Here is a 115343-nt window from a genome sequence, read left to right as displayed (position 1 = left end):
AACGCGATGAGGTCGACTTTTAAAATGAGGTGCGCGCAAAATTGCTTCCCCCTCGCTTCGGTGCATGGCGATAATAAACCAAAATGCTTTGGAATCGCTCAAAATACGGATGAACTCGCGCATCTCGGTACTAAGTAGCTGTGCTTCGTCGATCATAATGAGATGATCAGTGGCACCATAAAGCTGCGTAGCTTCCATTCGAAGCTGTTCCATGTCACTTCCGTTGACATTGACCCCTTTATGGGTCAGAAGTTTTTTAAGCAGATCAATCGGGGTGAGAAACGGGGTTTCGATGAGGATGATATCGCGTTTTTCTCTCCAAATGGTATGGAGATGATTGAGTAAAAAGCTTTTTCCGCTTCCAGGTTCGCCGATAAGAAAAATAAGCTGTCGAAAGGCACCATTCAAAAGAGTCTGGATTTTTTCGATTGCTCCGAGAGCACTTTGAACTTCAAAATACTCGTCGCTGTTGCGCCGTTCTTCAAATCTGTCTGCCGCTTCAAGCCATTTGGACATAATCAGTTAAACCGTTTTAAAATGGCGTCATCGATAGAGGGGAAGACGTCTTGTTTAATAAGGGTTGGGGTAATCAGGATAAAGAGCTCACTTTTACGTGTTGACGCCCGTGATCCGTGGAATAATCGCCCAAGTAAAGGAATGTCCCCAAGCACCGGGACTTTGTTATCATAGTTGTAGGTTTTTTTCTCAATCAAACCGCCGATAAGGACTTTTTGAGCATCTTTTACTTTGACAATGGAGGTCATCTGTTTAACGCGAGTATCAGGGGGCATCGTACGGTTAGCGCTGCTGACTTCGCTTGAGCCCACAACGGTTGATGCATTGAGATCTTCACCGAGTAATTCACTGGTGACCGGGTTGATCCGCATGACGATATAACCATCTTCGGTCACTTCCGGAATGATGTTCAGGGTGAGCCCGACAAAGACCGATCCTAGGGTATTGGTTGTAGTGGCTGCCGTTTGGGTATTGGAGGAAGCGATAGAGCCGTTTTGGTAGAGATAACTGAGTTGTTTCCCGACATTGATAACTGCGGGCTGATTGCTCAGTGTCAGGATTTTTGGGTTGGAAAGGATTTCAACATCCCCGTATCGGCTGAGAAAATCGATTAGCCCCAGCGGGTCAAAATTGACCCCGAAAGAGTAAACCGGATGGGCAATACCCATATTGTTATAACTGTTGGCGTAATTGCCTTTGAGGGATAGACTGAAATCACTCCAGTTGATACCGGTGGTATTGTAATCGTTGTAGGTGAGTTCGATGAGGTGCGCTTCAATCATCACCTGTGCATGCATGCGAGATTCGAGTTTCGTCAGATACTGTTGGACAGCATCGATTTGACGTTTGTTTCCGGTGATGGTGACGACGGCGGCATCACGGTTGACCAGCGTTTTGTTGATCGTATCGTTGTACTCTTCATCGACTTGCAGGATTTGTTGGATGTGCTCACGCATTTGATCCCAGAAAGTAAATGTGGAGACAGCATGGACATTGGTGTAGTCGGTATTTGAACCACTGCTTGAACCGCTGCTTGAACCGCTTGAGCCTCCGGAAGAGCTATTGCCATAAGATGAACTACTACCACTTGAACTGCTACCGTTTGAACCACTGTTTGAAGCTACCCCAGTATTGGCTCCCGGACCGACGGTGATTGATTTACTCGATTCGGTGATGAGTTGAGACATATTGATGTAATCGATATTCAGATTGACAGTTTTATTGTAAGAGACGCGAACAATGCCTTTAGCTTCATCGTAGTCATAAAAAAGGTTATGATCATCAAATATAAAAGTAAAAAGTTCCGCAACGGTATAGTCTTGGATGTTTACCATATCAAGAGGCTGTGAAAGACGTTCTTTGGCCTTCTGATCTTCGAAAACAACACTGATATGGCACGTTTGAGCGACATCACGGACAAGATCCATCAGGGTTAGTGCCGAACCGCGATTCTGATAAGCGCTTAGGCTGAAGCGTTTGTTTTCACACTCTTTCGCTTGGAGGAGAGAAAAAAGAAGTAAGAGCGACAAAATTATTGTTTTCATGGAGTATCCTTTATACCGAGTACATGGCGGTTGGAACCGACACTGATCATGCTTAGGCGATTGCCTTCTTTGAGACCGACGAAATTATTTTGAATATAAGCAACTTCTTGATTATTAACCCGATCGCCGACACGATACCATGCGCCGTTAATGAATGCTTTGTTATTCATAACAGCAGTTACGGTCGTAGGGACAAAAGTCGGTACAGCCGCCATCATCGGCGGCGGGGGAAGGAGTCCGTTGAGCACTGCGGATTTTGGTTTAGAGGTTTTTCGAAACGGATCGTACATTTGGGCGTGCAACAGATGCGATAGCGTTAAACATAATAGAATCCATACGGGGAGTTTTTTCATAGACCGACCCCCATATAGAGGATAATAGCTTCAAAACGGGGTTTTTCTTCATCAGAGCGAATTTGGACGCTTTTGACTTCCACTAACGTGTTTTGCCCTTCGATAAACGCTAAGAAATCGGCGATAGCAGGGAAACTTCCTGTTCCGGTAATCGTTAATTGTTTAAATTGTTTGACTTTGCCAAAGAAGATTTTATCGGTATCTTCCGATTGCATGAGTTCTATTTTAAGCCCAAGTCTGACGGAACGCTCTAAGAGCAGGTCAAGCATTGCGGCATAATGGCGATTATCAAAAATAAGCCCTGACGATGCAGCCATTTGGACTAAAAGAACTTGTTTCTCATTTTCGAGCGATGCGGTGTGTACTTCTTCTTTGATCAGAGCATTCGCACTTTGATTTATTTTTGCTCGATATGCGTCAGGCGAATTGTCGGAAATTTGTGTTACAAGGGCGCTGTTTTGTTCTTCTAAGCTATTAAGCTCATCCAGTGCATCCGAAAGATAAAACATCCATCCCATTACTAAAATCCCGACAGCGCTCCCGATATAAATAAGCCAACGCTGTTTGGGCTGATACGCTAAAAGCTGTTCGTCGAGGTTGTCGAGCTGTACGTCTAAATCGTTCATCGCGTCACCTTTACGAGGCTGTTGTACGTGGTATTGTTATTATCGAGTCTAATCTCATGGGTCTCAACGTTTTGATACCCGCGTGCATAGAGGCCACTCATAAGTTTGGCGATATCGTCACGCTTACGGTAGTCGGAAACAACGAGAAGGCTCATCTCTTTGGATCCGTTTTGCTCCATCAGCATTGCGCCCAATCGGTAGTGTCCCAGCTCAGAGGTGGTGTCGAGGAGAAACTGTTGGCGTGCGGCATGCATATCATGGATTAAAGCGGCTGTCTCTTCAGCTGTGTGATAGAGAGCGATCTCTTCTTGGATTGCTTTGCTTTTAGTCTGCTGTTCATGAAGTCGGGCATTGTTTTGTTTGAGCGTCGCGGAGAGTTGGGAGGTCTCTTTTTTAAGGGTTTCGAGGCGAGCCGTGAGCTCATTTTGACGGGTCTCTTCAGAGCTAATCATCCATCCGATATACAGTGATGAAAGTAAGACGATAAGCAGTGCCCCACCGATAAGCCCTAAAAACTTGCCGCTTTCTCTGTTATACCATGGAGCTTTGCGCGGATAGGGGGAAAGATTGAGCGTTTTTTCCTTGGGAGTGAGAAAATAGTCGCTGCATAAAACGTCATGCAGATCTGCGGGAGAACATTCTTCACGTTTGAGAGCGGAAACCTGAATATCATTAACACCGTAGGCATTAAAAATACTCTCCAATCCCGGAATGCTTTCCCCTTCGAAATCGAGATAACAGTTATCGACGCCGCTGAGACCGAATAATCCCCGTTTATGATTGATGGTGTGGACGATTCGCTCGATATTTTTGGCAATACGCTCTTGAAGCAGGATGTATTTGTTGAGTTCTTCGGGAGAGTAGTTTTCTTCGATGAGCCCTTTGGAATGGAGGAAACTTTTAAGTTTCGGTAAATCCAGCCCTGTTTCAACTGCAATCGAGGCAAGTGTTTCGATACTGCGATGGGCAATATAACGCCCCTCTTGGTAAATCGCGGCATACGCTTCTTCATCTCCCCAATAGATAAAGAGATCGTTTTTGGCACTGAGAACAGGGTAGAGGGAGTGATAAATCATAAACCCCGGTGTGATTTGATCAATGGCGCCGCATTTGGAGAGGGAATCTGCGAAATACTCGTTTGCTTTGGTATGGGAGAGGGCAAACACTTCGACCAAGATGCTTTCATCGGCTGCAATCCGATGGCGTATAAAATCGATCGTGTACTCTTCGTCGCTGTTTAGGTTCCCCTCTTCGAACATCCGAATTTCAACTTGGATACGAAGTTCATCATCGCTTAGACGATCGGAAAGTTTAATGGTGTGGGTATTGAGAAGTGAGAGAGGGACGATCGCACCCGATGGCAGCTCTTTGAATTCGCGTGAAGAGCCTTCACTCAGTACGCCTGCTTGGTACGTACGGATACGGTCGTGTTCGATGAAAAGTATTTTTTGGTTTTCCATTGCCCTGCTTGCCGCGATTTATTGATACTCTATATCGGTAAAATTAAAAAATCAAATTAGTTACTGCAGGGGATTATAGCATATCCCGTTCCACTAAAAAGGCGAATAGTGCTATTTTTATCACCATTTTTAAATAATATGTTTAGTTCAGATTGCATGAGTGTGTTTAATGTTACCGAATTACCCGTGTGTGGTCGACCTGTTCCGTCAAAACAGACGGTGGTTACATTCGGGGTCAGGGTAATAGTCGATTTAATCTCATGTTTCGGAGCTTCGTTATCAGAGAGTGCGGCTTGGGTGAGGGTGACGCATCCTGATGGATCGAGTGCATCGTATCCCAATGCACGGTAGCGTGCCTCTTTTAGTTTTAGTAAGGTGTATTGGGCATCCTGACGGGTGTAATCGGGACGGCTCATGTAAAATCCGATGCCGCTGAGGACACCGATAAGGACAATGACAAAGATCAGTTCGATGAGTGTGAAACCGTTTCTCATGGGCGTTGCAGGCTCCTTCGTTCCAGTCGGATCGGATGGAGGATTTTGGTGTTGGTACTATTGGAGGTGACGATGACAGTCATATCAATCATACCGTTGGACTCTTCTGTTTGGATGGTTTCACTTAATCCTGCCGTAGCGCATGACGTGCCATCAGAAAGATAGTATTTGTTGATGGTAATATTTGCTTGAAATTTTGAGTCAGGAGAGGTGATATTGACTGCAGAAAGGCAATCAGTACCTCCCACACCTCGAGAGTGTCCGCTGATCTTTAACAGTGCTGCTTCAGTAGCGCTTTGTAAAAAGAGTTCGGCTTGCTCGCGGGTATAGCTGTCGGCGTAATGTTTGGCTCCCAGTGACGCGTAGCGCATCGTGACGGTAACAATCCCTCCAATAAAGAGGATGATGAGAAGCACTTGAGGCAGACCAAACGCGTGACGCATCAGAACACCACCTTTTGTTTGGATAGTCTCACGGGATTACCGCCGCGCACCGTACGGTTGGTATCGATGGCGAGACGGATCGTCCCGTTGATCGTTTGGGCGCGGAATGCGTTGACATTGGTAGCAAGAACACTGACGTTTCCATCACAAAAGCTTTGATTTTTCCATGGACGATAATTATAAAAGAGCAAGAGCGTATCGTTATTGTATGCGGATGTTTTGGCGCAGGAAGATACATCCTCTTTACGGGTTACGGCATAGGCAGAATCAACAAGGTTGTATTTTTCATAAATGACATCCGGAAGGGTTCCGCTTAAGGTGATGGTGTTGACTGCACTGGCAGTAATATTATAGTCATTTCGGATACCCTCATCAAAAGAGCCTGAAAAAATCAGAACCATATCCGACAAGGCAAATGAGCCTCCCCATTTATCTTGTTCGGTTGCAAGGACAGCCGCTAAATCGGTATTGGGAGATGAGAGAGTCGGTTTTGAGGAGGCATTCATATCTACAAAACCGCTGTAATTATTTGCCAGATAGCTTTCAGACGCCAATCCATACCATTCGATAATTTTTTTATCAACCGTTTCACTGAGGGGTGAATAAGGACGTAAATCTGTTTCATTAAAGCCGACAACCGATATCGGGGCGCGGTTGTACAGAAGGATACTGATTTGATCGAGTGCCGTTTGGGAATCAATGGAGAGGACGCTGAGGATTTTGGCTTTCTCAGAGCGCAGGGTAATCGCTTCGAATGCTTTGAACATACCGACGGAGAGAATTCCCGTAATGGCAACGGTAATGATGATCTCGATGAGGGTAAAGGCGCGGCGCATCATCAGTTCCAATTCCGTGAGTTGATTTGAACGTGTCCTATGTTGTAAGAAGTGTAGTTTAAATCAGTGATGCAGTTTTTTTTGCTTGGATCGTATAATTTGTTGGCGCTGTTATAGCCTACTTTCACTTCAACGGTTTTTGTATTTGTGGTTCCAGCTGCCGTGCCTAAACCGTTATCAGGAGAATAGATTACGGTTGTTCCGATATTGTATTTAGGTGTATTGTCGCATCCACCGGTAACTACCGTAATATTGCCATCAAAATCATCAATATCGTTGGAGGGGGTATCTACTTTAAAATTAGCGGGGAGAGTGGCACTGTATGTTCCTGTTCCGATACAGTTGCGTCCACCCACAAATCCGCCGATGCGGTAGCCGCTGGTCGTGTTACAATCATACCCTGCATCGCCGGCATTGACGGTCAGGATTTGAGGATTTTGAGTATTATTGTTATCCCACGGAAGATTTAGGATCATCCCTATCTGCGCCATGGCGTTGTACATCGCCTCTTCTTTGATCGTTGTTTGAGTGCTTTGATTCATTGACATGACTAATCTTGGAATGACAGTAAAGACGATTCCGATGATCACCATCGACAATATCAGCTCAATCAGGGTTAGACCATTTCTCATCGAAAGATTTTTACCCCTTTATTGGTGATATTTTTAGCCGGTGCCATCTGGAAATCACTTCCTTTAAAGGTGCCGCTGTTCACTCCGTTGACTCCGGTAGAAGCATCGGTATAGTCATATTTAAAACATGGATGTTGAGTACATGTACCTGAGTAGAGATAACCGTAGTTCGAAGAATACCATAGCCACTTGCTAATGTCCAAATGGACGGTTTGATCGGTTGTAGAGGTAATTGTCACGATTTGTACACCTTCTTGAGGTGCGGCGGAAACATTTACATTGCTGTTCACGGTTCCCGAGCTAAAACCTCCCTGCATGACGTTTCCCTGATTGGCGGCGTCGTGATTGAGGTTACGATACCAGTGAAGAACATTTTGAGGCATACCGTTGACAAAGCCACTGGCGGTGGTGCTGTAGACTTCAAATTCTACAGGAACATCAACAGGTGAAATATTGGTAGCAATATCGTATGCACGGACACGGCCATAGATAAATTGAGCTGTCCCCAGCGGTGTGCCTGTCCCCGTAGCATCTGGATCGGTAGCTGTGGCTGAAGTAACGGTAAAATTGAACGGGTTTAGAGGTTTCGTCTCGTTTCGATCAAAATTAAGGTCTATATTAGGGGCTACGGAACCACTGTTAAATAATCCGCTATTGAAGGTTAATATCCACGGATTGCTTTTGATAACATTGGAATTTACGCCACTTAACGCTTCAGAATAGAGAATTTTGGTGAGAGGATCAGGAACATCAGAGTGTGGAAGTGTAACTGTCGTATCTTTAGAATAACATCCGGCGGTATAGTTTTGGGTGGTGGCATTTTCGTCATTTTCAGCCGTGATGATGAGGCCGAGTTGTGCAGACATATTGAGATCATTTGAGAGGTAGGTAAATCCTCCACCGAAATCTGAAAGGGTTGCATTGACGTCAAAATGATCCGGTGTAATGCTCAATGAGAGATTGTTTTCAATGTTACATCCAAGTAGCCCCTGAGTGTTCATTATGGTGGTGTTGCTATCAACGATACAATCATTGCTTTGGTCTATAGCCGTCCATGTTGTATCTTTTGTATTGAGGTAAATTGTTCCAACATCGGTTGCTTTTGCTGTTGATGAATTACTGTCGTTTTGAAAGATAAGTGAGAGTGGCTCAGTTGGACTTATACTTGATTTTAAAAATCCGCTTGATACAGGACAGTTTGGATTTGGTGCTTGAAGTCCCGTCGTCACATTTGCTGTTCCATGGTATCCGGTTCCGCTATTGTTTGCAGAGATTTGTAAAGTAAAATTAGCAGCTTTGGCTGATGTTGTCGGTGAGGTAATACTAAATGAAGGTGGGCGAATGGCGAAGCTATCGCTAGAGCAGTTGAATTCACTGGCATTGGTTTCAAGCATAAATTTAATATTGGAATAGGCTTTGGTGATGTTTAGATTAGGAATAGTAATGACTCTGCTGGTTTCGTTGATATCATATGCTCCGTTTGAAAGGAGTGTGAATAATTTTGGAGTAACAGCGTTACATGAGGTGGCTAAGGCATCGATAGCATAAATATTCTTGATTTTTCGTGAGGGAATAGTGCCGCTATCAGCACAGGCCACGGTTACATTCACGTCAAAAGGTTGATTTGTAATACGGGTTTGAAGTCGATAAGAAGGAGATAGACTTGCATTGTAACTGTGGTAAGGTTCGTATTTGAATGAGGTACAGTCGGTGGCTAGTGCCCCTTGCTCAACACGGATATTATCAATCCAGCTCCCGTATCCGTCATCGGAAGTTGAAGGTTCTTCAAAAGAGATTTTATCCGTTCCGGCAGTTCCGGTGACTTGTATTTGCGCGGTTTGCCATCCGGCAGTATTTCCTTCTACTTGCGTCATTGCAACGTCGTTCCATTTGGCGATTATGAAATCGCTATGGGAAGTGTCCCGTTTTCGGTAATCAAACGAAATGATGTAGTTTGTTCCTGCAGCTGTATTGAGCGTTTGCCATATTTTGTCAACCTGACCTCCATTACCGTCGATTTCAGTAAAGATAGTACCGTTGCTAGCTGCCGGAGAAGTAGTGTTTTCCCATGTTTCTAATGAGTAAGCCACATCCCATCCACATAAGCCGCTACGTGAATTTACGGTACCGCCTGCTACATTCCCGAATGCAGTCAGGATATTTGAATTACAAAGTGTTTCAAAACTTGGATTGGCGATAAGATTGCCTCCGGTTGGTATACAACAGCATGAGGCTGTACGTGCTGTGCCGTCGTAATTATTGCCCATACTTTCATTATTTTCGATTGCGGATATTTGCGCGGAAGATAATGCGTTAGGAAAAATTTTAACTTCATCAACATACCCATTGAGATAATTATTACCGGAGCCTCTTCTTGCGACATAAAGGGGCGAAGTTCCATTGGTAGTGCTTCCACTGAATCCGCTTGTTGATTCGGCAACCACTGCTCCATTAACATAAACTCTCTCGAAAACTCCTTTTTTCAGAACGCCGGTGATGTGGTACCAGGTATTCAAAGATAGGCTTCCACCTGAAATTTCCATATAACTGCTTCCACTGCTTTGCCATACAGAAAATCCGGCTTTATGATCTTGGTAAACATATAGAGCATATTCCCAGTTGTTGTTATCACCTTTGGCAACAATCGGGATTCTCCCCTGAAGGGCAGATGTTGGATAGGAATTGAGTTTTACCCATGCACTAATCGTTATTTCTCCATTTGTTCCTGTATGAGGGCTTAGTAAATCAGAGTCAGGGATAATGATGGCATCCGTATTACTGGCACTGTTATTAAAGTTACCGGCATGGTCGATAATGCCATTAAGAGAAGTTTGTGCACTCCCCTGAGCAGTACCATGTAGATTGTTACCGCTGATGTCTTTGACCTCTGCGTTTGTGCCGTTCCAAGTACATTCATCGAAATGATAATCGGCTATAAGAACAGTAGTAGAGGTTAATGGACAATAACTGAGTGCATTGGTATCAGTGTAATCAGGTGTTACAGCTATCCCGGAAGTATTTCCCCAAAAGTTTCCGTTAAATTGAGAATTTCCGGAATTAGAGACGTTTGCATTGTGGGTAAGGTTATTCATAAAACAGTTATTGGAGATTTTGGAACTGAAAGTGGGATTATTGAGTAAACGAAGTCCCTGATTCGTTGTCGCATTTCTAATAATGTTGCGTTGTATGATCGAAGCACTGCCGCCGCCGTCAATGTATACACCGTAACTGTTCGCACTGTTTCCGGTAATGTTATTGTCGGTAAAGGTAAAGGTATTGCTCCCTACATTGCTAAATTTCATAACTGTATCGGTTGTACTGGATGCATTGGTGTTTTGTACGCTAAACGCTCCGGCGCTGTCTCCTTGGAGTGCTATCATTTGAGCCGCAAGGGTGTTGGAAGCCCAGGTACTTACCCCGAGTGAAAATGTTCCGTTCGGGATATAGATTGCCCGTGCGACTGAACTGTTGGCATTGATATCGGTCATGGTGACTTTTTGACTTGATACAACTTGAATAGCATTGTCTCCGCTTTGTACAGTGATTTGAGAAAGAGAAGATGCGGTATTGATATTCCAACCGTATATGCCGTAATTTCCGCCGTTACTTCCGGCAGTGATGTTGAGATTGGTAAGGGCAAAGCTGTTTGCTCCGTCCATTTTAATACCGGATTGATCAGAAGTGATCGTGATATTTTTTAAAATCGGCGTTGTCGAACTGTTTTGCAATTTGATCGCTTCATTGCTGCCGTTTGTATAACTGATGACGAGGTTGTCAAGTGTCAGATTGGCGGCATTGTCTGCGAGAACGGCACGTGAATTGGAAACATTTTGAACTATAGAGAGATTTTTGATACCCACATTAGATTTATTGACGGTAAAGGCGTTGCTGTTGCTCCCTTTGACGATAACGTCTGTTGCAATACCGGAGTTGGACGTGATATTGATATCATTGACGTTGACGGCAACATTTTCCGTATAGGTACCCTTACAGATCCGGAGTGTATCTCCTGAATGTGCCATATTTAGCGCAGATGAGATAGTTGTAAACGATGCAGTGGGACATTCAGCTTTATCATCATCGACGAGTAAATTATAGACTTGAAACTGTGCGGTTGTACCGGCTCCGTCATCATCAAGCCCATCCGATGCGGCAGAGACGTTTACGGTATAAAAATTGGCGATAGAGGGCGCTGAAAATTTTAGCGATAGCATACTGGTAGTATTAGCAGCTAATGCGCCGCTTGTCAGATTACAATCCAGTGCATTGGAATTTTGTGCACAGCTCCAATTTGCTCCTCCGCTGGTAATTTGCTGAAAGGTCATTCCACTCGGAAGCGAAAGCGAAAGAACCGTATTGGGAGCAGAATCGGGTCCTTTATTGGAGACGTTTACATCCATAGTAAGTGATCCTGACTCTATGACGGTTGAAGGTTGTACTAAAGCGTTGACGCTGAGATTAGCGTCGTTGACGACACGGCTGAGATCAAACGAACGGCTGAATACGGCGATTGAAGCGGGTGCTGCCGGATGGTTGCGGGTTGATAAACCGTAATCAGGAGATGCACTAGTTGCCCACTTTTGACCTGAAACTTTTCCTGAACCTTTGGCTCGTTTACTGTCGATAAGTAAACCTATTTTACGACTGGTTTCGGCACATTTACGAAACCAACCACCATAGGAGGCATTATTGATCGCTTTGGAAGCAATAAAAAGATAGCCGGAGGTAGGAAAAGCATTATTGATTGATACGCTTTGGCAGGTTTGATCGTATCCTCCAAAAACATTTCCACTTAAAAAGGTTTGATAATAAACGGGATTTGTCCCTGTATCGGTGGCGGTAAAACTTCCGAATTTATTACTTTCAATAACAAAGTATCCTACTTTCTCGCCTTGAGTTATCGATAAACCAGTTTCAATAATATGGCTTTTATCTAATGCGATTTGAGCCGAAGAGGAGGTGATGTTGTTGACAGTTTCGGTAACCCATGGAAGGGAGATGGCATTATTGGTCGTTCCTCTGCCTGTAGGGGTGTTTCCGGCAGGTAATTCATTATTTAAGGTCTGTAATTGGGTAATAACCGAAGGGGGTTGGCTGTAGGCATGATTAAATGTGAGTGTAGTCCAACTGTTGGATATCCGATCATCGTTGACGACATTGGAAATGGTTTTGATACCGGCTTCGACTTTGGTACCATCAGGTAGGCGGTATACTCCCTGAGGAATTGCGACATAATAAGCCGGAACACTGACGTGAGGGCCGTCTTCAAAAATTGTTTCCATGACTTTAGCACAAAATTGTGTTGTGGTCACGTTGGTAAGTTTTATAATGGCATTGTTATTTCCGCTGTCATCCATCATTACATAAACAACGGGAGGAACGGCATAGGTTTGGCGGAAACTTTTACATGTAGCGGCATTTTCTGAATTATCGATGGTGACAGAGCCACTCTCTAAACTAAGAGTTGCGGCACGGAGAAGATTAAAAGCAAACAGAAGGGTAAAAAAAATAATTTTTAGATACATTCACTCCCCTTTCTCCAAACTGATATTATTATAATACAAATTGACTCAATAATACAGATAAAAGCCCTTTTTGCTATAATCACGCCACTCATTCGCCCTCAGCAAGAGCAATACCCTATAGGGCACGAGAACCCCTTTGGGGTGAGAAGAGAGATTTTTTAAAGGATTTTTGTATGAAACACGCATCCGTGGGCAAATATCGCCCGTATCCACAAGTTGATTTGCCAAATAGAACTTGGCCGTCCAAAACCATCACGCACGCCCCTATTTGGTGCAGTGTCGATCTTCGCGACGGAAACCAAGCGTTGATCACCCCGATGAATTTGGATCAAAAACTTAATCTCTTCTCCCTCTTGCTGAAACTCGGATTTAAAACTATCGAGGTGGGATTTCCTTCCGCATCGAAGGTCGAATTTGACTTTTTACGCACCCTTGTGGAGCAAAAATTGATTCCCGATGATGTGACGGTTCAAGTCCTCGTCCAAGCGCGTGAACATTTGATCGATAAAACGTTTGAAGCACTTGCAGGGGTCAAAAAAGCTATTGTCCATTTGTACAACTCTACTTCCGTTGCACAGCGTAAAATCGTGTTCGGCAAAGAGCAAGACGAGATTATCGCCCTCGCTATGGAGGGGGTCGATATGGTCAAAGCTCGCGCTGCTAAACATGACGGCGAGATCATGCTCGAGTACTCTCCTGAGAGTTTTACGGGGACGGAACTCGAATTTGCCGCTCGTATCTGTAACGCCGTAACGGATCGTTGGGAAATCAGCGCAACACGAAAAGTGGTGATCAACCTCCCCGCAACCGTCGAGATGGCGACGCCGAACGTTTATGCCGATCAGATCGAGTGGATGAGTCGACATTTGACCAACCGTGAACATGTGTTGATCTCGACCCATACCCACAATGACCGTGGAACCTCGGTCGCGGCGACGGAATTGGCGTTGCTGGCAGGAGCGGATCGTGTCGAGGGGACGTTGCTTTCCAACGGCGAGCGCACCGGAAACGTCGATATTATCACCTTGGCACTCAACATGTACACCCAAGGGGTCGATCCTGAACTTGATTTCAGCGATTTGGAGACCGTTGTACGTGTCGTCGAAGAGTGTACCGACATGAAAACGCATGAGCGTCACCCGTATGTGGGAGAACTCGTTTACACGGCATTTTCAGGCTCCCACCAAGACGCGATCAACAAAGGGTTGGCGTATCAGCGTGCCAAAGACGATGCTTTTTGGGAAGTGCCGTACCTCCCTATCGATCCGCAGGATGTTGGTCGTAACTACGAGGGGATTATCCGTATCAATTCCCAATCGGGCAAAGGGGGCGTAGCCTACGTCCTTGAAGATAAATTCGGCTATTCGTTGCCGAAGAAAATGCATCCTGAAATCGGAACAATTGTTCAAAAAGTAACGGATGAAGCGGGACGCGAACTCTCAAGCGAAGAGATTTTGGAGATTTTCGAGAAAACCTATTTCGGCGAACCGCACGACATCGAGTTTGTCGATTATTCGGTAATCTCGGAGAGTGCGAAAGAGCACTCGGCCAAATGTGTGTTGGAATACACTCACAACGGCAAAACGATCCGAAGCGAAGGGGTTGGGAACGGTCCTATCGATGCGTGCAAGAATGCGTTGATGGTGGAGTATTCCCACAGCTTTAAAATTTTATCGTACTCGGAACATTCACGAGGTGAACTCTCAAGTGCGGAAGCGGTCGCCTATATCGAGATCCAAACGGAGAGTATGGAGAAATTTTTCGGGGTTGGATGCGATAATGATATCACTGTCGCATCAATCAAAGCGATGTTTAGTGCCCTTAATCGGGCATTTTCGTAACCATTTACTTTATTCCCGCTTAGGCGGGAACTCTTCTAATTCCTCTTTAACGCCATCTTCGTTATAATCGCGCAATTTTTACCAATACTGTGAGTAAACCATGATGGATGTCCGCGAAGCTTTTTTAGCCTTTTTCGAATCAAAACAACACGAACGTGCCGCGAGTTCTCCGCTCGTTCCCGATGATGCAACTTTGCTCTTTACCAATGCGGGGATGGTTCCGTTTAAGTCGATCTTTACGGGTGATATCCCGATTCCTGCCAATCCGCGTGCTACCAGTGCCCAAACCTGTATCCGTGCAGGGGGCAAGCATAATGACCTCGAAAACGTCGGTCACACGGCGCGCCACCATACGTTTTTCGAAATGCTCGGAAACTTCAGTTTCGGCGATTATTTCAAAGAAGAAGCGATTGCCTATGCGTGGGAGTTTGTTACCGAAGTGATGAAACTGCCGACAGAGAAACTGTGGGTAACGGTTCATGAAAGCGATGATGAAGCCGAAGCGATTTGGAAAAAGCATATTGCGGCAGATCGCATTATGCGTCTTGGGGATAAAGACAATTTCTGGCAGATGGGAGATACCGGACCGTGCGGACCGTGTTCGGAAATCTTCATCGATCAGGGTGCGGAACATTTCAACGGGCCTGAAGACTACATGGGGGGAGACGGTGACCGTTTCCTCGAAATCTGGAACCTTGTATTTATGCAGTATGAGCGTAACACTAAGGGTGAGTTGAAGCCGTTGCCGAAACCTTCTATCGATACGGGAATGGGATTGGAACGGGCAACTGCTGTACTCGAAGGAGCTTTAAGCAACTACGATTCATCTTTGTTTATGCCGATTATCCGTAAAGTAGAAGCTCTTATCGGTAAACCGTATACCTATGCGAGCGGTGCATCGTACCGTGTTATTGCCGATCATATTCGTACGGCTACTTTCCTCCTTGCACAGGGGACAAACTTCTCAAATGAAGGGCGTGGCTATGTCCTTCGCCGTATTCTTCGCCGCGCGGTTCGTCACGGGTACCTCCTCGGATTTACCAAACCGTTTATGTTTGAAGTGGCCGATACTGTTGCCGAATTGATGGGAAAACAATACCCGTATATCGTTGAAAAATTGGCGGTTTTAAAAGAGCAAATCATGCTCGAAGAAGAGCGTTTCTTTAAAACGATCGCATCCGGTATCGAACTTTTCAACGAAGAGCTCAAAAATACGAAAGAGACGTTCAGCGGTGAAGTGGCCTTTAAACTCTACGATACGTTCGGATTCCCTCTCGATTTGACCGAAGACATGTTGAAAGAGAAAAATCTCTCTCTTGATGTGGAAACGTTCGAAACGTTGATGAGCGAACAGCGCAAACGTGCAAAAGCGGCATGGAAAGGTTCAGGGGATGCTCATGTCGAGGGAGATTTCAAAACCCTTCTCGAAACATTCGGGGTCAACACCTTTATCGGTTATGCTTACACCAAAGCACCGGTAAAAATTCAAGCCCTTTTGGGTGAAAATTTTGAGCGTGTTGATCAGCTTCATGCGCACCAAAGCGGCTGGGTACTTCTCGAAGAGACACCGTTTTATGCGGAAAGCGGCGGACAATGCGGTGATACCGGAGTGCTTGGAGATAAAGCTGTTGTAACCGAAACGAAAAAATTTCACGGCTTAAATCTTTCGCATATCGACGTTAAAGAGACAGTGAATGTCGGTGAGACAGTGAGCGCAAGTGTTGATCCAGAGCGTAACGAAATCGCGAAACACCACTCGGCAACCCACTTGTTGCATGCGGCATTGTATGAGCAACTAGGTGAACATATCTCTCAAGCGGGGTCATTGGTAGAACACAACCGTCTTCGTTTCGACTTCTCCCACCCTAAAGCGATGTCTCATGAAGAGATCGCTTTGGTCGAAGAACGGGTCAATTATCATATCTTCCATGCATTGGAAGGGTTGACACGAGAAATGAGTATCGATGAAGCGAAAAAGAGCGGTGCAAAAGCGCAGTTCGGTGAGAAATACGGCGATACGGTTCGTGTCGTCAACTTCGGAAGCGCATCGGTTGAGTTTTGCGGCGGTATCCACGTCGATAATACGGCAACTATCGGAACCTTTGTTATCGTCAAAGAGAGCGGTGTGAGTGCAGGTGTACGCCGTATCGAAGCGGTGTGCGGGAATGCAGCGTACAATCTTTTTAAATCACAGCGTCACCTTCTCGAAGAGGTCGAAGCATCGGTTAAAAATCGCGATGTATTAGCAGGGATCGAGCGTCTTAAAGAGCAGGTTAAAACTCTCAAGCATGAGATGAGCACATTAGCTTCAAGTGCTAAAGAGGAACTTGAAGTGACAATGATCGGCAATACGGCTGTTGTTGTTTCTGAGTTGGGAGCCGGTGATATCAAAGAGCGTATCGATGAACTGAAAAATGCTCATGAATCGGTTGCGGTGATTTTGTTCCAAATTAAAGAGGAAAAAGTTCTCCTCGCCGCGGGTGCTAAAAACACTAACATTAAAGCGGGTGATTGGATTAAAGCAATCGCACCGATCCTCGGCGGAGGCGGAGGCGGACGTCCTGACTTTGCTCAAGCAGGCGGAAAAGATGTGACGAAAATCGCTGAAGCCAAAGAAGCGGCAATGGCGTATGTGACGAAGGAATTGGCATAATGAAAGACTTCTTGATCGAAACGTTTGCCCATCATCGTACCCTCATCGTATTTTTACACGTTATAAGCGCTGTCATTTGGGTCGGAGGGATGATTGCAGTTCGTTTCGCAACGCATCAGTCTCTCGCACTGATCAGTGATCCTAAGCTTCGTTTGGAGCGCGCTGCTCATACCCTTAAACGTCTTTTCACCATCGTAACGCCATTTGTGGTTATTCTCATTATAACTGCGGTTATTATGGCCGTCGGTCTTGGTTTTCGCGCCGCAGCGATGGATGCAACCGGCAATGTTATCGATGAATATGCTATGAGTATTTATAATACAATTCATATTAAAGAGGCGATTTGGCTTGTTATGTCACTCAACCTTGCTGCAATGATGTTTCGCCGCCGACGTGCAGAACAGGCACTAAAAGCGGGTAATGTAGAAGAGGCAAAAGAGTTATTGGGTCTAATCGCCAAGTATATGGTACCTATCAATATTGTTTTGGGTGTTATTGCCATCTATATCGGTGTATTCTTACGAGGCGCCTATTCATAATATATACGCAATCGGAATAAAATCCCGATTGTCTACGCTAACGCTTGGTTTCCTTCGGCAGGATGCCCACGTACGCTTACGTACTTTTTAAGAGAGGTTCGCATGTTGAGATTGTGTTCATCTTCGATCACCCGCGCCGAATTGCTTCGCGCGGCTTCCATTCCTTTTCTTCAGGAATCAGTAGATTTCGATGAAGATTCCATTATCGCTCCTACCCCTAAAAACTTTGTGTACCAAGCGACACTCGGAAAATACAAAGTCAATCTGGAAAAATTTGGGTGCAGTGACTATCCTCTTCTTGTTGCCGATACCGTCGTGACGGCACAAGGAAAAATTCTCCGTAAAGCTAAAAATGAAGCCGATGCCAGAGCGATTTTAGAGACGCAAAGCGGCTCGGAAGTTGCAATTATTACCTGCATGATTTATAAAACCCCCCGATTGGAACTCATCGATATCTCATCTACCCACTATTTTTTCGATGTGTTTGACCCTCATGACATTGAGAACTATCTGCGAAGCGGAGATTGGCAAGGCAAAGCAGGGGCATGTATGGTGGAGGGCTTTTGCAAGCCCTATATCCGAGAAGTACGCGGATTCGAGAGTACGGCCATGGGGCTATGCATCGAAGAATTAAAGCCGTTTTTGTGATGAAAAATCCTTACGAGAGTGAACTCAAAGCATTAAAGCGAGCCGGTCGTTATCGCGAACGGCATATCAGGGATGACACATTAATGGATGCCGCATCCAATGATTATCTAGGATTGGCTCATAACAAAGAACTTCATCTAAGGGCGTGTGAAACTCTTTCTCTTTATAGTGATCATGCACCTAAAGCCTCAATGCTGGTAAACGGTTACCATCCGATTCATGCTGCGTTTGAATCGGCGTTATGCGAAGCAAACGGTTTCGAAGCAGGTATCGTCATGGGGAGCGGATTTAATGCCAATATCGGTCTTATCGAAGCCCTTGTGCGTAAAGGCGATGTTTTACTGATGGATGAAGAATACCATGCCAGTGGCGTTGCGGGTGCACGGATGTGTGAGGGATCAGTTCAGTTTTTCCCTCATAATGATTCCATAGCGCTCAAAGAACTATTGAAGCAAGCGCATGGGAAACGGACGATTATTGCGGTTGAAGGTATTTATTCAATGGGTGGTGATCTAGTACCGCGCGAGATTATTGAACTTGCTATAGAGCATGAGTCGATTTTAATTTTGGATGAGGCTCACAGTAGTGGCGTTATCGGTGAATCATTGATGGGGATATTGGATCATTATGAGATCGTACCGACACCGCTGATGATCAAAATGGGGACATTGGGGAAAGCCTACGGAAGTTTCGGTGCCTATGTTCTCTCATCAACGCATATCAGTGAGTATCTTCTTAATCGTGCTAAAAATGTTATCTATGCGACGGCGCCTTCCCTTTACGATACGGCGTTAGCACATCATGCACTGGACTATATCCAAACCCATACACAGCGCTTACGTGATCAAATCAAAAGACGTAAGACGATTGTCCGAGAGACTTTGGGGATTGAGTCCGCAGGACTGATCATCCCTATTGAGATAGGGGATAATCGCGAAGTGATGCGGTTGCAGGAATGGCTGAAAAACGAGATGGGAATTCATGTCGGTGCGATTCGCCAACCCACGGTAAAAAAAGCGATACTCCGGCTCATTGCGAGGCTCGATATCGATGAGGTTCTTTTACGTCAGGCATGTGAGCGATTAACACAGATTTGGGTAAAATAACGCGATGAATATCATTGCAATTGATCGGTTGAAAATCACCCATAATGATCAAGTATTGGTCGATCTCTCGTTTGAAATTCGGCATTCGTTGGCATTGGTCGGGCAAAGTGGAAGTGGCAAATCACTCACTCTGAAAGCCCTTTTAGGGTTATTGGATACGACGTTGGATGTTGTGATCGAAAAGCGGTGTGAATTTGAATGGGGATTAGGCAAATCGGTCGCACTGGTACCCCAAAATCCGTTTACGGCATTATCTCCATTGACTCGAATAAAAGATCAAATGTTCCTTCCTAAAGAACGCAGTACAGAACTGTTTGCTCTGTTGGGATTGGATGAGGGATTGCTGGAACGTTTTCCTCCGGAACTTTCAGGGGGACAACTGCAGCGCGTTGTTGTCGCGATTGCTTTGGGGTCAAACCCGAAACTGTTGTTGCTCGATGAGCCTACAACTGCGCTGGATCCTGAGTCAAAAGAGGTTATGATTACGTTGTTAAAAACATTACAAGATAAAATAGGATACCAAATGCTATTTGTTACCCACGATATGAGTGTGGCATCGGCATTATGCGAAGATATTTGTGTGATCAAAGAAGGGCGTATGCTCGAGCGAGGGGGAATTACCGAAGTGGTTCATTCTCCCAAAGAGCCATATACCCAAGCGTTAATCGACGCCGAGTTTAAAACCAGAGGATTTAGACAGTGATAGAAGAAATACCGCTAAGGAAGAGAATGAAAAAATATTTATTGATTGGAATAGGGATTATCGTGATGATTCCGATCGTTTTTTTAGGGTATATTGTCTACTCTTTTGAATACGAAACCAAGCGTCTAATCAACTATCAGCCTCGCTTGACAACCGAAGTATATGACCGTAACGGGAATAAGATTGCTAACCTCTTTAGTGATGAGCATCGCTATTATGTCTCATACCAAAATATCCCTCCCCGTCTTATTGAAGCGTTGCTGGCGATTGAGGATACGACTTTTTTTGAACATTGCGGTGTTAATCCCGATGCGGTAATGCGTGCAATCATCAAAGACGTTACTGCCGGAAAACTCAAAGAAGGGGCGAGTACGATCACGCAGCAGTTGGTCAAAAATACCCTTCTGACCCGTGAGAAAAAATTCTCCCGTAAATTCAAAGAAGTTCTATACTCGATTCGAATTGAGCAGGAATTGACCAAAGAGCAGATTTTAGAGCGTTATTTTAATGAAATTTATTTGGGACACGGTTATTACGGGATCAAAACCGCATCGGATGGCTATTTCCGCAAACCCTTAAAAGAGTTGACTCTCAAAGAGATGGCAATGCTGGTCGGGCTGCCGAAAGCACCTAACTTTTATTCTCCGACGAAAAACTATGAGCTCTCATTAGGACGTGCTAACCGTGTTATCGGACGGATGTATGACTTGGGTTGGATCGATCAGCCGACGTATGACAAAGCAACGCAGGAACGGCCGAAAGTTTTTAACGACACACTTAGTAAAAATTCGGGCCCCTATATCATTGATGAAGTAATGCGACAGCTCGGTGATGCATTTCCTGACATCCGAAGCGGTGGATACAAGATTTATACCACCATCGACATGAGACTTCAGGAAGCGGGATATAAGGCACTTCAATCAGGTCGTAATGAGATTTTAAAACGGGCACAGGAAGCGGGTGATTTGGATGAAAATATGCAAACTCAGCTCAACGGTGCACTGATTAGTCTTGATCCTCGCAGTGGAGAGGTTTTAGCGATGGTCGGGGGGTATGATTACTCTCTGAGCCCCTATAACCGTGTAACACAGGCTAAACGCCAACCGGGATCGGCATTTAAACCTTTTATTTACCAAGTGGCACTTGATAGCGGAATGACACCTGCATCGATGGTTCCCGATATCGCCCGTACCTATACGTATGCCGGAGATGACGGGGAAGAAAAAACATGGAAACCCAAAAACTTTAAAAATGAGTACAAAGGGATGGTTACCATGCGCGATGCATTGGTTCATTCGCGTAACTTGGCAACGATCAATATGGTCAGCGATATGGGCTTTTCTAAAATTACCGACGGGTTGAGACGTTTCGGTATTGTTGAAAACTTACCGCCGGATCTTTCGATTGCGTTGGGTACCATTTCTATTTCTCCGATTGATTTGGCAAAATACTATACGATGTTTGCCAGTGGAGGGGCTTTGACCAATCCGATTTTGGTGCGTCAGGTCATTACACCGCGAGGAGAGACGATTCGATATGAAAATAAAAGCCGTCAGGTTGATACCCCGGAACAAATCTATTTGATGACGTCGATTCTCAAAGATGTTGTCGGTTACGGCACCGGAACAGGGGCACGTGTCGGAGGGATGGAGATTGCCGGTAAAACGGGAACAACCAACAAAAATGTCGATGCGTGGTTTGCAGGATATTCACCGACTGTGGAAACGGTTGTTTGGTTCGGACATGACAACAACACCCCGATGCGTCGCAGTGAAACCGGTGGACGGGCTGCGGCTCCGGTTTTCCGTTATTATTACGAAGACATGTTGCGCATTTATCCGAATACCAAACGCTATTTTGACTTGCCTGCAGGAGTCTACCGAGCTCCGACAAACGATCAAAATAGCAGCGATAATTTTACCGATACTTCAGCTGCACCGGATACAACACAGGAATCTGCACCAAAAACGGATGAAAAACTCGTTTTCTAAAAGTTTTTTAAGGGGATTTTCTTTACAATCCCCTTCTCATATTGGGGTGTCGCCAAGCGGTAAGGCAACTGGTTTTGGTCCAGTCATTCGGGGGTTCGAATCCCTCCTCCCCATCCACTTCTCAAACTCTTTCTTTTACGATCTTTTTGTTGCAGCAGAGAGATAAAACCAAACACTTCCTCCGATAACAATGAGCATAAGCGGTGCCAAATACGGTTTGTCCGCCACCATTTTATACCCTTCGATCAATGCGCCGCCAAAGATATAACTTCCACCGCCGACAATGAGTGCCCAAATGGCTGAACCGAGTGCATTGTAAACACTGAATTTCAAAAAACTGTATTTGGTCAGACCGATGGCAAAGGTAACGAGTGTTTTAAGCCCATAGATAAACTTTTTGATTACAATAATCCATGAACCGTGACGTTTCAGAAGCAAATGGGAAAAAGCAAGTTTACGACGGTGTTTACGCAGATGTTCCATCATTTCATGTTTGTGATAACGAGACATATAAAAGATCAGGGAATCGCCGATAAAGTTGGCGATAAACGCAATCGATATGGAGAGAGAGATATCCATTTTACCCATGTAGCTGAGAACTCCGGCTCCTAAAAGGGCGACGAATCCCCCTCCGAGAGAATAGAGGAATACGACGAGGTAACCGTACGTCGCAAGATTGTTTAACATATCATCCATAAATTATAATTTCCTTATTTTTGCTATTTCATCACGAAGCCGTGCAGCCTCTTCGAATTCTAGTTTTTTTGCTGCTTCTCTCATTTTGAGGCTCAACTCTTCAACCAGCTTTTTCCGTTCCGTTGCAGGGAGGGTTTTTGCTTTTTTGGAACGGTTATAGAGCTCGGCTGGGTCTTCGAGTTTGAGGTTCTCGTCGAGACTACGCTTGGTTGTGATTGGCGTGATACCGTGTTTTATGTTGAATGCTTCTTGTGTTGCACGCCGATCATTGGTTTTTTTGATAGCCCGTTCCATTGAACCGGTAATCTTTTGCGCGTATAAGATAACCCGTCCGTGTTCATTCCGTGCCGCACGTCCGATGGTTTGGATGAGTGCTGTTTCGGAGCGCAAGAATCCCTCTTTATCTGCATCCAAAATCGCGACAAGGCTTACCTCGGGTAAATCCAACCCCTCTCGTAGAAGGTTAATTCCGATGAGAACGTCGAAATCGCCGACCCGAAGTCCGCGAATTATCTGATTGCGCTCAATCGTATCGATTTCAGAATGCATGTATTGGACTTTGATTCCCAAATCAGCGAGATATTTTGTGAGTGCTTCCGCCATTTTTTTCGTCAATACCGTCACAAGAATGCGATCCCCTAACGCTACGGTTTTTTTAATCTCATCATGTAAATCTTCAACTTGATTAGTGGAAGGTTTGATGATAATCGGGGGATCAAGTAGACCTGTGGGACGGATGATTTGCTGGGCAACAGTGGAGCTAAGCTCCAACTCTTGAGCGGATGGGGTAGCGGATACGAAGAGGTAATGAGGTGCTTTATTAAGATATTCATCTATCATAAGGGGACGATTATCCAGTGCGCTTGGAAGACGGAACCCATAATCGACGAGCACCTCTTTGCGACTTCGATCTGCGGCAAACATCCCTCGAAATTGGGGTAAACTTACATGTGATTCATCTACAATAATCAAAAATTTGTCGTGATGGAGGGTAAAATAATCGAGAAGTGTATAAGGTGCTTCACCCGCTTTTTTATCGGTCAAAAGGCGTGAATAGTTTTCGATTCCTTTGCACATTCCCGTAGCTTGCAACATTTCGAGATCAAACTCACATCGTTGACGAAGGCGTTGCGCCTCAACGATTTTCCCCTGCGTTTCAAGCTCTTGAAGGCGTTCTCCCAGTTCATCTTCGATTCGCTTGATGGCACGGGAAAGTTTCTCGGCTCCAACGGCAAACTGGCTAGTAGCATAAATGGTAACGGTATCTTGTTTCTCGGTCATTGTATTACTCAAAGGGTCAAAAAAACTTATCCGCTCCACCTCGTCCCCGAAAAATTCGATACGAACCGCTTGATCCTGCCAATAAGGGGGATAAATATCCACCACTTCACCATTGACCCTAAAATCTCCACCATCGAAATAGGCATCGTTGCGAGAATACCCCATCTCAACAAGACGAAGCAGAAGTTTTTTTTGATTGATTTCATCCCCAATAGCAACAATCTGTACCATCTTCTCATACTCTTCAGGATCACCAAGTCCGTAATTGGCAGAGACAGAAGCTACAACAATAACATCATCGTAGCTGAGTAGATTGGCAGAAGCAGAAAGGCGTAAACGTTCCAGTTCATCGTTGATGGAGCTGTCTTTTTCGATGAATAAATCTTGGCGCGGGATGTAGGCTTCCGGCTGGTAATAATCGTAGTAACTGACGAAATACTCAACATGATTATCAGGGAAAAAAGAGCGAAATTCACTGTACAGCTGCGCTGCGAGGGTTTTGTTGTGGGTCATGATGATCGTCGGAAGTTGTACGCTTTCGATCACCTTTGCCATTGTATAGGTTTTACCGCTACCGGTTACCCCTTCGAGGGATACATAGCGCTCACCGCGTTTAATACCGGATGAGAGTGCGTCGATGGCAACAGGCTGATCACCGGCAGGTTGATACGGGGTATGAACTTTAAAAATCGGCAAAATACTACCCTGAAATGGTTTGTGTTAATTATGTCGAATTATAGCGCAAATGCTGTTTCTTAAAGTGGATGACTGCCTATAGGCTGCTAAGTTAAGGTGAGTTTTTGAATGAGGTTTTAAGAATAAAGTATTTTTATTTGAATTTTAAAGTAATGAAAAAACGATAGTGCAACCTCTCATTTTTTCATTATACCTAATGACTAACTTTTTTTCGTATTTTTGTCATTGCGTTTTTCTTTTAAAGTTTTTGCTGGTGCTTTTTTAACTGCTTTTTTTGAATCTTGACCTTTTGCCATAATTTCCCCTTTATTTGGATTTTTTAATCATATAATCGTTTGCACATAGTATACGACTTATTTTACAATTTAATGCCAAGTACAATACTCACCTGCCTCAGAAGTCAATCGGTTATTATCGATAGTACTTAATTATGTTCTATTTCTTTTGGAAGTTCGATCCATAGAGCTTTAAGTGAGAGATCAAGATCGTAGATCAATAAAAAAAGCGAAACTATCAAGCTGATGATACTGGAAATAAATAAGATTACGAGGAGCAGTGTCACATTAAAATGATACAAAGCAGCGCCAAATAGACCGATGATAATAAACGAAACCAGTAAAACGCTAAGAACGGCTAGAAAATTGCTGTTTCTAATGACTTTTGCTCTGAGGCTGAGTATTTTTAGCTCTGATAAAATGCGCTCTTGATCTGTGCTTGAAGAGCTTCGATACTCAACCGACAGTTGACGAGTCCTATCAACTATACGTCCAAAACGATTAGTAAGACTTAAAATGATTAAACCGACTCCTGAAATAAGAATGACAGGACTGATAGATAATTGCAATGTGTCGATAAGGTTAGCTAGTAACATAAAACACCTTCCAAGGCAACGGTCTAAAATTATAGCGGATTATCCGATTTTAAAGCAGCGCATGGATAGGGTCCCATGCTGAAATCCCTCATAAATGGTGGTTACCTCTTCACCCTCTTTTTGTGATCCCAAAATCGGTAGGATCGGGAGATAATGCTCCAAAGTCGGGTGGGCATGATCGAAATAAGGAAGATCAAAGTTGATGATTTTATCATGATTGTTGATGAGGGCATCGGCAAATGCATCGTCAAACTCTTTTGCCCATTTGGCGACAGGTGCATCTTCGTCTCTGTTTATATCGCCGAGATTGTGAGTGACATTTCCGCTGCCGATAATCATGATCCCCTCATCTCGAAGTGGCGAGAGGATTTTCCCCAGTTCATAGTGCCATGGTGCGGGTTTGCTCAAATCGATTGAGAGTTGAAATACGGGGATGTTGTGATCGGGAAACAGATGAACCAGTACCGACCATGCACCGTGATCGAGACCGTGACGGCGATCGATTTTCGAATGGGTCAAATGGGCTAACAACAAACTCGCGCTCATCTCTCCCGCTGCATCGTAGTGAACATCATACAGTGAATCAGGGAAACCGTAAAAATCGTGAATCGTCTCAGGTTTATCAACCACGGAAACAGTGGAACCGTTGGTCGCCCAATGCGCTGAAAGGATAAGAATCGATTGGGGTTTGGACAATGTTTTGCCGAGTTTTTTGAGACTTCGGGTATAGGGGTTGTCCTCGATGATATTCATCGGAGAGCCGTGGCTGATAAAGAGGGCGCTTTGACGCATGAACGGTTTCCTTGTCGGTGATGCATTGGCCGCTAATGCGGACATGAGGGCTAAAAAATAGCGACGATTCATGAGGATGTCATCGGCACGTCAAATAATAAAACCTTAGACTCGCCTAGTGCTAAAAGGGTATATTCCTCCTGATCGGTGATTTGTATCTCATCTCTCGCTTCAAGAATATGAGAATTGATTTCTATTTTTCCATCGATCACAAAGATCAATCGACCGTGACCCGATTTGACATTCGGAATCGCTATTGCAGTTCCTTCACTCACTTCAGCCGAATGAATAGCGGCATCTTGTTTAATCACTATCGAATCATCCGCTCCGTCGCCACTGATGAGGGTTAGCCATTGATTTTGTTGGTCGTGCTGGATAAAACTGCGTTGTTCGTAGCGAGGTGCGCCGCCATTTTCGTAAGGGTGTATCCAGATTTGAAAAAGAGCAGCATCGGAACCCGCCGTAGCATGTTCGGAGTGAAAAACACCGCTCCCCGCACTCATATACTGTATTTCTCCTGCGTGAATGATTCCGTGATTTCCCTCTGAGTCTCGATGTTCCAGTGAACCTTTGGTGAGTATCGAGACGATCTCCATATTTTTGTGAGGATGCATTCCAAACCCGTTGCCCGCTTCGACAATGTCATCGTTGATCACACGTAATGCTCCGAATCCCATCCGTGAGGGGTTATGATATTCGGCAAATGAAAAACTAAAGCGGCTATGAAGCCAACCGTGCTCGGCGATGCCGCGCTGTGCTGAGCGATGGAGTAGTAGTGACATGGTATCTCCTTTTAGTAGTACTACTTAGTACTATGTAGTTAAATTTTTTTATTGAGCCTTTTCGAGTTTGCGAAGCAAATGAGAAAGGGTTTTGATTTCGTCTTCGCTCAGCGCTTTGTCATACCATCCGCTGAGATTTTCGACATGACTCGGAAAGATTGATTGGATGATGGATGATCCTTTTTCGGTGATTTCCAATATTTTTATTCGCCGATCCTCTTCGGAGGGTTTGGCATTAATCAGCCCTTTGGATTGGAGGTTTTTAATCACAACGGTGATATTTCCGGGGGTGCTGAGGGTAAGGGTCGTAATCTGACCGACCGTGAGCCTCCCTAAATGGTACAGCGACTCCAAAATCCCAAACTGGGGCAATGTCAGATCGCGATCACCTAGCCATGACGTCTCTTTAGCTCTAATCTTGGTAAGGGAACGCGAAAGTTCAATATGGGCACGTAGAACAATGTCTTCATGCTTGCCGTAGCTTCGTGCACGTTTCATATATAAACCTCCTAGAAGTGATAAGAAGAAAATAATACTACTAATTAGTAATAAATGTCAATGGCTATTTCGTTAAATTTTAAATCACGTCAGCGATACTGAGTTAAACTGTGTTAAAATTATGTCAAAGACTCTATTACCCAAGGTTAACCATGTTATTTAATCCTACTCCATTGGAAAAATTGGCCACTCTCGTTACTGATTTGCTTGAGAAACAAGCGGCGTTAAAAGCTGAAATTGAAACACTTCGAGCAGAAAGCAGTTCAATTCGCGGTAATGAACAAAGCAAAGACGCTGAGATTCAACGCCTGCATGGGGCATTGGCGTCTAAAGATGAAGAGATTAAAATGTACGGGGATGAACTTGCCGCCAAAGATGCCGAAATCGAAGCAATTGTCTCCAAAATCGAAAGCTTGCTTGGATGAAGACTAAAATAACCCTCACCCTTAATGCCAAACGTTATGACATTGATGTAGAGGAAGATTTTGCCCGCTTTTTGAGCGAGCAGATGAAACAGGACTTTGAATTTTACGGAAACAATGATATCAAGCTCCTTCTTCAAGCCTACGTTCGCAAAAGCTTTGCTCTTTATGAACAAGAGAAAGAAATTTCGACACTAATCGATCGTTTTCAAAATAGTTAACTCTCTCCACAATACCTTCACAATAACTTTTTATACTGCTCTCATCAAAAGGGAATCTCGAAAGAGAAACTCTCCAAAAAGGAGTTGATTATGAAAAAGTTTCTACTGTTGCTTGCTGCTGTAGCACTCACTGCCTCTATGGCACAGGCGGATGCCGCATCGGGTCAAAAAGTGTATCTTAAAAATTTCAAAGCAAAGTTCAATATGAACGGAACCAAGTTTGCCGCTGAGCATACGGTTTCGGAGTGGGAAGATCTTTTTGCCAATGATGCAAAAGGGTTTGTGGATGAGTATGGTAAACGATTCCCGAATGCGTTGCCGGTTCTCGCCAATCCGGAGATGAAAGATAAAATTCAAGAGGTCGGTGATTTCGCCAAACAATACGGTTCGGATAGCGGAAATGTTCCGAGTTGCGGATAAAAATTTAATAGTGCGGCGTGCTGCGCGTGAGCTCTCTGCTGAAGAGAACTTAGCGTTAGCGTAGCTATCGGGATGTATTCCGATGGCGTTACAAAGAGAATAAAAAGGATAAAAAATGAAAACGTTAATTGCAATATTGGGTTTCACTGCGATGTTGAGTGCTGCTGATGGGGCGGCAATGTTCCAAAAATGTGCGGCTTGTCACGGTGCAAAAGGTGAAAAAGCGGCTTTGGGTAAATCTGAAGTGATTGCGGGATGGAGTTCAGCTAAAACACTCGATGCTCTAAAAGGGTATAAAGCAGGAACCCGTAACACCAAAGGGATGGGTGCTATCATGAAGGGTCAAACGGCGACATTGTCGGATGGCGATATGAAATCTCTTGCGGATTATGTTGCGGGAATGAAATAAAACCGTATTGGTATATTTACCCTTTTAAGCCATAATGTCCCTTTGTAATTTTACAAAGGGACGGGATGCTCAAATCATTAATCTTCTTTTTTCTTCTCTCCATCATCTCTCTTCATGCTGAAATCGATTCCGAAAAACTGGATAAATTGAATGTTCAAGCGCTGTTGGTCAAAAATCTCACGAACAATGAGATGTTGTATTCAAAAGAGGCACAGCGTGAGGTACAACCGGCAAGTCTAACTAAAATTATGACGGCGATATTGGCGATAGAGCAGGGAGATTTAAACCGCACTGTCGTTATTACGAAAGAGATGCTTCAAGTTGAACCTACCAAAGCAGGGTACAAAGAGGGTGAAGTCTTTTTATTGGATGATCTCATCAAAGCGGCTTTGATCAAATCGGATAATGATGCGGCTATGGCTATCGCGATAGCCGTCGGTGGCTCGTTAGATTATTTTAAAGAGATGATGAATGCGAAGGCGCAAAGTATAGGGATGGTGAATACGGTTTTTACGAACCCTTGCGGGTTTGATATCGGTAATCACCACTCTACACCGCAAGATCTTCTTGCTTTGGCGGAATACGCTATCCAAAATCCTGTTTTTAATGATATTACCCGCTTAAACCAGCATACTTATTATTCACTCAACACTTCCCGAAAATTTGTTGCCCATACGCACAATCAGCTTCTAAATCAGTATGAATACGCTGTCGGAGTCAAAACAGGGTATACCTCTAAAGCGGGAGCATGTTTAATCGCCCGTGCCAAAAAAGAGGATAAGGACTGTCTGATTGTCATGCTCAATTCCAAAGAGAACCGCTGGAAAACCGCAAAAGAGATATTTGAGCAGGTATTTGTCCCGTCGCAGGATATTTTGGCTTCTTTGTAAAAGGGTAGACTGGGAGGTTATTCCCACGTCACGCAAATCTTTGTTCCGACTTTCTCTTCCGATTCAATCGTAATATTCAAACCATACTCTTTGGCAATCATGGCAACGATATTCAATCCGATCCCAAATCCTCCGACACTTTTATCGGCACGTGTATAGCGTTCAAATACCCGCTCAATCATCGTATCGGGGATACCGATTCCGTTGTCCTCAACGCATAAAATTCCCTTGTGAAGTGTGATGAAAATCGTTCCGCTCATGCGGTTGTATTTAATTGCATTGGAGATGAGATTATCGATAACGCGGGTTGCTTTGGTATGATCGATTGTTATGAATACATCCGAATCGACGGATAATTGCAACGTGATCTTTTTTTGCTCGATACGGTGGCGAAAATATTCCAGCCGCTCGTGTAAAAGGTGGCTGAGATCGAGTTGGATATCTTGAACCGCCAAATCATGATTGAGGATAAGATAGGTTAGATCATCGTAAAGTGTCGAGATCGTGCGCGAGGCGATTTCGATTCGTTTGATCTTTTTTTGTGCCGAGGGAGGAAGATCATTAATCTCTAATGATTCGATGTTGGTGAGGATGGCACTGACGGGGGTATTGAGCTCATGGGTAGTATCTTTGATAAAATCATCGAGTAGGGCAATCGCCTCGTTCATGGGGCGGAGAATCAAACGAGAGAGGAGATATCCGACTCCGACGAGCATTAAAAATAAAATTGCTCCGAAAGTCAGGGTAATCTCAAAGGTTTGCTGCCGCCATAACCCGTCATCTTTGGTTTCAAAAACCAGATAATACTCCCCCATCCCGTATGGTGAAAGGGGGACGATCAGATAGATGTGTCCGGATGAGAGGTAAATATTTTCTTTGAAATCGATAGCAGCGGTATCCAGCCGCGATATTATCGGTTTGTGATCGTATCCGTAGAGTGCGGTTGTGTAAGCCAAATCTTTGGGGAAAGTGGAGAGATTTCGGTCGTGTTCGAGCCACTGTTTGAGTTTGGGAACATAGCTCTCTGATTCCAATTGCATCGCGAGGCGCTGAGAGGAGAGCATAACGGCTTTGGCGTATTGAAAATAGAGAACTCCGATAAGTGCGAGGATCAAAACCGACATTATCCCATAGAGAATCAAGAAGCTTTTGAGGGTACGATATTTAGCGAAATTGATACCCGAGGCGCTTGTGGCTGACAATGGAATCCTTTCCGAGAAGTTTGCGCAATGTTTTGATGTAGGTACGCAATGAACCGTCACTTGGTGTTTCATCATAGTCCCATAGATATTCCATAATCATTTCATGATGCAAAAGCTCATTGCGGTGTTGGATAAAAAGTTTGAGTAGTTTGTGCTCTTTGAGTTGAAGATTTTGTGTTTTACCGTTGATGGTGAGCACTTGATTATCGATGTCGTAGGTAATTCCCTCGCCAAGGGTAAGTGCCTCAGTCGGATTATGGTAGAAATTACGTTTTAGAATCGTTTGAATCCGTAGCAGAAGCTCTTTGAGGGCAAAGGGTTTACGGATGTAATCGTCTCCTCCGCTTTCAAATCCCGCTTCGACATCACTCATCGCATTGCGTGACGTGATAAAGATAGCCGGCGTGGCATTGCCCTCTTTGCGCGAGTTTTTTAGAAGAGAAAAACCATCACCCCCCGGAACGTTTACATCGAGTAATAGAAGATCAAATTTTTGTTCGTAGAGGGTATCTTCGGCTGAGGAAGCATCGTAAACACAGGTAACACTGAATCCCTGCTCTTCGAGATATTCGCTGACGCTCTCGGAGAGGTTGGGATCGTCTTCGAGCAGGAGAAGCTTTGCTTTGGTCATGTCAGTGCGATTCCAAATGTAATAAACAAAACGAGGGATATTCCGGCTGCGATAAGGGCATAGGGAAGTTGTGTTTTCGTGTGTTCTTGGACACTGCATCCGCTTGCCATGGCAGAGATAATCGTAGTATCCGAGATAGGGGAACAGTGATCGCCGAAAACACCGCCCGAAATTACGGCTCCCATGCACAGTGCAATAGGGGCATCGAGTCCGACAGCCAAAGGGACGGCGATAGGGAGCATGATGCTGAATGTTCCCCAACTCGTTCCCGTAGCAAACGCGATAATCGCCCCTAAAACAAAAATAGCTCCTGCCAAATATGCTGAGGGGAGATAGTCGCCGATAAAAGAGGCAAGATATTTGCCCACTTCCATATCGGAACTGACTCCGCCGATGGCAAAAGCAAACAGTAAAATAGCGGCTATCGGAGCCATTGATTTCGCCCCTTGAAGGGAGCTGGATAAAAATTCGCGGGTTGTGAGGGCATTTTTAAATCGATAATATCCCCACATCAAGGTCAAGGTGATGATAAGGGTATAGAAAATCGACGTTGAGCCGGAACCTTTGAAAATATCTCCGTCTCCGGTAGCGATCATAAAAGCAATAACACCGCCGATCATCCATACCATCGGCCATAAAAATAAACTAAAATGGCCTCGCTCATCTTCACATTCTATCGTTGGCGGCGGTGTAATGGTAGCGTGGCGCATGGGGCCGATATCGATCTCAAACCACACGGCGATAAAGGTAACGATCAGAGCAATGAAGGCATAAAAGTTAAAGGCAACCGATTGAAGAAGCCATGTAGCACTTTCCCCGCCGATCAAACCGGCCGTGATTTGTCCGCCGATAAGTCCCAGTAAAAGAGCCCCCCAACCATTCAACGGGATAAGAGAGCAAACAGGTGCAGAGGTGGAGTCACAGACAAAAGCGAGTTTGGCGCGACTGATGCCGTATCGGTCGCAAAATGGGCGTCCTATTGCCCCTGCTACGAGGGACGTGATAGAGGACTCGATGAACACGACGATTCCGGCAATAAAGCTGGGCATCAATGCACCCCGTTTGCTTTTGACCCAGCTACGTTTGACACTCAGTTCATGAACCAAACCGTCGACTCCGCCACTTCGTTCGATGAGGGCCATTACCGAGCCTACCATTATGGCAAAAGCTAAGGTTTTGAGTACCCATCCTTCACTCAGTAATCCCCCAAATCGCTCAACCATAAGTATGAGTGCAGTGAGAGGGTGAAAATCGGCAATGATAAATTCACCAACGAGAACAGCCATAGCGAGTGCTATAAAGACTGAACGACTAAAAAAAGCGAGGAGAATAGCAATAAGCGGAGGGAGTAACCCTAAAATACCATATTCTATAGGGGATCCTTACAATATCATTTGAAGGCGCATTATACCTGGGCGGTCGAATTGCTCTTTATAGTATTCACTTCGTTTTTCGTCGATAACCGTAAACCCTAGCTTTTTGTAGATCATTTCACTTTCGACGGAGCCTATTTCAACAGAGGTTTGAACTTTTCGATACCCTTTGAGGCGGGCAGTGAGCATACTTTTCCCGATCAGCTCTTTAAAGACGTCAAGACTTTTAAATTCCGCTTTGATGAGCATAAAATCCAAAACAAAGGTTTTGTTATCCACTTCCCCTTCGCACAGCAAATAAGCGGCGATACGTTCGTGGTATGTTTCGTCAAATCCGATCTCTTCGAGCGCTTTGGAAAAAATTTCATGGGTAGCGATTCGGGGTTCGTAGCCACAGATGGTTCCGGCGGTTACTCCATCGGCTACAGCGATGAAAAAATTGGAGAAGTGGCAATAGCTTTTAGTTGAGGTAAGAGCTAATCGCTTGAGATTCCCAAGAAGTACTTCATAATCGGAGGTATTAAACACCAGATCAAACAGCCCGATTCTCTTTCCGGCGCGAGATCCTTCGATTAATGCTTGGGCAATAATGTCAATATCCGCCTCGGATGCTTTACGAACGGTAATTGCCATTATTGCCTCACTTTTGCGATTTTCAATATGCTATACTACCTAACTTTAAAATAAACTAAGAACAATGCAATGTTGAAAACAATTCCAATCCTCTTAACGTCATTTGTCCTCTCAACACTTAGCGCTTCTGAGCAGCTGGTGATAGTCCTCTCTCCTGAACTAAATGCGACTGTAGCGTCGATGCAGCGATATGAGATGAAAAACCAATGGGTGAAAATCGGGCATAAGATACCCGTTATATTGGGTCGAAGCGGGTTAGGATATCTCCGTGACAAAATGCCGCTTAAAAATGAAGGGGACGGGCGTTCCCCTGCGGGAATGTTTCCGATCACCTCTACGTTTGGTTATTCTGAAATACCAAATTCTGCAATGCCTTATTATCATGCCGATGAAAAGCTGATTTGTATCGATGATGTGGAAGATTCTCGCTATAACATGTTTGCCTTGCTTGATTCCTCAACTCTCCCGAAAAGTTTTGAAGCAATGCGTCGTAATGATGAGGTATACCGTAACGGTGCGGTGATCGGTTATAACATTATGGGAGAAAAAGGGCGAGGCTCATGTATCTTTATCCATCTCAACCATAGTGATCATCGGCCTACTTCGGGATGTACGGCGATGGATGAAGCACCGTTGATCGAACTGCTCAAATGGTTAGATCCTGCGAAAAAGCCTCATATCTTACAAATACCGATAAAAGATTGTGCGGAATATCAAAAAGAGTTTGCGGGGATAGAGTGTGAGTAGCCGTCGGAACAAAGTTCCGATGGGATATTAATTATTAACTACATCTACTTTAGGAGTAGTGAGAGTGGCTGAAGGAAGCATCGGATAAATAACTCTCGGTTTTTTACCTTCGAGTGATTGTAAGAACGTTTGGATCGATGCCGTCTCATCATCACGTAAGTCAACACCAAGTTGGATACGTCCCATCTCTTTGATCGCTTCGCTAAGAGTTGCCATCTGACCGTTGTGGAAATACGGAGCGGTTTGGGTGACGTTTCGCAGAGTTGGTACGCGAACCATTCCGTTTTTATCCCCTTTAAAATCACCTACATTCATATATTTGTATGGAGCAACGACACCGAAGGCCTGCATCGTACCGCCTAGAGCGATGTCGTTATGACAGGTTGTACACCCTTTGTCAATAAAGGTTTTAAGCCCTTTTTGTTCTGCTTTAGTGAGCGCTTTTTTATTGCCGTTTAGGAAATCATCGTAGCGTGAAGGGGTGACAAGAGTTCGCTCGAATACTGCGATGGTATCGGCTACTTTTTCGAAGGTGATTTTGACATCTTTTCCGTATGCTTTTTGGAACATACTGACATACCCGGGCATTGAATTGACAACACCTGTGACAAAATCTTTCGGTGCAGCCATTTCCGGTCCTGCTTGAATCGGTCCTTGCGCTTGGTCTTCGAGGTGCGGAGAGCGTCCATCCCAAAATTGCTGAGAGTAGAACACGGCGTTATAAACGGTTGGAGAACTCAGACCGTGCGGATTCGATGTCCATTTGTGACCGATTGCTGCGCTCATTCCGTCGGTTCCGCCGATGGCGAGATTATGACAGGTATTACAGCTGATTAAACCGCTTTTAGAAAGACGAGGATCAAAGTAGAGCATTTTTCCGAGTTCTACCTTAGCCGAAGTGGTCGGATTCTTAGCGTTTGACGTGAGCTTATCAATAGCTTTAGGGTTTGCCGGGATTGGTTTGAGTCCCGCAGTTTTAGCTTCATCGATGAGTGAAGCTCCCATAACGCTTGAAGCGACGATGGCAGAGATTATTAATAATTTCATGGTGAATCCTCGTGATATTTGGATTAGAATAGAAATTGTAGCATATTAATATAAAGGAAAATTTTTATCCTTTAGTTAATTTAGCTCCTGCATAACCGTGGATCGCTTAGACTGTTCCAACCGTCTGCATGCCGATTCAAATGCTCCGCCCTCACCGACGATGATACAATGCTCTTTTGCCCGGGTTAATGCGGTGTAGAGAAGTTTGGTATTAAGCATAATATGGTGTGAAAAACTCATAACCACGACAACGGTATCGTATTCCATCCCTTGGACTTTATGGACACTCAAAGCATACGAGAGGTTGAGAAAGTCACTGATCTGCTCATATTTGTAATGGACGATGATCTCTTCATTGGGATAGTAAACATAACAGAGTTCTTCTTCCTCATCGAGGCGAAAAATCAATCCGCACATACCGTTAAATATTCGACGTTCACTCGGTTCATGCCCCTCTTTAAACTCTTCGGGGGTAGTGGAAGGGAGATTTTCATTTTTAATATGAACGACTTTGTCCATCAGACGAAACTCACCTTTAAAGGTGTTAATCTTTTTTTTTGCCTTCGGGTTAAAGTAGTCTTGGAGGAAGGTGTTTAGATTATCGACTCCGAGGGTATTGCCTCGCATCGGAGAGATCACTTGGAATGCGCTCAGATAATCCCGTAATTTTTTGGTTTGAAGTTTTTCACGTGAGAGAGGAAGATATTCCAGTGTCACTTCGGCAATGGCGGCCAATATATTATGGGCATGGGTTTTAAGCACCTCTTCAAATTCGTTTGCACTGAGAGAATTTTTGAGTGCATAACGGTTCGGAATATCCACATTGACAAAGGTGAAATCATCATAGCTCTCCCGATACTGCGGAATGATTCCTCGACGGACATCATTGGCAATGAGGGCAATTGCCTGATCATCGCGCTGACGATAGATTTGGGTCAGCATTACTGTCGGAGCGAGATTGAGGGTTATTGCATCGCTGAGTGGACTTCCTGCACCGATGGGGGGGAGTTGGGCATCGTCGCCCACGATAATGACAGTGGCTGAACGCTCTATTTTTGCCATCAGGCGCGCAAAGAGGGTCGAGTTGATCATAGAGGCTTCATCGATCAAAACCACTTGATAAGGCATTTTATCGTGCGATTCGAATTTTACCAGCAAACTTTGAATCGTTGCACTTTGATAACCGCTGCGTTCCCGTATCCGCTGGGAGGCAATGCCGCTGAGTGCACAGGTCATGATGAGACTCGGCTCATAGCGGGTTGCTAAAAGGTCTAAGAGAGCTTTTGCCGTGGTGCTTTTCCCCGTTCCCGCATACCCGACGAGAAAAATCAATCCGCACCCTTGATTGATCCGTTCCAACGCCGTAAGCTGCTGTTCTCCCAGACTCAGAGAATGGGTCTTTAAAAATGTCTCAAGATTATCGCTGAGGGGTTCATTCTTACTTTTTCCCCGTCGTTTGAATTCGCTGATAAGAAGTGTTTCAGCTTCGTAAATACGAGTAGGAGAGAGTTTGGAACTGGGTAAGAGTGTGATACTCCCTTCCCTCAGTCGATCCTCAAGGGCTTCATCGTACCGTGAATGATCTCCTAGTGCCAAGAGTAAATCGAGTTTACTGAAGAGTGCGCCTCGTTCGATACAGCTGTTCCCCTCCTGCTCACAGTATTCGCTTAGGGTATATTCCATCGCTGCTTGGATACGTCGTTCATCATCCACGCTCAGTCCCATTTTTAATGCTATCTCATCGGCTTTTTTAAACCCAATTCCGTTGATCCTCATCAAACCATACGGATTGTGTTTGATGGCTTCGATGGGATCTTTTACCTCTTTCATCGCCCCGGCAATGAGCCGCAGTAGTGCAGGAGTGACACCGAAGGGGGCTAAAAACTCCCCCAAAAGACGCATGGAACGAAACTGTTTCCATCCGCTGGAGAGTTTGAGGAGACGCTTTTCATTCATCCCTTTTATTTCCAACAATCTCTCAATATCGTTGTCCAAAATATCGACGAGTCCATCAGTACCGTATTTCTCGATCAGTTCAGCGGTCAGTTTTTTGGTGAATCCTTTGACGACACGGTTGAGAAAAAAGAAGAGTTCGTTTTGATTAACGATGAGAGAGTGAGCCTTAAACGTCCGTCCGTGCTGGCGGTGTTCTTCCCATGATCCTTTGAGGGTGATTGCGGCATTGACGAGGTGATCTACGTCACTCTCATAATAATGGGCGCTGATCTTATCTCCACTTTTGAGAGCGGCGATAAAGAATCCGTTATTTTGGTAGATGATCCGATCGATTTGACCGATGAGGGTTTGCATTAGGCCCTAACGCGGAGATTTCGTTCTTCCTCTTGCGATTTATAGAGCTCTGCACACCCTTTGGCTAACTCACGGATTTTGAGGATGTAGTTAGCCCGTTCGGTAACGGAGATCGCTTTACGCGCATCGAGGGTGTTGAACGTATGAGACGCCATCATGCACAGATCATACGCTGGCAATGGAAGCTCGGCATCTAGGCATCGTTTACATTCAGAGGCTTTAGATTCAAAATCATTAAACAGCATGGCTGTGTCGGCGATTTCAAAGTTGTATTTACTAAACTCGATTTCACCTTCTTTGTGGATATCCCGGTAGAGGGTTTTGCCGAATTTGTTTTCGCTCCAGACGATATCGAATACGGTATCGACCCCTTGGAGATACATTGCCAAACGTTCAGTTCCATAAGTGATTTCAACGGCAACAGGATCACAACTGATTCCACCCACTTGCTGAAAATAGGTAAACTGGGTTACTTCCATCCCGTTTAACCATACTTCCCAGCCCAATCCCCATGCTCCGAGTGTCGGTGATTCCCAGTTATCCTCAACAAAACGGATATCGTGGTCTTTGATATTGAGCCCGAGATATTCCAAACTTTTGAGGTAAAGCTCTTGAATATTTTCAGGACTTGGTTTGATAAGAACTTGAAATTGATAGTAGCTGCCTAAACGGTTTGGATTTTCACCGTAGCGTCCGTCTGTCGGGCGACGGCTAGGGGCGACATACGCCACAGACCATGGTTTTGAGTCGAGTGAGCGGAGGAAGGTCGCAGGGTGAAAGGTTCCTGCTCCGGCTGCAATGTCGTAAGGCTGGACAATCGCGCACCCTTGGTCGTTCCAAAATTGTTGAAGTTTTAAAAGCATATCACCGAACGTAATCATAACTGTCCCATTAAAAGAAATTGCGCCATTATACCAAAAAGCCGCATTCAAAGGGTTTCTTAAAGCGATATGTTTTATTATAAAACGAATTAATGAAAAGGTGGCAGGGTGAAGCGATATCTCATTGTCTTATTGCTATGCATTAGTGCATTGTATGCCCAGCCGTTACATGAAAAAGTATCCGTCCAGTTACAGTGGGCTGACCAGTTTCAATTCGCCGGTTACTACGTTGCGAAAGAAAAAGGTTTTTACCGGGATGCCGGTTTAGATGTAACCATCCAAAAATTTGATCCCAAAAAACTTGCTATTGACGAGGTAATGGCGGGTCGAAGCACGTACGGGATAGGGAGATCTTCACTGCTTGTCGATCGTATGCAGGGGAAAGATGTTGTTGCCTTAGCCGCAATTTTTCAAAGTTCCCCCTTTATCCTCCTCTCTAAAAAATCTTTAGATATTCGTACTCCACGTGATTTGATCGGCAAGCGGATTATGATGACACAGGATTTCCAAGACACAATTTCAGTGCGGGCAATGCTCAATTCACAAGGAATATCGCTCGATCAGATAAAATTTTTAGAACACAGTTACAATCCGATCGACATCATAACGGGTAAAACCGATGTGATGGCGTGTTATATCTCAAATGAGCCATATGTGCTCAGAGAAAAAGGGATAGAGACCAATGCGATCAGTCCTGAATCGTATGGATTTGATTTTTACAGCGATATTTTATTTACATCCGGATCCGAATTGCGCCATCACCCAAAAAGAGTTCGTGCGTTTGTCGATGCGACGCTCAAAGGGTGGGAGTACGCTTTTGCGCATATCCCTGAAACGGCACAGCTGATCAAAGATCATTATAATGGACAAAACAAATCGATAGAGAGTCTCGAGTATGAGGGAGAAGTGCTTAAAGAGCTTGCTTATCATGGTAATCAGCCTCTTGGTGCGATGACTTTGGAAAAATTCCGCCGTATATCGGATATCTATCGGGTCATGGGAATACCTCAAAATGAAAGAAGGTTGACAGGGTTGTTGTATGAAGACACATCGAAAAAAGTTATCCCTTTAAGTGTCGATGAATACTCTTTTTTACACACTAATGTTATTCGCTATATCTCTACACTTTCCTCTCCTCCTTTTAACTTTTCGACGGAAGCAGATCCCCGGCTTCAAGGAATAGCAGCCGATTTTTGGAATTTGATTGTTGAACGAACGGGGATGAAGACCTCATTTCTCCCTTCCTCTACATGGGCTGAGGTAGATAACGCCATTAAAACAAAAAGTGCGGATGTGACGCTGGGGACATCGATTTCCATAAACCAAGAACCGTATGCCCTTTTTTCCAAACCTTATGCCTCATTTCCTAATGTCATCGTAACGAATAAAACGATTGATTTTCTTCCGGGATTAGAGTCTCTGGAAGGCAAACGTGTTGCTGTAGGAGAAGGGTACAGTATTGCCAGTACGATCGCTGAACATTATCCGAAAATTATTATTGTTGGAGTAGAGGATACGCGTGAGGGATTGAAACTGCTAAGTTCCGGACGGGTTGATGCGGTAGTCGATATTCTCCCGGTTGTTGCCTATTTGATCAATGCCGACCATTATCTGGATCTCAAAATTTCAGGTACGACCGAATTTAATTTTGATGCTCGGATGATGCTCCGTAATGATTATCCGGAACTCAAATCAATTATCGATAAAGGGATTGACGGGATCAGCATTGCCGAGCGGCAGAAAATTTTCAACCGTTATATTGCCATTACGTATGAAAATCATGTGAATTACAGCTGGGTATATCGAATTGCCGCATTGGCACTGGTTATTGTCTTTATCTTTGTATATCGTCAATCTGTGATGGGAAAATATCAGAAAAAACTTCTAAAATTGGCTACGACAGATCCATTAACCGGACTTTATAACCGTATAAAACTGGATGAAAAATTAGCGGAATGTCACCAAGTTTGTGAGCGTACAGATCGATCCTTTGCTGTGATGATGATCGATTTGGACAATTTTAAACGGATTAACGATACGTATGGTCATTTGATTGGAGATAAAACACTTATTACTATTGCCACGATTTTACGTGATAACGTACGTGATATGGACATAATCGGACGATGGGGCGGGGAAGAATTTATGATTGTGTGCCCTGAAACCAATATTGACGGAGCCGAACAAATGGCGATGAAAATCAAAGAGCTGATGAATACCTATGACTTTCCCTATATTCATGCCATGACATGCAGTTTCGGAATCAGCGAATGTCGCAAAGGCGATCGGATCGAAAATGTTGTCGGACGTGCCGATAGTGCTTTATACCGTGCAAAAGAGGAGGGGAAAAATCAGATTTATAGAGGATAAATCAGTCCAGTTTACAAACGATATCCCCAATCTTTTTTCCCAGTGATGCCGAAACAACAGAGCATTTGACTTTGAGTAAAAAGCAGATATTATTCCGTTTTTGAGGGGTCATACACTCATAATTTCCCATCCCTTTGGCAATAATCAGATCGGCTGTATCGAAAAGGGCTTGAGCTTCGATTGACGCGAGTTCATAGACGAATCCGGGAGTCGGAACCCCACTGTTGAATAGAGAGCAAATTTTATCTAATCCTCCCTCCTGTGCTTCTTTCATAGTCACATCATTGATAATGGGATTTCCCCGAACCATATAGGTGAACGCTATTGCGGGAAAGAGTTTTTGGAGGGATTGAATTGCTAAGGCATCGAACAGATGTTCTCCCGCATTATCCCCGATATAGAGAACGGTTTTCGCGCGGCTGAGTGTTTTTTGCAAGACTTGAGTATCATCATATTCAAACGGTGTAGTGAAAACGGAGGCAATTGCATCGTGTAGATCAAAACTTACCTCTGCGGCGAGATCGATTACATTCCCCACCACAGCTGTTTTAAGTGTCGCCATAAACGGATCGTTGCTGCATTCGATCGTCTCACGCAAAAAGGGAAGATAGGCTTGTGCCTGAGCGGAGGCATGGGCTTTTTGCTCGGCATAAAGATCCGTTTTATCGGCTAAAACTGCCATCTGTTCATACAATGGTGCAGCAATAACAGGAGGAGAGAGGGTAAAATCGGCGTTTTCTAGCGAGGTTTCGACGTAATTTACAATAGAATTCGTTAGTTTTTCATCTGCATGAATCGCTTCACAAACCCGTTTACTTTGGGCAGCAATGCACCCTATACACTCATTTTGTATGGTCATTGCGCCCCATACTCATCAATTACTTTTCCCCACATCAATTTGTATTTGCGGCGCATAAATTCAACTTCTTGTTGTGAGAGACGGAGTTGCTCAGTGAGGGTTGCGATGGTTTTGCGATCTTCATCGTAGAGTTCTTGGAGCGATCCCAGAGCCTCTTTGAGAAAGAGATTCTCATTTTTGATCGACTCGATTGTCTCTTCTTTGGCAACGAGTACTTTCTCGTGAAGATTGATGATAGTACCAATTGTTTTTTCGACGAAACTGGCACCCAGGGTGACATCTGCATGAGATGCGCTGAGTTCATGCAGCCCTGAGGGGACAATCCCTGCCATCCCATGACCGGGATCAATAAACACTTCCCCATCTTCGATAACGGTAGTCAGTTTACCTCTGACAATCAACGCTTCGACGGCACTGCGATCGAGGTGTGTCATCTGAGCGTAATCATTGATACTCATCCAGTGCCCTTGCATTGTTTCCGCCTCTGTGTGTTAGATTTTTGATTATATCAAAGGTTATAAGATTGTTTCTATCTCTAAAGAATCCATCTCCACTTTTTTCGCTTTGCTGATACGATCTTCTTGGAGTTTCATACGCAATTCTTCATTTTCCAAAGCCAAAATCTGCATGGCAAGATAGGCAGAGTTAATGGCTCCTGCTTTACCGATGGCCACGGTTGCTACCGGCATTCCGGCAGGCATTTGGACGGTGGAGAGGAGTGCATCGATTCCGCTGAGAGCTGAAGCACTCATTGGAACACCAATGATCGGTTTGATAGTTTTGGAAGCTAAAACACCTGCCAAATGGGCTGCCATACCGGCTGCTGCGATAAATACTTGAGCCCCTTTGGCTTCCGCTGCGATCACATAATCTTTGGTTCGTTCAGGACTTCGGTGTGCTGAAGAGATAATAAGCTCATATTGAACCCCGAATGCTTCGAGTGTCTCCGAACATGACTTCATGACGTCGAAATCACTTTTGCTTCCCATAATAATTGATACAAATTTCATTTTTTTCCTTTATATAAATTTAACATTTTGTGACAGTACCCATATCTTCAGTGGCAGGAATACGGAAAAAGGTAAAGGCAGGCATTTTGATAGGGAGTTTAAAGCGGTTTAAGTTTCCGCTATGGACTTGATCCCACACTTTGCCGTTTTCAGCAAGCAGTTGTTTGAAAATTATAATCCATTGATCGTCTCTGTTTTCAACCGTACCGATTTCATTATCAATTGCTTCAATAACTGCATCTGAAGGGGCGACAATTTCCATAACATCATTAGGAAATGTTTTGTATTTGCACTCGAAGTACTCACCGCTTTCATCAACAATACCGCTTACCTGATGGGTTCCCATCATCATTGAAAAATCAAGATTCTGTGTGTCGTGTTTTTCAAACGGGCGATTCACAAGATAGGCATCGGTAAAGCCCCGATTTTGCATCGTATTCAGCTCTTTTTGATACGCTTCGGGATCACTTTTCCCCGCATAATAATCATCGATGGCTCGGCGGTAAACTTTAGCAGTGATCGCGGCATAGTATGGTGCTTTGGTTCGCCCTTCGATTTTGAGCGAATCGATGCATCCTGCATCAATGATCTCTTGGATATGGCTTGCTAGATTGAGGTCTTTGGAATTCATGATGTACGTTCCGATCCCTTCATCCTCTACGAGTTTGAACAGGGTTCCCGTTTCAGGATTGGCGGCATACATTTCATACGGGAAGCGGCAGTCATTGGCACAGCTTCCACGATTAGGAACACGACCGCTTTGCAGTGTAGAAATCAGACAGCGTCCGCTGTAGGCGAAACACATCGAGCCGTGGACAAAAACTTCGATTTCCAAATCGGGGAGTTCTTGCTTGATCTGTTTTAAGTCTTTGAGTGAAATTTCCCGTGCGGCGATGATACGGCGCGCACCCATATCATAATACACTTGCGCATCCAGTACATTCATAACATTGGCTTGGGTTGAGAGGTGTAACGGTATATGGGGTGCGATTTGATGAGCGAGTTTCAAAACGCCGGGAGTAGCCACGATAAACGCATCGGGTTCGAGTGATGCCATCGTGGCGATATGTTCTTTGAGAAGTTTTAACTGAGAGTTAAAGGGAAATCCGTTGATAGTGACATAGACTTTGCGACCGCGCGCATGAGCGTAATCGATCCCCTCTTTGAAACTCTCTAAATCAAACTCTTTACCCGATCGGATACGCAGCGAAAAGTGGCTGACTCCGCCATACACGGCATCAGCGCCGTAATCGATGGCGATTTTGAGTTTTTCTAAATTCCCAGCGGGGGAGAGGAGCTCGACTTTTTTCAAAAATAGATTCTCTTTTTTAATAATTTGAGAGAATTTTACCTTATTAAACCTCTACTTTTGCCCAAAAGATGCAAGTAATGCTTCGATATCATCGCTGCTTACAACATCCTCAGTACTGGTGTCTCCATGGATATGGACAGCAGAACCAACCCGTTTGGAATCATCTATCTTCCCTGAGAAGAGGTGATTCATATAGGTAGAGAGGGCGCGCATAACGTTGATAACCCTCTCGATTTTTTGACGATGAATATCTTGGTATTGCATGATGTCCATTATATTCATAATGGTATCCCCGCCATCTTGGAGCTTTTCAAGAATAGACGAAAGATTTTCCAGTGCTTCATTATTTTGAATCAGTTGAGTTTTAAACGCCTCAACATGAGGGAATTTTGCACTGAGTGTACTAAAGAGCTCAACATTATTTTTTATAACGGATTGAACGCTCTTAACCTCTTTTTCTCCTTTACCCAAATCATTACTGATTCCTTCGATCAGATCAAAAATCTCAGAAGCTTTTTCTTCGCTCTCTTTAGTAACATCATCAAGTTGATGCACCACTTTATTATCATCTGTCGGAGGCGGCGGCCAATTGTTCATTGCGGATAAACGATAAGTGTCCGGTTCTGGTTGATGCTCAGACTCTGTTTTAGGTAGGTCTTTTTCTTCTTCGTTTTTTTGTTCGCCCACACTCGAAAGTTCTGTTTCTTCATAAGCTTCATCCAAATCTATATCACCGCTCATCAGTGCATCTAACTCTTCTTGCGTCATGACCCGTACCTTAACGATTAAATTGCACTATAATAGCATTTAAATCTTTAGTTTCAATGGATAAAATGATGAAAGTTGATCTTCATAATCACACTGTTTTATGCAATCATGCTACCGGTACCGTAAATGAGTACGTAGAGGCCGCAATAGCGTGCGGTACAGAGTTTTTCGGCTTCTCGGATCACGCTCCGATGCATTACGATCCTGCGTATCGGATGACCTTTGATCAAATGAAACTGTATGAAGCATGGATCAAAGAAGCTCAGCAATGTTATACGGATAAAATCACGGTTTTATTAGGTTATGAGATTGACTTTCTCCCCGGCTATATGGATGAGTCGGTTTTGAAACGATCGTGCGATTATATGATCGGAAGCGTCCATTTTATCGACGATTGGGGATTTGATAATCCTGAGTTTATCGGACGCTATGAGGGAGTTGATCTTGATGATGTTTACCGACGTTACTTTGGTCTTGTCGAAGCGATGGCGCAAAGCGGACGATTCGATATCGTCGGTCATTTGGATTTACTCAAAGTATTCAAATTTCTTCCGACAAAAGATATTCGTATCTTGGCTAAAGGGGCATTAAATGCTATTAAAAAAGCGAATATGAGTGTCGAGATTAATGTTTCCGGATATCGAAAACCGATTGTCGAAGCGTATCCCTCACCGCTGTTGCTTCAGGAAATCATAGAGAAAGAGATCCCGATTACCTTTGGATCAGACGCACATAATCCTGAACAAGTCGGACTGTTTTCAAACGAGATTGAAACCTTGGCACGATCCGTTGGATATGACAAATGTGCCATTTACCGAGGGCGTGATAGGGAAATGATTAAATTTTAATCATCTTAATCCCTTTCCTTTTTAGTCTTTTTTGATATACTACTCCACTTTTATTTTTTTCAGGAGATAAGCATGGGTAAATTCGTAAACAGTGTCGACGAGTTTTTTAGTTTTTCAAAAGAGAACGACGTACAGTTCGTAGATTTCCGTTTCACAGACATGAAAGGGACTTGGCACCATGTTAGCTATCGCTACAGTGCAGTAAATGCAGGTCATTTTGAAAATGGTCTTCCATTTGACGGTTCATCTATCGATGCTTGGCAGCCGATTAACCGTTCAGATATGCTCTTAAAACCGGATGCAGAATCTGCATTTATGGATCCTTTCACTGCTGATCCGACCATTATCGTTTTCTGTGATGTATTTGATATCTATAAAGGTCAAATGTACGAAAAATGCCCACGTTCAATCGCTAAAAAAGCACTTGAACACCTCAAAGGCGCTGGTTACGGTGATGTTGCGTATTTCGGACCTGAAAATGAATTTTTCGTATTTGACGATGTAAAAATCCGTGATGAGATCAACTGCTCATACTACGAAGTAGATTCTGAAGAGGGTGAGTGGAATGACAGCAAATCATTCCAAGACGGTTACAACACCGGTCACCGCCCACGTACAAAAGGAGGTTACTTCCCGGTTGCTCCGATCGACACCATGGTAGACCTTCGTGCAGAAATGATGATGGTTCTTGAGCAAGTCGGTCTTGAAGTTATCCTTGGTCACCACGAAGTTGCGCAAGCACAAGGTGAGATCGGTATCGTATTTGACACGCTTGTAAATGCGGCGGACAACGTTCAAAAACTCAAATATGTTATCAAAATGGTAGCGCACCTTAACGGTAAAACAGTTACCTTTATGCCTAAACCACTCTATGGAGACAATGGTAACGGTATGCACGTTCACCAATCAATCTGGAAAGACGGTAAAAATACATTCTACAAAGAGGGCGGCTACGGCAACCTTTCTGAAGCGGCGCTTCACTATGTCGGCGGTATTTTTGCTCACGCACGTGCGGTTGCAGCATTTACAAATCCATCAACAAACTCATACAAACGCCTTATTCCTGGATTTGAAGCACCGTCTATCTTGACGTACTCAAGCCAAAACCGTTCTGCATCTTGTCGTGTTCCATACGGTGCGGGTGAAAAAGCAACTCGTATCGAAATGCGTTTCCCTGACTCCACTTCATGCCCATACCTTGCATTTACTGCAATGATGTTGGCGGGACTTGACGGTATCAAAAACAAAATGGTTCCGGTTGGTCCGATGGATGAAGATCTATTCGAACTCAGCCTCAATGAAATCCGTGAAAAAGGGATTCCACAAATGCCACACACATTACGCGGTGCATTGGAATCATTGATCCGTGATAATGATTTCCTTCAACCGGTTATGACTCCGGAGTTTTTGGATACCTACCAAAACTACAAATTCGAAACACAAGTATGGCCTGACGAAGCTCGTCCGACTGCATTCGAATTCAAATCTACTTATTCTTGTTAATCTAAAACACGAGCCTATGGGCTTGTGTTACTTCTTTCTCTCAATTTCTTTTAAACTGTAGTATTATCATTAAAGCTTAAGCTTTATTTGACGATAATAGTCTAATCTTATCATGCGCATAATGCGCTATACACAGGAGTTTCTATGAAACGTAATGCATTCACACTTGTCGAGTTGATCTTCGTCATCGTTATTATTGGAGTATTAGCCGCGCTTGCAGTGCCACAATTTCGTCAACTGCAGGAAAATGCGCAACTTACGAATATCGTAAAATATTATACTGATATTCTTACATCATCAAAGTCAGCTTATTTAAATGAAGTTGAATTAAACAATGTTGCTATGGCAGATGTAAATTTGACACAACTCTACGATTTTAGAGGTAATGGATGGGTAATATCTAATGCTAATGATACGGCAACATATACGGTGTCGATTGGTGGTGCTAATCAAACATTCGTAGTTGGATATAATAATGCTGGTTCAATCACCATGACGACAACAATCTCTGGTGCTGTGGCTGCTACGAGAGCACGACTTGCAGAAAAGTTAACAGTTAAAACAGGTATGATTTTTACTGGTGCTAATCCGGATGTAAATGCAACTGTTTTGCCATTGACAGAATAACTTTACCGCAAAATGCGTTTTGCCTTTACTCTAGTTGAATTAATCTTTGTTATTGTCATCATCGGGATTCTCTCGGCGGTGGCAATCCCCAAATTTGCTAACCTCACCGATAACTCCAAAAGCGCTTCCGAACTTGCTACCGCTTCATCAGTCCAGAGTGCACTTGACGCCGTTCATGGAGAATGGATCACCAATACGTGTACTTTTGATTGGGGAAACGGTCAAAATACAGGAAATGCGGGACAAGCACTCAATGCTAGCGGTTATCCTACTGCAGCTCAATTGGGGAATGCTGCAAACCCTTTTACTAATCTTTTGAAAAATTCCGAAAATGGTGATTGGAGTAGGGATGATAGCACTACGCCTCCAAGATACTATGGATCGGCAACGCGAACTGATGGTAAAGGTGCAAAAGACCGTAATATTGCCCATAAACCCGAAGGTAATGATTATTGGGAATATAATGAGACGGCGGGGACATTTAAGCTTATAGAGCCGTAATTCTTTGTAGTAGTTGTCATACTGAACTTGATTCAGCATCTAAAGGGCTGTCTTAGATCCCGTATCGAGTACGGGATGACAGAGAAGAGAGAAAATTATTCAGTAGGTAATTGCGGACCTGCGGCAGAGAAGTCGAAACCACTCTCTCCATCCGTATATTTCTTAAAGTTTTTGATGAACAGTGCAGCTAGGTTATCGCGCTGGACGAGATACGCATCACGATCGGCCCATGCATTTCGAGGATTGAGGATTACCGGATCGATAGAACCGAGTGTTTTTGGGATATGGAATCCAAACGTATTAGTGGCATCAAATTCGCTTTCATTGATCGAACCATCAAGGATCGCATTGATACATGCACGCGTATCTTTAATGCTCATACGTTTACCGACACCGTATCCGCCGCCTGTCCATCCCGTATTGACCAAATAGACATTAACTCCATGCTCGTCGATTTTTTCACCTAAAAGCTTAGCGTAGACCGTTGGATGAAGAGGGAGAAACGCTTCGCCGAAGCATGAGCTGAATGTTGCTACCGGCTCAGTAATTCCACGCTCAGTACCGGCAACTTTTGCTGTATAACCGCTCAGGAAGTAGTACATCGCCTGCTCTTTGGTGAGTTTACTGACCGGAGGCAGGACACCGAAGGCGTCTGCGGAGAGGAAAATGATGTTTTTGGGATGCGATGCCATCAAAGAGGGCTGGTGATTGTCGATGTGTTCGATGGGGTAAGAGACACGCGTATTTTCAGTTTTAGAGCCGTCGGTGTAGTCAACGATACCGTCTTCATCGTAAACGACATTTTCCAGCAATGCATTACGTCGTATTGCATTATGAATCTCAGGTTCACTCGAAGGATCGAGATTAATGACTTTAGCGTAACATCCCCCCTCGAAGTTAAAGACCCCTTCATCATCCCATCCGTGCTCATCATCTCCGATAAGGGCACGTTTCGGATCGGTTGAAAGAGTTGTTTTTCCGGTACCACTGAGACCGAAGAAGAGGCAAGTGTCACCTGCGGCACCTACGTTGGCTGAACAATGCATAGCGAGCTTACCTTCAAGTGGAAGCCAGTAGTTCATCATAGAGAAAATCCCTTTTTTCATCTCGCCGCCATACCAGGTGCCGCCGATGATACAAAGATTCGCTTCCACATCAAAAAGGACAAATACTTCGGAGTTGAGCCCGTGATGAGCCCACTTTTCGTTCACCGCTTTACAAGCATTGAGAACCGTGAATTGAGGTTTGAAACTCTTTAATTCTGATTCGCTTGGACGGATAAACATATTTTTTACAAAGTGAGCCTGCCATGCGATTTCGGAGACAAAGCGTACGGAACGTTTGCTGGATGCACTTGATCCACAATATACGTCAGTAATGTAAAGATCTTTTCCTGAGAGTTGTTCGCGAGCAACAACAAGGAGTTCATCAAAAACCGTTTTATCGATTTTTTTATTGACATCGCCCCATGCGATATATCGGTTAGAAGGATCAGAATCGACAAAATATTTGTCTTTTGGGCTTCGACCCGTAAAAATACCGGTATCGACCATGGTCGCACCATTGCTGGCAAGTTTGCATTCACCGTTATCCAGTTCATGTTGGATCAACTCGTCGTAACTGAGGTTGTGGAAAAGCTTACCACTATTTTTTATGCCTAACGTCTCAATCTCTGCGGAAATCATGGTCTTTTTTTACCTTTTCGGGTTCATCGCTGTACTGTACAACGATGAAAATTTAAAGCGGATGCTTCATTTATGGTGCGAATTATACGACTTCAATTTATAAACGAGAATTAAAGCGACGATTTATTTAAATTGTGACGCCAATTCAGTTAAAATCTTAGGAGCCAATGCCTCGGTTCCGTTGTACTTTTGGAGCTTAACCCCGACGTTATTCATACTTTTTGCTGTATTCTTGCACGCCATTTTAACTACGAGGTAATCACAATCTTCGATTGTATCGGCCATGGTGTCGTGGGCTTTGATGTGTTCCATATCCCCTTCATCGTGGTCACAGGTATGGTGCTCATCATGATCGTGATCTTCTTCTCCTGCGGCTTTCGGGTTAGCACGAAGACCTTCCAATGTAAAACTTTTAAACATTCCGCCGCTGAGATTAAATACGGCAAAATAAGGGGTGTGTCCGGCATTTCCGGCCATTTTTAGATTTTCATCCATAACAGGTACAGCGATTTTCATAGCATTTCCTTCTATATAAGTATGAAAATTATGCCATATTGACCTTAAATACCTGCAACAACGGTAATAATGACAAATAATGTTTAATTTAAACGTTTTATAAGAATTAGAAGACCATAATCGTAATCAGGGTTACAAGTGTAATCACTATTTAAACTTCAAAGGAGTAAACCATGAAACGTTCAGGTTTTACTATGATCGAGTTAATCTTCGTTATCGTTATCTTAGGAATCTTGGCAGCAGTTGCATTGCCTAAATTTATCGGTGTGTCTGAACAAGCACAAGAAGGTAAAATTAAAGCATACGTAGGTACATTGAATCGTACAGTTGCTCCGGCATTGTGGTCAGATTCAATCACTAATAATTTAAATGGTGATATTGCTGGTAATACTATTAACTATAGTACAAAATTGTTGTCACAACTTGTAACGCCTGATGGAACTGGAGATACGACAGCACAAGATTTGACTAATCCAACTCTTACTGCATGTTCAGCAGTTGTCACCCCAGGAAATGCTGACGGTTCTTTTACTGATGCACAAATGAACGCCTTTGGTGTTGTTTCAACGGGTGTAACGGGTGGAAATACATATAATATTAAATGTATGAATGGTAATATGAATGGTGCTCCTAAATTTATCCTAGAAAAAGTTGCATCAACTGCTAATGGTGGCGCGACAACATATCCAGTAAAGTAAGTAGTGCTGGTTCTTTTTCTCCTTCCAAGCTTTGGCTTGGAAGGATGTAGTTTGATTTGATTTTTGGGATGGTGAACCATCGTAGAACTCAGAGCAAGTAGGATAAAAAATGAAATTTCGTAATGCCTTTACAATGACGGAGTTAATCTTTGTCATAGTTGTTCTTGGAATACTTGCCTCCGTTGCAATTCCACGAATCGGGAGTAGTATCACTGATGCACAGGTCGCACGCGGTACGGCGGATGTTGCGGCCATTCGTTCAGCGATTTTGGCTGAGCGTCAGAGATTGCTGTTGCAAGGGGTCTCATCGTTTGTTCCGGATATTAATGATAATTTTACCGCGTCAGAGACAAATACAACAAGAAGGTTGTTAACTTATCCTTTAAAAATGGACACTACCTCAGGTACGTCGGGAACATGGTTGGCTGGTGGTGATGGTGTAACTTTTACATATCAGATTGATAATGCTAATACAGTTTTTACGTATACACCAGCGACAGGAAGATTCGATTGTACTTCAGGAACGGGTAAATGCGATCAGTTGACAAAGTGAGTTGATTGTATCCCCAAATATGTATTTTTACCGCATAGCCCTTTTGGGCTCTCCTCTCGAACTTCTTACTTATCATTCAAAAAATGTATTGACTGTCGGCAGTGAAATTGATGTAACCCTTTCCAGTCGTACGCTGCAGGGTGTTGTTATCAACGAATGTGAAAAACCAGAATTTATCACACAACCAGTCGGTGAAACCAGAGGATTTTTTTATTCAGATACCCAAATACAGAGTGCTCAGTTTATGGCGGAGTATTACGGATGTTCACTTGGGGAGGCGCTAAATTTGTTTGTGCCGTTTAGGGGGATGGATCCCCGGGTCAAGCCCGAGGATAACAAAACCCGTCATTCCCGCGTAGGCGGGAATCCAGCTCTAAACATCACTCTCTCAGATCCTCAGTCCCAAGCACTCGATTTTATCCGATCCCACTCCGTCTCCCTTCTTTTCGGTGATACGGGCGCCGGGAAAAGTGAAATCTATATGTCTCGTATGGATGAAGTATTAAGCGGGGGAAAACGCTGTTTATTGCTACTTCCTGAAATTTCCCTCACACCGCAGATGGAGTCACGTTTTTGTGCGCATTTCGGTGAAGCAGTGGTGCTTTGGCACTCTAAAATGACGCCGAAACAAAAAAAGGTGACGCTGGAGAAAATCTATGACGGCTCGGCACATATCATTGTTGGGCCTCGGTCGGCACTATTTTTGCCGATAGCGGATTTGGGGCTTATTGTCGTCGATGAAGAACATGATGAGAGTTATAAATCTTCCTCACGTCCTCGCTACAATGCGCGGGATATGGCAGTATATATCGGGAATCTTTTTAAAATCCCCGTTGTATTGGGGAGTGCTACTCCGAGTTTGGGCAGTTATGCCAAATATCCCTTTTTTCGTCTTCGCGGAGGGTATTATGAGTCCAAGCGGACGTTTGTATTTGAACCCTCGCTCGAAGCGTTGACTCCTAGTATTGACGCGAAAGTGATGGAGAATTTTGCCGTAGGTCATCAGGGGATTGTTTTTATCCCGACTCGGGCGAATTTCAAATACACGGTGTGTGATGCGTGCGGTTATCATGTAGAGTGTCCGTTCTGCAGTGTCGGAATGTCTCAGCATAAAAATTCCCGTGCGTTGAAATGCCACTATTGCAATTACACTGAAGTGCTCCCGAAAGTATGTCCGAAATGTCAAAGCGGTGCATTGCGCACAACGAGGCTCGGGACAGCGGAGGCAGTAGAGCATTTCAGTAAGCTCTCGGAAAATTTGAGAGTTCAGCAGTTTGACCGTGATATTATCACGACTCAAAATAAACTCATAAAAGTACTTGAAGCGTTCAATAAACGTGAGATAGATTTGCTCGTTGGGACACAGATGCTCTCTAAAGGGCATGATTACCATGATATTACCCTCGCCGTGGTGATGGGGATCGATAACCTCCTCTCACAGTCGGATTATCGCGCACGGGAAAAGGCACTTTCGCTTTTGGTGCAGATCGCCGGACGGAGTGGTCGTAAACAAGATGCTACCGTCATTGTTCAGAGTTTTAATGAATCATTTTTCAGAGGTTATTTGGATGATTATGAAAACTTTTTGATTGATGAGATGAGAATCCGCTCAGGGCGTTATCCTCCGACAAAAAAGTTGGCACGTCTGCTTTATGCCCATAAAAATGGGATAAAAGCAAAAGAGGCGATGCAGATGGCTGTGAGAGAAATTGAGCAGATGCAGATGGTTCAGATTGTCGGATTCGGAGCCTCTCCGATCGAGAAGATTGCCGATAAATATCGGTTTCAGATACTGCTTCGAAGTGATAAAAGTACTGATTTGATTCGGGCTATCAAACATATCAAATCACCGCTATGCGAGATCGATATGGACCCCATAGAGTTTACGTAACTTTAACATCCAAAAAGCTACAATCTACTCATGATAAAACGCTACTCTACCAAACAAATTTTTGTCGGAAATGTCGCCATCGGCGGTGATGCCCCTATCTCGGTGCAATCGATGACCTATTCTCGTACTGCGGATATTGCGGCGACTGTGGAACAGATCAATCGTCTCCATTTCGCCGGATGTGATATCGTTCGTGTTGCCGTTCCCGATGAGGAGGATGCCCGCGCGCTCAAAGTGATTAAAGAACAGATTTCACTTCCCCTAGTCGCTGATATTCATTTTAATTACAAGCTTGCACTTATTGCGGCAGAAGTAGTGGATTGTATTCGCTTTAATCCTGGAAATATCGGAGAAAAATCGCGTATTCGCGAGATTGTCAAAGCGTGTCAGGAACGTAACATCCCGATTCGTATCGGGGTGAATGCGGGGAGTTTGGAAAAAGAATTCGAACAGCGCTACGGAGCCACACCTGAGGGGATGGTCGCCTCTGCGGAGTATAACATCAAATTTCTCGAAGATTTGGGCTTTACCGACATTAAGGTGTCGCTGAAAGCAAGTGATGTTCAGCGCACTGTTGAAGCGTATCGTATGCTGCGCCCAAAGAATAACTATCCATTTCATCTGGGTGTGACCGAGGCAGGGACAATTTTCCATGCCACGATCAAAAGTGCAATCGGATTGGGGACACTGCTCTTAGATGGGATCGGCGATACGATGCGCGTTTCAATTACCGGTGAACTCGAAGAAGAGATCAAAGTAGGGCGTGCCATTCTCAAAGACAGCGGAGTAGCGAAAGAGGGACCCAATATTATTTCCTGTCCGACGTGTGGACGGATCGAAGCCGATTTGGTAAGTGCGGTTGCAGTGATCGAAGCGAGGGTTAAACACATCAAAAAGCCTCTTGACTTATCCGTAATGGGATGCGTCGTTAACGCGATCGGTGAGGCAAAACATGCCGATGTTGCTATCGCTTATGGCAAAGGTTCGGGGCTTGTAATGGTCAAAGGGGAAGTGGTTGCGCGGCTGGACGAAGACAAGCTCGTTGACCGTTTCGTCGAAGAAGTTGAAAAAATGGCTAAGGAAGAGGACTAATGGAAGAATCGTTATACAACTTAGCATTTGAACGCTCGGTCCTCAGCTCTATTGTTTTTGACCCTGCTCAGTTCGACGATTTTGATGCGGTATTAACTCCGGAGGATTTTTATCTCGCCGCTCATCAGGAAATTTACCGTGCGATGATGAGTTTATCGCATCGTGATCTTCCGATAGATGAGGAATTTATCCGCAAAGAGCTGACGGGGAAACAAAAATTCGATGAGCGGGTGATGGTCGAAATCCTCACCGCGAATCCGATCGCCAATACCAAAGCCTATGTCCAAGAGATCAAAGATAAAGCGATTAAACGCCATCTTCTTACCCTCACGACTGAGATCAAACGGGTAACCCTCGAAGAGGAACTTAGCGGAACCGATGTGGTTGATTTGGTCGAAAAAAAGCTTTATGAGATTACTCAAAGTTCCCAAGCGACCGATTTTAAAGATGCACCTTCGATCGCCGATGAGACGTTGGCGTATATCGAAGAGATGAAGGCGCGTGGGGATTCTGTCCTCGTCGGTGTTGATACGGGGTATGCCGAACTTAATAAAATGACGACGGGATTCGGGAAAGGGGATTTGGTCATTATCGCCGCCCGTCCGGCCATGGGGAAAACCTCATTTGCTCTCAATATGGTTCAAAATCTCCTCGACAAAGGAAAAGGGGTAGCCTTCTTCTCTCTGGAGATGCCGGCGGAGCAATTGATGCTTCGTTTACTGAGTGTGCAGACCTCTATCCAGCTTCAGCGTCTTCGTGTCGGAGATATGAACCCGCAGGAGTATAAACAGCTTAATGACGCGGTTGACAAGATGCGCCGCTCTAAACTGTTCGTGGACGATCACGGCTCCATCAATATTCATCAACTACGTTCCAAACTCCGTAAACTCAAAAGCCGTCATCCCGAGATCGAAGTGGCCGTCATCGACTACCTCCAAATCATGAACGGTACGGGGGGAAAAGATCGTCACCTCGAAGTCAGTGAGATTTCACGCGGACTCAAGATGCTTGCCCGTGAGCTTGGGATTCCGATCGTTGCCCTCTCACAGCTCAACCGTGGGCTTGAATCACGATCTGATAAACGTCCGATGCTCAGCGATATCCGTGAATCGGGGTCGATCGAGCAGGATGCCGATATCATCCTTTTTGTCTACCGTAACGACGTTTATCTCTACAAAGAGGAAAAAGAGCGGGAAAAAGAGGCGATTTCGGCGGGAAAAGAGTTTATTTCCAAATACGTCGAAAAAGAGGAAGAAGAGGCCGAAATTATTATTGGAAAACAGCGCAACGGTCCTACTGGGCATGTGAAGCTGATGTTCCAGAAAAAATTCACCCGTTTCGTCGATAAACCGACATTCGGTGCGGCGCAGATCGTTTATGAGAGTATCGATATGAAAAGTGCTACGATGAATTTAGACGATGAGAGTGTCGGGAATGTTTCAATGCCGATTATTTAAATCCGTTCGCCCTGAGCTTGTCGAAGGGTGTTGTGGTTCGACAAGCTCACCACGAACGGGGTTATATGTCTAAGCTTGAGCGTGTCGATCTCTTTGACCGTAAAAGTGGTTCGTTCTTTTTTCTCATACTCTTATTTATTGCTTCCTTATCTCTTGGTTGGGAATATTACCACTACAAAGACTTTGTCAAATTCGATGATCCGCTAGCACGTGCTGAGGTAATCGATCAAGAGGTACGTCTAATCGGCGATAAACCTAAGACCTCCATGAAGCTTCGACTCGAAAATGGTGCAAGTGTTCGATGCGCTATGAGCCCGTATCTTCGTGATCTGCGCGGACGGGAAGTATTGGTGGAGCTGCAGGTCGCGAAAGTGAGCTTTTTGGATTACCTCAAAGGGTTTCGTACCCGTGGTTTGATCACAGAAGTCTATCCACCTCTGAGTCTCAAAGAGCGATGGTATCGGCATATCTCATCGGCGCATAATGATCAGCGGATGAAAGAACTTTATGGAGCCTTGTTTGTTGCTACACCAATGTCTATGGAGTTTCAAGCGTTAGTGGGGGCGATGGGGCTAAGCCCTGTTCTATCGATTAGCGGATATCATTTTGGGATTCTTAGTCTAATAGCCTATTTCTTTCTCAGAACTCCGTATCGTTGGATACAAAATAACTATTTTCCCTATCGACACAGAAATAGGGATCTGTTTTGGATAGTGACAGGATTACTGTTTATGTATCTTTCGATTTTAGAATTTAATCCCGCGATGGTGCGCTCTTTCGGGATGATCGTGGTAGGATATTGGCTCTATGATCGGGGGATAAAAATCGTTTCGCTTCAAACGCTGTTGATCGCAGTGGGGTTACTACTCGCCTTTTTCCCAAGACTTTTTTTCTCCCTATCGTTTTGGTTTTCGACGTTCGGAGTACTCTCGATTTTTATTTTCATCCGCTACTATGAGCATTGGAAGCCTTGGCAAATATTTTTGGCACTGCATCTTTGGTGTTATCTCGTACTCTTACCGATCTCACTGGCTATTTTCGGAACGTTTAGTTGGAATCATTTGGGTTCGATTCCGATTAACCTGATTTTTAATCTTTATTATCCGACAGTACTAGTACTTCATTGGACACCGTGGGCAGATGTATTTGATTCTGTTTTAATTAAAATGTTTGATACTGGGGCATTGCAAAATGTGGTGATTCCGATGTGGATAGGTATTGGAAGTATCGTACTGGCGGTAAGTGCGATGCGGTGGCGGGGATCGTTTTGGGCGTTAGGCCTTTTGGGTCTCGGTACGTTGGGCAGCGCGATTTATCAAATAGCATAGTTTCATTCCGTAAATGACAATGATCCATGAGACATAAATCCATAAAAAGAAAAAGATGAGGGCGGAAAACGATCCATACATGGTGGCATAGGTTTTATTGTAAAAGACGTATTGGACGAAACTGTTTTTTGCCAATCCCCATACAACGGCGACAACAAACGAGCTGATAGCGGCTGCTTTTGGTGAAACATCGGCATTGACAGCGATATGATAGATTATGAAAAAAATTCCCCATAGTAGTATGAAAGGGAAGATGGAGAGGGCATGAAGGGCGATACCGCTGACATGAGCGATCAAATAAGCTTTTAAACTCATAGATACGATAAGGACAATCGGGGTGAGGGTGATAAGGGTCCAATAGGTGCTGATAGCATTCCAAAGTCGTCTTTTGGGAGTCTTAAAAATTTTACTGACAATATGCTCGAAATTTTGGAAAAAAAGCAACGAGGAGACGATCATCGTCGTAAAACCGATTATCCCAAGCTGTACCGAGTTTTGGAAAAAGGATTCTAAATATCCTGCAACTGCGGCGGTTTGAACCGGCATCATGTTCTCAAAAATAAAGATTTGGATTTTTGCGTATTGGTCTTGGAAAACAGGGACATTGGCAATTAGACTGAGGGAGATAATCAAGAGTGGAACAACGGTAAAAATAGTGTAAAAGCTCAGGCTTGAAGCATATACGGTGATTTCCCGATCAAATAGCATCAAGAAAAAAAGCCGAATATGTTTTAGCGTTGCTTTCAAATTCATCGCTTACTCAAGCCCCATTTTGGAAGGGTTGAGGATATTGTTGGGATCAAATGCCCGTTTAATTGATTGAAATAATGCCATTTCTTCAGGGGTAAAGGCCATTGACATATACGGCGCTTTTGCTAAACCGATACCGTGTTCACCGCTTAGAGTTCCACCGAGATCAATTGTCGCCTGGAATACTTCACGGATTGCTTCATATCCGATTTTGACTTGCTCAGGATCTTTGCCGTCCACCATTACATTGGTGTGGACGTTTCCGTCGCCCGTATGACCGAAGCATGGGATATTGATATTGTATTTTTTGGCAATAGCATCAAATTTTTCTAATAATTCAGGAAGAGCGGAACGGGGAACGGTTACGTCTTCGTTGATTTTTTTAGAGCCGTATATGGAGAGCGATTGGCTCGCATTACGGCGGGCAAACCATAGATCGGAAGCTTCTTGTTTATTCTGGGCGATTTTGAACTCGCTGCATCCATTTTCCTGAAAGACTTTTTGGATGATCGAGAGTTGAAAATCGAGGTCCTCTTCGAGGTTCCCATCAACGTCTGTGACAAGAATTGCTCCCGCTTCGATTGGAAGTCCTTTTTTATAAACTTGCTCGACCGAGCGGATGGTGAGATTATCCAAAAACTCCATTGCGACAGGGGTAACACCGCTTGCCATCGTTTTGTAGACGGCTTCCATCGCTACGTGAACCGTCGGGAAAATTCCCATAGCCGTTTTGGTCATTTTAGGCTTAGAGAGAAGTTTGAGCGTCACTTCGGTGGTAACGGCAAGTGTCCCTTCTGACGCGATCAAGATTCCTGTAATGTTATAACCTGCTACGTCTTTGATCGTTCGTTTGCCTGCCTTGATAATATCACCGTTAGGGAGTACTGCACGCATAGCCATCACATAGTCTTTAGTAATGCCGTATTTAGCCGCACGCATACCGCCTGCATTTTCATTGACGTTTCCGCCGATGGTGGAGTACTCTTGGCTAGCCGGATCGGGCGGATAGAAAAGACCTACTTCTTCAACCGCGCGTTGCAACTCCATATTGACAACACCCGGTTGAACGATAGCCACCATGTTTTGCATATCAATTTCTAAAATTTTATTCATATGCTTTTCAAACGCCAGTACAATACCGCCTGATGAGGGGAGAGCTCCGCCTGTGAATCCGCTACCCGCTCCGCGAGGGACGATAACGATACGGTGTTCGTTACAGTAACGCAAAATATCGCTTACATCTTGTTCATGTCTAGGAAACAAGACAGCGTCGGGTTCGAACCGTTCTCGCGTGGCATCATAGCTGTAGGCAATCAAATGGGCTTTATCGCTGTAAACGTTCTCTGTACCCAGCAAAGAGGTGAAAAATTCTGTAGCAGAAGCGGATAGCATCGCTTATTCCTTAATCTCAAAATTGCGCAATAGTGCGCTTTTATCGCTAAATTTTGCTTTGTACAACTCATATAGCTCTTTATTATGAGAATTTTTTAAAGCGATTTGCTCCAAATAATAAGGTTCATAGCTATCAAGTCGTGAACTACCTTTGCCCCACCATGCAGCACGAATAGTCGGAACACGGGTAAAAAACGGTGTCATTGCTTTTTCCGATGTAAGCAAAGAAGGGGCAGTTTGTAAGAGGGCAAAGGTTTTGCAATCAAGGGTAAAGAGCGTTTGGGCGCTTTGGATATAGAGCAGACCGACTGAATTGGCGGTGCAATAATCTTTAAAATCTTCTACCAAAGGGGTAGGATGCCCTTCATTTGAAAGATAAGCTGCATAGTTATCCGGATGAATCCATTCAATACCGGCGATACTTTTGGCAATAGCATCGTACGAGTCGTCGTTAGGTGCGATTAACAAGGCACGCCCATAATCATATGCCAAAACAGCGGTATCGGCAGGTTTGGGCGACCAGTTACCGCTTGGAAGTGAGTTTTGACGAAGACCGTCGTACGGACTTAGACGTAAGATCGCACGGCCGTTGGCGGGATTCGTTTGTTCTACATGTGCGTTTGCAATGATGGTTGAATGAGTCGCATCGAATTTACGGAGGATAAAGCCACTCATCCCTTCCTGAAGATTCTCTGCCGTAATTGTGGCACGGTCATTGTCTACATCAAGTAACGGAGTGCTTATGGATGAAGCGCTCAAAACGCTGCAAGAGATAAGAGTGATAAGCCAAATGCGCATCATGGTAACCTTTTGGTAAAGTAATTAATAACGATTATAGCTTAACACATCTTTGTAAATGGAATTTTTGCTATGATTTAACTCTTTTTCGCTGTCAAAGCGTATTTTGATCAAGGATGAGAATGGGTCGATTTTTTCTATTGTTTTTATTGCCCATGCTCCTCTTTGGCACGTCTGTAAAACCGTTCAAATGGCAAGACGGAGAGAGTTTCCTCACATTTTTAGAGCGAAAAAAACTCCCGCAGTCAATCTATTATAACCTCGATAAAGAAGATCAAAAGCTTACCGAAGACATTCCCTACAGTGCGAATTGTCAAATGCTCGTGGATGAAAAACATATTATTCGCCAAATTTTGATTCCGGTCAATGATGAACTTCAATTGCAAATCTATTTAACACCGAAAAATCGATATGAAATGCAAGTGACTCCGATCGTCAGCCAAGAATATACCGAAAATTTATACGTTCCGATTCAGAGTCTTCCTTATGATGATATTTTAAAAGCAACCGGTTCCAAAAATCTGGCTTCCGAATTTGTCAAAATGTTCAAAGGAAAAGTCGATTTCCGTAAAGGGTTTAAAATAGGCGATCCAATTGTGCTGATTTATACCCAAAAATACCGTTTAGGTAAACCGTTTTCAATGCCGGAAGTGCATGGAGCCATGATTGAGATTAATGGTAAGCGTGTCACGGTATACCGTCATAGCGACGGTCGGTTTTACGATGAAAAAGGGGGTCAGTATGAGAAATTTTTATTCAAGATCCCAATCAATAATCCTCGTATTACTTCAGGTTTTACAAAGAGCCGTTATCATCCTGTTCTTCACCGTTATCGGGCACATTTGGGAGTTGATTTCGGTGCCCGTCCGGGAACACCGATTTTAGCAACAGGGGACGGACGGGTATGTTTTGCCGGGTCGTCTCGCGGATATGGCAATACGATCAAAATTCGTCATTCCAACGGTTTGACTAGTTTATACGCGCATCAAAAATCATTTCGAAGCGGTATCCATAACGGTACATCGGTTAAACAAGGCGAAGTGATCGGTTATGTTGGCTCTTCAGGGCTTTCATCCGGTCCCCATTTGCATTTTGGGATGTATGCTGGAAGTAGGGCGATTGATCCTCTTGGTGTTATGAAGAAAAAAACCGAAGGCTTTAGCGGAAAAGAACGTAAAACTTTCCTCGCGTTACGGGATAAAATGGACAGTATTTTCAAAAAGGTACTTCGAACCAAACCGATTAAGAAACCTTATTTTGATTTCGATGGAACCTATTATGTTGATATTAGCACCTTTAAACCTAAACCTTTTTAGAGAGAACTCATGATCAAAAATGTGAAAATGATTGCGTGTGAGCACTCTGATTACATTAAGCCAAAACGGATGGAGTATCACCAAAACAATCTCTTGAAAACATGGGATTTGGTTGAGGTACATGACAGTGTTGCTATTTTATTGTACCATGAAGAGCGGCAAACATTGATTGTCGTGCGGCAGTTCCGTCCTCCGGTTTTTCTAAAAAATCAGGATGGCTATACCTATGAGCTGTGTGCCGGTATTGTGGATAAAGATAAAACGCTTGTCGAAATCGCTCACGAAGAAATTCTCGAAGAGTGCGGATTTTTGGTCCCTCTTGAACAGATTGAACGCGTTACGTCCTTTTATACGGCGGTAGGCTTTGCAGGATCGGTACAGACCCTGTATTGTGCACGAGTGAATGAATCGATGCGTGTGAGTGAGGGCGGGGGTATCGGTGTTGAGTCGATCGAAGTGATAGAGATTTCGGTTGAAGATGCAAAAGTGTTTACGATGGATGAGACAAAAGCCAAAACACCGGGATTGATGTTCGGCTTCGGATGGTTTTTGGAAAATCGGGAAGTTGTGACGAAACGTTGATATGCCCCGAAGGGCATGGAAATTAGAATTTGTAACTTACGGTTGCGTAGAAGTTACGACCCGGTTCGTTAAGGACGAGAGGTTGCGCCCCTTCCATGATGGTGGTGAGTCCGATGTAGCTGTTGCTCACGGCATACGTACGGTTAAAGAAATTGTTGATGCCGGTGCTGAGAGAGAACCCGTTACCGAAATCGGTTCCGTATTTGAGATTGAGGATACCATATCCCCCGATACCTTGTTCTCCGTTATTTTGATCGTAGGTTTGGGATGAAGCAGCGATCCACTCAGCTGCCGCATAGTTTTTAGCATCATCAAATACTAAGGCGACACGCCCTTTAAGCGGCGGGATATCGGCTAAGTCTTTATCGGTCTGTACAGCAGTGCTCAGCGCATCAAGCTGCGCGGTATCTTTTTTGGTCCCTTTTTGGGTAGCGATACCGCATTGGAGAGACCATTCATTATTGATAAGATAATCGGCTGTGATATCTCCTCCCACAATACGTGCATCGATATTGGCATACGATGTGTTGGTCCCCGTACCGGTTTTATAGGCATAAATGTAGTCTTTTAAATCACTGTAAAATAGGGTTCCTCTAAAGTGTAAATTACCCAATGTCTGTTCGACTCCCATATCAATTTCCCGGTTGATGGTTTCATTGAGATTGGTATTGCCGATTCCTCCAGCAAAGTAGAGCTCCCTTGCATCAGGAACACGTGATGACTGCCCTAATCCAACAAAGAAGTTGCCATTGTTGCTGTAGTGATAACGTCCCAGTACATTGGCGCTTAGATTGGAATAATCTCGATCTTTGGCAGTCGTACTTAAGTTTTGATCGGCATCGACACTTGTATCGTCATAACGAAGCCCTCCGCTGATATCCAGAGCGCCGAATGTTTTAGCTGCCTTGGTGTAGAGGCCGATGTTGTTGGTATCAGCATCAGGAATTTGAACGGTTATATAAGGATTGGTTCGATTGCCTTTCGTCCCATTCCAGTTGCGCTTAGATAGATCGATTCCGAGAGTGATTTCCGTCTCACTGAGTGAAGCGCTGTTTTCAACACGGATTCCCTCAATCGTTGCATCGACAGGAGAAACCATTGTCATAGTAGCACTGGTTGCACCTGCTCTAAAATCGGTTCCCATCTCATGTTCCACTTTGGAGTGGTACGCTTCGACCATTAGTTCTTTGGAAAAAGCGCCTAGATCAAACATCTGATATTTGGCTTTCAGCATATCGGTATCGTCTTTGAGTGCATCCATCGGATAACGTGGATAAAGGACGTTATCGGCACGGTCACCGAAATAGCTTAACGTCAGTTTTTGATTATTTCCGACATTTCCGACAATTTTAGCCCAGAAGTTTTGTCGCGCATACGCATCATCATTTTTATGCGCTGTTTGATAGCGTTGACCGGTCGGCGCGCCATCAGCTTGTTCGGCCATGGTTTTGCCCTCACCGTCTTTGTATTGACCGCTGGTTTCACGGCTGTATCCAACGAGTGCCTGAACGGTATCATTGCCCCCCTCTACTGTTGCAGAGAGTTTACGATAGTCAAAGCTTCCAAGGGTTGCAGAAGCTTCTCCGTGCAGACCTTTTGCGGGATCTTTGGTCACGACGTTAATTTTACCGCCGAGACTGCCGAATTGAGTAACGTCAAAGGGACCTTCTTGCACTTCAACATTTTGAATTTGACTGGATGAGACATGCATTGCAGGGGGATCCATACGATTCGGACAGGCACCGCATACTTTTGCATCATCAATCGTGATGTTCAGATTATCTTTTTTAAATCCGCGTAAAACGATATCGTTTCCAATCGCTGTGGTACGAACATGAGTAATTTCAGGAAGTGCACTTGAGAGCATTTCACCCAAATCGCTTTGGCGTGAGAACTTAACGATTTCATCAGCATTGACACTTTTGCTATCGGCTTTGGGTGCATCGGCTTCGACAGTGATTTTTTGGATGGTGACAGGTTCGCTAGCAAGTGCAGCAATCGCTGCCAGCGAGAGAAGGGCAAATTTCTTCATTCAGGTAATCCTTAAACAATATGAAGAAATAATAGAAAAGAAGTGTTACATTAGTGTTAAGTCGATAGGAGAAATCTCGCTGATGAGGGCTTTTAAATTTTATGTTACACTTCTACCCATGAATAAAAAACAAATATTTTTAACACTCATTCTTTTAGCCGCATCGGGCTATTTTCTCTACAGCGGATTTACCCTTTTATTTCACCCGTAAGGAAATGTCTTCGGGAAACTGCATCGTGACACAGTGGAGTGAACCGTGCTGACGGATAAGTACGGAGCAATCGATCGGGATAATATCACGACCTCGAAATGCTTTTTCACAAATAGCGATCGCTTCACTGTCGTGCGGATCATTGTAGACCGGTAAAAGAACAGCATCATTGATAATCAAAAAGTTCGCGTACGTAGCCGGAAGCCGTTCATCGTCGTAAAAAGCAGGGGTACACAGTGGCAATGCAATAAGGTTAAATGGTTCTCCCTCGATATCGCGAAGCGCTTCCAGTTCTTCTTCCATCTTTTTAAGGGCATCGTAATGCTCATCATCTTTATCGTCGCATTTGACGTACATGATGGTATCGGTATCGATGAAACGGGCGAGGGTATCGATATGGCTATCGGTATCATCACCTGCGAGGTAACCGTGATTCAGCCATAGGATTTGCTCCACTCCAAATTCTTTTTTGAGGATGCTTTCGGTTTGTGCTTTCGTTAAATGAGGATTTCGGTTAGGGTTCAATAGACATTCGGCAGTCGTCAAAAGTGAACCGTTAGCGTTTGTCTCAACTCCGCCGCCCTCTAAAATGAGATCAATTTTTTTCATCGGTGCGCCGTACACATCAGCAATTGCGCCACTCATTGCATTATCACGTGAAGCATCAAATTTCCCACCCCATCCGGTGAAGGTAAAGTCGAGTAATAACGGTTCATCTTCATCCTCATCGATGACGCTTAGAACACTGCAATCACGTGCCCAGGTATCGTCACTTTGATAAGGGATAAAAATCAGATTTTCGTGATTCGTGAAGTAATTTTTGACAAGGTCAACATCGTCACAGATGATTAGGCAGGGTTGATATCGGGCGATTGCGGTTGCGATGTTTACAAAACATGCACGCGCTTCTTCGAGATAAGGTGACCAATCGCTTTGAGGATGGGGAAAAATGAGCTGGACGAAACTTTGGGGTTCAAATTCGGCTGGGAAATAACGCATTAACTTACCTTGTACTATAATTTTGTAATTTTTACCCCGTAGGGAAACCATGGCATCGATCAAACTTAGCCGCGAGGCACTGAAACATAATCTTGACATTATCGCACACCAAGTCGGTGGAAAAGATAAAATTGCGGTGGTGTTAAAAGATAATGCGTATGGTCACGGTGCAGTATTGATTGCCGAAGAAGCGCGTGATTACGGTGTGAAGCAGGCCGTGGTACGTTTGGAACGGGAAGCCGAAGAGATTGCAGAGTTTTTTGATAATGTACTGATATTAGGTCAAATTGCAACGGCAGTGCATCCGAAATTCAGTTATGCGATCAATTCCCTCGAAGAGATAGCTATGTATCCGAAAGGTACACGGGTTGAGTTAAAGATTGATACCGGAATGCATCGTCATGGAATTGCGCCGGAACAGTTGGATGAAGCCTTTGAAAAGATGACTCAAGGCGGATTGGTGTGTATCGGGGTTATGAGCCATTTAAGAGCTGCCGATACGCTGAGTTCCGAGTGGTTTTGGCAGCGTAAAATTTTTGATAACGTAAAACTCAAAGCGTTACAACTATCTAAGCAATATGGATGGAATCTCAGATTTCATATCTCGAACTCCGCAGGAACCTTTCGCTCATCAGGCTGCAGTGATGATATGGTACGTGTCGGGATTGCTTTGTACGGATGTCTGGAGATGGATGTGAGTTTACCGCAGCCCTCTCTTAAAAGTGTCCTTTCTCTGTGCGGAGAGAAAATTGCTACACGGGTATTAAAAGCAGGGGAACGCGTCGGATACAACGGTATTTATGAAGCCTTAACCGATGAGGTAGTGAGTACATATGATTTAGGCTATGCTAACGGTTTGGATCGTCTCGCCTCCAATCGTTATATAACTCCTGATGGGATAGCCCTTCGCGGGCGTATTTCGATGGACAGTGCAAGTTTTGCGACGGATACCAATGAACTGGTGATTTTTGATAACGCCAATGATTATGCCCGTGCCGTAGGGACGATCGGATATGAGATATTGGCGTGTTTGGATAAGAATTTAAAACGGGAATGGATTCTCTAAGTATTTATCTTAATGATGGCGTCGGCAAATATCGCTCCATCAAGTCGTAATTCAATCAATTTGTCCAAATGCTCCATATCTTCTACGTATCCTAATACTTTTGCATCAAAAAGATAGTGTTCTGCAACGCTTTGGATTTCAGGAGCATTTTTAGGGCTGGCAATCAGGTAAGACGCTCCTAGATTTTCACCGAGCACCGCATCGGTTGGTGTTTCGATATGAAGAGCGAATCGGACGTTGTTTTTGTGTAAATACTCAATAACATCGAGATTTTCCGGGGTAAAAAAGAGGGTAACGACCGAATTGGCAGGTGTATGGCGTACAGCTTCGATTGCATCAATATGGTAAAACGTTTCTGAGGGAATATAGGGGTGTCCGAATAATAACATTTAGGCCTCCAGACATTCGCGAGAGCAGTAGTATTTTCCATCACGCATTACGCTCTCTTTGACTTGTACATAGGTACCGCATTTGACACATGGAATCATCGCTTCTTCTGCGGATGTATCCGAAGAGGGTGGGGTGAGCGACTTTTTCTTAAAAAACATAAAGTAAACGGCACCTAAAAATCCGACAAACAGTAAAAATTTCATACTTATCTCTTTATCAGCAGATAATGGCGATTTTCTGCTTCTATAATGGTGTAATCTAACGATTCATTGATTTCATCATACACTTTTTCCCCTTTGTAAAAGAGCAAAAGAGTTCCTTTTGTACAAAAGGGTTCTGAGAGTTTGAGAAGCATATCGGTATCGGTAACGGCGCGAGAGGTGATGAGATCATACGGTTCACTTGGTAGCTGTTCTACCCGTAGGGCTTTTACATCAACGTTATTCAATCCCAAATCAGCTTTAACAAACTGCAAAAAGCTTGCACGTTTAGTGAGTGGTTCTACAAGGGTAAAATGGGTTTTGGGCATCGCCATAGCTAAAATCATCCCCGGAAATCCGGCACCGGTACCAATATCCATCGCTTTTGTAACGGGTGGCAGGAAGGTGATGGGTGTGATGGCATCCACGATGAACTCATTGATTTGATGTAGTGTTTTAGCTCCCGTAAGATTATGAATTTTATTCCATTTTTCGAGCAATATTTTGTAGTGTTCTACCTGTTCAAAAAATTGCTCCGGCACTGTTATGTTTCGATTGGTCACTAAAGTTTTCAAGGGTATCAAATAAATCATCCGTACGGTAAATTTTTTTTAGGTAATGTAAAAACCCAATTTTAGCGTAACTCAAGCAATATTCAGTGAGCTGTTTGGTCTTTTGGCATGAGTGAGTGATTTTTCAAATGCATAATAAAGGGTAGTGTAAAAAGTATTGACATCAATCGGTTTAGTAATATGCCCATTCATTCCGGCATTGTGGATATTTTGAATATCGCTCTCCAAGCTATTTCCGGTAACAGCTATGATTGGAATAATCTCTTTTGCAGGGTCTTGGCGGATGATAAGGGTCGCTTCAAAACCATCCATAATTGGCATTTGAATATCCATTAAAATAACACTGATTGCTGGATTTAGTTGAACGGCTTCAACGGCTTCTTTCCCCGTTTTCGCAGTAATGATAGCAATATCGGTTCCGGCAAGGAGACCGGAGATAATAGATCGGTTGATCTCATTGTCTTCAGCCAATAAAAGCGTTTCACCTGCGAATTTTTTGAGACTCTCTTTGAGCTTTTTAGTATTATTATGATGTTTCCCGTTTTGGTCCATATAGCCGTAAATAGAGAGAATAGCATTGAAAATATCGAGTTGGTTGTACGGTTTGGTTAGAATAAATCCTCCCCGTTTTTTAAGATCTTCTCCCATCCACACTAATTTAAGCTCATCGTTTTTGATGCGGTTTTGGAGTTCTTTTTTAAACTCACCGCATAGGGACATTTTGGTATCGATAAAAACAATATCGAAAGTATATTTTTGTAAGAGCGCTATAGCGTCTAGTGAATCGACAACGGGTTTAACCTCATAATGAAAGTACTCAAGTCCCCTCTGTAATACGGAGGCACTGTGAGTATTCTCATCTAATATTAAAGCATTCTTTGACATTAACTCGGTCGTTGGAAGTCGATAACGCCGTTTTTCAAAATCCAAATCCGAATGAAGTTTAATATCAAATGAGAAGGTACTTCCTTCATTCAGCTTACTTTGCACTTGAATCGTCCCACCCATAAGCGCTACCAGATTTTTACAGATACTCAGTCCCAGTCCAGTACCGCCGTATCTGCGTGAGATCGTTTCATCTGCTTGCGCATATGAATGGAACAATCGGTCGATTTGCTCATGGTTCATTCCGATTCCGGTATCGATTACTTCGAAATGAATTTTGAGATTTAGACGGCTGATATGCTGTCCCCGTGCTCTAAGGACGATATTTCCACTCTCGGTAAATTTAACAGCATTATTGAGTAGATTGACCAATACTTGAAGAAGCCGTAACGGATCACCGATTAATTTATTCGGTACCGTGCTGTCAAGATCGAAAATAAGTTCCAGCTTTTTTTCATTGGCTTTATGCGAAATAATATTGGAAATATCATCCAACAGGGCATTGAGATCAAATGGGATCTGTTCGATCGTTACTTTTCCAGCTTCCATTTTTGAATGATCCAAAATATCGTTGATAAGATTGAGTAAAAGAGAGGCAGAAGCTTTTATTTTCGTAATTTGAGAACGCTGCGTGACACTCAGGTGGGATTCTAGAACAAGGTGGCTTATTCCCATAACCGCATTGATTGGGGCACGGATTTCATGACTCATCATCGCAATAAAATCATTTTTTGCCTGAATGGCTTTTTGAATAGACTCTTTTTCATCAAAAAGTTCATTGTATCGGTGGGTAAGTTTTTTATAGCTTTGTTCGCGCCAAAAAATGTAAAGTGTTGTTAATAAAATAAGAATGCCGATAATCCAGAAGCTAAAAGAGACTTTGGATGAGTCTACAGTGGGAGAAGGTAAAACAGGTGTGACCGGTGTAACACTTGGGGGAAGTGTGCTCTTAGGAACCTCAGAAAAAGACGATTGTTGTTTTAGCGCATTTCGATGCTGCATTAATAGGAATTCTATATCATTAGCAACGCCTTGACTGACGGATGCATTCGGATAGGTAGAGATAATTTTTTGAACTACCGCTTCGGCATCTTGACGGGAGCTAAAAGGCTCCGCAGCAATGATATAGCGTCCGCCTGATTTTCGGAAATGGAGTATAAACTCTTTTTCATTTTTGTATTGTGAGATGATAGATTGAGGGTCGTTTTGATAGCGTAGATACGCCTTGCGAGCATCTTCTTTGGTTGAAAAACTGTCGATAACCACTTTAAAATTATTACTGAGGGCGAAAAGGGGAAATGAGAGGAAAAAAAGTAAAAAGATTAAACGCATCATTGCTCTCATTTTACCTTTTACTCACGATGTGATGTTAAAGCAGGTGTCATTAAATTATGTGTCCCATCTGCTCTTTTTTGACTTTTAAATATCCTTCATTATGAGGATTGGAATCGATAATGACGGGAACACGTTCAGTAATTTCAACATTCAGCTGCTCAACGACGGATACTTTGGCAGGGTTGTTTGTGAGAAGACGAATTTTGGTGAGGTTAAAATCGGAAAATATCTCACCCACGACATCATAGGTTCGTTGATCGGGGGCAAAGCCGAGTTCGACATTGGCTTCGATCGTATTGCGCCCCTGATCTTGGAGGCAGTAGGCATTGATCTTATTGAGAAGACCGATATTCCGTCCTTCTTGACGATGATAGATCACCAACCCTCCCTCTTGAGCCACCATAGTAAGTGCTTTATGTAACTGATTGTTACAATCGCATTTGATGCTGCCTAATGTATCACCGGTAAGGCACTCGGAGTGAATACGCACCAGTGGAGATTCTTGCTTCTCGAAATTTTCGGTAAAAATGGCTAAATGCTCTTGAATTCCTTCTTTATAAACCCGAATTTTAAAATGACCGTATTTACTGGGAAGGTTAGCAATGGATGATTTTTCAAAGTTGATTTGTGTATTCATGTGGCAATTATAATTTTCTTTTCTTAATCTAACACTTGCTACACTTGCTTTAACTATTTATATGGAGCAATTTCATGGAGCGTTTTCGCCGCACTCGTCTTAATTCCCACCTTCGTTCACTGGTTCGTGAAACGCATATAGGTGTCAATGATTTTATCTATCCGCTATTTGTTCGACCGGGAGAGGGGATCAAAACGGAAGTTTCCTCAATGCCCGGTGTGTATCAAATGAGTTTGGATGAGATACTCAAAGAGTGTGAATTGCTCCAGTCTTTGGGGATTTATTCGATTATCCTTTTTGGTATCCCTGAAGTCAAAGATTCAGTAGGCTCGGATGCCCTATGCGATCATGGAATTATTGCGACGGCGGTTCGTGCCATCAAACGCGCCTATCCTAAAATGTTCGTAGTAACTGATTTGTGCTTTTGTGAGTATACCGATCATGGTCATTGCGGAATACTTGATCATGTTCACGAGACGGTGGATAACGACCTGACATTGGGGATTTCAGCGCAGCAGGCCCTGGTACATGCACGTGCAGGTGTTGATATGATCGCTCCATCGGGGATGATGGATGGGATTATTACGACGTTGCGTGATGCTCTTGATGGCGGCGGATATGTCAATTTGCCGATTATGAGTTACTCGACTAAATTCGCGAGCGGTTATTACGGACCGTTTCGTGATGTTGCCGAATCGGTACCGAGTTTCGGCGACCGCTCTACCTATCAGATGGATCCGGCTAATCGTCGTGAGGCGATTCGAGAGAGTTTGGCAGATGAAGCTCAAGGTGCCGATATTTTAATGGTAAAACCTGCTCTTGCCTACCTTGATATTATTCGTGACATCCGTGAAGCTTCATCCCTTCCTCTTGCTGTTTACAATGTTAGCGGTGAATATGCGATGCTCAAATTTGCCGGTAATGCAGGATTGATCGATTACAATCGTGTGATGATGGAGACCATGGTCGGGTTTAAACGTGCGGGTGCGGATATTATCATCAGCTACCATGCTAAAGAAGTAGCACAACTTTTAAATTAATGAAATAATTTTATGATATGATTGTTTTTTGTATCGAAGGACGTACGTGAGACATTTTTTAACGTTAAAAGATTATACCAAAGAAGAAATCCTGGAGATTTTAAATATTGGTTTGGAGATCAAAAAAGAGGTCAAAGCCAGAGAACTCAAACCCCGTCTTTCGGGGCAGACGTTGGCAATGATTTTTGAAAAAAGCTCCACCCGAACCCGCGTTAGTTTTGAAGTAGGGATGTATCAGCTTGGAGGACACGCACTGTTTCTCTCTAATCGTGATATTCACTTAGGACGTGGTGAACCGGTAAAAGACACAGCACGCGTTATTTCTTCGATGTGTGATATGGTCATGATTCGTACGTATGAACAATCGATGCTCGAAGAGTTTGCCCATTATTCAAAAGTTCCGGTCATTAACGGTCTTAGTGACAGTTACCATCCTGTTCAGTTACTGGCTGATTATATGACGATGATGGAGTGTGGTAAAGATATAAATCCGATCGTGGCGTATGTTGGAGACGGGAATAATATGACCCATTCGTGGTTGATGTTGGCAAGCAAACTTGGATTTGAACTCCGTATCGCTACACCGAAGGGGTATGAATGTGATCCGGTTGTTATTGCGGATGCTCTTGCGTTTGCCCAACACAGCGGTGCCAAAATTACGGTTACCAATGATCCGAAAGTTGCGGTTGAAGGTGCTACGGTTGTAACGACCGACACATGGATCTCGATGGGACAAGAAGAGGAAAAAGCTCAGCGTATCCGTGCATTTGAGGGTTACATCGTAGATGAAACCCTCATGAGCTTAGCGGCAAAAGAAGCTGTTTTCCTGCATTGCCTCCCCGCGTATCGCGGTGTTGAAGTGAGTGAAGCGGTTCTTGAAGGGGATCAGAGTGTAATTTTCGAAGAAGCGGAAAATCGTCTTCATGCACAAAAAGGGTTAATGGTTTGGTTAGATAAACATCGTTAAAGGGGTATCAATGCGTTCATTATGGGTGTTGGCAGTCTTGAGTTTGAGTCTTTATGCTGCCGAAGTGGTTCAAGTCGGTGACAAATTTAAAGATTCCGGTAAGTGTAAAGCGTGTCACAGTCATATTGTACAACAGTGGGATAATTCATGGCATGCGAAATCTCATTACGGAAACGATGAATATTTCCAAAAAACGATCGATTATGTTGCCCGAAAAGATAACCGTAAATCGCTCAACACGATCAAAATTGAATGTGCGACTTGTCATAATCCGCGTATCTCCGTGACCTCCACCAATGCTGAGTATGAAGCGATTGCCTCGCTGAAGCTGGATAAAGATTCTGCTGCAACAAAAGCGATCAATAACAATGGAATCTCAGAAGGGATCAATTGTGTTGTGTGTCATAACATAGATCAGATTCATGATGATCTCCCGGATTCCAAACGGGGTATTAATCGGGTCAGTTGGATGAAGTCGGGAACAATGACAGGTCCTTATGCTGATGCCAAATCCCCATACCACAAAGTAGAACAGCGTGATTTCATGGACACCAATCCGAATCAACTCTGTTTTGTATGCCATGCAAACGATTCATCTGAAGAGGGACATCGTTTTACCAATATGCAATCTGAATTTAAAAGCGGCGGAAAACAGTGTGTTGATTGTCACATGAGTCCGCGTGAAGTAGGGGTAGCCGCTACGTTGCGAGATGTGAACGGACAAACTCATAAACGCCTCATTCGTGAACACGGATTTAAAGGCGGGCATGTTGAGAGTATGTGGCAGGGAGCATTAAAAGTAGATGTACGGAAAAATGCGCGCGCTTTGGAAGTGACATTAGTGAATCCTCAACCACATGCCTTGCCAAGCGGATTCGGTTCACGTGAGATTTTGATTGAAGCACAATATATGAGCGGTTCGAAAGTGATGAAGAATGAGGTGCTTTCTTTGAGTTCACACTATCTAAGTAAGCGCGGTAAGCCTACAATTGCCCATTTGGCAGTAAAAACGACGGATAGTGTCTCTATTGCGGCACAGGGGTCAAAAACCTTTACCCTCCCATTGCAGCCGGGTGCCGATCAGGTAGTTGTGAGTGTTTCGTATCGATTGGTCAATGATGAAGTACGAGAGTTACTGGATTTGAAAGACCCGATATGGGCAAAAAAAATGGTGATTAAAAAGCTTGCTTTAAAACTGTAAGGGGCTGTGCCCCTTAATTCATTTCTACTTTGATGATGAGGTCATTTCCCTCTTCAACTATCGAAAAATTATGTTTTTGACAAAAGGTTTCATTCATCTCTTCCGCCCATTCTTTAGCTTCGATTAGGGCATCGTCTTTATTGTCAAACGTTTTAATACTTTCCATACCGCTTCGTTTGAAACAGCCGCACTCTTTTTCCATTTTTACATTGAACATATGTTGACTCCTTGAAAGTTAGGTCTAATTTTTGGAAGTATAGTTCTAAAAGTTTAAAAAAATCAGACAAATTTTAGACGATTTGAAACTAAAGGTTATCTTTATCTTTTGAAAACATATGCTTTACAGCCTATTTTATAAAAATTTCAGCTATAATTCCATTTGAATTTTGGGTACCTTCTAAAGAGATTTATGAATCTTTTTCAAAGGTGCCCTCGCGGATGAGAATCCAACTTATCCTCATTAAAATTTCTCTCCCCCATGAGTGGGCAAGCGTAACTGGTCGGAATGGTTTCCGATGGCGTATATAAAAAGGTAAATCATGAACGTAATAGAAACACCAATCACAGAAGAAAATCTCGCGACATTTGAAGACTTTGGTCTTCGTGAAGAGATTATGCAAAGTATCCGTCATGCCGGATTCAAAACACCAAGTCCGATTCAGCAAATGGTTATTCCCGTTATTATGGAAGGGCGTGACGTTGTAGGACAAGCCCATACCGGTACCGGTAAAACAGCTGCATTCGGTCTTCCTGCATTGAATAAAATGCATTTAAAAGGGGGGATTGAAACCCTTATCATTACTCCGACTCGCGAACTCGCGAACCAAGTAAGTGATGAAATTTTCAAATACGGTAAACATTTGGGTGCACGTACCGTAACTATTTACGGCGGTTCATCGTACAACCGTCAGATGGATTTGATCGAGCGCGGCGCGCAAGTGATCATCGCTACTCCGGGACGTTTGCTTGATATGTTGAGCCGTAACATGCTCAAAGGCTTTACTCCATCAACCGTTATTTTGGACGAAGCGGACGAAATGCTCGATATGGGCTTTTTGGATGATATCAATGAAATTTTCAGCTATTTGCCGACTGAGCGTCAAACATTGCTTTTCTCAGCAACGATGCCTGCTCCGATCAAACAATTGGCAGAACGTATCCTTGTAAACCCATTTTTTGCATCGATCACCAAATCTGAAACGACGAATACCGATATTACTCAACAGTATTACGTTATCGAAGAATCAGAGCGTGATGATGCAATTATCCGTTTGATGGATGCGGAAGATGCGAAGAAAACAGTTGTATTCTGCCGAACTAAAAAAGAGGTAGATCGCCTCTCCAACGTCCTTTCTGCCGCAGGCTATATGGCAAAAGGGTTACATGGTGATATGGAGCAGCGTCAACGTGAAAGCGTTATCAAAGGGCTTAAAACCGATGCGGTTGATGTATTGATCGCAACTGACGTTGCGGCACGTGGATTGCACATTGATGATGTAACACACGTTTTCAACTACCATATCCCATTTGACCCAGAGAGCTATGTGCACCGTATCGGACGTACAGGACGTGCGGGTAAAAAAGGGGTAGCAATTACTCTTGTAACTCCAATGGAATTCAAAGAACTTCAACGTATCCGTGCTAAAGTCGGTACGACAATGGAGCACGCTTATATTCCGAGCAAAGTGGATGTTAAAGAGGCACAAGTAACTCGTTTGGTTCGTGAAATCGAAAAACAACACGTGTATGATGAAGCGCATAAGGTGCTTGATTTGTTGAAACAAGATTATGACCAAGAGCAAATTGCGTATAAATTGATTTCCGTATTGATGGAACGCAACACAGTTCAAGGACCAAACAATATCGGTATCGCAGCGGAACGTTTAGAGAAAATCCTAAGCAATTTGTCAAGTCGTGGTGATCGTGGCGGACAACGCAGCGGCGGATTTAACCGTAACCGAAGTGGCGGCGGCGGATACCGTGGGAATAATGACCGTAACGCTGGAAGCGGCGGTGGATACCGTGGTAACAATGACCGTAATGCAGCCGGTGGAGAGCGCAGCGGTGGCGGTGAGCGTGGCGGAAGCGATCGAGGAGATCGTTCACGCAGCTTTAGCGGCGGTAATCGTTCAGCTAGCAGCAAACCTAGAAGTTAATTCAACTTTTAACTCCTCTATAAACGGCTCCAACGGAGCCGTTAACACTAATCCCTCTCTTTGTTTAACTCCCCACATTGGTTCAGGAAAATAACTGTCATTTTCGAAGCGTGCCATGATGTGCCAATGGACTCTCGGCATCATATTACCGAATGAGGCGATATTGATTTTATCGGCTTTAAAATAGGTGAGCATTTTTTTTTCGATAATGTCTAAACACTCCCAAATAATCTCTTTTTCTTCACGGGAACATTGCGAAAATTCTTTGTGCTGTGTATGGGTAAAAATTTTAACCCATGGGATTTCACTGTCGTGAATTTCAATATAGATGAGGGGATTAGTATAAATCATATCAGACCTTTAAAAAGATCCAATATTGTAGCGAGAGTTCTTAGTGGATAGCTTTACCAGTGAAAGGAACAAGGGCACTGCCCCATGTTAATCCGCCGCCAAAGGCATCAAGGAGCATTAAATCACCTTGCTGTAATTTACCTGATTCGTAAATATCGTTGATAGCCATCGGAATCGATGCACCGGAAGTATTACCGTATTTTTCTACGGTCAATACGACTTGTTCATCCGATAATTCGAGTGCGTCACCGACTGCTTTGATAATACGATAGTTTGCTTGATGAGGGACGAAATGGGTAATTTTTGAAGATTCAATATTATTTTGCTCTAAAATTTCCACGACATCAGCAGTGAGAGTACGGACAGCTACTTTAAAGGTTTCGTTCCCTTTCATACGCATGTAACATCCTGCTGCTTCGCGGTCAAGTTCGTCATGCGCCGATCCGCTTCCGCCGTTAGGGGTCATAAGTAAATCGGCGAATGAGCCGTCTGACCCAGTATGAATATCGATGATTGCTTCATTTTTATCTTCGGTAGCACTGATAACGGCTGATCCTGCCCCGTCACCGAAGAGAATACACGTTCCACGATCCGTATAGTCAGTAATGGCACTAAGTTTTTCAGCCCCTACGATCAGGATATTTTTTTTCATCCCTGATTCGATGAAAGCTTTGGCAATACTAAGAGCATAAACAAACCCGGTGCAGGCAGCTGAAATGTCAAATGCCATAACTTTACCAAGGCCGAGTTTGGTAGCGATAATCGTTGCAGTCGAGGGCATACAAAAATAATCAGGAGAGATGGTCGCACAGATGATCATGTCGATATCTTCTTTGGCAAGACCGGATCGTTTAATCGCCAGTTCAGCAGCTTTGACACCCATATCGCTGGTTCGCTCATCAGCCGCCGCGATATGACGCTCTTTAATGCCGGTACGTTTAGTGATCCATTCATCACTCGTATCGACCATTACTTCAAGTTCGGCATTGGTGAGGATTTTAGCGGGAACATAAGCTCCGATGGAACGAAACGCAGCGTACATAATTAGCCTTTATAAGGGATCGACGTTTATTTTTTTAGTTCTTCGAGACGCTTTTCAATATGTTCGTTTACGCCGGTATTAACGTAGCGAATTGCTTGAAAAATTGCGTTTTTGATTGCTTTTGGATTGCTTTTACCGTGACTTACGATTGCGCACCCTTTGATACCGACCAGCGGTGCTCCGCCGATTTCAGCATAATCGATCTCTTTTTTCAAAAGTTTAAATACTTTTCGCATTAGCAATGCACCGGTAATTGCAATGGGAGATTTTCGAATATATTGTTTGATAAAGAAGCTGATGGTTGAAGCAACTCCTTCGGAGGCTTTGAGAACAAGGTTGCCGATAAAGCCGTCACATACAATGACATCACAGCTTCCATCGAAGATATTGTTCCCTTCAACGTTACCGACAAATCCTTTTTGCCCTTCGAGCAGTTTGAATGCCTCTTTGGTGACTTCATTCCCTTTGGAATCTTCTTCACCGTTGGCAAGGAGTCCTACGCGCGGATCACTCAGTTTATACATGTCTTGAGCGTAGTAGTATCCCATAATTCCGAATTGGAAAAGGTGTTCCGCTTTGCAGTCGACATTGGCGCCGGCATCCATAAGAATACTGCGTTTCCCGCTTTTGGTAGGCATGGATGTGACGAGTGCAGGACGTAACACGTTTTTGAGCCGTCCGAGGCGAAGTGTAGCTAATGTCATGGTCGCACCGCTGTGTCCGGCACTGACAACGCCGTCAGCTTGGCCGTTACGCACGAGTTCTACAGCTTTATAAATCGAGCTGTCTTGTCGTTTGAGTGCATCTGTCGCCGCATCACTCATGTCAATAACGTCATCCGCTTCAACAATTAAAATTTTATCTTTATAGCCCTTGGGTAATAAAGATAAAATCTCATCTTTTTTACCAACTAGAATTGGTTGAAAACTCTTTTCTTTGAGTGCTTCAAGTGTCCCTTTAACAATCGGTTCGGGACCGAAGTCCCCGCCCATTGCATCAATTGCAATTCTAATCATCGATTACTTGTACTCACCGGTTGTCGGGTTGACATAGTGAGACAATTTGTACGTGCCGTCTTTGTCTTTGACTGGACGAGCAAGAGAAATTTTATAGTGAGTTCTGCGTTTTGCGGCGCGAGAATGACTCACTCTTCTTTTAGGTACTGCCATCTTTTATAGTCCTTTCTTGTTTAAGTTTAAACACCGGGCGAATACATCCCCCCGGTTACGTTAACACTGGGTTTCCTTCGGCAGGAAGCCCGATGCACTTCGTGCGTTTATCAGAACTCTCGATCTAACGAGGTTCCTTCGCAGTTTTTGCAACAAAAATAGTCGCTTTTGATTAGCTCGATTTCTGATTTGAGAAGTTCTTCCAAATCAATCATCGATTTGTCGATTTCGACGACATCCAACTCTTCGTCGTTGCCCTCATAAATCCCGTCGCTAAGGTAGAAAGTAATCTCTTCATTCAAAGAGCGTTCTACCTCTTCGGCACAGAGATCGCAAGGAATCGAAATACTCCCTGTAATTGTACCGTTTAATTGGGCAAGATTACTTTTTTTCAGGATCAAATCACCTGAAAAAAAGGCATTGTCACTATTTGCCTCAAAATGAAGCGGTTGTGATCCCAATTTTTTAAATGCTATTTTCATGGCAGTTACGAAATTTCGCGGCCTGAAAAGAAAAATGCGATTTCATTTTTAGCATTTTCAACTGAATCACTTCCATGAACAGCATTAGCATCGATGTTTTCAGCAAAATCAGCACGGATTGTTCCAGCTTCTGCTTCTTTAGGGTTTGTTGCACCCATCAAGTCACGGTTACGTAGAACAGCGTTTTCGCCTTCAAGAACTGTAATAACAACAGGACCGCTTACCATGAAATCAACGAGGTCGTTGAAGAAAGGGCGAGCAGCGTGTACTGCGTAAAATGCTTCAGCGTCTTGACGGCTGAGCTGAACTTTTTTCATAGCTGCAATTTTAAGACCATCTGTCTCAAAACGATCTAAAATTTTTCCAATGACACCTTTTGCTACGGCGTCAGGCTTGATGATTGACAACGTTTGTTCCATCAATGCTCCTGTTTTGTGTGTAAAAAATAGAACGGGATTATAGCCAAACAATAATTTAAGTAAGATTAAAGATGATGAAAGAAAGAAAAGAGGGAGAAAACAGCGTAACCAAAGGGATTTGTTTCCCTTCGGTATTCGTAATTAGTGTATTAGTTAACGACGTTTGCGCGTGATGAACGCATTTCAGCGGTAACATCATCACGGTGAGATGGGCTAGCGCCGATTTCATCCCAAGTGATACAGCCCTCTGTCGGACAAGCTGTTGCACATGCAGGCTCATCGTGGTGACCTACACACTCGACACATTTATCAGCGTAAACGTAATAGACTTCTTCACCTGTTGGGTTATCGTCCTCGTCAACGATCGCTTCTACCGGACACTCATCGATGCAAGCACCGCAGTTAATACAGGTATCATTAATGACTACTGCCATAGGATTCTCCTTGGTTTATAAATATGGGGTAACTATAACAGAAGAATTTTAAACCCACCTAAAAAATAGGGGGGGTTAATGAAGATTAATAGGGGAGTGTTACGGAAGTGTAGATTATAGTCCTAAATAGGCTTTGATTGCCTCAACTTTATCTGTTTTTTCCCATGTAAATTCAGGAAGTTCACGTCCGAAATGTCCATATGCGGCTGTTTTACGGTAAATAGGGCGTAGTAAATCAAGTGATTCAATAATCCCTTTTGGTGTTAGATTAAAGAGTTCTTTTACACACGCTTCGAGTTTTTCTTCTGGAACAATAGACGTTCCATGGGAATTTACCATGATAGAAATAGGCTTAACGACACCGATGGCATAAGAGACTTGAATCGTTGCTTTTTCGCACGCACCGGATGCAACAAGATTTTTAGCAACATAGCGTGCGGCATAGGCGGCTGAACGGTCTACTTTGGTCGGATCTTTTCCGCTGAACGCACCGCCGCCATGAGGACAAGCTCCGCCGTAGGTATCGACGATGATTTTGCGCCCTGTAAGACCGGCATCCCCTTGAGGGCCACCGATGACAAATTTACCGGTCGGATTGATATGGTAAACAATGTTCGGACTCATCAACTCTGCTGGGATAACATATTTAATGACCTCTTCGATGACATCGGCATGCAGTTTTTCCTGAGAAATTTCAGGGGCATGTTGAGTCGATACAACAACCGTCTCTACCGAGACCGGTTTGTCATCCACATAACGAATACTTACTTGGGTTTTACCATCAGGACGGAGGTAAGGGATAATTCCTTCTTTACGTACTTGGGCTAAACGCTCTGCAAGGCGGTGGGATAGATAGATAGGCAACGGCATCAAGACATCGGTTTCACGGCATGCGTAACCGAACATTAACCCCTGATCTCCCGCTCCGATTTCACCGTCTTCTTGGTCAACCCCTTGGTTGATGTCGGGAGATTGTTCCCCGATACCGTTTAGAACCGCACATGAACGATAATCAAAACCATACGTTGCATCCGTATAACCGATTTCACGGACAACTTGACGGGCGATTTCTTGCATCGGCGCATATGAAGTGGTTTTGAGCTCACCTGCTATAACGCAAAAGCCATTGGATACGAGGGTTTCACACGCTACACGTGCTTTTGGGTCATGTTCAATGATGTAATCTAGAATCGCATCGCTGATTTGATCGGCCATTTTATCGGGATGCCCCTCGGTGACCGATTCAGAGGTAAAAATATATTCTTTAGGCATAAAAATCCTTGGAGGAAATGTTAAATCTTTGTGGTTGTCGGATTATATCGAATCACTTTTTAAAAAATCTCTTTCCCAAAAAAAATCAATCCAATCACGAGCTTCGTGTAAGGAAAAGTCGGGTTGGAGCAGGGCGGTAGTTTTGGTAAAGAGGGCAACGGTTCTAAAGTCACATGAGGGATTTTGTTCACGCAGCAGTGGCATAAGGGAAAACAGTGTTTGTCCGCTGTCAACGATATCGTCAACGACAAGAACACGCTTCGATTCGCAAAGGTCACACTGCCCTGAAATACTTACGCTCTCGCGTTGGCATTCACCGTCGTAACTCTCTATTCTAATGCTTTGCAGATTGCGGATATCCAAAGCCATTGAAAGGGCATGGGCTAGTGTCATCCCTCCTCTGGCAACGGCAATAATCGTATCCGCTCGGAATGGCTCACATAAGACAATGAGATGCTGAAGATCATTTTTAAAGTGTTCATATTTATAAGCTATCATTTTGAAATCATATCATAAGGGCATCTACGCTATAATTAAATATCAATTACAGCGCAGCTATTACGCACCATGCGCACAGCCATTCGGGATTAACCTCTTGAAAAGGCATAAACAATAGGAAGTCTATGAAAAAATTAGCGATTATCGGTCGTCCGAATGTCGGCAAAAGTTCCCTCTTTAACCGTTTGTTAAAACAACGTGATGCGATCACCTCTGAACAAGCGGGTACGACACGTGATGTCAAAAAACGGGTTGCCGTAGTGGTGGACAAAGAGGTAGAGATTCTCGATACGGGCGGTTTGGATGAGGGATGTGAACTCTTCGACCGGATCAAAGAAAAGTCACTGAAAGCGGCACATGAAGCCGATATCATCCTTTTTATGGTAGATGGTAAAAGTCTCCCTGAAGAGGATGACAAAAAGCTTTTTTATGAGCTTGAGTCGATGGGAAAAGCGATTGCTTTGGTGGTTAATAAAATCGACAATGACAAAATGCAAGAGAAACTGTGGGAATACTATGAGTTCGGGACAGAGCGTATTTTCGGTATTTCGGTATCTCATAACCGTTCGGTTTTGCCACTTTTAAATTGGATCGCTTCTGAACTCCCTGAATCCTCTATCGTTAAGCCTGAAGCCGAAATGGCAGAAGAAGACGAGATGGACGGATTTGATGCGGCATTGAAAGCTTCATCGGATGATGAAGAGTTTGATGAAGATGAGGACGATGGGTTCTTTATTCCTGAAGAGGATGATGAAGAAGAGGAGACGTCGATCGAAGCACTCGAAGAGGCGTATCGCGGAATCGTCAAAGAGTACGAAGCGGGTGACGTTAATCAGATGAAAGTGGCGATCATCGGTCGTGTCAACGTCGGGAAAAGCTCATTGCTTAACGCATTGCTCGGAGAAGATCGCTCAGTGGTCAGTTCGGTTGCCGGAACGACAATCGATCCGATCGATGAAATGGTGGAGTATCAAGATAAGCAAATCACCTTTATCGATACCGCAGGGATTCGTAAACGGGGAAAAATTCTCGGAATCGAAAAGTATGCCCTTATGCGCACCGAAGAGATGCTCGAAACGGCGGATATCGCCTTGCTTGTACTCGATGCGTCACAACCGTTTATGGATTTGGATGAAAAAATCGCAGGGTTTGTCGATAAAAATCGTCTAGCATGTCTGATCGTTCTCAATAAATGGGATCTGGCACCGCGAGAGGACTACGACAAAATTATCGCCGAAGTACGCGACCGTTTTAAATTTTTGAGTTACGCTCCAATCGTTACCATCTCCGCACAGAGCAAACAGCGTGTACACAAAATCTTTGATATGCTCCTCAAAATCAATGAGAACTATTCACAGCGTATCTCTACAGGTAAACTGAACGAAGTGATCCAAGCAGCGATGCGTAAACACATCCTTCCGAGTATCAACGGTATGAATATCCGTCTTTACTTTGCAACCCAGTACGATATCCGTCCACCGCGTATCGCACTGATCATGAACAAGCCGCAGGGGCTTCACTTCAGTTATCGTCGATATTTGACGAATCAGTTACGAGAGCAGTTTGATTTCGAGGGGACTCCGGTACTCTTTAAAGCTAAAGCGAAAAATACGAATCGTAAACCGAAACCGCATAAAACACGGTCGATGTGGTAATTTACCACATGTTTCGATAATCCTCCCGTTCGCCCTGAGCTTGTCGAAGGGTAAACGGATATACAGCACGATCAGAGTATTAAAACGGTTTTACGATAACCAACGCAACAATACCCATCAATAAAAGGGTGGGTACTTCATTATACATACGAAAAAACTTCCCGCTTTTATACGCTGTGTTCTCTTTTAATTTGAGACGGTAATGTCCAAGTGTGAAAAAATAAGCGGCTAAAATGGCTACGAGAGTCAGTTTCGCGTGCATCCATCCCCCCATCTGAAATACATTTACTCCGTTGTAGTGCTGTGTAGACATAACAATTAATGCTATTCCTGAGAGCAATGTTGCCCAAAACGCGGGAATGCCTATGTATTTATAAATCTTCATTTCCATTACTTCGACGACTTCGATAAATCCCTGATTCGTTCCATTTTCGACATGGTAGACAAAAAGGCGCGGAAGATAAAAAAGTACCGCAAACCACGATACCATTGAAATAATATGAAACCAAAGCATCCAGCTGTACATGTGTTTTGTCCTATTGTGTTAAATGAAACGGTAGAGTATCAAAAAAAGATTAATAACTACAGGTGTTTTTTGACCCATGCAATAATCTGGGGAGTAGGTAAAGCACCGCTGAACTGATCGATTATGCGGTTGTTTTTAAAAGCGATTACGGTAGGAATGGATCGGATACCGAAACGTGCTCCGAGTTGTTGCTGTTCTTCTGTATTGATTTTGACAAATTGGGCTTTGAGAGGGAAATGGCGTGCCGCTTCTTCGAATGAAGGTGCCATACTTCGGCATGGTCCGCACCATGGTGCCCAAAAATCAGCGATAATAAGTCGTTCATCATTGAGCATCAAGCGATCAAAGGAAGAGGCATCGACGGAGATAGGTTTGCTATCAAGAAGCGAGGCTTTGCAATGGCCGCATGCGGCTTTTACATAAGACTCTTTTACAGGGATGGCATTCACGCCCCCGCAATGGGGGCAAACGACATTGATTTTAGCCATTGCGTTACTCTGCTGCCTCTTCTGCAACTTCAATCTCACGAAGTGAAGTAGCATGATGATCTTTGACTTTGTCATGAAGGCGGCGCAGCGCTTTATTGGCGCGTTCGATCGCCATATCGATGGCGGTGTCGATATCTTCATCGACATCGGAGATGACAACCGGCTGAGCGTGGGCAATGTGCATGTCAAATTCGACCCCGACCCCATTTTTTTCTTTGGTAATCATAACATTGACCGTTGTAATGTCCAAATGGTAACGTTTGAAATTCTCAATAGCAAGTGCAATATGGTCGTTTAGATGTTGGGTAAGTTTGATCTCTTTCGAGCGAATTTGGACGTTCATAATGAATCCTTTTGTGTTGAACTATGGAAAAATATAGCATATCTTTTCTTAAGAGGAAGCTTAAGAGACTCTGCGGTAAAATTACTTTATGTTCAAGGAGTTATTGTGCGAGTTTTAACGGGTATTCAACCATCAGGCGATTTACATATTGGAAACTATTTCGGTTCGATCAAAGCAATGATCGAATCGCAAAATGAGCATGAGGTATTTGCGTTTATCGCTAATTATCATGCTATGAGTTCACTCAGTGACGGTGAGCGATTGTCAAAGCTCACGATGCAAGCGGCTACCGACTTTTTAGCCCTCGGGATGGATCCGCAAAAAAGTACCTTTTGGGTACAGTCGGATGTAAAAGAGGTACTAGAGCTCTATTGGGTACTTTCCGGTTTTACTCCGATGGGATTGCTGGAGCGGGCGCACAGTTACAAAGACAAAGTGGCCAAAGGGATTGCAAGTAATCACAGCCTCTTTTCGTATCCTGTCCTCATGGCGGCTGATATTTTGCTGTTCGGTTCTGAGGTGATTCCGGTCGGAAAAGATCAGATTCAGCATGTTGAGATCGCTCGTGATATCGCGATCAAGTTTAACAACCAATACGGCGATATTTTTGTTCTTCCGGAATTTCGCGTTGATGAGAATGTGGCAACCGTACCGGGAATTGACGGGCAGAAGATGTCAAAGAGCTACGGCAATACGATTCCGATTTTCAGTGAAGAGAAGATTCAGTCTAAAATTATCAAAAAGATCGTCACCGAAGCGGTGCCGATGGAAGATCCTAAAGAGTATGAAGATTGTAACGTTTACAACATTGCCAAACTCTTTTTGGATTATGAGGAATGTATGGCATTGCAAGAGCGTTATAAACGTGGTGGCGAGGGGCACGGTCATTTCAAACTTTATACTCATGATGTGATTTGGGAGTACTTTCGCCCCTACCGTGAACGTCGTGAATATTTCGAAAACAATCAAGACGAAGTTCGCGAACTTTTGAAATTGGGCGCAGCAAAAGCGAGTGCTGCGGCGCAACCGATTATGGAAAAAGTCCGTTCCGTAACCGGAATTAAGTACTAAAGGAAAATTATTATGAAAAATTACATCATTAAACAAATTGCTGACTCGGCAGCGACAAAACAGGCGATTTTAGAAAATGAGCCACTTTTGGAGATGATCGTAACCGTAGCGCAAGCATGTGTCGAAGTGTATCGACAAGGTAAAAAAACGATGTTAGCCGGTAATGGCGGTTCGGCTGCGGATGCTCAGCATATTGCGGCAGAGTTAGTGGGACGTTACGGGTTTGATCGTCCTTCAATTCCTTCCCTCGCATTGACCACTGATACTTCAAACCTCACCGCTATCGGAAACGATTATGGGTATGACAAAGTCTTTTCTCGTCAGTTAGAGGGGATGGCTCAGGAGGGTGATATTTTTATCGGTATCTCAACGTCAGGAAATTCTCAAAACATCATTAACGCATTTGAGTCGGCAAAAGATCGGGGGGTCACTACGGTAGCACTTGTGGGACGTGACGGTGGAAAAATGGCGGCAATGGCGGATTATGCGATCATTATCCCCTCCAACGCAACTCCGCGTATTCAAGAATCTCATATTCTGATCGGTCATATCCTTTGTGACATTATCGAAAAAGAGCTTTTCGGCGGCGGAGTAGCGTAAGTGTCACATAAAGCCCTTTTTCTTGATCGTGACGGTGTGGTAAATGTCGAGAAAAATTACCTCCATAAAATCGAAGATTTTGAACTTATGGATGGGATTGTCGAGGTATGCCGCACCTATCAGGAAAAAGGGTATCTAATTATCATCGTCACGAACCAATCGGGGATCTCTCGCGGATATTACAGTGAAGAGGATTTTGCCCGACTAAGTCAATGGATGGTAGAGCATTTCAGAGAATTGGGAGTCTACATCACACACATCTATCACTGTCCTCACCATGAGAGTATCGACGGCGCATGTGAGTGCCGTAAGCCGGAACCGGGGATGTTTTTGTCGGCACAAAAAAAGTATGATTTGGATATGAAGCATTCAGTAATGATCGGGGATAACGAGCGTGATATCGAAGCCTCTCTTAAAGCTGGTGTGGGGATGAATATTCTCCTTAGCGCTGAAGCTGAGATTTCCAAAGCGGATCGTATTATTCATACATTAGGAGAGTTGCTTTAATGCTTATAATCAATACGGGCGGGACATTTAACAAACGGTATGATCCGATCAAAGGGGAACTGTTTGTTCCGAATGATAATCAAGCCGTTGAACAAATACTGGAGTCGCTGGTGATCCCTATCCCTGTCCAAGGGGTGCTTTATAAAGACTCTTTGGAGATGGATAATCATGATCGATCATTGTTGGCACAAACGATTGCACAGAGCAGCGAAAAAATCATTATTGTCGTTCACGGTACCGATACGATGGATCTAAGCGCGGAATACGTCGCTAGTCTATCATTAGATAAAGTAGTTGTTTTTACCGGTGCTATGATCCCTTTTTCGATTGATAACGTTGAGGCGACTGCAAATTTCTCAATGGCACTCGGTTATGCACAGAATGCTGAGTGCGGTGTCCATATCGTGATACAGGGGATTATGGGAAGTTTTGAGCGGGTGAAAAAAAATAAGTCTGTAGGGAAGTTTGAATATGTCTAAAGTAAAATGCGATCACTGTCATCTGGAATTCAGCGATGATGTGATGATCCATGACGGGGAGTATCGCTTTTGCTGTAACGGGTGCCGCGGGATTTTTCATCTTCTCAAAGATGAAGGGCTTGAGAGTTTTTACTCGAAAATGGGAGACACGACACTATCTCCTCCTACCGAGCAGTTTGAAGCAAGTTCCAATTTCGATACCCCTGCGTTTAGCGAGCGGTTTGTGACGACTACCAAAGAGGGGCTTTCTCAGATTTCCCTTGTTATTGAAGGAATCCATTGTGCGGCGTGTGTCTGGCTGAATGAAAAAGCGCTTCACAAAATGGACGGTGTGATCGAAGCACATATCAACTATACCAATAATAAAGCCCGTATTACCTGGAACCCCGAAACGGTGAAACTCTCCGCGATCATCGATATGATTCGCGCCATAGGCTATAACGCATTTCCGTATGATGCATCACTTCAAGAGGTTCGAGCTAACAAAGAGCGTAAAGATTATTATCTGCGAATGGCGGTAGCGACATTTGCGACGATGAATATGATGTGGATTGCCGTGGCCCAATATGCAGGGTATTTTACTGGAATCACTCAGGATATTAAAACCATTTTAAATGTTGCCGAGTGGGTATTAGCGACTCCGGTCCTTTTTTACAGCGGATGGATTTTTTATCGCGGTGCTTATTATGGACTCAGAAACAAAGCAATTACGATGGATTTACTTGTCGTCACCGGGTCAAGTCTCGCCTATCTTTATTCTATCTATATAACGGTATTTGAAAAAGGAGAAGCTTATTTCGATTCGGTCGCGATGATCATCACCTTTGTACTTTTCGGGAAATTTCTCGAAGTACTCAGCCGTAAAAATGCCGCCGATACCCTTGATATCATCGGCAAACATATTCCGCGTGAAGTGAGTATCCTAGAGGGGGAGTCTATCCGCTCTGTGGACGTTAATGAGGTCAAAGAGGGAGACGTGATCGTGATCCGAAGCGGTGAGCGTTCAGCAATCGACGGTGAAGTGATCTTAGGGGAGGGGAGCTTTGATGAAAGCAATCTTACCGGAGAATCAGAGCCGATTTTTAAACGTATCGGGGATCGGATTATCAGTGGAACGACGAGTATCGATGCGCTGATTCATTATCGAGCAACGAAAGATTTTGCCCATTCAACGCTCTCGAATCTCGTTAATCTTTTAGAGAATGCAATGGCACAAAAGCCTTCAATAGAGCAGTTGGCGAATCGATTGTCTCAGCATTTTTCTTCCACGATTTTGTTTTTGGCGATTGCGACGTTTTGGACATGGTTCTTTTGGCCGCACAGTTTTGATCGCTCGCTTATGGTGGGGATCTCGGTTATCATCATCGCTTGTCCGTGCGCGTTGGCACTTGCTACCCCGGTAGCAACACTGGTCGGATTGGCACTGGGGGCGAAGAGGGGGATTCTCTTTAAATCGGCGGCTCAGATTGAAACAATGGCAAAAGCGACGATGGTAGTACTCGATAAAACGGGAACGATCACTCAAGGACGTCCTGAAGTTATTTATGCCAATATCCATAATCCTTTTGATATCGGAGCTTTGCATACGCTTGTCTCCTCCTCCAAACATCCGATCAGTCGGGGTGTGATGGAATATTTGGAACGTACCGAAGAGGTTATTGAAGCCAGCAGTATTGAAGAAGCACGTGAAATCCCTGCTCGCGGTATGGTCGGACGGCATGAAGGGGCGATGATTGCAGGAGGGAATGCACTTTTAATGCAGGAACTGGGTATTGATGTCGATACTTCGAGTGACATAAGCCTTTTTTATTATGCGGTGAATACTCATTTGGTTGCAACCTATGAGCTGCGTGATCTCCCGAAAGAGAAGGCATATGAGTCGATAGCCGCATTGAAACAATCCAATCTCCGTGTCGTGATGCTCACGGGTGATCATGAAGCAGCGGCACAGAGAGTGGCAAAAGAGGTCGGGATCGATGAGGTACATGCCCATCTTAGCCCTGAGGGGAAAGCGGCATTTATTGAGCAAGCTCATAGTGAGGGGCATATTGTCGTGATGGCAGGGGATGGGGTTAATGATCTATTGGCATTAGCGGCAGCTGATATCGCTATCGCAATGGGAAATGGCAGTGATATTGCTATCGAGGTGAGCGATGTAGTATTGATGAACGACTCGCTGACATCTTTGGCCGAAGCGTTTGGGATCAGCCGTAAAACGTATGGTCTTATCAAACAAAATCTCGGCATATCATTGGTGTATAACTCTATTACGATACCGCTTGCGATGATGGGGTATGTTATTCCACTGATTGCGGCAATTTCGATGTCGTTTAGTTCGCTTCTCGTTGTCGCTAACTCGATGCGGGTTCGATGGCTTTATAAATAAAAGGAATCCTATGGACAGTTGGGTAATAGCAATGATGTTGGGTGCATCGCTTTTTTTAGGCGGTATTGCATTAGCGGCATTTTTATGGGGCATTAAAAACGGTCAGTTTGATGATGAAACCAAAATGATGAATCAGGTACAGTATGATGATGAGCATGAACTGAACGATGCTGCGAATCAACAACGAAAACAAGAAGCAGTGAGTAAAAAAGAGTATAAACCGGAATAATTCTAAAGATAAGAGAAAAACTCACCGCTTAAGGCGGTGAGCGAGGTATTATTTAAGACCTGCTACGTAAGAAGCAACTGCTTTGATATCAGCGTCAGACATAGAAGCAACTTGCCCTTTCATCAATGCACCCATACCAGCTTTGTTTTGTGTGCCAGCTTTGTATGCTTTCAAAGAAGCTTCGATAGCACCAGCAGCTTGACCTTTTACGATCACTGATTTACCAAGAGCCGCTTTTTCGAAAGAAGCACCATGGCATGCAGCACATTTAGCAGTTAGGGCTTTACCATCGGCAGCCATCAAAGATACACCAGCGAATAACATTGCAAGAGCAATTTTTTTCATTTGTTTTCTCCATTAAAAATTTCGTCGTCATTATAGTCTTAGCAATCTTAAATGACTCTAACATTTCTCTCCTTTAATGGAAGCTTTGTTACAATATGTCACCTACCTTAACTGAGGACTAACTATGCGCTTTCAAGATATCGAGTTGAATCGTAAAACTATTTTGATTACAGGGGGAGCAGGGTTTATCGGCTCGAATCTTGCTTTTTATTTTCAAGAGAATTATCCGGATACCCATGTTGTGGTACTGGACTTGTTCCGTTCAAATATTACCCTTTCCAACGGAAATTTGAGAAGTTTCGGTCATTTTAAAAATCTTCTCGGATTTCGGGGAGAGGTGATCAGCGGTGACATCAATGATCATGCATTGCTGGCCAAACTCAAGCGTGACTTTCAGTTCGATTACATTTTTCATGAAGCGGCGATCTCCGATACTACAGCGTTAGAACAGGATTTGATGATTCAGACGAACGTTAATGCGTTTAAAGATCTCCTCGATATTGCCGTAGCTCACGGTGCCAATATGATTTATGCCTCTTCCGGTGCTACCTATGGTGACGCTCTATCACCACAGCGTGTCGGGCGGGAAGCTCCTCAAAATGTATACGGTTTTTCAAAATTGATGATGGATCATTTAGCGCATAAATATACTAAAAAATACGATCATATCAGTATTGTCGGCTTGCGCTATTTTAACGTTTATGGCCCGAGAGAATTTTTCAAAAATAAAACGGCGTCCATGGTCGTGCAGTTTGGACACCAGCTTTTGGCGGGGAAAAACCCGAAACTGTTTGAAAACTCGGATCAAATCCTGCGTGATTTCATCTATATTGAAGATATTATTCAGGCCAATGTCCTCGCAATGAATCCGAAAGAAAACGGTGTCTTTAATGTCGGAACCGGTAAAGCACGATCGTTTCAATCGATGGTTGATATTCTCCAAAATGAACTAGGGACGTCGTTGCCGTGTGAATATATACCTAACCCGTATGTTGGACGGTATCAGTTCCATACCGAAGCCGATATCGAATCCACCAAAACGGTTTTGGGATATGCGCCGCGTTTTACCTTCGAAGAGGGAATCGCGGCATACGTGCCGGAAATCAAGCGTCTATTTGAGCAGGAACTCTGATGAAACACTTAAGCGATATCCATCCTCATATTCTCGTGATCGGGGATTTGATGATCGACCATTATCTGTGGGGAGGGTGTGAGCGTATCTCCCCTGAGGCTCCTGTTCAGGTAGTCGATATCTCTCGTGAAACGACCGTACTCGGGGGTGCGGGAAATGTAATCAACAATCTTATCGCTTTGGGTGCACGGGTGAGTGTGAGCGGGGTAATCGGAGATGATGAAAACGGTGAAGAGTTACGAAAGATGCTTTCAGATATCGGTGCTAACAGTGATGGCCTGATCCAGCAAAAGGGACGCAAAACATCCAAAAAAAGCCGTATTATTGCTTCAAATCAGCAAATTTTGCGCTATGACAAAGAGTCCAAAGAATCGATTGATAAAGCAAGCGAGCGCGCAATCGTTTCCCATATCATAGATGTGATTGATACGTGTGACATTATTATTCTCTCTGATTACGGTAAAGGGGTTATTACCGATGCGGTCGCGGGAGGGATAATCGCGACGGCAAAAGCAGCAGGTAAAAAAGTGTTGGTTGACCCGAAAGGGAAAGATTACCGAAAATACCGCGGAGCTTATTTGCTGACGCCAAATAAAAAAGAGGCATCCGAAGCGACAGGGATAATCATCAATGATGAGGTTAGTCTCAAAAAAGCTCTTGTAAGTTTAAAAGAGACCTGTGCGTTAGAATGTTCGATGATCACCCTTTCAGAGGATGGAATCGCTATTTATGATCAGAGTATGCGCCGTTTTCCTACGGTAGCTAAAGAGGTTTATGATGTTACGGGTGCGGGAGATACGGTTATTGCATCTCTCTCATTTGCTTTGAGCGCTGGGCTTGGTATCGATGAAGCAGCTCCTTTTGCCAACCATGCTGCGGCAGTGGTTGTGGGCAAGATCGGTTCAGCTACCGTAACACTCAGCGAGATCGAAGAGTATGAATCGAGTCTGCATCAAAGTACGTCAGATATGCATATCAAAACGCAAGAAGAAATTTTTGCCCTCTCTGAACGTTTAAAACGTGAAGGGAAGAAAGTGGTCTTTACCAACGGGTGTTTCGATATTCTCCATGTCGGGCATGTGAAATATCTCCAAGAGGCCAAGAGTTATGGGGATGTATTGATTGTCGGTCTTAACTCTGATGATTCGGTTCGTACTCTGAAAGGACCTACACGGCCTGTCAATACCGAAGCGGATCGCGCTTACATTTTAGCTGCGCTCGAATCGGTCGATTTTGTCGTGATGTTTAGTGATGAAACTCCGTATGAACTGATTAAAAATATTGCCCCCGATATCCTCGTCAAAGGGGGAGATTATGAGGGCAAATTGGTCGTTGGAGCAGAATTTGCTAAGGAATTGAAACTGGTGCAGTTTGTGGACGGTAAAAGTACGACGGCTACTATAGCACGAATTAATGAGGGGACACTATGCTAAAAAAAATAATCTTATGCGCTTTAATCAGTTCGGGAGCGTTCGCCGCACACCAGATCGAAGCGAATGTGAACAGTCGGGATGTCGAAGGACAGATTCGTTTGGATATGGGACGAATGGGAAATGCGATGCAAAATACCTACATAGGTGCCCGTTTTTTAAACGGAGACAATAATAACAGTAATACGATTGCCAATCCGGATCCGCTGATGGAGGTCTCTTTCATGGTTATGCGTCCGGTTCAGGGTGTTCCGGGATTGAAACTGGGATTAGGGATCAAGGGTGAATTCACCAAATTTGACGGCAATACGTACGCTGCGATTCCTCTGGGGGCGGAAGCGGAACTTCGCTTGCCGTTGAATACTCCATTCCCGTTTTATCTTGGCGGATCACTCTATTATGCCCCGTCGGTACTGAGTTTCAAAGACGGGGACTCGTATCTGGAAACACGTCTGCATTTGGATGCTGAACCGATTGATAACGGACGCCTTGAAGTCGGATACCGACAAATCGATACCAATCTTAAAAGCCGTGATGTGACGTATAATGACTCATGGTACTTTGGGATGAGATTAGACTTTTAGCAGCTTCTATCACCTCAGATGAGGTGATACTCTTCATACACTCATGATGTCCTAAGGGGCATTCACGCTTCATACACGGTGCGCATATCATATCATGTCTCACAATAACACTTTTTTCATTCATCCACTGTGAAGTTTCTGTGTGGCGTGTCGGGCCGAAGATCGCCACCGTCGGTACCTGATAGGCCGCCGCGACATGCATCGGACCACTGTCGTTGGTAATAAACAGATCCAGTCCTCCGATAAAACTGCATAATTCCTGTATCGATGTTTTACCGGCAAGATTGGTGATATTGATCCCCTTTAACCGTGACTCAATATCGTTGGCCATTCCTACTTCATTCGGGCCGCCGAAGAGGATAATGTCGAAACGTTCACTCAAAGCACGAGCCACTTCGGCAAAATTTTCGGGATACCACCGTTTGGCGCTTCCGTACGTTGCACCGGGATTAATTCCTAGCGTGGGGCGGGAATAGGCATGAGGCGGAATATGGAGCTGAAGGTTTTGGGTGATAAGAGGTGACGGGCTCAGACTCTGAGCGATATCGCGATATTGCTCCACCAAATGAGAAGGATGGAACGGTTTGATGGCATGCGTCAGAAAGAGTTTCGAATGCCAGCTTTTTCGTCCTGCTGTAATCGGTGTTTTCGTCCATGAAAGCAGAAGTGAGGAGTGAAGCTGATTGCGAAACGTGATAGCTAAATCATGTTTTCCAAGCTCTTTGGCAAATCGCAGTGTATTGACAAGACGATTGCCCCTTTTTTTTGTCTCATCAACATAATGGCGTATGCATTGGGGATGATATTTCAACGCTTCAATACTGACAAACGAACCGACCAAGGTAAGCTCCGCCTCGGGATAGACAGCACATAGTGCTTCTATAGCGGGAGTTGCCATTACAGCGTCGCCGAGCCAGTTGGGGAGAATGACGAGTATTTTCACGAGAGAGCCTTATAAGTGTAGAGAGGTGTCGAGGTGAGATTCCATGTAATGTTCAATTCTCCTCTAGGGGTGGAACAAACGAGCGAATGAGTCTCTTTATTATGACGATAGCGTATAAACTCGGCGTCATTTAAATGCGATAACATAGTTTTATAGGCATCAAAAGAGGGGCGTTTTCGTATCCCTTTACGGTTGTCAATAAGTCCGTATCCGGGGGCGATCAACTGATGCCAAAAAACGCAGCTCACCTGCTGCGATGCAAAAGCGAGGAGATGATAGCGCACCATGAAATCACTGTAATCCTCTTCATTCACACACTCTGTCTCACTGGTGGGGGCATAGGGGGCGGTGTTTTTGATCGGCCAGTTGGTTTCGGTAATGATCAGTTCGTTGGAGGTCTTTGGGCTAAGGCGTAGCAAAGCGGCGAGAAATTTTATTTTTCCGATCAAATCAAATCCCATTTGGGTGTTTTCAGGAGCTCCGCGACGGTCAACGTAGAGCAAGCTTCCTACCGCATCAAATTTGATTTTTGCAAGATTACAAAGGGTGTGGGCGCTAAAATGGTGTTCGAAGTCAATGACGTTGGAGCCGATCAGTTTGAGATGGGGAAAGCGTTGCAGTTTCAGATCGTATGCGACGGAATAAAAGCTGAGGTACTCGTTGACGCTAAAGAATCCCCATTTGGCTCTATTGATGGTTGAACCGATGACATAGGTATCGCAAACACCGTCCAGTGCTTTGAAAATCTGGATGAAATGATCCCTGCACATATCAGGACTGGTGATGTGTTCACGGTCTTGGAGCAGCGCAACAGTGATGTGTTTCCCCGAAAAACTGCGGATAAAGGCGACGTATTCGTGCAACCGATCCATCTCCCACAGGGGGATGCGGATCAGGACCTTTTTGACCCCTAATTCATCCAGTAGATAGGGGGTTGTATTGGGTTCTTTATCGAGGTTTACCCCCATGCCGAAAAAGTGCTCACCGCTAATGTGGCGACGTCGCACAAAAGGGATCAATAAAAGGGCAATAGGCAGTGTAATGAGGGCAATCAAAAAAGTTTTAATGAGCGATGGGAGTGCACTGCGCCGCATGGCACGTTTTAATGCTTTATTTTTGATGATGGCGGGCTGATCGGAATAATGATCCCAGGCAAAAGGTGCTTTCATACGCGTATTATAGCGTTTTCTTTACCATCAATTAGGTAGAATGCGGGGACTAAAGATGAGGCGGCAGTATGAATATTATGGTGGTACGTAACGATAAACTGGGTGATTTTATAACCGCGTTGCCGACTCTGTATGTTCTTAAGCATCATAATCCCTCGAACCGTATTATCGCTCTTGTAGCCCCTCTGAACCGTACATTAGCGGAATCGTGTGAATTTATCGATGAGGTGATCGTTGATGGCGGTGAAGAGATCCTTGAACTTGCTTTTAAAATCAAACAAGCCCGTATCGATGCCTCTATCACCCTCTTTTCCAACACACGCGTAGCACTGGCACAGTGGATTGCCCGTATTCCGATACGTATCGCTCCGGCTACCAAAATAGCCCAAATTTTTTACAACCGCCGTATCACCCAGCGCCGCAGCCGCGTGGAAATGGCTGAATTTGAATACAATCTTCAACTGAGCAAAGCCCTTTTTCCTGATATTTCGCTCGATTTCCCGCAACCACTTTTGCCTTTTAGCGATGATATTTTCAAAGCATTTTGTACCGAATATGAAGTCAGCAAACCGGTTGTAGCATTTCATCCCGGTTTTGGCGGTTCATCGGACGCTAACTGGACCCTCAGCGAATACATTGATCTGGTACGAATTGCACAAACATATGAGCAACTCGATGTGGTTATGACATTCGGCCCGGATGAAGAAAGGCTTTATAACGAAGCGAAAGAATTATTGGGTGAGAGCAGGGTTGTTTTATATCGATCGGTAGGAAGTGTTGTCGATTTTGCCGCACTTATAAGCAGTTTTAAACTGTTTATAAGTACCTCGACGGGGACGTATCATCTGGCAAGTGCCGTAGGATGTGAGACATTTACTTTTTTTGCCGATACCCGTTTTGCGTCGGCATTACGTTGGAAAAGTATCGGAGCAGTACAGCATCACTTTATGATTCCGCTCAATCCACAAGGGCGTGGAGAGATGTTCGAGAAGGTTAAACAGGCGTTGAAAAATCGCCTTTTAACACTCGTTTGAGTCTCTTTTTAAAATTTTTGACTCGTTTGTTAGCATCGTTGTGTCGTTTCATTTCATTAATTGTGAGTGTTTCATCCAATCCGCTGAGTCGTGCATACTCACACCCCATAATCTCCAGTTCTTTATTGCTCGCCCATAGTTTGTTAAAATTTTCACACCCTTGAATCGGGGAGATTTCTCTGAACTCCATTCGATTGATATCGACGATACTGAACTGATAGCCATCTTCGGTTCTTTTGATCAAAATATTTCCGGGAGAATAATCGAGATGCCAAACCCCTTTTTGATGCAATTCGTAGGTATAGGCGGCAAAAGCGGTGAAAATAGCTTCACGATCACTCAGCATTTCAAGCAGCGGAGTGCGGATCGTAAAGTCGTATTCGAAATATTCGCTGATAAAATAGCTGTCCGCTAATAAACCCGATTCGAAACATTCGATGAGGGCGATTGGTTGAGGGGTTGAAATAGTGAGTTCTTGCAAACGGAGTGCATTATGATACGATTTATACGCTTTGCTGCGACGAAAATAAGAATAGACGATGCGGTTAAGTAAATGGGGGACTTTAAACGACTTAACGACCGTTTTAACCCCTTGAATATCAATAATTTTTAGTTCATTACGAGCTTTATGAATGCTGTGGTTATCCCCTGCAAAAAGAGATTGAATATTTTTAAACGACTCTTGTAAATAGCCATATTGCGGTGGAAAATCACATTGAAACTTCATACTGACCTTTGAGTAAGTGAGGGTATGGTATGATACTTTATTATTCCTGAAACACTTCAAAATTAGGATGTGAATGCTCCCTGTCGTGATGTACCATCATATCAACAGTGATGATTTGCCATTATCCAATACGGATACAATGATGGACGCACATTTACGTTTGATTGCCCAGCGCTATACCACCCTTTTCCCAGGGGAAACATCTTCTTCCGCTTCGATTTGTTTAACTTTTGATGATGCCTATTTTGATTTTTACCATTATGTATTTCCCTTGCTTCAAAAATACAATTTAAAAGCTTTGCTTGCTGTACCTGCCGCTTATATTCTCGATGAGACAAATCTTGATCCGGAAATTCGCCTTTCACTTAAACATCATGAGATTTATGAAGGTGAAAATTACAAAACGTATATCCCGTTTTGTACCTATGTTGAACTTCGGGAGATGGTACAAAGCGGACACGTGATGGTAGCCTCTCATTCGATGAACCATGTAAATCTAATAGATGAGGGGACTAATCTGAGAGAGGAAATAGTTGGTTCCAAACTACTTCTCGAAGAAAAACTGGGGATGAGAATCACCTCTTTTGTCCTCCCTTTTGGAAAATACAATGATGCTGCTATTGTGTTGGCTCGTGAACATTACCCTTATGTATTGCGAATCGGAAATGCTCTGAATCCTTCGTGGAACGGGATCGGCGGGCTGATTTATCGGATCAAGGGGGATGCTCTTAAAACGCCTGATACATTATTCACATTTCGTAAATGGTTTGGATTTTGGTTGAAAACAATGATTAAATTAGTAAAGAGTTAAGATGAATGTATCGTGCGTAATGATTGTAAAAAATGGAACACGGACAATCCGTAAAACATTGGAAAGTTTACGTGAGTTTGATGATGTGGTTGTCTATGACAACGGCTCAACCGATGGTACGCAGGCAATAGCGCGGGAGTATTCGAATGTTCATCTGATCGAAGGGGAATTTGACGGATTCGGGACGACGAAAAACCGTGCGGCAGGCTATGCCAAATATGATTGGATATTGAGTATTGACAGCGATGAAGAGGTTGATACCGAGCTGATGAAGACGTTAAAAAATGATACGTTTGATACCAATACGGTTTATTTGATCAACTCCTTGGCCTATTACAAAGAGATACCGATCCGTCACAGCGGATGGAATAATCAAAAAGTTCGCCGCTTTTATCATAAAAAAACTACCGCTTTTAATGATAATTTTGTCCATGAACGTATTATGGATGAGGGGATGAAAACGGCGTTGCTAAATGGCAATATGAAACATTACAGCTATATGAGCATCTCTGATTTTATTGTTAAGCTCGATCGCTATTCGACACTGTTCGCGACCGATAATGTCGGCAAAAAATCCTCTTCTCCCGCAAAAGCGTTTTTCAACGGACTTTATTCATTTTTCCGCACCTATATTCTCAAACGGGGTTTTTTGGACGGGTATGCGGGACTTATCATCGCGTTTTCGCACATGGCAACCAATTTTTACAAATATATCAAACTCTATGAAATGAATTTAGAACAAAAGAGCAAACGTGGCAAATAAAATCTGTGAACTGTGCCTTTCACCTGATTTGGGAGGGTTGGAGCTTTATATGATGCGCGCGTCGCGTTATTTGGATCAGGATTGTATCAGTATTATTAATGAGAATGGCAAACTGAAAAGTTATTATGAAAACACCCAGTACCGTTACCACACTCTAAAAAAACGCAATATCCTTTTATCATGGCTTAATGCACGTTCACTTGCACGAATTATTGATGAAGAAGAGATCGATGTTTTACATCTGCACTGGACGAAAGACCTTCCTCTTGCCATTATGGCCAAACTGATTTCAGATCGTAAACCCCGTGTCGTGCAGTCACGCCATATGACAATGACTCGTTTCAAAGATGATTTTTATCACCGTTTCCTCTATAAAAATTTAGAGATGATGCTTGCGGTAACACAGCAGGTTAAAACACAAATTGAAAAATTTATTCCTGAGGGGATTCGACCGAAAGTGGAAGTCCTCTATATCGGTGCCGAACAACCTTCTATTATTTCTGAGAATGAGCGAAAATCCCGCCGTGAGCAGTTGGGGTTAGGTCAATCGTTCACGGTCGGTATTGTGGGACGTATAGAGCGTCAAAAAGGACAGCATCTGGTGCTCGAAGCGGTTAAAAATCTCTCCCAAAAAGGGATTGATGCCAAAGCACTGATCGTTGGTCACGCGATGGATGAGGGATATTTGCTGCAATTAAAAGAAGAATACCGTGACATCGGTATCTTTACTGGATTTACGAACGAAGCGCAGACGTTGATGCAGTTGTGTGATGTAGCTGTATTGGCAACGGACAAAGAGACATTCGGACTGGTGCTGATCGAAGCGATGATGTGTGGTGTGTGTGTCGTAGGCAGTGACAGCGGCGGACCGTTGGAGATTATCGATGACGGGGCAACCGGATTGCTGTTTAAAACCTTCGACAGCGATGATTTGAGTGCTAAATTAGAGACACTTGCGTACGATCAGCAAAAGCGTATGGAGTTTGCGAAAGCAGGTCAACACAAAGCGATGGAAATGTTTGAGAGTCAAAAGCAGTTTGCACAGTTACAACAAATTTTGCTGAAAGTGTAAAAGATGAAATTATGGTTTGAAAAAGGTGCATGGGCATCTAAAAAAGCAAAACAAATAGCAGCCGGAATCTCTCCCGAATCCGTCCGTTCTATCGCTATCATCCGTCATGCGGCCATTGGGGATATGATGGTATTACGTCCCTTTTTACTGCAAGCACGCACTTTTTTTCCGAATGCAAAAATAACATTGAGTATTGTGAGTAACTATAGTTATGGGACTCCGACCGATTTAGTCGATCAGGTGCATGTTGTCGATAAAAAAATCGGCGGTAAAAAAACCTCTTTTTTCTCCCGTTTAAAACAAATACGAGAGTTGGGCGAACACGATTTACTTTTTGATATGGCGGATACGTCATCATCGGGAATGGTTAGTATCTTTACAAAAGCAAAATTAAAAATCGGCTTTCCATATCGACAGTTGAAAAATTATTTACTCTATGATATTTCGCTTTTACGTTCGGACTTGGTACCGGAAGTTGAGACGTTGCTGCACATGCTCTACATTCTCGGTGCTCCAAAATACAGTGAATACGATTATGGATACGATACGGCAGAGAAAAAAGAACAGCGAATCATCTATTTTATGGGAGCATCAACGCCGACAAAACAATGGCCGATAGAGCATTTTAGAGATTTAATTCATACGCTATCGCTCACACTTCCAAACTATCAGCATGTTATCTTGGAAGGGATAGGAGAAAATGAAAAAGTCGACGACGATTTCTTCGAATTAAGCACATTGACGAACGTTTATAAAAGTAGCCCGCTTCCGCTGGATGAGACAATGTCATATCTCGGAGCTTCGGAGGTCGTTGTCTGTAATGACACGGGAATACGGAATATGGCGATTGCCGCCGGAACAAAAACCGTTGGACTCTTTTTTTCTACCGTCCCATACCGCTATTTGCCAAATCCTCAAATGCATTATGCTGTTTATAATGTGGACGGTTCGATCCCTTCTGTCGAAAATGTTGTAAAAACTGTACAAAAATCAGTGAACTGTGTTTAAATATTTTTGTAATTTCTGATCGGTTTGATTTAGATATTCACGTATATTTTGCTGTGTCACATAGGTTCCGGCATAGTTTTTAATTATGGGCTTTCCGCTTATTATTTCGGTTAAAATGGAATCTCCTGTAACGCATGAAAAATGGAATTGATCTTGATGGGCGTAAGGATCAGTATTGATGGCGGTTATACCATTATAATCCCAAACGGGTTGAACGTTTTGTACGATGTACTGCAATAGTTTTTTTTGAAGAAAAAATTTATTTTGCTTCATCGTGATTTGTTTGATCCATAACGGACTCGTAAATAGATAAAGATGAATCCCATTTTGATCACATAGCTTTTTTATTTCAATGAGTTGAGACAGTCTCTCCTTTGATAGTGTGTCTCTTCGCGTATTCCAATAGGGAGGTTGATCTACTACGTTTCGTTGTGTATAGCGTTTTATTAACTCCTTATCTTTCAATGCATCGAGGTATTCATACTGTATTGCTTGTCCATGAGACGAATACGCACTCTTTAAAGAGACTTTAGTATTGCGATTCACTTTAATAGTTTTAACGGAATCTCGTAGAGAGTCATAAGTGAAATAAGAAGAAATATGATACTTGTTATTGAGATGAAAATAAGAGAGGAGCGATTCCGGTAGAGTAGAATCTGATTCATATCCATCCGCGTAGGCAAACAAATCAACGGCGATAATAATATTTTTAACTTTTTTTGTCTGAATAAGATATTTGATGTACAGATAATATTCATCGGCTGATGCACCGCAAAATGCAGTATTAAGAGTTTCATTTCCCGTTAAAGAGGTAACAATATCCGGATTGAGGCGCAGCGCCCGAGAGGAACCAAACACAAAACTCTCTGCATGAGGATATTTAGATAACAGTTTAAACTTATCATTTCGTTCGTTTTGTGTTTTTTTTATGGCATTGATTTTTAAATGAAATGCATTGTTGTATCCATACGGGTCAATAATATAATTAACCGCGCCAATTCCTGCAAATAGAAACAGAGTAAGAGTCACAAATAAATAAGAAAAAAAACTATGTTTCAATATTTGCCTTTTTAATTTAGATGTCATTAGAATGCTTGCACACATTCCATAGTTTACTGTTTGCGATATACTCAGATGCCTTGTAGGTCCAATGGGAATCATCGGCGTAATAAATATCTTGTATATTCTTTTCGATCAATGGATGCAAAATAGCTTTTGTATCCACAACTATGTAATTTTGTTTTTGTTGTCTTAGCAGAAGAAAGAATGGATTTTTAGGATAAATATTTTTTTCTTCTATCCAGTCATAATAGAGATCATATTTGTCAACAACGGGCATAAAAATCAATACAATACCATCTTTCTTTAATTCATTGGCGAGAGTATTCAACTCTTGATTCAATTGAGTAATAGTTTTATTATTCATGATATTAATATTTTTTAAATCATCGTTATAGACAAGAAGGTGATTTGGATCGGTCGCAGTAAAAAGATTTTTGCTAAGATCAAATTTATATACTTCTTTGTTGGCTCTTGGTGAAAAATGATATTTGATGTAATAGTAAGGCGCTTTGTAGTTAGCTGTATTAATTATTAAAGGTTTCGGAAAATATGTACAGTTGTTTTTTTTGAAAATTTGACTAAATAATAGATCATCATTAGTTGAAATTGTATGATGATGTGATGGGAGATGATTGATTGCTTCTCTTGCTACACTTTCAATAAGAATGGCTTTGGGTTTGATTTTATTGAACCATTGTTTTTGATGCAGATAACGAATCGTATCTATATAGCTAAAATTATTAATATTTTGAATATTCAAAACATTTATTTGTTGTGATGTTGCTATAAAGTCTTGGTAATAAGGGTTTTTACCTCCCCCGCCTCCATTCGAAAAAGAGTCGCCTATCGTAATGAGATCAATCGGTTCATTTTTCCAATTATTTTTATCAAAATGTTTACGTGGCAGAGTATGCTGCTCGATTCTCGGAACTAATGAATGGATCTGGTAGCTCATTCTTCCTAAATCACCAACATGGTATGGTAATACATTAAAGATTTTTGATGTAAAAAAATACCATATTGAGAGATGATATACAAGGAATAGAGAGACCACTAGTAAAAAAAGAAAGAAAAATTTTTGATAAGATATTCTTTTGCTCAAGCGAATCCCTAGAAATTGAAATACAAAAACTCAGAAACGCGAGACATCATTGACATAGCGGTTAACAAGACTGCAAGTGAATAAATTAGGTTGAGCCAAGTCGGTTTGAACTCTTTTGTGAGCTTAACTGAATTCGATGTCATTAGAAGAATTATACTGGCACATATTATCCAAACCCAAGTGGAAGCACTTCCCCCCAAATGCATCATAAACTGGCCGAACTCAATGCCGATGTTTTTTAAGAAGAAAAACTTATTCTCTAATTTGTCAGAAAAAATAATATCTCCATATACCATTCCGTTCAATATTTTAGTTACTTGTTCCCAATCTTTGGCTCTAAAAAATATCCAAGCGATATTAACAAAGTTAAAGGTGATAAACCATGCGAGCCATTTATTCATAGACAGCCCCATTTGCTGCCATGCACGGTGAATTACAATGGCAAAGCCGTGCAGTGCACCCCAAATAACAAACATCCAACTCGCACCATGCCAAAGCCCCCCGATTAAAAATACCGTGAAAAGGTTTGCATAGGTGTGCAATTCCCCTTTACGATTTCCGCCAAGAGGGATATAGATGTAATCACGTAAAAAACGTGATAGCGTAATATGCCAACGTCTCCAGAAATCTTGGATAGAGAGTGCTTTATAAGGGCTGTTAAAGTTGATAGGGAGTCTGATATTAAACATCAAAGCAACCCCTAATGCCATATCGGTATAACCGCTAAAATCAAAATAAAGCTGAAAAGTATAGCTCAGACTTGTTGCCCATGCTTCAAGAAAATTAAGGGTTGAAGCAGTATCAAATCCGGTATTGGCCCATCCGGCAAACGTATCGGCAATGACAATCTTTTTAAACAAACCGATAGAAAAAAGAAAGAGTCCCGCAGAAACATTACGATAATTAATGACTTTATTTTTGAGTGAATCAAATTGAGGCATCATCTCTTTGTGATGGAGGATCGGACCGGCGAGCAAATGAGGGAAGAAAGTGACGAACAGGGTATAGTTGAGATAATCCATCTCTTTGACTTCATTACGATAAGTATCCACCAGATAGGCTATTTGAGTAAAAGTGAAAAAACTGATCCCAAGAGGAAGGACAATGTGCACCAGATCCCACTGTGTACCTATAAGAAGATTAGTATTGGTAATAAAAAAGTCCATATATTTGAAATAGCCAAGGAGAAGAATGTTGGAAGTAAGCCCAAAAGCTAAAAGGGTTTTTCGAGGGATGCTTTTTTTAATCGTGGATTGAGATCCATCCATCTTTGAGAGAGTAGAACCTACGGTAAAATTAAAGAGGATAGATCCTAAAATAAGAGGTAAATAGATGATATTCCACCATGAGTAGAAAAAGAGCGAGGCAAATACCATCCATCCCTTGGAAGCTTGTGTAAGACGTTTTTTATTGAGCCAAAAATAGAAAAAAAAGGTTACCGGCAAAAAGAGAAAGATAAACTCATAACTGTTAAATAGCATTTTTAGCTCAGGTTAATTGAGAATAATGTCTCAATACGTTTTCGGATACTGTAAATAATTTTTCGGTTTAAAAGCCGATTTAAAAAAGGGCTTGAAGTAATTATCATCGGTGTACATGTGGTACGGATGTATAATATAGAAAGCAATTTTGAATATTTATCAATAAAAGATTTTTTAGCCAGCGTAAAACTCTCATTGCAATTTCCACCGCTTTTATGATGGAGATGGAAATCGATAACATAGGCATTCCACCCTAAGAAAGAGGCGATAGTACATAAGTCTGTGCCGTACATATGAAATCCGTTTAGATCGTGCGAAAGAGCCAGATTGGCTTCATTTTTAATGAGTAAAAAATTCTCATCCAGACTTTTGACTTTTGCGGGAAATTGCCCGATTTTTGTATTCTCCCCCCAAGGATCACTGATACGGCAGTATTTTTCAGTTAATCCGTTAAAACCTGCATTTCCCAAAATTGCCCAATGTGGATCGAGTATATCAAGTTCTGCGATACAGTGGTTAAGAACATCGATATTGTCGTATTTGAGAAGGATATCCTGATGACATATAATGATGTATTTTCCGCTGGCAAGATTAAGAAATTTATTGAGTCCGCTGAACCCATCATCGGTGTTGCTGTTTGAGTTGTCGACGTAGATAAATTCAGTATTTTCATCATTAAACCCGGCTCTTTGGAACGATGTAATCATTTCTTGAAACTCGTCAAAATTAGTGACGAGAGTGCAGACTGAAAAGTTTTTTACCGGCTTGTAGTTATTGATATTTTTCAAGTTTTCTCTCATTCTTATATAAAATATTCATTACATTTTTGAATAAAATTGTGAACAGTTTGATTAGCTTTTTTTTCTTGTTCTTTTAGAGTTGGTAGTAATAGTGATCTTGTTGCCAATGCGTAGGGGATATTGTCGAAGCCATAAGCAAGGCCGTAATATATTTTTTCATCAGGGTACCATTCTGTTTTTGAAACATTTTCTTCTGGTATGATAACTGAAATTGCACCGCATAAGGCCGCAAATTGTGAGTACATAGTATAGGTATCATATGATATACACATTTCAACTTGATTGAATATTTTTGCCATTTCTTCATGGGATAATTCATCCACAAGTATAGAATCATTTAAGTCATGGACTATTGTACGTCCTTTGCCTTTACGTAAAATATAGCATGTCCCTTTTCTGGAACCAAAATTTGTTTGCTTATATATATCATCTAAAATAAAAATTGTTTGCAGTAAATGATCTTTATGTGGGTTTATTTCAGTATTATTAAAGACTGTTTGATAGAAAAAATACAATTCATTGTGCCCGTATAATATTTTTCCTGTATGATATCCAGGTTTATGCAGAAACCATCGAACGACATAATCTGCATTCAAAGGATTCCCATCTATCGTTTCAGGGTATATGACGATAGAGTTTTTGATATCGTTAAATCTTGCCATTGGTGTGTTGAAATTAGGCATAAATTGAAATGGATGACGTAAATTACGACGAAAGTATTTTAGATATTTGATTATAAACTCAATAGGTCTCTTTCGACTAAAAATAGGTTTATCCCAATTCCATAAAAAAGCTTTTTCATTATTTTGATTTAATAAATCACATAGTCTATGTAGAGCAATGATCCCACCGATTTTTATATTAAAAGAACCAGTATAAATAATATATTTTTGATTCATGATTTATCCATGCATTTGTTTTGGAATAAAAAACATAACAGTTTCATCTGTACCTTCAGTGTAATGTCTTATAAATAGATCATAGTCATTTCTAATCGCCAAAATCTGCTCTGGTATTTTCCATAAATCATCAACTTTGTGATAAACACTGATTGCCATTTTTGGATAGTCATTTAAGATATGATTTTTCATACCATCAATAGCTAATGATTCTGCACCTTCAATATCCATTTTAATAAAAGTAACGTTTTCAGTGACTAATGTATCTAATGTATCTACCTCGATTTCAATAGTTCCGTTTTCAGAAATACTGCTTGCTGAGCCTGACCCTGTATCAAATCGCAAAGTTTCTTTCTGATTTGACAACCCCTTTGAAATAAAGTTTACATTTTTGAAATCTTTTAAATTCTTCTTTGCAAGGGTTAAATTTTCTTTCGATGGTTCGAAGATATAAATTGATTTATATGTTGGGCAACGCTTGATGAACTCTATGCTGGTTTGACCATCATATCCGCCTGCATCTACAAAAACTTCATTATCCGTAAAATTTAAAAAATCTTCAAAATATTGTCCAATCTGATCGACTTTATAATCTACAAGATACGATAAATTCCTATTTTGTCTGAAGTTAATTAAATCAGAATAAATTTTTCGTGATTTAGTTTCTTTTATTTTGGAGAAAATATAATTATACTTATTCCAATTGAGTTCAATATCTTGTTTTGCTTCATCAATAAACTCTATTGACAAGTTTATATTTGAGTATTTTACAAGCTCTAGGTAATCTAAAATATATTTAAAACCTGCATGCTGTAAATTTTTTATTGCTGTATGTGGGTATATGGCTAGGGAACATGATACCACAATCACATCGTTTTTATTTAAGATATCAGAACTTTTAAAGACGGGTTTTCCCAACCATTCTGTCATATCTGTGAAGTCATCAATAAATCCATCAATTGCTATGGCTGATAGAAGATTTTGAGTATTTTTGTTTCTTCCTAAAACATATCGCTTAACTTTTTCATCGCTAAAAAATCTTGTTGCCAATTTTTCTTTTTTTAAATCAATTGTCTCTTTTCCAACTACAAGCATCATTTGTCTTCCAACTTTATCCATCTATTTTCATCAGTTGATTTTTTTACAGCTTCAAATACTTCCAAGCCCTTTGTCGCTTGCAGTGCATCATATGACCAATCAATAGTATGATTTTTGTCGATTTTGTATTGAGTAAGTTTCTCGGCTATATCAACATACAGATTTCCAAAAGCTTCTATAAATCCAGCCGGATGACCTGATTTGAATCTATTGTATCTCAATTGATTTGATACGGCCACATTTGAAGCTCTATCAATGATCATTCTATCACCGTTGAGAGTTTGAAACATTAATTCTTCCGGTTGCATCTGAAACCATTCCGCGCTCCCTTTTCTCCCATAAATTCTTACTCTCAGTCCATTTCTATGACCAATAGCAGATTTTCCATACCATATTTGGCTTCTCATCCCATTTGCGTATCGTGCCATACAAGAAACATTATCGATTACTTCTGGAAACCAACCAAAGCTTGATTGATCAGCTACAAGTTCGATGGGGTTTTCATTGGTTAAAAAGTAGACCATATGTTGAAGATGTGTTCCTAAATCAAGTGATACACCCGGAATTTTCCCATCGGTTAATCTCCAAGTTTGAGGAGTAGGTTTAGTTCCATTAATAAGTCTTGCAAAACTCTCTTGAGGCATCTCGATATTGATATTTGTAATTTGACCGAGCTTATTATCTTTGATCATATGTTGTAACTCTCTAAGCATTGGATATCCGGTATAGTTGTGTGTAACAGCAAAAAAAGCTTTTTGTTCATTTACCTTTTCTGTAATTTTAAGACCTTCTTCATACGTTGTTGCAAGTGCTTTTTCTGAAATTACCGAATATCCTAAATCTAAGGCTTTATTTATCATCTTGTAATGATCTGGCGTTGGGGTAAGAATAACGACTGCATCGATATTTTGTATTTCATTGTCTAAAAGTGTTTCCCAATCCGAATATAAATGCGTTTCTTCAACACCCCACGTTTGTGCTGTTCTTTTATTAATATTCTCTCTTCGGCTAAAACATCCGGCAGATAAAACAAAAAGGTGATCCATTTGAGAAGCTATGTAATGAGTATAGCCGATTGCAGAGTCAATTCCTCCACCCAGAAATGCTAATTTCAAAGGCTCTTTATAATGTATCATTTTAAATTTATCCTTCATGACTTTGAATCAATTCAAGCGTTTCCAAGGCGACATAATCTTTCAATTTTTCAGTTAATGTTTCCATCTCTTCAACATTATGATGCTCAATAAAATAGATTCCAGATTTGTCAAAAGGAGCCGCTTTCATTGGCTCACCACTGTATTTAAGCTGAACATTCTGAATGTGAGGACTATTGATATTAAGACTTGAACTAATAAATACACAATCTTTATCGACACTTACTGTATGTCTTGAGATAAATTTTGGTTCAATTGCTTCTATCCTCTCAGGTAGATCTAAACCCAAAAAAGGAAGTGAATACAATTCTGAATAGTTTATACCGGTAGCTTTTTGAATAAGTTGACTGTATAAATCACCTGGGCATCTTCTAGCGATTTCAATTAAATAAAACGTTTCATTGTTTGAGATGAATTGTGTATGGATTAAGCCATCACATAAATCTAAATCAGACGCAAATTGTTCTGTCCATTTTCGCAAGGCTTGTTGAACTTGTTGACTAAGACGTGAGGATACGTTTGAGCTATTAACCTGATAAGGATAAACGGTACAGTACTCATTAACAAAAAAATCAACCACAATTTTTTTGTTTTTGATGAATGCTGAGTGGCTGTAGAGTTTACCTTCTACAAATTCTTCGGCAACAACTAAGCCAGATTGTGAGAATTTCTTCGCTTCTTTCCAGTGTGCTTTGAACTCATCAACGCTATAGGCTTTGTTTATTCCCTTACCACTAAAAGAGTCTACTGGTTTTACTAATACCGGAAAATTAAGAAGATCAACCTGATCAGGATTGCTGATTGCTCGTGGTATAGGATAACTTTTCTGTTCAGCGAATGCTCTAAATCTATCTTTATGATGAATTGTCAAGACCGTTTCATAATCATCAAACCCTTTAAACTTTAATTTTTCAGCCACATATGCTAACGACATATAAGATCTGTCATTACAGCCTGGGACTACGCCATCATATTTATTTTCAGATATATGCTTATATAGTAACTCTACATCCGCATAATTAAGATTTATTGATTTATCTGCTAAAAAATGGGCGGGGTCATTGAGCTTGGAGCCTACAACACTTAAGGTATAACCTTTGGATTTAATGGATTGAAGGATTGGCAAAACACAAAAATTTGCATCGCACAAAAGTATATTCTTGGAATAATTTTTCATTGTTTAAACTCTGTTAATGTATTTTTTATTATTTTGATAATCGTATTTTGCTCTTCTGATGTCAGTTCAGGATAAAGAGGTAAACATAGTATTCGTTTTGCGATATTTCTCGATATCGGCATTTCTTGTTTTGGTTCGATATAGTTTAACGTATCGAGAGATGGGTAAAAGTAGCGCCTAGGAAATATCTGTTCCTTATGGAGTGCATTTTCAACCCGTTTAAGCTGTTCTTCGCTCTTTAAAACTACAGGAAAATAACTGTAGTTTTGTGTTGCTTGCTCATTTAACTCCTGAAACTGTATTAAACCTTGTAAATCTTTTATATAAGTATCAAATACAACTTTTCTTTTTTGTTTGATCTCTTCAATATCGTCAAGAACACAGAGCCCCATTGCAGCTTCAAATTCATTCATTTTTGCATTGGTTCCCAATTCCGGGATTGATTCAGCGTTTTCAATGCCAAAGTTGATAAGATAGCGTGTTTTTTGAACCAATTCATCATCATTGATGATAAGTGCACCACCTTCAATCGTATGAAAAAGCTTTGTCGCATGAAAACTAAGTGTAGAGATGTCTCCATAATTTAGAATACTTTGGTCTTTATATCGTACATCAAAAGCATGAGCAGCATCGTAGATAACTTTCAGATTATGTTGCTGTGCGATTTGTGCTATTTTTTCGACTTTACACGCATTTCCAAAAACATGGACACCTAAAATAGCAGATGTATTGGGCGTGATTGATGCTTCGATGTTCTCAGGATTGATGTTAAGCGTATTGGGGTCAATATCAGCAAATATTGGTAAGAGCCCATTCGTGACAAGTGAACTGGTTGTTGCAACAAAGCTAAATGGGCTGGTAATAACAAAGCCTTTTAGCCCAAGAGCCCGATAGGCAAGTTCTAGAGCTACTGTACCATTGGCTACTAGAACGATATTTTTGACACCAAGATATTCAGCTAGTCTTTGTTCAAGTCGTTGAACTAGGGGTCCATTATTGGTTATCCAACCATTTGCATAAATTTCATCGATATACTGCTTGTATTTTTCAATATTAGGAAGATAGGTTTTGGTGACATTAATCATTCTTTTATTATGCCATCTTTGCAAAAATATATTTTTTGTGCGCGATTGTTTTCCATAATCTCTCTGTTGATATCCGCTTCGACGGAACTAAATCGTTTTGGATGATAAAGGTGGAGAACATTGGCATTATTTCGACACGATTTGAGCTCGATTCCCATTCCTCGAAATCGCCAGCTCGGATCGACATCTTCGCCTTCAGACGGTAGTCGATATACTTCGTCAAAACCGTTTATTTTTAAAAAATCATCTTTATAACATGACCAATTGCATCCGACAATGTGTCTTACATGCCGTTTATGGATTTGTCGGCTGATAAATGAGTGGGATTTAAATAGAAGTCCGTCTTCGGGATGTCCTGCATCATCGGCGATCATTGCCGGTAGATACCAAAGGAATTTTTTTTCGATATCTAGAGTTGTGAGCTCATGCCGTTTGATCCGTTCGCTAAATTTAGCTCCCAATTCAAACCGTTTTCCGCATAGGACGATCCCTTTTTGGGAATTTTCGAGATGCGCTTGGACAAAGTTGCTGTAAGGGACACAATCTCCGTCGATAAAGATAAGGTATTCATTGCTTGCTGCTTTGATCGAATTGTTCAGTGCAATATTTTTACGCCATCCGTCATCTTCTTGGGTGAGATGGACGAGATTGGGAAAGCGATCTTTTTGGGTTGCGAGAAAATCTCGCATTTCTGTTGATTCACCATCTTCAGAGACAATGATCTCATCAGGAAGGGCGGTTTGATTTGCAAGACTGTCTAATATAATACTTAATGCCTCAGTGTCTTTGTAGACAGAGATAATAAAGGTCGATTTCGGATAAGGCATATGAGAAAGCTCCTGAAATATATGAATGCCATTTTATCGGGTATTTGTGAAATCTACATTAACAATCATTTTATTAAGTGCTATATATTATTTTTTTGTACGGTTTGATGTGTATCTCGAATTAAAAAACTATTTTTCTGAATTTTCTTAGCAGATAAACCAGAGGATGAGATAATTTATGTTCTAAATTTGCTTGTGATTCCATAAAGGCTATCTCATTGTTGATCAACAGTAACTCAAGTTTTGAAAGAGAAAGGTTTTTTATAATGCTTTTGTAGGTATCAGCTGCTTCTGTAAGATTAGTAGTGTTCTGTAATAGAAAATGGTATCGTATTACATAGAAGGCAATTTGCTTTTTGAGGTACTTTCGGAAACCGCTATCAGGTTCTTTTTGCAGTAATGTCTCATAGGTTGCTATGATAGTTGCCAAACTTGAAAAATGTTTAAGGGATATTTTTTGTGTCATTATCGAGTTTGCCCGTTGGCGGTAAGCGTAGAGAAGCATGTCGATATGCGATACCCGCGAGGCGTTGACATACAGTCTCGGATGGGCTTCATCATCCTCATGTATAATGGTTTCATTGTAAAAAAAGTAGATTGATTCGAGATAGGCACGTTTGTATAATTTACACCAAGCCATTACAACACTGTCCCCGTTTTGTAAAAAATGTTTTCCGTTGCTGAGAATACCTATTTTTCGTTTTACATGATGTGCTTTTTCTTGCTCGCCAACTATAGTAAAATCAAAGCTCAAGATATCTAAATCTTGCATGGAAGCGGTAGTGTACAAAAGAGAGAGCGTGTTTGAGGTGAGGAGATAATCATCGCTGTCGGAGAAAAGTATGTATTCGCCCTGCGCTTTTTTAAGACCATTATTGCGTGCACCACTTAATCCTTGATTTTTCTGATCTATGATGATAATCCGCTTGTCATCTGCTGCATATTTTTCAAGTATAGAGAGGGAACCATCGGTACTTCCATCATTTACACAGATGATTTCAATATCATGAAGTTCTTGAGAAACGATGGAATCGAGGCACTCTTTCAAATAGGCTTCGACATTATAGACGGGGATGATGACGCTTATTTTTTTTTGCATGGTTCTTGCCGTGTTGGTTTAAATCAAAATTTTTCGTAGTTTTCTAAGCATATAGATTATGGGATGAGAAAATTTATGTTTGCTGTCTCGTCGTACATATTGGATAAATTTTTCATCATTTTGTACTAAAAACAGCTCTAACTTTGAGAAGGGGAGTTTGTTTTTGATTTGCTTATAGATTTCATCTATTATAGAGGAAGGTATGTCGCTACGTAACATTAGTTGATTAAAATAGAGCACATTGTTGTACATTTGCTTTTTGAGGTATTTTTGGAAGCTGTTGTCCGTCTCGTTTTCCAGCAGTGCAGTATAGGTAGTAATGATAGCTTTTAAGCCTGCAAAATGTTTGAGGGTAACATTTTGCGTTATGATCGAATTTGGCCGTTGGCGGTAGGCATAGAAAACTGCATCGATATGGGATACCCGAGAGGCATTGATGTAAAATCTCGGGAAAGCTTCGCTGTCTTCATAAAAGATTGTTTCATCAAACATAAAGTGGATTGTATCAAGATAGGCATGTTTATAGAGTTTAGCCCAAGCTGATGTATTGGTCTCACCGCTTTGCAAAAAACGTTTTCCGTCGCTGATAATACCCGCTGTTCGTTTCGCGTGAGATTCTTGATTTTCCTCCTTGAGTGTAGCAAAATTTGAACTCACAATATCAAGATCTTGCCCGCTTGCGGCAGTGTATAATACAGAGAACGCATTTGAAGTGAGGAGGTAGTCATCACTGTCTTGGAAAAATATGTATTCCCCTCGTGCTTTTTTCAGTCCGATATTCCTTGCTCTGCCGGGACCGCTATTTTCCTGAGTGATGATAATAATTCTCTTATCATTCTCCGCATATCGTTTGAGTATTTCCAATGAATGATCGGTACTTCCGTCATTCACACAGATGATTTCGATATCAGATAGATCCTGAGTGAGTATCGAGTCCAGACACTCTTCCAGATATGTTTCAACATTATAAACAGGGGTGATAACACTAACTTTTAGGGGCACTAAGAGCCTTTAATCTGTTTTTTCGTGAAAATGGACGTTTGGAAAATACTTTTTTAACGTGGATAAATATACCGCTCTATTTTTAAAATATGATCCAGCATATAAATGTACTTCTTTACCCATCAGGCTAGCCGCTATGGCAACATGCAAACGATCTGTCATAATGATGGAAAATTGGGATGTCTCATCAAAAAAAGAGTAAATGGGTGTATTGTGATTTCCTTTGCTACTGATGTCATTGTTTGACATCGGTATTTCTATCATACCGGCACTTTCTTTGTCTGTTCTAAAAAAATAGCCGGTTCCCTTCCCCTCAGGTGTTGAGATGCTTCCAAGATAAAATGCCATATCATGACAAAATAGGGCATCCGGTATTTGTTCTTTACTTTCGTACTGATCCCGACAAAAATATGTTGCATTAGAAATGGAAGGGGTGATTTCATATGTTGAGGGCAAAACAATGATATGTTTAAAATGTTTGCTTGCCTTTTTCACTAAACTTTCATGATTCCATAAATCGCACCATGCCCCGCCCCCGCCAAAGATTAATATAGCATTAGGTTGGAATCGCGTAGGCCACCATTCACGTTTATTCGTTTTAAATGACGTTAACTCAGTGAAATTTAAACCGATATCTCGAAAAAATTTTAGTGTGGCATAGCGTATCAACGCATCACCATAATTTCCGGGATTGGCTATATAATAAACGGGACATTTTTTAGATTTTTCTATTATCACTTCTTCGAGGAGTAAAAATTCTTTTTGCATTTTAGTTCACCATTTGCATTTGAACATATTCAAGTGTCTGTTTCTGGTAGTCCATGGTGTAAGAGAACTTTTTGCTGTCATTGGCGGCGATTAGATTGATCAATCCGAAATATAAAATAATGATCAAAATATATTTCATCACGTATTTTGAATCATTGCGAATATACGAGTCAATATAAATTAAAATCGGAAATAGGGAAAATCCAAAAGCGATAATAAGATGCCAATAATTAAAAACAATGGGTGATAGAGCACCACTGATTAAAATAGCGATAAAGGCTCCAAGAGCATACATCGATAGCCATTGCTGTTGAGAAAAGTCAGAAACGGATCGGGTAAAAGCGATTGGTTTGATTAATTTCCAACTCTCATAGTTGGCTTTCCAAACAACCCACAAACTCGCAATACCGATAATTTCGATTATCCCTTTATAGGCGTACTGCACTATCTTTTGTATCATCGGATGGGCAGTAACCCATTCAAAATTAGTATACATAGCCAGAGTATTGCTAAACAAGAGCGAAGGATATCGGAACCAATAAATGATCCCTTTGAAAATAG

General features: G+C 42.8%; 117 protein-coding genes and 1 tRNA gene (2 of these 118 cut by a window edge). 47 read left to right on the top strand and 71 right to left on the bottom strand.

The genetic code is table 11. The annotated features are described in order from the left end of the window. The 10 genes in view from PHI47_RS04620 to PHI47_RS04575 are tightly spaced (at most 56 nt apart) and all read right to left on the bottom strand, a layout consistent with a single transcriptional unit that may run on beyond the window. A protein-coding gene (locus tag PHI47_RS04620) for an ATP-binding protein (RefSeq protein ID WP_299934251.1) crosses the window boundary here: on the bottom strand, window positions 1-516 show its 5' portion. It extends 279 nt beyond the left edge of the window; 516 of the gene's 795 nt are visible here — the first part of the coding sequence; its start codon is at window positions 514-516; its stop codon lies off the left edge, out of view. Between the two features lie 2 nt (window positions 517-518). Next, window positions 519-2060, bottom strand: coding sequence for a hypothetical protein (locus PHI47_RS04615; RefSeq protein ID WP_299934249.1), 1542 nt, complete (start codon window positions 2058-2060; stop codon window positions 519-521). After that, window positions 2057-2413, bottom strand: coding sequence for a hypothetical protein (locus PHI47_RS04610; RefSeq protein WP_299934247.1), 357 nt, complete (start codon window positions 2411-2413; stop codon window positions 2057-2059). Before PHI47_RS04610 ends, PHI47_RS04615 begins: the two co-directional genes overlap by 4 nt. Then, complete coding sequence (locus PHI47_RS04605; RefSeq protein WP_299934245.1) at window positions 2410-3039, bottom strand: hypothetical protein; 630 nt, start codon at window positions 3037-3039, stop codon at window positions 2410-2412. Before PHI47_RS04605 ends, PHI47_RS04610 begins: the two co-directional genes overlap by 4 nt. Continuing rightward, complete coding sequence (locus tag PHI47_RS04600) at window positions 3036-4499, bottom strand: hypothetical protein (protein ID WP_299934243.1); 1464 nt, start codon at window positions 4497-4499, stop codon at window positions 3036-3038. The genes PHI47_RS04605 and PHI47_RS04600 overlap by 4 nt, the downstream gene beginning before the upstream one ends. A 56-nt stretch (window positions 4500-4555) precedes the next feature. Continuing rightward, the gene (locus tag PHI47_RS04595) at window positions 4556-4993 is read right to left on the bottom strand and encodes a type IV pilin protein (RefSeq protein WP_299934242.1); all 438 of its coding nucleotides are present in this window, start codon (window positions 4991-4993) and stop codon (window positions 4556-4558) included. Then, window positions 4990-5436, bottom strand: coding sequence for a hypothetical protein (locus PHI47_RS04590; RefSeq protein ID WP_299934241.1), 447 nt, complete (start codon window positions 5434-5436; stop codon window positions 4990-4992). Before PHI47_RS04590 ends, PHI47_RS04595 begins: the two co-directional genes overlap by 4 nt. Beyond that, the gene (locus PHI47_RS04585) at window positions 5436-6275 is read right to left on the bottom strand and encodes a type II secretion system protein (RefSeq protein ID WP_299934240.1); all 840 of its coding nucleotides are present in this window, start codon (window positions 6273-6275) and stop codon (window positions 5436-5438) included. The genes PHI47_RS04590 and PHI47_RS04585 overlap by 1 nt, the downstream gene beginning before the upstream one ends. Next, complete coding sequence (locus tag PHI47_RS04580) at window positions 6275-6904, bottom strand: type II secretion system protein (protein WP_299934239.1); 630 nt, start codon at window positions 6902-6904, stop codon at window positions 6275-6277. Before PHI47_RS04580 ends, PHI47_RS04585 begins: the two co-directional genes overlap by 1 nt. Further along, the gene (locus PHI47_RS04575) at window positions 6901-12429 is read right to left on the bottom strand and encodes a LamG-like jellyroll fold domain-containing protein (RefSeq protein WP_299934237.1); all 5529 of its coding nucleotides are present in this window, start codon (window positions 12427-12429) and stop codon (window positions 6901-6903) included. The genes PHI47_RS04580 and PHI47_RS04575 overlap by 4 nt, the downstream gene beginning before the upstream one ends. 173 nt (window positions 12430-12602) lie before the next feature. Here PHI47_RS04575 and leuA point away from each other — a divergent pair, with 173 nt between their 5' ends. The 8 genes from leuA (at window position 12603) to PHI47_RS04535 (ending at window position 22027) form a co-directional block, all read left to right on the top strand. Next, window positions 12603-14270: a 2-isopropylmalate synthase gene (gene leuA / locus PHI47_RS04570; protein WP_299934229.1), complete on the top strand. Its 1668-nt coding sequence runs from the start codon at window positions 12603-12605 to the stop codon at window positions 14268-14270. Between the two features lie 103 nt (window positions 14271-14373). Then, a complete protein-coding gene (gene alaS, locus PHI47_RS04565; protein WP_299934315.1) occupies window positions 14374-16923 on the top strand; it encodes an alanine--tRNA ligase in 2550 nt (849 codons plus the stop codon). Beyond that, the gene (locus tag PHI47_RS04560; RefSeq protein ID WP_299934227.1) at window positions 16923-17462 is read left to right on the top strand and encodes a hypothetical protein; all 540 of its coding nucleotides are present in this window, start codon (window positions 16923-16925) and stop codon (window positions 17460-17462) included. Before alaS ends, PHI47_RS04560 begins: the two co-directional genes overlap by 1 nt. Before the next feature lie 102 nt (window positions 17463-17564). Then, window positions 17565-18110 (top strand): septum formation inhibitor Maf, encoded by a 546-nt coding sequence (gene maf, locus PHI47_RS04555; protein ID WP_299934225.1) that lies wholly within the window; start codon window positions 17565-17567, stop codon window positions 18108-18110. Continuing rightward, window positions 18080-19216, top strand: a complete 1137-nt coding sequence (locus PHI47_RS04550) for a pyridoxal phosphate-dependent aminotransferase family protein (protein WP_299934223.1) — start codon at window positions 18080-18082, stop codon at window positions 19214-19216. Before maf ends, PHI47_RS04550 begins: the two co-directional genes overlap by 31 nt. A gap of 4 nt (window positions 19217-19220) precedes the next feature. Continuing rightward, a complete protein-coding gene (locus PHI47_RS04545) occupies window positions 19221-19919 on the top strand; it encodes an ATP-binding cassette domain-containing protein (RefSeq protein ID WP_299934221.1) in 699 nt (232 codons plus the stop codon). A 26-nt stretch (window positions 19920-19945) separates the two neighbouring features. Further along, window positions 19946-21910, top strand: coding sequence for a penicillin-binding protein 1A (locus PHI47_RS04540; protein WP_299934219.1), 1965 nt, complete (start codon window positions 19946-19948; stop codon window positions 21908-21910). Between the two features lie 42 nt (window positions 21911-21952). Next, a tRNA-Gln gene (locus PHI47_RS04535) sits at window positions 21953-22027 on the top strand. 18 nt (window positions 22028-22045) lie between these two features. Here PHI47_RS04535 and PHI47_RS04530 read toward each other — a convergent pair. The 6 genes from PHI47_RS04530 to PHI47_RS04505 all read right to left on the bottom strand — a co-directional run bounded on the left by PHI47_RS04530 (window position 22046) and on the right by PHI47_RS04505 (window position 27526). Beyond that, window positions 22046-22606 carry a DedA family protein gene (locus PHI47_RS04530; protein WP_299934217.1) on the bottom strand — a complete coding sequence of 187 codons (561 nt, stop codon included), beginning with the start codon at window positions 22604-22606 and terminating at the stop codon, window positions 22046-22048. A 3-nt stretch (window positions 22607-22609) separates the two neighbouring features. Next, entirely contained in the window at window positions 22610-24583 is a 1974-nt protein-coding gene (uvrB, locus tag PHI47_RS04525) for an excinuclease ABC subunit UvrB (protein WP_299934215.1), read from the bottom strand. Between the two features lie 424 nt (window positions 24584-25007). Next, on the bottom strand, window positions 25008-25454 hold the full coding sequence (locus PHI47_RS04520; RefSeq protein WP_299934213.1) for a DUF2721 domain-containing protein: 447 nt from the start codon (window positions 25452-25454) through the stop codon (window positions 25008-25010). A 39-nt stretch (window positions 25455-25493) separates the two neighbouring features. After that, window positions 25494-26318: a 4,5-DOPA dioxygenase extradiol gene (ygiD, locus tag PHI47_RS04515; protein ID WP_299934211.1), complete on the bottom strand. Its 825-nt coding sequence runs from the start codon at window positions 26316-26318 to the stop codon at window positions 25494-25496. Next, window positions 26315-27028, bottom strand: a complete 714-nt coding sequence (locus PHI47_RS04510) for a pirin family protein (protein WP_299934209.1) — start codon at window positions 27026-27028, stop codon at window positions 26315-26317. The genes ygiD and PHI47_RS04510 overlap by 4 nt, the downstream gene beginning before the upstream one ends. 48 nt (window positions 27029-27076) lie before the next feature. Beyond that, on the bottom strand, window positions 27077-27526 hold the full coding sequence (locus PHI47_RS04505; RefSeq protein WP_299934207.1) for a MarR family transcriptional regulator: 450 nt from the start codon (window positions 27524-27526) through the stop codon (window positions 27077-27079). 152 nt (window positions 27527-27678) lie between these two features. Between PHI47_RS04505 and PHI47_RS04500 the strand changes: the two genes are divergently transcribed. From PHI47_RS04500 to PHI47_RS04480, 5 genes are all read left to right on the top strand, one after another. Beyond that, the gene (locus PHI47_RS04500) at window positions 27679-27951 is read left to right on the top strand and encodes a hypothetical protein (protein ID WP_299934205.1); all 273 of its coding nucleotides are present in this window, start codon (window positions 27679-27681) and stop codon (window positions 27949-27951) included. Further along, window positions 27948-28169 (top strand): hypothetical protein, encoded by a 222-nt coding sequence (locus PHI47_RS04495; protein WP_299934204.1) that lies wholly within the window; start codon window positions 27948-27950, stop codon window positions 28167-28169. The genes PHI47_RS04500 and PHI47_RS04495 overlap by 4 nt, the downstream gene beginning before the upstream one ends. 90 nt (window positions 28170-28259) lie before the next feature. Further along, the gene (locus PHI47_RS04490; RefSeq protein WP_299934202.1) at window positions 28260-28589 is read left to right on the top strand and encodes a hypothetical protein; all 330 of its coding nucleotides are present in this window, start codon (window positions 28260-28262) and stop codon (window positions 28587-28589) included. 115 nt (window positions 28590-28704) lie between these two features. Further along, window positions 28705-28998, top strand: coding sequence for a c-type cytochrome (locus PHI47_RS04485; protein ID WP_299934199.1), 294 nt, complete (start codon window positions 28705-28707; stop codon window positions 28996-28998). Window positions 28999-29063: 65 nt separating this feature from the next. Then, the gene (locus PHI47_RS04480) at window positions 29064-29888 is read left to right on the top strand and encodes a serine hydrolase (protein ID WP_299934197.1); all 825 of its coding nucleotides are present in this window, start codon (window positions 29064-29066) and stop codon (window positions 29886-29888) included. A gap of 17 nt (window positions 29889-29905) precedes the next feature. On the opposite strand, the gene PHI47_RS04475 is transcribed toward PHI47_RS04480, so the two are convergent. The 4 genes from PHI47_RS04475 to PHI47_RS04460 form a co-directional block, all read right to left on the bottom strand. Then, window positions 29906-31090, bottom strand: a complete 1185-nt coding sequence (locus tag PHI47_RS04475; protein ID WP_299934195.1) for a HAMP domain-containing sensor histidine kinase — start codon at window positions 31088-31090, stop codon at window positions 29906-29908. Next, window positions 31053-31721 carry a response regulator transcription factor gene (locus tag PHI47_RS04470; RefSeq protein ID WP_299934193.1) on the bottom strand — a complete coding sequence of 223 codons (669 nt, stop codon included), beginning with the start codon at window positions 31719-31721 and terminating at the stop codon, window positions 31053-31055. Before PHI47_RS04470 ends, PHI47_RS04475 begins: the two co-directional genes overlap by 38 nt. After that, window positions 31718-33007, bottom strand: a complete 1290-nt coding sequence (locus PHI47_RS04465) for a Na+/H+ antiporter NhaC family protein (protein ID WP_299934190.1) — start codon at window positions 33005-33007, stop codon at window positions 31718-31720. The genes PHI47_RS04470 and PHI47_RS04465 overlap by 4 nt, the downstream gene beginning before the upstream one ends. A gap of 96 nt (window positions 33008-33103) precedes the next feature. Continuing rightward, entirely contained in the window at window positions 33104-33727 is a 624-nt protein-coding gene (locus PHI47_RS04460) for an acyl-CoA acyltransferase (protein ID WP_299934184.1), read from the bottom strand. Between the two features lie 69 nt (window positions 33728-33796). Between PHI47_RS04460 and PHI47_RS04455 the strand changes: the two genes are divergently transcribed. Further along, the gene (locus PHI47_RS04455) at window positions 33797-34474 is read left to right on the top strand and encodes a L,D-transpeptidase family protein (protein WP_299934182.1); all 678 of its coding nucleotides are present in this window, start codon (window positions 33797-33799) and stop codon (window positions 34472-34474) included. A gap of 27 nt (window positions 34475-34501) precedes the next feature. On the opposite strand, the gene PHI47_RS04450 is transcribed toward PHI47_RS04455, so the two are convergent. The 3 genes from PHI47_RS04450 to glyQ all read right to left on the bottom strand — a co-directional run bounded on the left by PHI47_RS04450 (window position 34502) and on the right by glyQ (window position 38712). After that, entirely contained in the window at window positions 34502-35521 is a 1020-nt protein-coding gene (locus PHI47_RS04450) for a cytochrome-c peroxidase (protein WP_299934180.1), read from the bottom strand. A gap of 75 nt (window positions 35522-35596) precedes the next feature. Beyond that, entirely contained in the window at window positions 35597-37831 is a 2235-nt protein-coding gene (locus tag PHI47_RS04445; protein WP_299934178.1) for an AAA family ATPase, read from the bottom strand. Next, window positions 37831-38712: a glycine--tRNA ligase subunit alpha gene (glyQ, locus tag PHI47_RS04440; RefSeq protein ID WP_299934176.1), complete on the bottom strand. Its 882-nt coding sequence runs from the start codon at window positions 38710-38712 to the stop codon at window positions 37831-37833. The genes PHI47_RS04445 and glyQ overlap by 1 nt, the downstream gene beginning before the upstream one ends. A gap of 108 nt (window positions 38713-38820) precedes the next feature. Between glyQ and PHI47_RS04435 the strand changes: the two genes are divergently transcribed. Next, window positions 38821-41082, top strand: coding sequence for an ABC transporter substrate-binding protein (locus PHI47_RS04435; RefSeq protein WP_299934174.1), 2262 nt, complete (start codon window positions 38821-38823; stop codon window positions 41080-41082). A 1-nt stretch (window position 41083) separates the two neighbouring features. On the opposite strand, the gene PHI47_RS04430 is transcribed toward PHI47_RS04435, so the two are convergent. Genes PHI47_RS04430 through PHI47_RS04410 form a run of 5 tightly spaced genes read right to left on the bottom strand, consistent with a single transcriptional unit; the run spans window position 41084 to window position 45031 of the window. Continuing rightward, window positions 41084-41941: an ARMT1-like domain-containing protein gene (locus PHI47_RS04430; RefSeq protein ID WP_299934172.1), complete on the bottom strand. Its 858-nt coding sequence runs from the start codon at window positions 41939-41941 to the stop codon at window positions 41084-41086. After that, window positions 41938-42414, bottom strand: coding sequence for a DUF3972 domain-containing protein (locus PHI47_RS04425; protein ID WP_299934170.1), 477 nt, complete (start codon window positions 42412-42414; stop codon window positions 41938-41940). The genes PHI47_RS04430 and PHI47_RS04425 overlap by 4 nt, the downstream gene beginning before the upstream one ends. A gap of 42 nt (window positions 42415-42456) precedes the next feature. Continuing rightward, the gene (purE, locus tag PHI47_RS04420) at window positions 42457-42951 is read right to left on the bottom strand and encodes a 5-(carboxyamino)imidazole ribonucleotide mutase (protein ID WP_299934168.1); all 495 of its coding nucleotides are present in this window, start codon (window positions 42949-42951) and stop codon (window positions 42457-42459) included. Window positions 42952-42970: 19 nt separating this feature from the next. Then, window positions 42971-44263: a peptidase U32 family protein gene (locus PHI47_RS04415; protein WP_299934166.1), complete on the bottom strand. Its 1293-nt coding sequence runs from the start codon at window positions 44261-44263 to the stop codon at window positions 42971-42973. A gap of 51 nt (window positions 44264-44314) precedes the next feature. Continuing rightward, entirely contained in the window at window positions 44315-45031 is a 717-nt protein-coding gene (locus PHI47_RS04410) for a chemotaxis protein (protein ID WP_299934164.1), read from the bottom strand. Between the two features lie 68 nt (window positions 45032-45099). Between PHI47_RS04410 and PHI47_RS04405 the strand changes: the two genes are divergently transcribed. From PHI47_RS04405 to PHI47_RS04390, 4 genes are all read left to right on the top strand, one after another. Beyond that, window positions 45100-45879 carry a histidinol-phosphatase HisJ family protein gene (locus tag PHI47_RS04405; protein ID WP_299934313.1) on the top strand — a complete coding sequence of 260 codons (780 nt, stop codon included), beginning with the start codon at window positions 45100-45102 and terminating at the stop codon, window positions 45877-45879. Window positions 45880-45951: 72 nt separating this feature from the next. Next, window positions 45952-47382, top strand: coding sequence for a type I glutamate--ammonia ligase (gene glnA / locus PHI47_RS04400; protein ID WP_299934163.1), 1431 nt, complete (start codon window positions 45952-45954; stop codon window positions 47380-47382). Window positions 47383-47526: 144 nt separating this feature from the next. After that, window positions 47527-48009, top strand: a complete 483-nt coding sequence (locus tag PHI47_RS04395; protein WP_299934161.1) for a prepilin-type N-terminal cleavage/methylation domain-containing protein — start codon at window positions 47527-47529, stop codon at window positions 48007-48009. A gap of 12 nt (window positions 48010-48021) precedes the next feature. Beyond that, window positions 48022-48510 carry a type II secretion system protein gene (locus PHI47_RS04390; RefSeq protein WP_299934159.1) on the top strand — a complete coding sequence of 163 codons (489 nt, stop codon included), beginning with the start codon at window positions 48022-48024 and terminating at the stop codon, window positions 48508-48510. A 95-nt stretch (window positions 48511-48605) separates the two neighbouring features. Here PHI47_RS04390 and pckA read toward each other — a convergent pair whose 3' ends face one another. Together pckA and PHI47_RS04380 are read right to left on the bottom strand one after the other, a co-directional pair. Further along, window positions 48606-50195: a phosphoenolpyruvate carboxykinase (ATP) gene (gene pckA / locus PHI47_RS04385; RefSeq protein ID WP_299934157.1), complete on the bottom strand. Its 1590-nt coding sequence runs from the start codon at window positions 50193-50195 to the stop codon at window positions 48606-48608. A gap of 123 nt (window positions 50196-50318) precedes the next feature. Further along, window positions 50319-50711, bottom strand: a complete 393-nt coding sequence (locus PHI47_RS04380; RefSeq protein ID WP_299934155.1) for a hypothetical protein — start codon at window positions 50709-50711, stop codon at window positions 50319-50321. A gap of 173 nt (window positions 50712-50884) precedes the next feature. On the opposite strand from PHI47_RS04380, the gene PHI47_RS04375 reads away from it, so the two are divergent. From PHI47_RS04375 to PHI47_RS04350, 6 genes are all read left to right on the top strand, one after another. Continuing rightward, complete coding sequence (locus PHI47_RS04375) at window positions 50885-51409, top strand: type II secretion system protein (protein ID WP_299934153.1); 525 nt, start codon at window positions 50885-50887, stop codon at window positions 51407-51409. Between the two features lie 109 nt (window positions 51410-51518). Beyond that, window positions 51519-51962, top strand: coding sequence for a type II secretion system protein (locus PHI47_RS04370; RefSeq protein ID WP_299934151.1), 444 nt, complete (start codon window positions 51519-51521; stop codon window positions 51960-51962). Between the two features lie 19 nt (window positions 51963-51981). Further along, window positions 51982-53853 (top strand): primosomal protein N', encoded by a 1872-nt coding sequence (locus PHI47_RS04365; RefSeq protein ID WP_299934149.1) that lies wholly within the window; start codon window positions 51982-51984, stop codon window positions 53851-53853. A gap of 30 nt (window positions 53854-53883) precedes the next feature. Beyond that, the gene (gene ispG, locus PHI47_RS04360; protein WP_299934147.1) at window positions 53884-54945 is read left to right on the top strand and encodes a flavodoxin-dependent (E)-4-hydroxy-3-methylbut-2-enyl-diphosphate synthase; all 1062 of its coding nucleotides are present in this window, start codon (window positions 53884-53886) and stop codon (window positions 54943-54945) included. Next, complete coding sequence (locus PHI47_RS04355) at window positions 54945-56402, top strand: replicative DNA helicase (RefSeq protein ID WP_299934145.1); 1458 nt, start codon at window positions 54945-54947, stop codon at window positions 56400-56402. Before ispG ends, PHI47_RS04355 begins: the two co-directional genes overlap by 1 nt. Window positions 56403-56467: 65 nt before the next feature. After that, window positions 56468-57730, top strand: coding sequence for a ComEC/Rec2 family competence protein (locus tag PHI47_RS04350; RefSeq protein WP_299934143.1), 1263 nt, complete (start codon window positions 56468-56470; stop codon window positions 57728-57730). On the opposite strand, the gene PHI47_RS04345 is transcribed toward PHI47_RS04350, so the two are convergent. The 3 genes from PHI47_RS04345 to PHI47_RS04335 are packed head-to-tail and all read right to left on the bottom strand — an operon-like array spanning window position 57677 to window position 60673. After that, on the bottom strand, window positions 57677-58483 hold the full coding sequence (locus tag PHI47_RS04345; RefSeq protein ID WP_299934141.1) for a YihY family inner membrane protein: 807 nt from the start codon (window positions 58481-58483) through the stop codon (window positions 57677-57679). The two genes, PHI47_RS04350 and PHI47_RS04345, sit on opposite strands and share 54 nt — an antisense overlap. A 3-nt stretch (window positions 58484-58486) precedes the next feature. Then, on the bottom strand, window positions 58487-59872 hold the full coding sequence (locus tag PHI47_RS04340; protein ID WP_299934139.1) for an FAD-linked oxidase C-terminal domain-containing protein: 1386 nt from the start codon (window positions 59870-59872) through the stop codon (window positions 58487-58489). A 3-nt stretch (window positions 59873-59875) separates the two neighbouring features. Then, complete coding sequence (locus PHI47_RS04335; protein ID WP_299934137.1) at window positions 59876-60673, bottom strand: plasminogen-binding N-terminal domain-containing protein; 798 nt, start codon at window positions 60671-60673, stop codon at window positions 59876-59878. A 119-nt stretch (window positions 60674-60792) separates the two neighbouring features. Here PHI47_RS04335 and PHI47_RS04330 point away from each other — a divergent pair, with 119 nt between their 5' ends. Together PHI47_RS04330 and PHI47_RS04325 are read left to right on the top strand one after the other, a co-directional pair. Continuing rightward, on the top strand, window positions 60793-61986 hold the full coding sequence (locus PHI47_RS04330; RefSeq protein WP_299934135.1) for a peptidoglycan DD-metalloendopeptidase family protein: 1194 nt from the start codon (window positions 60793-60795) through the stop codon (window positions 61984-61986). A gap of 9 nt (window positions 61987-61995) precedes the next feature. Next, window positions 61996-62568, top strand: coding sequence for an NUDIX hydrolase (locus tag PHI47_RS04325; protein ID WP_299934133.1), 573 nt, complete (start codon window positions 61996-61998; stop codon window positions 62566-62568). Window positions 62569-62590: 22 nt separating this feature from the next. On the opposite strand, the gene PHI47_RS04320 is transcribed toward PHI47_RS04325, so the two are convergent. Together PHI47_RS04320 and PHI47_RS04315 are read right to left on the bottom strand one after the other, a co-directional pair. Then, entirely contained in the window at window positions 62591-64600 is a 2010-nt protein-coding gene (locus PHI47_RS04320) for a TonB-dependent receptor (protein ID WP_299934130.1), read from the bottom strand. A 196-nt stretch (window positions 64601-64796) separates the two neighbouring features. Beyond that, window positions 64797-65810 (bottom strand): agmatine/peptidylarginine deiminase, encoded by a 1014-nt coding sequence (locus PHI47_RS04315; protein WP_299934128.1) that lies wholly within the window; start codon window positions 65808-65810, stop codon window positions 64797-64799. A gap of 49 nt (window positions 65811-65859) precedes the next feature. Between PHI47_RS04315 and PHI47_RS04310 the strand changes: the two genes are divergently transcribed. Continuing rightward, window positions 65860-66876 carry an alanine racemase gene (locus PHI47_RS04310; RefSeq protein WP_299934126.1) on the top strand — a complete coding sequence of 339 codons (1017 nt, stop codon included), beginning with the start codon at window positions 65860-65862 and terminating at the stop codon, window positions 66874-66876. On the opposite strand, the gene PHI47_RS04305 is transcribed toward PHI47_RS04310, so the two are convergent. The 5 genes from PHI47_RS04305 to ribA all read right to left on the bottom strand — a co-directional run bounded on the left by PHI47_RS04305 (window position 66873) and on the right by ribA (window position 70895). Continuing rightward, window positions 66873-67265: a hypothetical protein gene (locus PHI47_RS04305; RefSeq protein ID WP_299934124.1), complete on the bottom strand. Its 393-nt coding sequence runs from the start codon at window positions 67263-67265 to the stop codon at window positions 66873-66875. The genes PHI47_RS04310 and PHI47_RS04305 overlap by 4 nt on opposite strands. Then, window positions 67266-67469: a PP0621 family protein gene (locus tag PHI47_RS04300; RefSeq protein WP_299934122.1), complete on the bottom strand. Its 204-nt coding sequence runs from the start codon at window positions 67467-67469 to the stop codon at window positions 67266-67268. 2 nt (window positions 67470-67471) lie between these two features. Continuing rightward, complete coding sequence (rsmG, locus tag PHI47_RS04295) at window positions 67472-68008, bottom strand: 16S rRNA (guanine(527)-N(7))-methyltransferase RsmG (RefSeq protein ID WP_299934120.1); 537 nt, start codon at window positions 68006-68008, stop codon at window positions 67472-67474. A 102-nt stretch (window positions 68009-68110) separates the two neighbouring features. Continuing rightward, a complete protein-coding gene (locus tag PHI47_RS04290) occupies window positions 68111-70258 on the bottom strand; it encodes an ATP-binding protein (protein WP_299934118.1) in 2148 nt (715 codons plus the stop codon). A gap of 49 nt (window positions 70259-70307) precedes the next feature. Next, entirely contained in the window at window positions 70308-70895 is a 588-nt protein-coding gene (gene ribA / locus PHI47_RS04285) for a GTP cyclohydrolase II (RefSeq protein WP_299934115.1), read from the bottom strand. A gap of 74 nt (window positions 70896-70969) precedes the next feature. On the opposite strand from ribA, the gene hemB reads away from it, so the two are divergent. Genes hemB through PHI47_RS04270 form a run of 3 tightly spaced genes read left to right on the top strand, consistent with a single transcriptional unit; the run spans window position 70970 to window position 74103 of the window. Beyond that, window positions 70970-71935, top strand: coding sequence for a porphobilinogen synthase (hemB, locus tag PHI47_RS04280; protein WP_299934113.1), 966 nt, complete (start codon window positions 70970-70972; stop codon window positions 71933-71935). 46 nt (window positions 71936-71981) lie between these two features. Continuing rightward, on the top strand, window positions 71982-72902 hold the full coding sequence (gene argF / locus PHI47_RS04275; RefSeq protein ID WP_299934111.1) for an ornithine carbamoyltransferase: 921 nt from the start codon (window positions 71982-71984) through the stop codon (window positions 72900-72902). Window positions 72903-72912: 10 nt separating this feature from the next. After that, window positions 72913-74103: a multiheme c-type cytochrome gene (locus PHI47_RS04270; RefSeq protein ID WP_299934109.1), complete on the top strand. Its 1191-nt coding sequence runs from the start codon at window positions 72913-72915 to the stop codon at window positions 74101-74103. A 13-nt stretch (window positions 74104-74116) separates the two neighbouring features. Here the strand turns inward: PHI47_RS04270 and PHI47_RS04265 are convergent, their stop codons facing one another. Next, complete coding sequence (locus tag PHI47_RS04265) at window positions 74117-74320, bottom strand: hypothetical protein (RefSeq protein ID WP_299934106.1); 204 nt, start codon at window positions 74318-74320, stop codon at window positions 74117-74119. Between the two features lie 322 nt (window positions 74321-74642). Here PHI47_RS04265 and PHI47_RS04260 point away from each other — a divergent pair, with 322 nt between their 5' ends. Then, window positions 74643-76259: a DEAD/DEAH box helicase gene (locus tag PHI47_RS04260; protein ID WP_299934105.1), complete on the top strand. Its 1617-nt coding sequence runs from the start codon at window positions 74643-74645 to the stop codon at window positions 76257-76259. Here PHI47_RS04260 and PHI47_RS04255 read toward each other — a convergent pair. The 9 genes from PHI47_RS04255 to PHI47_RS04215 form a co-directional block, all read right to left on the bottom strand. Then, window positions 76233-76610, bottom strand: coding sequence for an HIT domain-containing protein (locus PHI47_RS04255; RefSeq protein WP_299934103.1), 378 nt, complete (start codon window positions 76608-76610; stop codon window positions 76233-76235). The genes PHI47_RS04260 and PHI47_RS04255 overlap by 27 nt on opposite strands. Before the next feature lie 40 nt (window positions 76611-76650). Then, window positions 76651-77655 carry a beta-ketoacyl-ACP synthase III gene (locus PHI47_RS04250; protein WP_299934311.1) on the bottom strand — a complete coding sequence of 335 codons (1005 nt, stop codon included), beginning with the start codon at window positions 77653-77655 and terminating at the stop codon, window positions 76651-76653. Window positions 77656-77678: 23 nt separating this feature from the next. Then, complete coding sequence (gene plsX, locus PHI47_RS04245; RefSeq protein ID WP_299934101.1) at window positions 77679-78668, bottom strand: phosphate acyltransferase PlsX; 990 nt, start codon at window positions 78666-78668, stop codon at window positions 77679-77681. A gap of 3 nt (window positions 78669-78671) precedes the next feature. Continuing rightward, entirely contained in the window at window positions 78672-78821 is a 150-nt protein-coding gene (rpmF, locus tag PHI47_RS04240) for a 50S ribosomal protein L32 (RefSeq protein WP_013461018.1), read from the bottom strand. A 110-nt stretch (window positions 78822-78931) separates the two neighbouring features. Then, window positions 78932-79303, bottom strand: a complete 372-nt coding sequence (locus PHI47_RS04235) for a YceD family protein (protein WP_299934099.1) — start codon at window positions 79301-79303, stop codon at window positions 78932-78934. 5 nt (window positions 79304-79308) lie between these two features. Continuing rightward, complete coding sequence (ndk, locus tag PHI47_RS04230; protein ID WP_299924962.1) at window positions 79309-79722, bottom strand: nucleoside-diphosphate kinase; 414 nt, start codon at window positions 79720-79722, stop codon at window positions 79309-79311. A 149-nt stretch (window positions 79723-79871) separates the two neighbouring features. Continuing rightward, entirely contained in the window at window positions 79872-80156 is a 285-nt protein-coding gene (locus PHI47_RS04225) for a 4Fe-4S dicluster domain-containing protein (protein ID WP_015654466.1), read from the bottom strand. A gap of 114 nt (window positions 80157-80270) precedes the next feature. Beyond that, window positions 80271-81428, bottom strand: coding sequence for a methionine adenosyltransferase (gene metK / locus PHI47_RS04220; protein ID WP_299934096.1), 1158 nt, complete (start codon window positions 81426-81428; stop codon window positions 80271-80273). A gap of 42 nt (window positions 81429-81470) precedes the next feature. Then, on the bottom strand, window positions 81471-81926 hold the full coding sequence (locus PHI47_RS04215) for a phosphoribosyltransferase family protein (RefSeq protein WP_299934094.1): 456 nt from the start codon (window positions 81924-81926) through the stop codon (window positions 81471-81473). 125 nt (window positions 81927-82051) lie between these two features. On the opposite strand from PHI47_RS04215, the gene der reads away from it, so the two are divergent. Next, window positions 82052-83581: a ribosome biogenesis GTPase Der gene (gene der, locus PHI47_RS04210; RefSeq protein WP_299934092.1), complete on the top strand. Its 1530-nt coding sequence runs from the start codon at window positions 82052-82054 to the stop codon at window positions 83579-83581. 79 nt (window positions 83582-83660) lie between these two features. On the opposite strand, the gene PHI47_RS04205 is transcribed toward der, so the two are convergent. The 3 genes from PHI47_RS04205 to raiA are packed head-to-tail and all read right to left on the bottom strand — an operon-like array spanning window position 83661 to window position 84938. Continuing rightward, window positions 83661-84107 carry a CopD family protein gene (locus PHI47_RS04205; RefSeq protein WP_299934090.1) on the bottom strand — a complete coding sequence of 149 codons (447 nt, stop codon included), beginning with the start codon at window positions 84105-84107 and terminating at the stop codon, window positions 83661-83663. A 56-nt stretch (window positions 84108-84163) separates the two neighbouring features. Further along, complete coding sequence (trxC, locus tag PHI47_RS04200) at window positions 84164-84595, bottom strand: thioredoxin TrxC (RefSeq protein WP_299934087.1); 432 nt, start codon at window positions 84593-84595, stop codon at window positions 84164-84166. Between the two features lie 4 nt (window positions 84596-84599). Further along, window positions 84600-84938 carry a ribosome-associated translation inhibitor RaiA gene (gene raiA, locus PHI47_RS04195; protein WP_299934085.1) on the bottom strand — a complete coding sequence of 113 codons (339 nt, stop codon included), beginning with the start codon at window positions 84936-84938 and terminating at the stop codon, window positions 84600-84602. A 105-nt stretch (window positions 84939-85043) separates the two neighbouring features. Here raiA and trpS point away from each other — a divergent pair, with 105 nt between their 5' ends. The 6 genes from trpS to ccoS are packed head-to-tail and all read left to right on the top strand — an operon-like array spanning window position 85044 to window position 90210. Continuing rightward, window positions 85044-86009, top strand: a complete 966-nt coding sequence (gene trpS / locus PHI47_RS04190; protein WP_299934083.1) for a tryptophan--tRNA ligase — start codon at window positions 85044-85046, stop codon at window positions 86007-86009. A gap of 12 nt (window positions 86010-86021) precedes the next feature. Beyond that, window positions 86022-86609 (top strand): D-sedoheptulose 7-phosphate isomerase, encoded by a 588-nt coding sequence (gmhA, locus tag PHI47_RS04185; protein WP_299934081.1) that lies wholly within the window; start codon window positions 86022-86024, stop codon window positions 86607-86609. Next, complete coding sequence (gmhB, locus tag PHI47_RS04180) at window positions 86610-87116, top strand: D-glycero-beta-D-manno-heptose 1,7-bisphosphate 7-phosphatase (protein ID WP_299934079.1); 507 nt, start codon at window positions 86610-86612, stop codon at window positions 87114-87116. It abuts the gene before it with no gap. Continuing rightward, the gene (locus PHI47_RS04175) at window positions 87116-87595 is read left to right on the top strand and encodes an asparaginase domain-containing protein (protein ID WP_299934077.1); all 480 of its coding nucleotides are present in this window, start codon (window positions 87116-87118) and stop codon (window positions 87593-87595) included. The genes gmhB and PHI47_RS04175 overlap by 1 nt, the downstream gene beginning before the upstream one ends. Beyond that, on the top strand, window positions 87588-89981 hold the full coding sequence (locus PHI47_RS04170; protein WP_299934075.1) for a heavy metal translocating P-type ATPase: 2394 nt from the start codon (window positions 87588-87590) through the stop codon (window positions 89979-89981). Before PHI47_RS04175 ends, PHI47_RS04170 begins: the two co-directional genes overlap by 8 nt. Before the next feature lie 10 nt (window positions 89982-89991). Further along, window positions 89992-90210, top strand: a complete 219-nt coding sequence (gene ccoS, locus PHI47_RS04165) for a cbb3-type cytochrome oxidase assembly protein CcoS (RefSeq protein WP_299934073.1) — start codon at window positions 89992-89994, stop codon at window positions 90208-90210. Between the two features lie 48 nt (window positions 90211-90258). On the opposite strand, the gene PHI47_RS04160 is transcribed toward ccoS, so the two are convergent. Beyond that, on the bottom strand, window positions 90259-90555 hold the full coding sequence (locus PHI47_RS04160; protein ID WP_299934071.1) for a c-type cytochrome: 297 nt from the start codon (window positions 90553-90555) through the stop codon (window positions 90259-90261). A gap of 124 nt (window positions 90556-90679) precedes the next feature. On the opposite strand from PHI47_RS04160, the gene rfaD reads away from it, so the two are divergent. From rfaD to PHI47_RS04145, 3 genes are read left to right on the top strand one after another with little or no spacing between them, the layout of a single operon-like run. After that, window positions 90680-91687 carry an ADP-glyceromanno-heptose 6-epimerase gene (gene rfaD, locus PHI47_RS04155; RefSeq protein ID WP_299934068.1) on the top strand — a complete coding sequence of 336 codons (1008 nt, stop codon included), beginning with the start codon at window positions 90680-90682 and terminating at the stop codon, window positions 91685-91687. Next, on the top strand, window positions 91687-93120 hold the full coding sequence (rfaE1, locus tag PHI47_RS04150) for a D-glycero-beta-D-manno-heptose-7-phosphate kinase (protein WP_299934066.1): 1434 nt from the start codon (window positions 91687-91689) through the stop codon (window positions 93118-93120). Before rfaD ends, rfaE1 begins: the two co-directional genes overlap by 1 nt. Next, complete coding sequence (locus PHI47_RS04145) at window positions 93114-93701, top strand: YfaZ family outer membrane protein (protein ID WP_299934064.1); 588 nt, start codon at window positions 93114-93116, stop codon at window positions 93699-93701. Before rfaE1 ends, PHI47_RS04145 begins: the two co-directional genes overlap by 7 nt. Here the strand turns inward: PHI47_RS04145 and waaF are convergent. Both waaF and PHI47_RS04135 read right to left on the bottom strand, forming a co-directional pair. Next, window positions 93640-94644: a lipopolysaccharide heptosyltransferase II gene (gene waaF / locus PHI47_RS04140; protein WP_299934062.1), complete on the bottom strand. Its 1005-nt coding sequence runs from the start codon at window positions 94642-94644 to the stop codon at window positions 93640-93642. The genes PHI47_RS04145 and waaF overlap by 62 nt on opposite strands. After that, window positions 94641-95813, bottom strand: a complete 1173-nt coding sequence (locus PHI47_RS04135; RefSeq protein WP_299934059.1) for a glycosyl hydrolase — start codon at window positions 95811-95813, stop codon at window positions 94641-94643. Before PHI47_RS04135 ends, waaF begins: the two co-directional genes overlap by 4 nt. A gap of 68 nt (window positions 95814-95881) precedes the next feature. Here PHI47_RS04135 and PHI47_RS04130 point away from each other — a divergent pair, with 68 nt between their 5' ends. Next, a complete protein-coding gene (locus PHI47_RS04130) occupies window positions 95882-96847 on the top strand; it encodes a glycosyltransferase family 9 protein (RefSeq protein WP_299934057.1) in 966 nt (321 codons plus the stop codon). On the opposite strand, the gene PHI47_RS04125 is transcribed toward PHI47_RS04130, so the two are convergent. Next, window positions 96807-97574, bottom strand: coding sequence for a lipopolysaccharide kinase InaA family protein (locus PHI47_RS04125; RefSeq protein WP_299934056.1), 768 nt, complete (start codon window positions 97572-97574; stop codon window positions 96807-96809). The two genes, PHI47_RS04130 and PHI47_RS04125, sit on opposite strands and share 41 nt — an antisense overlap. Window positions 97575-97647: 73 nt before the next feature. Here PHI47_RS04125 and PHI47_RS04120 point away from each other — a divergent pair, with 73 nt between their 5' ends. Genes PHI47_RS04120 through PHI47_RS04105 form a run of 4 tightly spaced genes read left to right on the top strand, consistent with a single transcriptional unit; the run spans window position 97648 to window position 101228 of the window. Beyond that, a complete protein-coding gene (locus PHI47_RS04120; RefSeq protein WP_299934054.1) occupies window positions 97648-98385 on the top strand; it encodes a polysaccharide deacetylase family protein in 738 nt (245 codons plus the stop codon). Between the two features lies 1 nt (window position 98386). Next, a complete protein-coding gene (locus tag PHI47_RS04115) occupies window positions 98387-99148 on the top strand; it encodes a glycosyltransferase family 2 protein (RefSeq protein WP_299934052.1) in 762 nt (253 codons plus the stop codon). After that, window positions 99138-100220 (top strand): glycosyltransferase family 4 protein, encoded by a 1083-nt coding sequence (locus PHI47_RS04110; protein ID WP_299934050.1) that lies wholly within the window; start codon window positions 99138-99140, stop codon window positions 100218-100220. Before PHI47_RS04115 ends, PHI47_RS04110 begins: the two co-directional genes overlap by 11 nt. Before the next feature lie 3 nt (window positions 100221-100223). Beyond that, on the top strand, window positions 100224-101228 hold the full coding sequence (locus PHI47_RS04105; protein ID WP_299934048.1) for a glycosyltransferase family 9 protein: 1005 nt from the start codon (window positions 100224-100226) through the stop codon (window positions 101226-101228). On the opposite strand, the gene PHI47_RS04100 is transcribed toward PHI47_RS04105, so the two are convergent. The 14 genes from PHI47_RS04100 to PHI47_RS04035 all read right to left on the bottom strand — a co-directional run. Next, window positions 101211-102314, bottom strand: coding sequence for a hypothetical protein (locus PHI47_RS04100; RefSeq protein WP_299934046.1), 1104 nt, complete (start codon window positions 102312-102314; stop codon window positions 101211-101213). The two genes, PHI47_RS04105 and PHI47_RS04100, sit on opposite strands and share 18 nt — an antisense overlap. After that, the gene (locus PHI47_RS04095; RefSeq protein WP_299934044.1) at window positions 102304-103245 is read right to left on the bottom strand and encodes a hypothetical protein; all 942 of its coding nucleotides are present in this window, start codon (window positions 103243-103245) and stop codon (window positions 102304-102306) included. The genes PHI47_RS04100 and PHI47_RS04095 overlap by 11 nt, the downstream gene beginning before the upstream one ends. A 155-nt stretch (window positions 103246-103400) precedes the next feature. Further along, a complete protein-coding gene (locus tag PHI47_RS04090) occupies window positions 103401-104873 on the bottom strand; it encodes an MBOAT family protein (RefSeq protein ID WP_299934042.1) in 1473 nt (490 codons plus the stop codon). 2 nt (window positions 104874-104875) lie between these two features. Continuing rightward, window positions 104876-105661 (bottom strand): hypothetical protein, encoded by a 786-nt coding sequence (locus PHI47_RS04085; protein ID WP_299934040.1) that lies wholly within the window; start codon window positions 105659-105661, stop codon window positions 104876-104878. A gap of 14 nt (window positions 105662-105675) precedes the next feature. Further along, window positions 105676-106572, bottom strand: a complete 897-nt coding sequence (locus PHI47_RS04080) for a hypothetical protein (RefSeq protein ID WP_299934038.1) — start codon at window positions 106570-106572, stop codon at window positions 105676-105678. Window positions 106573-106575: 3 nt separating this feature from the next. Continuing rightward, window positions 106576-107691, bottom strand: a complete 1116-nt coding sequence (locus PHI47_RS04075; protein WP_299934036.1) for an FkbM family methyltransferase — start codon at window positions 107689-107691, stop codon at window positions 106576-106578. After that, the gene (locus PHI47_RS04070) at window positions 107667-108806 is read right to left on the bottom strand and encodes a Gfo/Idh/MocA family oxidoreductase (RefSeq protein ID WP_299934034.1); all 1140 of its coding nucleotides are present in this window, start codon (window positions 108804-108806) and stop codon (window positions 107667-107669) included. Before PHI47_RS04070 ends, PHI47_RS04075 begins: the two co-directional genes overlap by 25 nt. A gap of 7 nt (window positions 108807-108813) precedes the next feature. Then, complete coding sequence (locus PHI47_RS04065; protein ID WP_299934031.1) at window positions 108814-110001, bottom strand: ATP-grasp domain-containing protein; 1188 nt, start codon at window positions 109999-110001, stop codon at window positions 108814-108816. Next, window positions 109998-111086, bottom strand: a complete 1089-nt coding sequence (locus tag PHI47_RS04060) for a DegT/DnrJ/EryC1/StrS family aminotransferase (RefSeq protein ID WP_299934029.1) — start codon at window positions 111084-111086, stop codon at window positions 109998-110000. The genes PHI47_RS04065 and PHI47_RS04060 overlap by 4 nt, the downstream gene beginning before the upstream one ends. Beyond that, the gene (locus tag PHI47_RS04055) at window positions 111083-111913 is read right to left on the bottom strand and encodes a glycosyltransferase (RefSeq protein ID WP_299934027.1); all 831 of its coding nucleotides are present in this window, start codon (window positions 111911-111913) and stop codon (window positions 111083-111085) included. Before PHI47_RS04055 ends, PHI47_RS04060 begins: the two co-directional genes overlap by 4 nt. 121 nt (window positions 111914-112034) lie before the next feature. Next, window positions 112035-113012: a glycosyltransferase gene (locus tag PHI47_RS04050; RefSeq protein ID WP_299934025.1), complete on the bottom strand. Its 978-nt coding sequence runs from the start codon at window positions 113010-113012 to the stop codon at window positions 112035-112037. 18 nt (window positions 113013-113030) lie between these two features. Beyond that, entirely contained in the window at window positions 113031-114014 is a 984-nt protein-coding gene (locus tag PHI47_RS04045) for a glycosyltransferase (protein ID WP_299934023.1), read from the bottom strand. Window positions 114015-114023: 9 nt separating this feature from the next. Continuing rightward, window positions 114024-114782: a polysaccharide pyruvyl transferase family protein gene (locus PHI47_RS04040; RefSeq protein WP_299934021.1), complete on the bottom strand. Its 759-nt coding sequence runs from the start codon at window positions 114780-114782 to the stop codon at window positions 114024-114026. Window position 114783: 1 nt separating this feature from the next. After that, a protein-coding gene (locus PHI47_RS04035) for a 3-deoxy-D-manno-octulosonic acid transferase (protein ID WP_299934019.1) crosses the window boundary here: on the bottom strand, window positions 114784-115343 show its end. Its footprint extends 751 nt past the window's final position; 560 of the gene's 1311 nt are visible here — the last part of the coding sequence; the start codon falls outside the window, past its right edge — the gene reads right to left on this strand; its stop codon occupies window positions 114784-114786.

The sequence above is a fragment of the Sulfuricurvum sp. genome, assembly GCF_028713855.1.
In the GTDB taxonomy this organism is placed as follows: Bacteria; Campylobacterota; Campylobacteria; order Campylobacterales; family Sulfurimonadaceae; genus Sulfuricurvum.
This window is presented reverse-complemented; position numbering and strand designations above follow the sequence as displayed.

Excerpts from the sequence above, each read along its gene's own strand:
- PHI47_RS04615 (WP_299934249.1), bottom strand. The coding sequence starts at position 2,060 with ATGAAAACAATAATTTTGTCGCTCTTACTTCTTTTTTCTCTCCTCCAA.
- PHI47_RS04610 (WP_299934247.1), bottom strand. The coding sequence starts at position 2,413 with ATGAAAAAACTCCCCGTATGGATTCTATTATGTTTAACGCTATCGCAT.
- PHI47_RS04605 (WP_299934245.1), bottom strand. The coding sequence starts at position 3,039 with ATGAACGATTTAGACGTACAGCTCGACAACCTCGACGAACAGCTTTTA.
- PHI47_RS04600 (WP_299934243.1), bottom strand. The coding sequence starts at position 4,499 with ATGGAAAACCAAAAAATACTTTTCATCGAACACGACCGTATCCGTACG.
- PHI47_RS04595 (WP_299934242.1), bottom strand. The coding sequence starts at position 4,993 with ATGAGAAACGGTTTCACACTCATCGAACTGATCTTTGTCATTGTCCTT.
- PHI47_RS04590 (WP_299934241.1), bottom strand. The coding sequence starts at position 5,436 with ATGCGTCACGCGTTTGGTCTGCCTCAAGTGCTTCTCATCATCCTCTTT.
- PHI47_RS04585 (WP_299934240.1), bottom strand. The coding sequence starts at position 6,275 with ATGATGCGCCGCGCCTTTACCCTCATCGAGATCATCATTACCGTTGCC.
- PHI47_RS04580 (WP_299934239.1), bottom strand. The coding sequence starts at position 6,904 with ATGAGAAATGGTCTAACCCTGATTGAGCTGATATTGTCGATGGTGATC.
- PHI47_RS04575 (WP_299934237.1), bottom strand. The coding sequence starts at position 12,429 with ATGTATCTAAAAATTATTTTTTTTACCCTTCTGTTTGCTTTTAATCTT.
- leuA (WP_299934229.1), top strand. The coding sequence starts at position 12,603 with ATGAAACACGCATCCGTGGGCAAATATCGCCCGTATCCACAAGTTGAT.
- alaS (WP_299934315.1), top strand. The coding sequence starts at position 14,374 with ATGGATGTCCGCGAAGCTTTTTTAGCCTTTTTCGAATCAAAACAACAC.
- PHI47_RS04560 (WP_299934227.1), top strand. The coding sequence starts at position 16,923 with ATGAAAGACTTCTTGATCGAAACGTTTGCCCATCATCGTACCCTCATC.
- maf (WP_299934225.1), top strand. The coding sequence starts at position 17,565 with ATGTTGAGATTGTGTTCATCTTCGATCACCCGCGCCGAATTGCTTCGC.
- PHI47_RS04550 (WP_299934223.1), top strand. The coding sequence starts at position 18,080 with ATGCATCGAAGAATTAAAGCCGTTTTTGTGATGAAAAATCCTTACGAG.
- PHI47_RS04545 (WP_299934221.1), top strand. The coding sequence starts at position 19,221 with ATGAATATCATTGCAATTGATCGGTTGAAAATCACCCATAATGATCAA.
- PHI47_RS04540 (WP_299934219.1), top strand. The coding sequence starts at position 19,946 with ATGAAAAAATATTTATTGATTGGAATAGGGATTATCGTGATGATTCCG.
- PHI47_RS04530 (WP_299934217.1), bottom strand. The coding sequence starts at position 22,606 with ATGGATGATATGTTAAACAATCTTGCGACGTACGGTTACCTCGTCGTA.
- PHI47_RS04520 (WP_299934213.1), bottom strand. The coding sequence starts at position 25,454 with ATGTTACTAGCTAACCTTATCGACACATTGCAATTATCTATCAGTCCT.
- ygiD (WP_299934211.1), bottom strand. The coding sequence starts at position 26,318 with ATGAATCGTCGCTATTTTTTAGCCCTCATGTCCGCATTAGCGGCCAAT.
- PHI47_RS04510 (WP_299934209.1), bottom strand. The coding sequence starts at position 27,028 with ATGTCACTACTACTCCATCGCTCAGCACAGCGCGGCATCGCCGAGCAC.
- PHI47_RS04505 (WP_299934207.1), bottom strand. The coding sequence starts at position 27,526 with ATGAAACGTGCACGAAGCTACGGCAAGCATGAAGACATTGTTCTACGT.
- PHI47_RS04500 (WP_299934205.1), top strand. The coding sequence starts at position 27,679 with ATGTTATTTAATCCTACTCCATTGGAAAAATTGGCCACTCTCGTTACT.
- PHI47_RS04495 (WP_299934204.1), top strand. The coding sequence starts at position 27,948 with ATGAAGACTAAAATAACCCTCACCCTTAATGCCAAACGTTATGACATT.
- PHI47_RS04490 (WP_299934202.1), top strand. The coding sequence starts at position 28,260 with ATGAAAAAGTTTCTACTGTTGCTTGCTGCTGTAGCACTCACTGCCTCT.
- PHI47_RS04485 (WP_299934199.1), top strand. The coding sequence starts at position 28,705 with ATGAAAACGTTAATTGCAATATTGGGTTTCACTGCGATGTTGAGTGCT.
- PHI47_RS04480 (WP_299934197.1), top strand. The coding sequence starts at position 29,064 with ATGCTCAAATCATTAATCTTCTTTTTTCTTCTCTCCATCATCTCTCTT.
- PHI47_RS04470 (WP_299934193.1), bottom strand. The coding sequence starts at position 31,721 with ATGACCAAAGCAAAGCTTCTCCTGCTCGAAGACGATCCCAACCTCTCC.
- PHI47_RS04465 (WP_299934190.1), bottom strand. The coding sequence starts at position 33,007 with ATGGCTGTTCTCGTTGGTGAATTTATCATTGCCGATTTTCACCCTCTC.
- PHI47_RS04460 (WP_299934184.1), bottom strand. The coding sequence starts at position 33,727 with ATGGCAATTACCGTTCGTAAAGCATCCGAGGCGGATATTGACATTATT.
- PHI47_RS04455 (WP_299934182.1), top strand. The coding sequence starts at position 33,797 with ATGTTGAAAACAATTCCAATCCTCTTAACGTCATTTGTCCTCTCAACA.
- PHI47_RS04450 (WP_299934180.1), bottom strand. The coding sequence starts at position 35,521 with ATGAAATTATTAATAATCTCTGCCATCGTCGCTTCAAGCGTTATGGGA.
- PHI47_RS04445 (WP_299934178.1), bottom strand. The coding sequence starts at position 37,831 with ATGCAAACCCTCATCGGTCAAATCGATCGGATCATCTACCAAAATAAC.
- glyQ (WP_299934176.1), bottom strand. The coding sequence starts at position 38,712 with ATGATTACGTTCGGTGATATGCTTTTAAAACTTCAACAATTTTGGAAC.
- PHI47_RS04430 (WP_299934172.1), bottom strand. The coding sequence starts at position 41,941 with ATGACCATACAAAATGAGTGTATAGGGTGCATTGCTGCCCAAAGTAAA.
- PHI47_RS04425 (WP_299934170.1), bottom strand. The coding sequence starts at position 42,414 with ATGCAAGGGCACTGGATGAGTATCAATGATTACGCTCAGATGACACAC.
- purE (WP_299934168.1), bottom strand. The coding sequence starts at position 42,951 with ATGAAATTTGTATCAATTATTATGGGAAGCAAAAGTGATTTCGACGTC.
- PHI47_RS04410 (WP_299934164.1), bottom strand. The coding sequence starts at position 45,031 with ATGACGCAAGAAGAGTTAGATGCACTGATGAGCGGTGATATAGATTTG.
- PHI47_RS04405 (WP_299934313.1), top strand. The coding sequence starts at position 45,100 with ATGAAAGTTGATCTTCATAATCACACTGTTTTATGCAATCATGCTACC.
- glnA (WP_299934163.1), top strand. The coding sequence starts at position 45,952 with ATGGGTAAATTCGTAAACAGTGTCGACGAGTTTTTTAGTTTTTCAAAA.
- PHI47_RS04395 (WP_299934161.1), top strand. The coding sequence starts at position 47,527 with ATGAAACGTAATGCATTCACACTTGTCGAGTTGATCTTCGTCATCGTT.
- PHI47_RS04390 (WP_299934159.1), top strand. The coding sequence starts at position 48,022 with ATGCGTTTTGCCTTTACTCTAGTTGAATTAATCTTTGTTATTGTCATC.
- pckA (WP_299934157.1), bottom strand. The coding sequence starts at position 50,195 with ATGATTTCCGCAGAGATTGAGACGTTAGGCATAAAAAATAGTGGTAAG.
- PHI47_RS04380 (WP_299934155.1), bottom strand. The coding sequence starts at position 50,711 with ATGAAAATCGCTGTACCTGTTATGGATGAAAATCTAAAAATGGCCGGA.
- PHI47_RS04375 (WP_299934153.1), top strand. The coding sequence starts at position 50,885 with ATGAAACGTTCAGGTTTTACTATGATCGAGTTAATCTTCGTTATCGTT.
- PHI47_RS04370 (WP_299934151.1), top strand. The coding sequence starts at position 51,519 with ATGAAATTTCGTAATGCCTTTACAATGACGGAGTTAATCTTTGTCATA.
- PHI47_RS04365 (WP_299934149.1), top strand. The coding sequence starts at position 51,982 with ATGTATTTTTACCGCATAGCCCTTTTGGGCTCTCCTCTCGAACTTCTT.
- ispG (WP_299934147.1), top strand. The coding sequence starts at position 53,884 with ATGATAAAACGCTACTCTACCAAACAAATTTTTGTCGGAAATGTCGCC.
- PHI47_RS04355 (WP_299934145.1), top strand. The coding sequence starts at position 54,945 with ATGGAAGAATCGTTATACAACTTAGCATTTGAACGCTCGGTCCTCAGC.
- PHI47_RS04350 (WP_299934143.1), top strand. The coding sequence starts at position 56,468 with ATGTCTAAGCTTGAGCGTGTCGATCTCTTTGACCGTAAAAGTGGTTCG.
- PHI47_RS04345 (WP_299934141.1), bottom strand. The coding sequence starts at position 58,483 with ATGAATTTGAAAGCAACGCTAAAACATATTCGGCTTTTTTTCTTGATG.
- PHI47_RS04340 (WP_299934139.1), bottom strand. The coding sequence starts at position 59,872 with ATGCTATCCGCTTCTGCTACAGAATTTTTCACCTCTTTGCTGGGTACA.
- PHI47_RS04335 (WP_299934137.1), bottom strand. The coding sequence starts at position 60,673 with ATGATGCGCATTTGGCTTATCACTCTTATCTCTTGCAGCGTTTTGAGC.
- PHI47_RS04330 (WP_299934135.1), top strand. The coding sequence starts at position 60,793 with ATGGGTCGATTTTTTCTATTGTTTTTATTGCCCATGCTCCTCTTTGGC.
- PHI47_RS04325 (WP_299934133.1), top strand. The coding sequence starts at position 61,996 with ATGATCAAAAATGTGAAAATGATTGCGTGTGAGCACTCTGATTACATT.
- PHI47_RS04320 (WP_299934130.1), bottom strand. The coding sequence starts at position 64,600 with ATGAAGAAATTTGCCCTTCTCTCGCTGGCAGCGATTGCTGCACTTGCT.
- PHI47_RS04315 (WP_299934128.1), bottom strand. The coding sequence starts at position 65,810 with ATGCGTTATTTCCCAGCCGAATTTGAACCCCAAAGTTTCGTCCAGCTC.
- PHI47_RS04310 (WP_299934126.1), top strand. The coding sequence starts at position 65,860 with ATGGCATCGATCAAACTTAGCCGCGAGGCACTGAAACATAATCTTGAC.
- PHI47_RS04305 (WP_299934124.1), bottom strand. The coding sequence starts at position 67,265 with ATGTTATTATTCGGACACCCCTATATTCCCTCAGAAACGTTTTACCAT.
- PHI47_RS04300 (WP_299934122.1), bottom strand. The coding sequence starts at position 67,469 with ATGAAATTTTTACTGTTTGTCGGATTTTTAGGTGCCGTTTACTTTATG.
- PHI47_RS04290 (WP_299934118.1), bottom strand. The coding sequence starts at position 70,258 with ATGATGCGTTTAATCTTTTTACTTTTTTTCCTCTCATTTCCCCTTTTC.
- ribA (WP_299934115.1), bottom strand. The coding sequence starts at position 70,895 with ATGAATACACAAATCAACTTTGAAAAATCATCCATTGCTAACCTTCCC.
- hemB (WP_299934113.1), top strand. The coding sequence starts at position 70,970 with ATGGAGCGTTTTCGCCGCACTCGTCTTAATTCCCACCTTCGTTCACTG.
- PHI47_RS04270 (WP_299934109.1), top strand. The coding sequence starts at position 72,913 with ATGCGTTCATTATGGGTGTTGGCAGTCTTGAGTTTGAGTCTTTATGCT.
- PHI47_RS04265 (WP_299934106.1), bottom strand. The coding sequence starts at position 74,320 with ATGTTCAATGTAAAAATGGAAAAAGAGTGCGGCTGTTTCAAACGAAGC.
- PHI47_RS04260 (WP_299934105.1), top strand. The coding sequence starts at position 74,643 with ATGAACGTAATAGAAACACCAATCACAGAAGAAAATCTCGCGACATTT.
- PHI47_RS04255 (WP_299934103.1), bottom strand. The coding sequence starts at position 76,610 with ATGATTTATACTAATCCCCTCATCTATATTGAAATTCACGACAGTGAA.
- plsX (WP_299934101.1), bottom strand. The coding sequence starts at position 78,668 with ATGATTAGAATTGCAATTGATGCAATGGGCGGGGACTTCGGTCCCGAA.
- rpmF (WP_013461018.1), bottom strand. The coding sequence starts at position 78,821 with ATGGCAGTACCTAAAAGAAGAGTGAGTCATTCTCGCGCCGCAAAACGC.
- PHI47_RS04235 (WP_299934099.1), bottom strand. The coding sequence starts at position 79,303 with ATGAAAATAGCATTTAAAAAATTGGGATCACAACCGCTTCATTTTGAG.
- ndk (WP_299924962.1), bottom strand. The coding sequence starts at position 79,722 with ATGGAACAAACGTTGTCAATCATCAAGCCTGACGCCGTAGCAAAAGGT.
- PHI47_RS04225 (WP_015654466.1), bottom strand. The coding sequence starts at position 80,156 with ATGGCAGTAGTCATTAATGATACCTGTATTAACTGCGGTGCTTGCATC.
- metK (WP_299934096.1), bottom strand. The coding sequence starts at position 81,428 with ATGCCTAAAGAATATATTTTTACCTCTGAATCGGTCACCGAGGGGCAT.
- PHI47_RS04215 (WP_299934094.1), bottom strand. The coding sequence starts at position 81,926 with ATGATAGCTTATAAATATGAACACTTTAAAAATGATCTTCAGCATCTC.
- der (WP_299934092.1), top strand. The coding sequence starts at position 82,052 with ATGAAAAAATTAGCGATTATCGGTCGTCCGAATGTCGGCAAAAGTTCC.
- PHI47_RS04205 (WP_299934090.1), bottom strand. The coding sequence starts at position 84,107 with ATGTACAGCTGGATGCTTTGGTTTCATATTATTTCAATGGTATCGTGG.
- trxC (WP_299934087.1), bottom strand. The coding sequence starts at position 84,595 with ATGGCTAAAATCAATGTCGTTTGCCCCCATTGCGGGGGCGTGAATGCC.
- raiA (WP_299934085.1), bottom strand. The coding sequence starts at position 84,938 with ATGAACGTCCAAATTCGCTCGAAAGAGATCAAACTTACCCAACATCTA.
- gmhA (WP_299934081.1), top strand. The coding sequence starts at position 86,022 with ATGAAAAATTACATCATTAAACAAATTGCTGACTCGGCAGCGACAAAA.
- PHI47_RS04175 (WP_299934077.1), top strand. The coding sequence starts at position 87,116 with ATGCTTATAATCAATACGGGCGGGACATTTAACAAACGGTATGATCCG.
- PHI47_RS04170 (WP_299934075.1), top strand. The coding sequence starts at position 87,588 with ATGTCTAAAGTAAAATGCGATCACTGTCATCTGGAATTCAGCGATGAT.
- ccoS (WP_299934073.1), top strand. The coding sequence starts at position 89,992 with ATGGACAGTTGGGTAATAGCAATGATGTTGGGTGCATCGCTTTTTTTA.
- PHI47_RS04160 (WP_299934071.1), bottom strand. The coding sequence starts at position 90,555 with ATGAAAAAAATTGCTCTTGCAATGTTATTCGCTGGTGTATCTTTGATG.
- rfaD (WP_299934068.1), top strand. The coding sequence starts at position 90,680 with ATGCGCTTTCAAGATATCGAGTTGAATCGTAAAACTATTTTGATTACA.
- rfaE1 (WP_299934066.1), top strand. The coding sequence starts at position 91,687 with ATGAAACACTTAAGCGATATCCATCCTCATATTCTCGTGATCGGGGAT.
- PHI47_RS04145 (WP_299934064.1), top strand. The coding sequence starts at position 93,114 with ATGCTAAAAAAAATAATCTTATGCGCTTTAATCAGTTCGGGAGCGTTC.
- PHI47_RS04135 (WP_299934059.1), bottom strand. The coding sequence starts at position 95,813 with ATGAAAGCACCTTTTGCCTGGGATCATTATTCCGATCAGCCCGCCATC.
- PHI47_RS04130 (WP_299934057.1), top strand. The coding sequence starts at position 95,882 with ATGAATATTATGGTGGTACGTAACGATAAACTGGGTGATTTTATAACC.
- PHI47_RS04125 (WP_299934056.1), bottom strand. The coding sequence starts at position 97,574 with ATGAAGTTTCAATGTGATTTTCCACCGCAATATGGCTATTTACAAGAG.
- PHI47_RS04120 (WP_299934054.1), top strand. The coding sequence starts at position 97,648 with ATGCTCCCTGTCGTGATGTACCATCATATCAACAGTGATGATTTGCCA.
- PHI47_RS04115 (WP_299934052.1), top strand. The coding sequence starts at position 98,387 with ATGAATGTATCGTGCGTAATGATTGTAAAAAATGGAACACGGACAATC.
- PHI47_RS04105 (WP_299934048.1), top strand. The coding sequence starts at position 100,224 with ATGAAATTATGGTTTGAAAAAGGTGCATGGGCATCTAAAAAAGCAAAA.
- PHI47_RS04100 (WP_299934046.1), bottom strand. The coding sequence starts at position 102,314 with ATGACATCTAAATTAAAAAGGCAAATATTGAAACATAGTTTTTTTTCT.
- PHI47_RS04095 (WP_299934044.1), bottom strand. The coding sequence starts at position 103,245 with ATGAGCTACCAGATCCATTCATTAGTTCCGAGAATCGAGCAGCATACT.
- PHI47_RS04090 (WP_299934042.1), bottom strand. The coding sequence starts at position 104,873 with ATGCTATTTAACAGTTATGAGTTTATCTTTCTCTTTTTGCCGGTAACC.
- PHI47_RS04080 (WP_299934038.1), bottom strand. The coding sequence starts at position 106,572 with ATGAATCAAAAATATATTATTTATACTGGTTCTTTTAATATAAAAATC.
- PHI47_RS04075 (WP_299934036.1), bottom strand. The coding sequence starts at position 107,691 with ATGGATAAAGTTGGAAGACAAATGATGCTTGTAGTTGGAAAAGAGACA.
- PHI47_RS04070 (WP_299934034.1), bottom strand. The coding sequence starts at position 108,806 with ATGATACATTATAAAGAGCCTTTGAAATTAGCATTTCTGGGTGGAGGA.
- PHI47_RS04065 (WP_299934031.1), bottom strand. The coding sequence starts at position 110,001 with ATGAAAAATTATTCCAAGAATATACTTTTGTGCGATGCAAATTTTTGT.
- PHI47_RS04060 (WP_299934029.1), bottom strand. The coding sequence starts at position 111,086 with ATGATTAATGTCACCAAAACCTATCTTCCTAATATTGAAAAATACAAG.
- PHI47_RS04055 (WP_299934027.1), bottom strand. The coding sequence starts at position 111,913 with ATGCCTTATCCGAAATCGACCTTTATTATCTCTGTCTACAAAGACACT.
- PHI47_RS04050 (WP_299934025.1), bottom strand. The coding sequence starts at position 113,012 with ATGCAAAAAAAAATAAGCGTCATCATCCCCGTCTATAATGTCGAAGCC.
- PHI47_RS04040 (WP_299934021.1), bottom strand. The coding sequence starts at position 114,782 with ATGCAAAAAGAATTTTTACTCCTCGAAGAAGTGATAATAGAAAAATCT.